Raw genomic sequence first — 115,343 nt, 5'->3', positions numbered from 1 at the left:
TCCCATAAATAAATCTGCCATATTCCATACAATACTTATTGAAGACATTGATCCCCAAAATACCATACCAAGTACACCTACTCTAAAAGTAGTAAGCCATATTTTATTTCCATTCATAAACTCAATATTTGATTCACCATAATAATAGTTTCCAATTATAGAACTCCACGCAAACATGAAAATGCATACAGCTATAAATATGTTCCCCCATTCACCTACCTGCGATGTTAATGCTGCTTGTGTCAGTTCTATTCCTGTAAGTCCTTCGTTTAAATGTTCGCCAGAAACCAAAACGATAAATGCTGTTGCACTACATATTACTATAGTATCTAGGAAAACCCCAAATACTTGCACAATACCCTGTTTAACAGGATGACTTACATCTGCTGTAGCTGCTGCATTTGGAGCACTTCCCATACCTGCTTCATTTGAGAATAGTCCTCTTTTAATACCCATCATAATCGCTGCACCAATTCCACCGCCTGTAAATTGCTTTAAACCAAAAGCACCTTGAAAAATCATTTTAAATACAGCTGGAACTTGAGCTATATTTTTGAAAATTACAAAGAATGCAACAAATACATAGGCTACAGCCATAACTGGCACTAGAATCTCTGCAACTTTTGCTATCCTCTTAACGCCACCAAATATAACTAAAGCAGTAAGTCCTACCAGGATCATGCCCCCCCAGAATCTTGTAATACCAAAAGCTCCTTCAAAAGCTAATGTTACAGTATTTGCCTGAACCGAATTAAATACAAGTCCAAAGGATATAGTTATAAGTACTGAGAATACTATACCAAGTTTTCGTTTGCCAAGCGCTTTTTCCATATAGTATGCAGGGCCACCCTTGTATCCGTTTTCACCCTTTACTTTATAAATCTGTGCTAATGTATTTTCAACAAAGCTTGAGCCTGCACCTAAAAGAGCTATAACCCACATCCAGAAAACTGCTCCTGGACCTCCAACTGTTACGGCTATTGCAACCCCCGCAAGATTTCCAGTACCAACATGAGAAGCAACACTTATACAGAATGCCTGAAACGATGATACCGCCACACCTTCCTCGCCATCTGAGGTTTTTCTACCATTCCTAAGAAGTTTAAATGTATGAGAGAAAAATCTAAACTGTGGAAACTTAAGATGAATAGTAAAATATGCTCCAATACTTATAAGTAAAATTATGAGCACGTAAGACCAAAGTATGTTATTAACTGATGTTACAATAGAATTTAATAAATTTAACATTTTGTCACACTCCTTCTAATAATTTAAATACTGAAATATAATAATTTTTTTCTACACCATACCTTATTATGTATTTTATTACAAAATTCAGAAGATACTTAGATTGAGTTCTTTAGAAAGTTCTTCTAGAACTCTCGTTCCAGCAATACTATTTCCGTAATTATCAAGTGCTGGCCCTACAACTGCTATTCCCATACGGTTTGGAACAACAGCCATAATACATCCCCCTACTCCGCTTTTAGCAGGAACACCAACCTCAATACAAAATTCTCCGGATCTGTCGTATAATCCACAGGTCATCATAATAGCCTTAACTATTTTATTGATGTACTCTGGAATTAACCGTTCATTTGACCATGGTGCTACTCCATTGTTTGCAATTACTGATGCCATTCTTGCTATATCCTCAACAACTACCTCAACTGAGCAGCATTTAAAGTATGCGTCTAATACGTCTTCTACATCCTTTTCAATTATGCCTGCTCCCTTTAGATAGTAAGCAATAGCTCTGTTTGTATTCCCAGTTAATTTTTCAGAGTTATAAACTGAATAATTCACCTCAATGTCATTATTATTTGCTAATTTTTTCATCATATTGTGAATTTTACTGAATTTTTCTATCCCATTATCTCCTTCCACAAGGGATGTACAAACTATTGCACCTGCATTTATAAACGGATTTGATGGTTTATGTGTCTCCTTCATTTCTAACTTAACCAATGAATTAAATGGGTCCGCTGAAGGTTCCTTACCTACTTTAGAAAAAACTACATCCTTTCCATTATCAATAAGAGCACATATAAGGATTACCACCTTTGATACACTTTGAATAGTGAACTTTGTTAGGTAGTCACCTTCTACAATAATATTACCGCATATGTCAAATATACATGCTCCAAGAGCATCTCTATCCCCCTTTGCAAGTTCAGGAATATACGTTGCTACTTGTCCATCTTTCGTAATTTTTTTACTGTTTTCAATTGCTGTTCTTAATATTGATTGCATTTACAACCCCCTCTTTAAGTTGTTTTTCTCATCTTCATATTTAATATTTTTTTATTTATATTACTTACAATGACTTCTTTTATTATACTCTATTATTCTCAATATTTGGATAAAAAACTTTAAACATATTTCTACATATTTATAATAATCATGAAGATTTGTTTCGGAGGTGCTTTTTATTTGTAAATGTTTACATAAATGCCCACAATAAAATACCTTATAGACTTAGATGGAGTTATTAATGCTATCATTAACTTATGATCATTGGTGGTCATGTGGATGGAAGAATAACAGTACTTACTGAAAAAAGTTGAAAAACGGCAAGTTCAATAGTAAAATATACAAGTAATACTCCAGATTTTTTAAGAAATTGAATTATAAATGTACTATTAAATTATATAGTAAACAATCTGTAAAAAAGATAAAAGAAGGTGCTAAAATGAATAATAAGCTTACTAAAAAAGATCTTGAAGATCTTCAAAAAGAATTTGATTATCGTAAAGGTCCTTTAACCATGGAAATTGCACATGAAAAAATGATAGCTGCTGCTCACGGTGATAGAAGTGAAAATGCTGAATATAAAGCTGCCAAAACAAATATGTACGAAAACTACAGAAGAATGGGATATTTAATAAAAATGATTAGAACCGCTGAAGTTATAGATGATGTTATTTATAATACTAAAGGGGCAAATATAAGTGATAAATTAATGATAAAATTTGAAGGTAGCGATGATATCGAAGAAATAGAACTTGTAACAACATTACAAGTGGATATATTAAATGGCAAGTTTAGTATTGAGTCACCAATAGGAATGGTATTATTCGGAAAAACAGTAGGAACTATAGTAGAAGTAGCATCTCCTGATGGAAATTATAAAATAGAGCTATTAAGCATAACTAAAGAATAACTTAACACATTGTAGCATACAATAAAAATAAGAATACCAAATGGAATTCTTATTTTCGAGTATATATCCTTTTATAACTTACTTTTTATTTGCTCCAAATAGCAGTTCTAGCTGGAATATTATCATATATAAATTTAGCATCTTTTAAAGCTAACCTTACACATCCGTGAGATACAGGAACTCCAAGGGTGTTATCTATAACATAATTACCCTTTCTATCGTATAGTACGCTGTGGAATAAATAGTTACCTCTTATTTGAGTATAATATTTACACCTAGCGCCTCCATCTGAAATAAAGTAGCTTCCTTTAATTCCAACGGTAAAATTACCTTTAACTGTTGGTGTTCTTGATTTTCCTGAAGAACAAACCATTGATCTAACAAGATTCCATTTTCTGTTAGACCCTTTGAATATATTTACCCTTTGGTGAGATAAATCAATCCATATAAAATAAGCAGTTGAACTATAAATGTTCTTACTGTTTATAGTTTTTTCTAACGAATTGTTTGAAACTGAAACTTTAGGTGTATATTTTTGTATTACTGGTGGTTTATACATAGACTGTGAAGTTGGTTTCATATTAAGTTTCTTTAGTGTTAAATTACCTACTATGCCATCTTTGATTAGCTTATTTCTCATTTGAAAGTCTATAACCGCATAATAGGTTAATCGTCCGAAGTCTCCATCTGCATAAAGTTTATAACCAAATTTATTAAGCTTTTGCTGTATTTCCTTAACTTTACTGCCCTTATTTCCTTGCTTAAATATTATTTGAGCAATTGGCTGTTGTTTTTTTTGAGCTAAAAGTTTAATACTGTTATTTTGTACATTTTCTTTTTGTATAGTATTTTGAGATACTCTAACGTTAGTTTGATATATTTTTGCGTCACTAGGAGGCAATTTCACCGCAGCCTCCGATTTATTCGCTAAAGTACATCCACTTATCATAACCACAACTATAAAGACAATACCTGATAGATATCTTTTATTCATACTGAATACCCCTTTTTTTTAGAAGTATGGATCTTGTCCCTATAGTATATTCTCCTAAAATTAAAGTGTCACTAAAATCCAAAAATGTAATTGTATTTAACCAAATAAAAACCACTAAGTTAAACTTAGCGGTTTTTTCTTACCTGGCGACAACCTACTCTTCCACAAGGTCACCCCTGCAGTACCATCGGCGCATTGAAGCTTAACCTTCGTGTTCGGTATGGGAACGGGTGTTACCTTCATGCCATAATCACCAGATTGAGAATATAAATATTCTCTGAAAATTGCACAGTGAATTAGTCTTTTCGCTCACGCTCAAAGCCTCGCTTCTTTCTTACGAAAGAAGTATATCGCGTTACTTTTAATTATTTATTTAGGTCAAGCCCTCGACTTATTAGTATTAGTCAGCTGAACATGTTACCATGCTTACACCTCTAACCTATCAACCTGGTGGTCTTCCAGGAGTCTTACTAACTTGTGTTAAAAACACGCATTATGGGAAATCTCATCTCAGGGTGGGCTTCACGCTTAGATGCTTTCAGCGTTTATCCCTTCCAAACATAGCTACCCAGCGATGCCACTGGCGTGACAACTGGTGCACCAGAGGTTTGTCCATCCCGGTCCTCTCGTACTAAGGACAGCTCCCTTCAAATTTCCTACGCCCGCGACGGATAGGGACCGAACTGTCTCACGACGTTCTGAACCCAGCTCGCGTGCCGCTTTAATGGGCGAACAGCCCAACCCTTGGGACCTACTTCAGCCCCAGGATGCGACGAGCCGACATCGAGGTGCCAAACCTCCCCGTCGATGTGGACTCTTGGGGGAGATCAGCCTGTTATCCCCGAGGTAGCTTTTATCCGTTGAGCGATGGCCCTCCCACGAGGTACCACCGGATCACTAAGCCCGACTTTCGTCCCTGCTCCACTTGTAAGTGTCGCAGTCAGGCTCCCTTCTGCCTTTGCACTCTTCGCGCGATTTCCAACCGCGCTGAGGGAACCTTTGGGCGCCTCCGTTACTTTTTTGGAGGCGACCGCCCCAGTCAAACTGCCCACCTAACAATGTCCTGTGACCAGATTCATGGCCTCCAGTTAGAACCTCAGTACTGTCAGGGTGGTATCCCAAGGATGACTCCACACAGGCTGACGCCCATGTTTCTCAGTCTCCCACCTATCCTGTACAGACAATACCGAAATTCAATGCTAAGCTACAGTAAAGCTCTACGGGGTCTTTCCGTCCAATCGCGGGTAGCAAGCATCTTCACTTGCACTACAATTTCGCCGGATGTGTTGTTGAGACAGTGCCCAAATCATTACGCCATTCGTGCGGGTCGGAACTTACCCGACAAGGAATTTCGCTACCTTAGGACCGTTATAGTTACGGCCGCCGTTTACTGGGGCTTAAGTTCATACCTTCGCTTGCGCTAAGTAATCCCCTTAACCTTCCAGCACCGGGCAGGCGTCAGCCCCTATACATCAGCTTTCGCTTTAGCAGAGACCTGTGTTTTTGCTAAACAGTTGCTTGGGCCTATTCTCTGCGACCTACTTACGTAGGCACCCCTTCTCCCGAAGTTACGGGGTCAATTTGCCGAGTTCCTTAACAACAATTCTTCCGATGGTCTTAGGATTCTCTCCTCACCTACCTGTGTCGGTTTGCGGTACGGGCACCAATATCCTCGATAGAGACTTTTCTTGGCAGCGTGGAATCAGATACTTCAGGAATAAATTCCCTTCCCCATCACATCTCAGCGTTAAGAGCAAACGGATTTGCCTGTCTGCTCCGCCTAAATGCTTAGACACACATCCAATAGTGTGCACATCTTATCCTCCTGCGTCATCCCATTTCTAATAACGTCCATTGGTGGTATCGGAATATCAACCGATTGTCCATCACCTACGCCTTTCGGCCTCGGCTTAGGTCCCGACTAACCCTGAGAGGACGAGCCTTCCTCAGGAAACCTTAGGTTTTCGACCGTTAAGATTCTCACTTAACTCTCGCTACTCATGCCAACATTCTCACTTCTGTACCGTCCACCACTCCTTACGGTATGACTTCAGCCAGTACAGAAAGCTCCTCTACCGCGTACACAATTGTGTACACCCATAGCTTCGGTGGTAAGTTTTAGCCCCGGACATCTTCGGCGCAGGATCTCTTGACTAGTGAGCTATTACGCACTCTTTAAATGAGTGGCTGCTTCTGAGCCAACATCCTAGTTGTCTTAGAAATCCCACATCCTTTTCCACTTAACTTACACTTTGGGACCTTAGCTGATGGTCTGGGCTGTTTCCCTTTTGACTACGGATCTTATCATTCGCAGTCTGACTGCCGAAATAAAAGTATATGGCATTCGGAGTTTGATAGGGTTCAGTAACTGTTGTCAGCCCCTAGCCCATTCAGTGCTCTACCTCCATTACTCAATTAATCGACGCTAGCCCTAAAGCTATTTCGAGGAGAACCAGCTATCTCCGAGTTCGATTGGAATTTCTCCGCTATCCACAGCTCATCCCATGGTTTTTCAACACCAACGTGGTTCGGACCTCCACGGAATTTTACTTCCGCTTCATCCTGGCCATGGATAGGTCACCCGGTTTCGGGTCTACGACATGCAACTATGCGCCCTATTCAGACTTGGTTTCCCTTCGGCTCCGTACCTTAAGTACTTAACCTTGCTACATATCGTAACTCGTTGGCTCGTTCTACAAAAAGCACGCCGTCACACATATAAAGTGCTTCGACCGGTTGTAGGCACACGGTTTCAGGTTCTATTTCACTCCCCTTCCGGGGTTCTTTTCACCTTTCCCTCACGGTACTTCTTCACTATCGGTCACTAGGTAGTATTTAGCCTTGGGAGGTGGTCCTCCCAGCTTCCCACAAGGTTTCACGTGTCTCGTGGTACTCTGGATTAGATCTGACTGTTTTTCCTTTTCATTTACAGGCCTATTACCTTCTGCGGAGCAGCTTTCCAGCTATCTTCAATTAAGGAATTGCAGTATTTATGATCTATCCTCAACCCCCAGATCAAAGACCTGGGTTTGGGCTCTTTCCCTTTCGCTCGCCGCTACTTAGGAAATCGATGTTTCTTTCTCTTCCTCCGGGTACTTAGATGTTTCAGTTCCCCGGGTCTACCTCTGCATACCTATTTATTCAGTATGCAGTACATAGTTGTTACTATGTGGGTTCCCCCATTCGGAAATCTTTGGATCACAGGCTATTTGCGCCTACCCAAAGCTTATCGCAGCTTAACGCGTCCTTCTTCGGCTCCTAGTGCCAAGGCATTCGCCATGCGCCCTTTGTAGCTTGACCTTGATTCTGTCTATTTACATAGACGGTTATATTAATTTTGCGAAATTGTATTAAATCAATTTATAAACTACTTGCGTAGTTTTAATTTTTTTAAAACAACTTTTTTCACTGTGCAATTTTCAAAGAACATTTTAAGAAAAACTATTCATTATCTAACTCCTAAGAGTTAGATAAAATTAGTCTCTCAAAATTAAACAGAGAACTAGGTACGATTAATTACAATAGATATTTTTGAAGAACAAATTAATATTCTTCTATTGCATCGACCGAAGTCAATACATCTACTCCCTAGAAAGGAGGTGATCCAGCCGCAGGTTCTCCTACGGCTACCTTGTTACGACTTCACCCCAATCATCAATCCCACCTTCGGCCGCTGGCTCCTTACGGTTACCTCACGGACTTCGGGTGTTACCAACTCTCATGGTGTGACGGGCGGTGTGTACAAGGCCCGGGAACGTATTCACCGCGACATGCTGATTCGCGATTACTAGCAACTCCGGCTTCATGTAGGCGAGTTGCAGCCTACAATCCGAACTGGGATGAGTTTTTGAGTTTGGCTCCACCTTGCGGTCTTGCATCTCTTTGTACTCACCATTGTAGCACGTGTGTAGCCCTAGACATAAGGGGCATGATGATTTGACGTCATCCCCACCTTCCTCCCGGTTAACCCGGGCAGTCTCACTAGAGTGCTCAACTTAATGGTAGCAACTAATGATAAGGGTTGCGCTCGTTGCGGGACTTAACCCAACATCTCACGACACGAGCTGACGACAACCATGCACCACCTGTCACCCTGTCCCGAAGGACTTCGCCCATCTCTGGGTTATGCAGGGGATGTCAAGTCTAGGTAAGGTTCTTCGCGTTGCTTCGAATTAAACCACATGCTCCGCTGCTTGTGCGGGCCCCCGTCAATTCCTTTGAGTTTTAATCTTGCGATCGTACTCCCCAGGCGGAATACTTAATGTGTTAACGGCGGCACCGAGGTTCGACCCCCGACACCTAGTATTCATCGTTTACGGCGTGGACTACCAGGGTATCTAATCCTGTTTGCTCCCCACGCTTTCATGCCTCAGCGTCAGTTACAGTCCAGTAAGTCGCCTTCGCCACTGGTGTTCTTCCTAATCTCTACGCATTTCACCGCTACACTAGGAATTCCACTTACCTCTCCTGCACTCTAGACACCCAGTTTCAAATGCAGCACCCAAGTTAAGCTCGGGTATTTCACATCTGACTTAAATGTCCGCCTACGCATCCTTTACGCCCAGTAAATCCGGACAACGCTTGCCACCTACGTATTACCGCGGCTGCTGGCACGTAGTTAGCCGTGGCTTCCTCCTCTGGTACCGTCATTATCGTCCCAGAAGACAGAACTTTACAACCCGAAGGCCTTCATCATTCACGCGGCGTTGCTGCGTCAGGGTTTCCCCCATTGCGCAATATTCCCCACTGCTGCCTCCCGTAGGAGTCTGGACCGTGTCTCAGTTCCAATGTGGCCGATCACCCTCTCAGGTCGGCTACGCATCGTCGCCTTGGTGAGCCGTTACCTCACCAACTAGCTAATGCGCCGCGGGTCCATCTCAAAGTGGAATTTTCCGAAGAAAAATCCTTTGATGTTTCGATCATGCGACCAAAACATATTATGCGGTATTAATCTCCCTTTCGGGAGGCTATTCCCCTCTTTGAGGCAGGTTACCCACGTGTTACTCACCCGTCCGCCGCTAATCCACCCCGAAAGGTTTCATCGCTCGACTTGCATGTGTTAGGCACGCCGCCAGCGTTCGTCCTGAGCCAGGATCAAACTCTCAATTTAAAAGTTTACACTTTTTTAGTTGAAATGATTAATCTGCGACAACTGTTAAGTTGTTACGCAAGCTCATTACATACTTTTTAGTCTTACGACTAAATTTTACTTTATACTAAAGTAATTAACTGGTTTAACGAAATATTATTTCGCTATCTTTACCTATTTCTCTGTTTAATTTTCAAAGACCAATTCGCTTTGTCATCATGTGACGACTTCTACTATATTACTAGGTATTTCTTGTTTTGTCAACATTTTTTTAATTTATTTTCATTTGAAAACATACTAAATAGTTATCAACAGTTAGCTTATCGTGCCACTCGTTTGTGACGACAAGGAGTATTCTATCACATAAATAAGAGCATAATTTCACAACATAGCTACTCTAGCTAGATTACATTCATATTTCTACATATTAGTCTAAATAATTCAATGTTTCGCATCCTGATACACATGGCTAATTATTATCAACATAGAAACATTTTTTTGAGAAACTGTCGTCAAATAACAAAAGTCTCCCCCTATTAAGTATACAACCTTAATTTTTGGCTATATTTAATAATATTGCGAAATAAAAAATATAGGAGGAAAAAATGTTTAATAAGAATGATAAGATAAGAAATAAAACATTTAAAACTGTATGCAATCGGGCTGATGCATTAGCAGTACGTTGTAAAATACTTGTAGATACAGACACAGTAACAAATTATTTAATTAATATTGAGGATTATGCTGGAGGAATTACTGTATTGTTAGATAAAGATGGAAACCCTATATTTTCACAAGTGAAGTTGTAACGTTTTTATATAGATACAAACCTACTTATAATGTTTACTGATTTCAGTAATTAATTTACCCCAAAACTTAGACTCCTTTTTAATTGTTTTTACTATTTTTTTCGGATTAGCTTTTCCACTATACAATACTTTTACAACTAATAATGTATATATCAACTTCATATAAATCACTCCTTACAGTTATTTATATTCTTTTAAGCCTTTGAAAAGTCTAATGATTTACCAAAACCCCCGTTCCCTAGAGTTTTTCACATATTCAATTAAGGATTTCCCTAAAGTATCAGATTGGTGGATCCTTAATATCTGGAACTGATTTCAATATACAGTTTTTATTTACTAATTATCTCAAATCTATTATAAATCCTCTCTAAACGAATCCTTATTACTAAATAATTAACTGATACTTTTTTATCGAACATATAGTATTTAATTCTACATATATTATTAAAACCACTCTTATGTTTCTATAGATGTCTAGCACTGTTAAAATTAGAAAGTGGTATAATAAAATTAATCAAGACAACGTTTACATTGTCTTGATGTTAAAGGAGGAGCAATTATGAAAACAGAATTAGTAGAAGATTTACTTACTCTCAAGGTTGATATGGTAGCAACCTTAGCAACCGCAATTTTATTATTACTATTAGGTTACTGGCTTATAAAAAAGGTAGCTTTTTTTAGAAAGTTTTGTATTCCTGCCCCTGTAATTGGAGGTTTACTATTTTCAATACTTGCGCTTGTTTTAAAACAGAGCGGTCTAATAACAATTAGTATGGATACAACTTTTCAATCTCCTTTTATGATAGCTTTCTTTACGACTATTGGACTTGGCGCAAGTTTTAAATTACTTAAAAAAGGTGGAAAATGTTTAATTATCTACTGGCTGCTATGTGGAGTCCTTGCTATTTCACAGAATGTTATAGGCATTGTATTTGCAAAGATTACTGGAATTCACCCTATGTTTGGTATTATGGCAGGTTCAGTTTCAATGGAAGGTGGACATGGTGCAGCAGCCGCTTTTGGAAAAACTGCTGAGGCTATGGGTATTGCAGGATCTACTACCGTAGCTATAGCTGCCGCCACTTTTGGTCTTATATCTGGTGGTCTTATCGGGGGCCCCATTGCAAAGCATTTAATAGACAAACACAAATTAAAACCTAGTACATCAGATAACTATGACGTAAAATCCTTTGAAAATGTAGTAAGCGACACAGGAAATACAAAAATCACAACGAATATGGTTATGGCTCATATGGCAATAATAACTGTTTGTATGACAATCGGGTCTATTGCCAGCGGATGGTTTTCAACAGCTACAGGCCTTTCTTTACCTGGATATGTAGGCGCTATGTTTGTATCTGTAGCTTTTAGAAATATAAATGATAAAATACACATCGCTAAACTTGATTATTACACCATAGATTTAATGGGCAACGTGTCCCTTGGAATTTTCCTCTCAATGGCATTAATGACATTGAAGTTATGGGAACTTGTAGGACTTGCAGGACCATTATTAATAATAGTTACTGCACAAGTAATATTTATGATATTATACACAGTATTTGTTGTATTTAAATTCCTTGGAAAAGATTTTGATGCAGCCGTTATGGCAGCTGGTATGGCAGGTCATGGTCTTGGCGCTACTCCAAATGCTATAGCTAATATGGGAGCTGTTACTGAAAAATATGGTCCATCTCCAAAGGCATTTTTAATAGTTCCATTAGTCGGAGCATTTCTAATTGACCTCATAGGTATCCCAACTATTGTATTCTTCATGAATTTTTTTAAATAAAAATCCATATAGAAAATATTATTACGATGCCAAGACTTCCAAAAGTACTTACAGCAAGAATTTAAGCAAAAATAACCTTTTCCATTGTTAATAGTGTCGTTAAATTTAACGGCACTATTAACTAACCCTTAACCCGATAAAACTCCTAATCTTAGTACTTTACTATACATTCCTGCTAAGTGTTTAATTAAATTTTACAATGGCCTTATTAAATTTAATTTATTATAGAAGGTATTTGGAAATATTTGGAGAATACTTTCTATATATAATTTAGGAGGCGTGTACAATGATCTATGATGCATTTAAAATAGCTAAACATTTAAATATCAGTAAAGTAACGGCTTACGCTAAGATGAAATTACCTGAAGTAAAACCTTTTTTAATATCCCACAATGGTAAAACATGTGTAGAAGAAAAAGGTCTAGAAGCAATTAAACAAGCTCTAAAATATAATCACTCTTCAGAAGCAGAATCAGAAGTTGCAGTTACAGTGGTGAATCTATTAAAAGAAGATATGATTGAAATACTTAAAAGTAATATCGAATTTATTAAACAGCAATTAACTGTTAAAGACGGTCAACTCTATGATATTAATAAATTATTAGAAAATACACAGGTCCTGTTTAAACAAGAACAAGAGAAAAATAAAATCGTGTTATCATTACCCGAAACCATTAAAGAACACGATATTCAATTGGTTAATAATCTAACTCAAAGTCTTGAAAGACAACGATCCAAAGCAGTAGCCGACGAAATTCTTCACAGGAAAAAAGGAATTTTCCAAAGATTGTTTGATAAATAAGAAATAGCTGTAGTAAAATTAATTATTACTACAGCTATTTCTTTATTTTCATATCCCTCGTTAAATCCAAGTATATCACTGCTTGTTTATAATTTTATCTAATCCCTATTCAATGAATTAACAGCTTTTTCAAGTTGTAGCATAGCTTTCTCAAGTATTGAACGTGGACACGCTATATTTACACGCATATATCCAGAAAGACTACGACAGAAATCATTGCCAGCATTAAGTCCTAGACCCGCCTTATTTATCATAAATTCTTTCAGTTCATCATTTCCCAATTCTAGTTTACGACAGTCAAGCCAAACCAGATAAGTACTTTCAGGTCTGCTAGGTTTAATTTTTGGTATGTTGTTTTTACAAAACTCTCCTATGAAATCAATATTGCCCTCAATATATGGAATTAACTGTGTAAGCCACTCTTGACCATACCTATAAGCTGCTTCTACCGCTACAAGACTAAAGCAATTATTGCGATGGATATCCATACCTCTCCAAAAAACATCAAATGTCTCTTTAACTTCAGCATTCGGAAAAATCACTACAGACGCCTGTAGTCCTGCCAAGTTGAAAGTTTTTGTACATGAAGTACAGGTGATGGTTTTACTAGAAACCTCCTTTGATATACTAGCAGTAGGAATGTGTTTATTATCCCACAATATCAAATCTGAGTGTATCTCATCTGAAACAATCATTACATTGTAGCGTAGGCATAGTTCAGTAATATGTTCTAGTTCCTCTCGGATCCACACTCTGCCTACCGGATTGTGTGGGCTACACATAATAAATAACTTTGGTTTCTGTTTTAATTTTTCTTCGAAGTCCTCAAAATCTATTGAATAGACTCCATCTTGTTCTAATAATTGATTTTCAATTACCACTCTTCCCCAAGATTCTATTACGTCATAAAATTCTGGATAGACTGGAGTCTGTATCAAAATTTTATCTTCTTTATTAGAAAATTCTCTGACAATAACCGATAGAGATGGAACAACACCGGGGCTGAAACTAATTAAATCTTTATTAACTATCCAATTATTTTGAGTCTTTTCCCAATCACAAAAAGCTTCATAATAGGAGTCAGGGCGAGATGTATATCCATAGATTCCTTGCTTCGCTCTTTTGATGATAGCATCATTAATGGGCTTAGCTACCTCGAATTCCATATCTGCTATCCATAATGGTATTACATTAGAAGTTCCAAATTTTTTTTCTCTTTCATCGTATTTTGCAGCAAAGTTGTTACTACGGTCAATTATTTCATCAAAATTATACTTCATAATTTACACCCTTCTTATATTTATTTGTGCAAGAAATACTTGCTATAACATAAATATAGCAAAAATGATGCCAATTTTCTGATTGATCTTTTGGAGTGGTCTTTAACTAAGTATCTAATATATATAAATCTTTTATTGAAAAAATTGCTTTTGAATAATTTAAATGGTTAAAGTTATACAACTTAAACCATTTAAATGAAAAATATTGTCTACTCCTCTTGAATTGCAATCAAAAATTACATCATTCTCATTTAGACCAATAATTCTTCATCTCTAATTACCGAATTTTGTTGAAAAAGAGCAAAAACCTCATTTATTGGCATAAAATTTGCTAGTTACCATTATAGCAAGCTTGATATAAGAAATGAAAGGATAAAAACTATGATTACAAAAATGGAATTATTAAGTTGCTAATGCAAGGAGCAATTGTACACTTATATTAAGCGTACATAATGGAATAGGTATCACACCTATTTTCAATATTTATTCAAAATTATTTTCGTTAAAGTAAACGATACCGTACTTATAAATCGTGATTAATCAACAATGTCATTATTTGTCCACAGATTGTATAACAGGTAATTGCTCATTATCAATTATAAAAAAGCGTAAAGTCAAGGATTGTTTGAAATGTCTTTTTATTTCTTAACAATACCAACCAATGAAAAGGAGATATTAAAATGAACAAAAAAAAACAAAGCACATGGAAAAACTATCGTTTCTCTATTGTTTTAATGCTATCTATTATAATAGGTAGCATAATTGGAATTGTTTTCGGTGAAAAAGCAACAGTACTTAAACCATTTGGTGATGTATTTCTTAACTTAATGTTCACCGTTGTAACCCCTCTAGTCTTTGTTACCATAGCTGGTGCAGTAGGAACTATGGTCAATATGAAAAGACTTGGGAAAATTATAAGCAACATGTTTTTGACATTTGTCACTACGGGACTTATTGCCGGCGTTATCGTTATTGCTGTTGTCAAGTTTTTTCCACCTGCTGCTGGCGTTAACCTAACATTGCAATCTGCTAAAGCGTTGGAATCCGTCAAGCTTTCTGATCAAATTGTTAAGACACTAACTGTAACTGATTTTGGTGGCTTATTTTCTCGCTCTAATATGATGCCTCTTATTATATTCTCTATTTTCTTTGGTTTATGTGTTAGTTCCCTTGGCGCTGAAAACAACATTATAGCTAAGGGGTTAGACGCTATGTCCAAAGTTATGATGAAATTTATCAGCATTATTATGTTGTACGCTCCAATTGGTTTAGGTGCTTATTTTGCAAGCCTCATTGGCGAATTTGGTCCTCAGCTCTTGGGAGCTTATGCAAGAGCTATGATTATATATTATCCACTATGTATTGTATATTTTTTTGTTGCATTTTCTGGATATTCATATTTTGCTGGTGGTACTCAGGGTATAAAAATTTTCTTCAAAAACATCTTAGAACCGTCAATTACATCTCTTGCAACACAAAGCTCTATTGCAACTCTACCTGTTAACCTAAAGGCTACTAATAATATGGGAGTTCCAAAGGATATCCGTGAAATTGTATTGCCAATCGGTGCGACCATGCATATGGACGGTACTGTTATCTCTTCGATATTAAAAATTTCATTTTTATTTGGAATATTCGGACAAGGATTCTCTGGAATTGGAACCTATATTGCTGCACTAGCCATTTCAGTTATGGGCGGCGTAGTTATGTCGGGTGTTCCAGGTGGTGGACTTATCGGTGAAATGTTGATTGTAAACTTATTTGGGTTTCCGCCAGAAGCGTTTCCAATTATTGCAACTCTTGGTTTCCTTGTAGATCCTGCTGCAACATGGATAAACTGCACTGGTGACGCTGTAACATCTATGATAGTTACTAGATTGGTAGAAGGTAAAGACTGGATGAAGAAGAATGTTCAATCTTTATCATCTTCTATCAAAGGCTAATGATTTATAGATGTTAACTCTATATTATAGGTTGAATGCTCTCCCCTTAAATAACTGATTTAGTCCTATAAATTCTTAATAATATAGAAAAGGGTTCAATAACATTGGCATAGTTATTGCTTGTAATATAAGTGTATTTGCAAATACGAGTTACAATTAAAACTTACATCGGATGATTTTTAGCATCTAATACTTTATGTACAATAAATCCTAAACTGTAAACTTTAATAATAGTAAGTATTCACCTAATAGTACTATGCTAGGATTAGAACTTGCATTATTAGGTTTACTTGTATATTATTATTGTAAGATAAAAGCTAAAAAGACTTTCAAAATTAAAATATAGTTTCATAAAGAAGGAGATTAATTATGATAAAAGAAATTATTTCAACTAAAAAAGCACCTGCAGCAATTGGACCATATTCACAGGCAATTAAGGTAGGAAATTTATTATTTACATCTGGTCAACTACCATTTGTACCAGAAACCGGAGAACTTATAAGTGGCGACGTAAGAAAAGCTACAGAAAGATCTATTGAAAATTTAAAAGCAATATTAGAAGAAGCAGGATCATCTCTTGATAAAGTCGTAAAAACGGTAATTTTTCTTAGAGATATGAATGATTTTGCAATAGTAAATGAAGTATACGAAAGCTATTTTACTTCAAATCAACCAGCACGTTCATGTGTCCAGGTGGCAAAACTACCTAAAGATGGAATACTTGAAATAGAAGCTGTAGCATTTGTATAAAAAAGGAGGAGTAATCAATGATTAAAATTCCTGAAAAAATAACGTTTGCAAACTTACCCACACGAATAGAAAAACTAGAAAGACTTTCTCAAAAACTGGGCGGACCTAATATCTATATAAAAAGAGATGATCAAACAGGAACCGAAGTATCTGGTAATAAAATAAGGAAACTTGAATTTTCTGTAAAGGAAGCCCTTGATCAAAAATGTGATGTACTTATTACCTGCGGAGGAATCCAATCTAATCATTGTAGATCTACGGCAGCAGTCGCTGCAAGACTTGGAATGAAATCAGTCCTTGTTTTAAGAGGGGACTCAGAAACAGAATCAGATGGTAATTTGTTTATAGATAAGCTTTTGGGAGCTGAGATTCGTTTTGTTACTCCAGAAGAATATAAAAATAATAAAGCTGGAATTATGGAACAAATCAAAGCGCAATTAGAGGCAACGGGCTGTAAACCTTATATTATACCAGAAGGTGCTTCTAATGGGATTGGTGGATTTGGGTACTATAATGCCATGAAGGAAATTATTTGCCAGGAAAAAGAGCTAGGTGTACATTTTGATAAAATTGTACTAGCCGTAGGATCTGGTGGAACCCATTCCGGACTGTTTCTAGCAAGCAAAACACTAGAGTATAATGGTGAAATCTATGGCGTCAACGTTTGTGATGACGCTGAACACTTCAAAAATGAGATTTATAAAATAGCTCATGAAAGTATGCAATACATCGATGTGAATTTACATATTTCTAAAGATGAAATTCATATTATAGATGGATATGTAGGAAGAGGATATGCTCTTAGCAGAGCAGAAGAGCTTCAATTTATCCACGACTTTGCAAAACTAGAGGGAATTATTTTAGATCCTGTGTATACCGGTAAAGCAATGTATGGATTAGTACAAGAAATTAAAAAGGGAACCTTTAAAAACTGCGAAAATATTCTATTTATTCATACCGGCGGAGCATTTGGATTGTTCCCACAAAAAGACCTATTTGAGTTTTAAAAATAATAGACTTATATAAAAAGTTCACAAAAAGGTATAGCAAAATTTTGCTATGCCTTTTCTGATAAAAGCACTACTTTACCTCCTACGAGATATGGGCAGCAGTCTAATATCACTTCTGACAATACTGCATTGGAAGGATTATCTTCGTCATATTCAGCAAAGTCTGTAAAGCAGGCGACATCCACTTGTCTTTGTGGTAAATTACTTGAGTCAAGAATTCAAAATAAGGTCCACACCATTTCAATTCAACAAGCTCACCTTTTGATAGTTCTTCTTCAACTGTAATTTTAGGCAGAAGTATAATTCCTAAACCGCCGATTGCAAGCTGTTTCATAGATTGGATACTACCGATTTCCATAATTGATTTGGGAGTCAAACCACAATCGCTAAGTATTTTCATCAGCGTCTTCCGATAGCTACAGCCTTCTTCTGCTAAAATAAGGGTATAGTCAACGATGTTTTCGGGATATACACTAATGGACTTTGCAATAGGATGGTTCGGTCCTGCGAGTAATACTAAAGGTTCGGGTATTGCCAATTCAACAATGAAATCTGAACTTGTTATCATACGCTCCAAGCAAAAGGCCACATCAATCTGGTTATCCAGTAAAAGTTCTTGATACTCCGTAGATTTGATAGTTTTTAATATGATTTCAATGTCGGGAAACTTATAATGGAACTTTTTGAGAAGGTTATCTATCCGTGTTGTGCATAACGACTCCCATGCTCCTATCGTCACAACTCCTTTTCTAGCAGGATAATCTTTTACTGCATCTTTTGCCTCTTCACACAGATTAACGATTTGTCTTGCATAAACAAGAAATTTTTCACCCTCATGGGTAAGCGAAATATTCTTCCTAATACGTTCAAATAGACGAACTCCTAGGTCGCTCTCTAGCAACTGTATCTGAGATGTGACAGTAGGCTGAGTATATCCAAGCGTATATGCTGCTCGAGTAAAACTATTAAGATCCGCTACAGTAATGAATGTATTAAGTTGGCGAATTTCCATGTTATTATCCTTTCTTCATCCATAAATTTTTTATATGATTATGATTTATTATATCAATTTTTCTTTTTGAAGTCTATGAGTTATTATTAACTTAAACACATACCATATTATGAATATAGGAGGATTTAATTATTATGATGAACGCAGTAGTAAAATGGCTTGGAGACGGAGCGGCATTTGAATGTACAACTCGAGAGGGAGCAAAATTCGTGCTGGCTGGTCCAGCAGAAATGAATAACGGAAAAGTTTTAGGTCCAAAGCCAATTGAAATACTTCTTCATGCGGTTGCAGCATGTACAAGTGTAGATATAGTTACAACGCTTAAGGCTAGAGGGGCTCAAATTTCAGAATACGAAGTGATTGTGAATGGAGAAAGAGGAGCAGTGGTTCCAAAGCCTATCGAAAAAATTGATCTTTCATATAATATAAAAGGAAAAGGTATGACCCCTGAAATGATAGAAGATGCGCTTAAAACTACCTTTGAGGTTGAGAGTGGTGTTGCAAATACTTATAAATCAGATATCACTTGGTCTTTTAATCTCATTGAAGAATAATTTTACATTGCTTTTTAATTAGTTCTTTTCTGTTTTAATTTTCTTTCAAAGTCCTTAAAATCTATTGAATAGACTCCATCTTGTTCTAACAATTGATCTTCAATTATTAGAACAAGATTCTATTACTTCAAAATTTACACCCTTCTTATATTTATTTATGCAAGAAATATTTGCTATAACATAAATACAACAAATATGGTGCCAATTTAATGAAAAATAATGTCTATTTAAGTTGAGATTGCAGTTTGTTGAAAACCTTTATGCCTCGGTCATTTATTTTACTACCACCTCTACCTCGCGACATTTTAATTAAACCTAAATTATTTAAATCATTTAAAATACCGCGAACTTCTTGTTGGGTTAGGTAGCGTCCTGTTTTTTCTGCTTGCTCAGAAATTGATAATCTACCCATGGAAATTTGTTGAACAAATCCCACATGCAATCTGTCTAGTACAAAAAAATAATCATCTAATTGATTACCTGCTAATTGCTCCAAAAGTTTAGTATCTAGATTAGTGCTAGTATCAGACTTACATTTTAATGTTGACATAGCATTATTGTAGAACCCAGGTGGTAAATCATCGTAATACACTATATCTTTATCTATATAGGTGAGATATTCTACATAGTTGTGTAGTTCACGAATATTTCCATTCCAATTATGAGAGAGCAATGCATTAATTACTTGTGTAGATAGGATGAATTTTCCTCCCAATTTATGTTTAAAGTAGTCAAACAGCAGCATAATGTCTTCACCGCGCTCTCGCAATGGAGGAAGCTGAATTGGCAAGGTGTTTAGACGAAAGTAGAGGTCATTACGAAAACTCCCGTTAGACACCAGCTCTTCAAGATTTTCATTGGCTGCAGCTATTATTCGTACATCAATACTAATAATTTTATTGCCTCCAATTCGCATAATCTCTCTTTCTTGAATAACACGAAGCAGTTTTATTTGGAGGGCTGGACTCATCCCTTCTACTTCATCTAAAAATATTGTTCCCCTATGAGCATATTCAAAAAGCCCCAATTTTCCTCCCCTTTTAGCACCAGTGAAAGATCCTTCATCGTAACCAAACAGTTCACTTTCTAGCAGATTATCTGGTATCGCTGCGCAGTTTATGGCAATAAAAGGATAGTTATGACGCTCTGATTCGTTATGTACAGCATGTGCAAAAAGTTCCTTCCCCGTTCCGCTCTCACCTGTAATTAAGACAGTAGAATTGGTTCTCGCCATTTTTTTAGCAATGGTACATGCTTTTTTTATTACATCACTCTCCCCAATGATATCATCAAAGGTATATTTAGCTTTATGACCTTTATTAAGTAATTGAAGACGCAAATTATGTTGTTTATACTCTTCTTCAGTAAATTTTTGTATAGTAGCAAAAGAACCGAGATATTCATCTCCACGTATTACAGGAGTAACGGTTACAGTAATATCCACACCACTCACTCTAATCAAACGATTATTTATCTTTTTTCGCGTACTCCTACACTCCTCAAAAGGTAAAAACGATAAAATTAACGCAGCAGGATGATCGATGGATTGTTCTTTCGTAACACCTGTAATTTCTAGTGCTCTTGAATTACAAGCAAAAATAATATCATCCTCATTCACACCAATAATACCTTCATCCATGATTTCCATCAAAATTTCAAATTGACTTTCCATTTGAAGAGATCTTCCAAACAGTTGATTAAAGCTATAATTATTGACAGCTAAAGAACGAAAATATTCCTTGAATTTTTCCCTCTCTAATAGGTAATCAAATTTTAGCCTCAGTGCTATTTCCACCATTGTGGTTGAATCTAGCACACGCTGCCCAAGGTCGATAATAGTCTTTATATCTTTTGGTACATAACGTAATTCACCTGGTGTTACCGACAGCTCGAACCCACTAACTGGCTTAGCTCCTGGATAATATGGTGTAAACTCTATGTGATTGATGCCTAGTTGGCTGAGTCTAGTTATAGCCTCGCGCACCATTTTTTCACTGAGATTGACAAATAAAGCTTTACTTCCATTTGGAATACTCCTTAAAATATCAAGAGATTTGTTAGTAAAGGCCACTGCAATTTCTACTTTAGGGACATCAATGGGGATGCATTCCTGAAAATCCGTAATGTTTTCAAAAGCATCGGTTGAAACCACAAATAAATCAGCTTCCTTTATTTTTTTAACCGATCCATTTAATACATTATAAGCACACGTGGTTACTAACTCACCAAAAAGCTCTTTAATCTGATTTTCGTAAAATTTTGCAGCCATATAATCCAACGCTACAACAGCTATTCTTTTTTTTATAGGACTCACCCTCTTAAGTTTTAATTATTATAATGTTAATTCTTTTTAAAAAACATGTCAAGGATAGTCTCTAATTAATAAATTGTATTTTAAAGAAATTATTGACATCTTTCTGTATCTATCTTATAATAACAGTAGACAAGGAGGTCATATGTTTGAATATTCTTATATCATCCCTTTCTCAAACGCCCATATATGAGCAAATACGAAATCAAATAAAAGAAATGGTACTCAGCGGAAAGCTAAAATCCAAGGAGCAATTGCCATCAATAAGGCTTATGGCAAAAGATTTGAAGGTTGGAATCATAACAGTAAAACGTGCTTATGAAGAACTTGGAAAAGAGGGTATTGTCATCAATTTACAAGGACGAGGATGCTTTGTTGCAGAGATTGACAAGAAGAAAATTAAGGCACTACACATTGACATGCTTCATGAACGACTTCTTGAAATCAAAGAATTTACAGACGCTTGTGGCATATCCTCTGAGGAAATGCTTAAAGTTATAAATGAAATATACGGAGGTAGTAAAAATGACTAATAAGGCTTTGGAAATCAAAAACTTAAATGAAAATATAGGAGATTTCTCTTTGGATGATATAAGTTTTTCAATTGAAAAAGGAACTATTATGGGGTTTATAGGAAAGAATGGTTCAGGCAAAACCACCCTTATTAAAACAATACTTAATATGATTCCAAAAACTTCGGGACAAATATTCTTCGATGGTACTCCTATGTTCGGAAATGAAGAAACAGTTAAAGCAAATATAGGAGTTGTCTTTGACAGTCTAATTTATCCTCTTAACCTCAAACCTATTAAAATTAAAAAAATGATATCACCCTTTTATAAAACCTTTGATGATAAAAAATTTGACGAACTTATGAACCGCTTTGAACTTAACCCAAGTAAAAAGCTCAAAGCATATTCAAAAGGTATGCAAATGAAATTTGGAGTTATAATGGCCCTATGTCATAATCCAGATTTAATTATACTTGACGAACCCACAGCAGGGCTTGACCCAATCGCAAGAGCTGACGTAATTGATTTACTCTTAGAACTTATGCAAAATGAGCAAAGGTCCATACTATTTTCAACTCATATTACAAGTGATCTTGAAAAAATTGCTGATTATATAACAATGATTGATAATGGTAAAATTGTTTTTTCCAAGGGGAAAGATGAAATGCTTGATACCTATCTCCTTGCACATATTGAAAGAGAATCTATGACAGATGAAATTAAATCTGGACTTGTAGGAATAAAGGAAACGACCTTCGGATATGAGGGTTTATGCAACAAAAATCTAAAACTTCAAAATTTTGAAGGGGTTAAAACTGCCAGGCCTACAATTGAGGACATTATGCTTTACATGGGTGCGAAAAAATGAAGATGACAAGGAACTACCACTTAGCAAATAATAGAAAGTTTTACAAGGAGGTGGAATAATGCTAAAGAAATTTTGGAATTATCAGTTACTTTTAAGTGATTCATCATGGTTCGCTAATACGAAAAATTCTTTAACATTTGTTTTTTTTAGTATATTTATTTACATGCTAATTATGATTACTTTAGACCTAATATTCGGAGATGGAGGATTTATATTCTATACCACGGTTTTTGCTTTGTATGCAATTTACTCCACTATAAATTCACAAAATAAATTATTTGAAATTGTACCAGTTTCAAAATTGTATTCGCTTATAAATATTTATTTTTTTGTTTTTATATTTATTACTTTTCCAGCTGCTATATTGCTCCTATTTGCGAGGCTTATGACACAATTAAACTTCACTTCGAGTATGAGTGTATTAATAATTAGTTGGAAAACTATATTATTAATAGGGTGCACCTCTACTATAGTAGCTAGTATCTTATTGCCCATATTTTTTATAAGGCTTAATTGCCTTAGAAAAACCCTTACAATATTTGGAGTTGTACTTATCCTAATAGTACTTCTTTTATTTAAAAACTTATTACCGGTTGTAACTGAACTTGGTACAATAAATTTTTGGAAAAGCATTGCAATAATGCCTCGTTACAATGAATTTTTATTATTATTAGTCTGCGTCTGTGTAGTAATAATCCCTATTTCAATGTTAATATCCTATAAACTATATAAAGGAGAGAGGTGCTTAACATGTTAAAAAAATTCATTGCTTATCAAAAGCTATTGCTAAATTCATATCCTCCAATTGATATTAACTCACCAGCCCCTTTAAAGGTATTACTTTATGTTTTTGCTTTTGCTGTAATAATTTTCATGAATATATCTATATTTTTCGGAAACACAGCAATTTTCGATTCTTTTTTACCTTGTAATTTGCCTATTATAATTGTATGGATGATTAATGGGATCCTTCATGGTGATCACAAACTTTTTGAAACTGTTCCTGTAAGCCGAAAATATACAGCGTTAAATATATTTTTGCTACCAATAGTTATGATATTTATAATGTACATCCTATTCTATATTTCTGGTGCTGTGTTACTCGGTAGTATATTTGGATTTGTATACCTTACGGATTCCCAAGGTTTTAGTAACGCTCCCCCAGACTCTGCTATAAATCAAGTAATAGACACAACAAAAGGAGATCTATTAATGTTATGCATATTAGTAATAATTGTTTTTGTGGGAGTTGCAATTACTTTTATAAAAAGCAAAAAACTTAGGCTCTTAAGTTTTGCTGGGTTTGCTACTATCGGTTATGGACTTTTAGCTTTTCTAAAATCTTCTATGCCGATATCATCATACACTGGCGAAGTAGAATTTTTTGAAAGTTTTTCTATAATGCCTCTAGGAACTACAATTCTGATTTGTGTAGCTATTGCTACAGTTATAATAAGCATTGTCTCGGTTTTCATAGGATATAACCTTTATGTAGGTAAACCAACTGGTAGTAATGACTACTAGTTTTCATTAACACAAGATAGACATGCGACTTCTCTCATGTCTATCTTTTTATCTACTCCGCTCTTAACCATTCAGCAGTTTTTTTTTGAATCTAGTAATTTGATTTGACATTAGTTATAGACGAAAATAAAAGCCCAGCATTTAGTCAATTATCACTAAATGCTGGGCTTGTACCTTTTCTTAGACTTTATTTACTCATTGCTTCTTCTACTGCAACCGCAACCGCAACTGAAGCTCCAACCATAGGGTTGTTACCCATTCCGATAAGTCCCATCATTTCAACGTGAGCTGGTACTGATGAAGAACCTGCAAATTGTGCATCTGAATGCATTCTTCCCATAGTATCAGTCATTCCGTATGAAGCAGGACCTGCTCCCATATTATCTGGGTGAAGAGTTCTTCCAGTACCACCACCTGATGCAACTGAGAAGTATTTCTTACCTTCTGCGCAACATTCTTTTTTATAAGTACCAGCAACTGGATGTTGGAATCTTGTTGGATTTGTAGAGTTTCCTGTAATTGAAACGTCTACTCCCTCAGAATGCATTATTGAAACGCCTTCGCGTACATCATCTGCTCCGTAACATCTTACTTTAGCTTTTTCTCCATCAGAATAAGCTGTTTCTTTAACTACTGTTAATTTACTAGTATAGTAATCAAATTTAGTTTGAACATAAGTAAATCCATTAATTCTTGAAATTATATAAGCAGCATCTTTTCCAAGACCATTAAGTATTACTTTTAAAGGTTCTGTTCTTACTTTGTTTGCAGCTCTTGCAAGCCCAATTGCACCTTCAGCAGCAGCAAATGATTCATGTCCAGCTAAAAATGCGAAGCATTTAGTTTCTTCGCGTAGAAGCATAGCTGCTAAGTTACCATGTCCAATTCCAACTTTTCTGTCATCAGCAACAGAACCAGGTATACAAAACGATTGAAGACCTTCTCCTATATATACTGCTGCATCAGCTGCCTTAGTACAACCATTTTTAATTGCTATAGAAGCCCCTACTGCATATGCCCAGCAAGCATTTTCAAATGCTATAGGTTGAATTCCTTTAACTATACCAAAAACATCGATACCTTTTTCTTCGCAAATTGTTCTTGCTTCTTCTAGTGAGTTTATACCGTGCTTACTTAACACAGGTAATATTTGATCTATTCTTCTTTCATAACTTTCAAATAAAGCCATTTAATTATTCCTCCTTCTTATATTATTTGTTTCTTGGGTCGATTACTGTTGTTGCTTCTGCAAATCTACCATAACTTCCAGTAGCTTTTTCCATAGCTTCATTAGCATCCATACCTGTTTTGATCATTTCCATCATTTTTCCAAGTTGAACAAATTTATAACCTATTATCTCGTTATTTTTATCTAATGCAATATTAGTAACATAACCTTCAGCCATTTCTAAATATCTTGGGCCCTTAGCAAGTGTTCCATACATTGTACCAACTTGACTTCTAAGACCTTTACCTAAGTCTTCAAGTCCAGCTCCTATAGGTAGTCCACCTTCTGAAAATGCTGTTTGAGTTCTTCCGTAAACAATTTGAAGGAATAACTCTCTCATAGCTGTATTTATTGCATCACACACTAAATCTGTGTTTAACGCTTCTAAAATAGTTTTTCCTGGAAGTATTTCTGATGCCATTGCAGCTGAGTGAGTACTACCAGAGCATCCTATTACCTCAACTAATGCTTCTTGTATTATACCCTCTTTTACATTTAAAGTAAGCTTGCATGCACCCTGTTGAGGAGCACACCAGCCAATTCCGTGTGTTAAACCTGAGATATCTTTAATTTCTTTACTTTGTACCCATTTTCCTTCTTCAGGAATTGGTGCCGATCCATGATTAGGTCCTTTTGCAACACACATCATTTCTGAAACTTCTGTTGAATAAATCATAATATTATCTCCTTCCATATGTATATGGTAATTTAATACGCTTTATATTCAGCGGGAATTAAAACGTCCCACTGGGTCAATAATTGAAATATGTCTTCGATTCTATTTTAACAAAGAAAACCTAACTTATCAATAGTATTTTATTAGTTTTTATATGCTTCTCTTAATATCTTAATTTCCTCAGCATGACCAGCTAATTCATTTGGTGTTTCTAAATAGAATGGTAAGTGACGTAACTTGGGGTGATTAATAATTCTACTAATCGCTTCTATTCCAATTGAACCTTCTCCAATTTTTTCATGTCTGTCTTTATGACTTTCAAATGGATTTTTACTATCATTTAAGTGAATTGCATAAAGCTTATCAAGTCCAATAATTCTATCAAACTCATCTATTACGCCATCTAAATCATTAACGATATCATAACCAGCATCATATATATGGCAAGTATCAAGACATACACCCATTTTGTCTGAAAGGGTAACACCATCAAGAATTTGTTTTAATTCTTCAAACGTTCGTCCTACTTCTGTTCCTTTACCAGCCATTGTTTCAAGAAGTACCGTAGTGGTTTGCTCTGGTTTCAATATAGTGTTAAGCATATTTATAATATATTCTATTCCCTTCTCAACACCCTGTTTTATATGGCTACCCGGATGGAAATTATAAAAACTATTCGGGAAGTATTCCATTCTAGATAAATCATCTTCCATAATCATCACTGCAAATTCTCTTGTTTTTTCATCAGCAGAACAAGCATTAAGTGTGTATGGCGCATGCGCTAAGATTGTCGCAAATTTATTTTCTTTTAATATTTCTAATAAAGCTTCTACATCACTCGGATCAATTTCTTTTGCTTTACTACCTCTAGGATTACGAGTAAAAAACTGAAATGTATTTGCCCCTATGCTAAGAGCATCTTTCCCCATGGCTTTATACCCTTTTGATACTGATAAATGACAACCTATATTTAACATGATTATCCCTCCAATAAAAAATTATATTCTTATTTTATATTAAACTTTTCCCATTTGTTGAAATTACTTCTTTATACCAATCAAAGCTTTTTTTCTTATATCTTTCTAATGTACCTGTTCCATCATCATTACGATCAACATAGATAAATCCATAACGCTTTCTGAGTTCTGCAGTTGTTGCACTAACAAGATCAATACATCCCCATGAAGTATACCCCATTATATCGACTCCATCGTCGATTGCCTCCGCTACTTGAACCAAATGATCATTTAAATACTTAATTCTGTAATCGTCAATTACTGTTTTGTTTCCATTTTCATCAATTATTAATTTATCAATAGCACCTAACCCATTTTCAACAATGAATAAAGGTTTTTGGTAACGGTCATAAAAAAGATTAAGTATGTAACGCAATCCTTGTGGATCTATCTGCCACCCCCAATCTGAAGCTTCAAGATATGGGTTATGTACACCTGAAATAATGTTTCCTGTTCCCACTTCTCTCTTTTTAGGGTCTGCTGTTGCACAAGAACTCATATAATAGCTAAATGAGATAAAATCCACTGTATTTTTAAGTACCTCAGTGTCTCCTGGCTCCATATGTATTTTAATATTGTTATCTTTAAAGTATCTATCCATATATTTAGGATATGCTCCCCTTGCGTGAACATCTGCGAAATATAAATTTTCTCTATCCTGTTTCATTGCTTCAATTACATCGCTTGGATGAGGCGTTAATGGATAATTTGGTACACCAAGAATCATACATCCAAATTTTGCTCCTGGTATCATTTCATGCCCAATCTTAACTGCCATTGCACTTGCTACTAATTCATGATGTATCGCCTGATATAAATCTTGCTTCGTTAATTTTTCTTTATCCGTAAATATACCACCGCTCATATATGGTGCATTTAATACTGAATTAATTTCGTTAAAAGTAAGCCAATATTTCACCTTATTTTTATATCTAGCAAAAATTATTCTTATATAGTTCTCAAAAAATCCTACTAACGCACGATTTACCCACCCATTATAGTTCTTAGAAAGAGCAAGAGGAGTCTCATAATGTGAAATTGTTACAAGTGGCTCAATTCCATATTTTAGACATTCATCAAATAAATCATCATAAAATTGTAATCCCTTCTCATTTGGCATTTCATCATCACCATTTGGAAATATTCTAGACCATGCAATTGATGTTCTAAATGTTTTAAACCCAATTTGTGCAAACAGTTTAATATCTTCTTTATATCTATGATAAAAATCAATACCTACTAATTTCATGTTATCTTCTGTTGGTTCTTCTGTAACTTTCCCAATTATACCTTTTGGTGCAATATCTTGTGTTGATAACCCTTTGCCATCTTCATTGTACGCACCTTCACATTGGTTAGCTGCTACTGCTCCGCCCCATAGAAATCCTTTTGGAAAGCTCTTCGCCATTTTAAATCGCTCCTTTTAAATTTTAAAATTTATCTTACAAGTTATATCCATTTACTTTGTTGTTATTTACTAAATTCAATTTTGTGGATATCCTCTTACATTAGTGTACCCACACCTTATACATTATATATAACAATGAAAATTATTTATACCCTCGAAATAATATAAAAGAGCTTCGATAAAATTTTAATTTATCAAAGCCCTTTTATATTATTTAACTCTTTTATTTTATTTAGCACTTTTATACTATTCTACAATAATTAAGTCCTTTGTATAATGGTTTAATACCTCACAACCTTCTTTCGTAACTATTACTAAATCCTCTATACGAACACCCACGTCACCCGGAAGATAAATACCTGGCTCAATGGAGAAAATTTGTCCTGGCTGAACTTTATCAGTATTAGCAGAGGAAACATCACCGAAATCATGAACTTCTATTCCTATTGAATGCCCTAATCTATGAGTAAAATATTTTCCATATCCTTTCTCCGAGATATAGTCTCTAGCTGCAGCATCAATATCACAAAATCTAACGCCTGCTTTAACTTTTTCAATTCCCCTTTTATTTGCTTCTTTAACAATATTATAAACTTCTCTACTATGATCTGATACACTTTTATAGAAAACAGTTCTAGTCATGTCTGAGCAGTATGAATTCATCTTACATCCGATATCAATAACTACGCTGTCCCCTTCTTTAACCATTGATCCATCCAATTCATGATGAGGATCAGCAGCATTTGCCCCATAACCTATAATCGGATCAAATGAATGCCCTTCAGTACCCATTTCTTCCCATATATCACCAAGCAACTTTCCCATTTTCTTTTCTGAATATTTTTTAGGGATAAGCTTTATCATTTTATCCACAGCGGTATCATTTAATTTTGAAGCTGCCCTCATTAGATCTTTTTCACCTTCGTCCTTACACATTCTTACTCTGTCAAGAATTTCAGATCCATTAACAAATGTACTTCCACCTTTAAGCTTCATTAATTTTATTAAGAAATGAGCTGGCCAATTTTTATCTATTCCCATAGGCTTATCTTTATCAATGTTTCTTGCAAGAATTTCTACTGGACTCTGAGTATCGTTAAACCATATCTTTTCTACCCCTAAATCTTCACTTATAGGGAATAACTCATTTATAAACAATTTGTTATGTCCATCTAAGTTAATATAGAGTACAAGCATTCTTTCTCCTGATAAAATCCACTTCCCCGTAAGATAGAATATAGCCGCTGGGTCAGAAACTATCATTTGAGGTGTTTTCTTTAGCGCCATGATCTTTAGAACCTTATTAAGTCTTTCTTGCAACATTAAAAATCCCCTCCTAAAATATTATTGAATTATGTTAGGATAATTTCAAATTAATCTTAATTTCACCATTTACCAAGCAATAGGCTATATCTTCTTCAACCTTTATATATACATCTAAGGTTTTAAGTTCTGTAATTTTGTGAGATTTTACCCATTCTTCATAAACTTTTTCTAGTATTGTTTTTTTGGAAACCTCTTTTCCCTTATATTGAACATAGAATCCAACATCAATTCTCTTCGCTATTGTTTTTTTAGCTGTTTTTTTTGTAGCAGTAGTTGCCCTTCTAGCTTTTGATTTAACATTTTTAGCCATATCCTTCACCGCATTAATAGTCTTATCAACATTTTCTTTTGTAACATCAGAAACTATTGTTATTGCCTCTTCTGCTGTTGATCCACCAGCTTCTTTAGCCGAAGTTAACGTATTCTCTTTTATCATATCATGTACCTCCCATTTTAAAACAATTTTTATCCTTAATACTTATATTCTATATTTTTAGGAAAAACCCTTTTTTTAGGTGACTGTCAGTGACCCATATAAGATATTTATAACTTAATATTAATTATGTACTCTATTATATCATAAATCGCAATTAAATTCTATTTTTTGTTATTATATACATAATTATACTATGCGTATAGGAATGACATTACTTCTGTATGATGAATAGGTCTTATGAATATTTTATGAGAAAATAAAAGGATTCATCAAATTTTTTTTTAAAGATTTCCTACAACTTATATTCACACTTAATAAAATGCGGAATATATTAAAGTACAGCTACAACTTCATTCATTTAACGACCTTTCAAAAGCAGTCCATCACCTATTTATGGTGGCATTAACACCAAAGCAACTTCATTACTTAAGTTTAAGTGTAAAATTTCTTCTTAAGTTGCTAATTTAGCTACCTACGTTGATTTTTAAACTTTTACTTATTAAAAATAAGGAGGTTATTTATATGAGTCATAGACATAAAAATTGTTGTTGTTGCTGTGAACCTGTTAGTTGTTGTAAGCCTGTTAGTTGTTGTAAACCTGCTTGCTGCTGTGATAATAACTTTGGAAGTGGCTTTGGAAGTGGCTTTGGCTGCGGAAATGGCAGTATCTTGATAATTCTTTTACTATTAGGCTGTGGTGGTATTGGTGGCCGTGGCGGCTTCGGCGGCTTTGGTGGCTTTGGTTGTTAATTTAATAAAAAAAGAAGCACTCCTAATAATATTATTAGAAGTGCTTCTTTTTTATTTGTACATAAGTTCTAGTTCTTTTTGAACTTCATTATTTTCTATAAATTCATCATAAGTCATTTGTTTATCCATTATCCCCTTAGGTGTAATTTCTATTATTCTAGTTGCAACTGTTGCAACTAGTTGGGAGTCATGAGATGTAAGTAACATTGTTCCAGTATAGCTAGTTAACCCATTGTTTAACGCCGTAATAGACTCTAGGTCTAAATGATTAGTGGGCTCATCAAAAATTAATACATTAGCATTACTAAGCATCATTTTAGAAAGCATGCATCTAACCTTTTCTCCACCGGACAATACGCTGGCTTTTTTAAGGGCCTCTTCTCCAGAGAAAAGCATTCTGCCTAAAAAGCCTCTAATAAAGCTTTCAGCCTTTTCATCTGAATATTGGCGAAGCCAATCAACTAATGTGCAATCTACGCCATTAAAATATTCCGTGTTATCCTTTGGTAAGTAAGCCTTAGAAGTAGTAATTCCCCACTTAACCTCACCACTATCCGGCTCCATTTCACCCATTACTATCTTAAATAATGTAGTTTTAGCTATTTCATCTGCACCTGTAAAAGCAATCTTATCTCCCTTGTTAACTATAAAAGAAACATTATCAAGAAGTATTTCTCCATCCACAGTTTTACTTAGATTTTTAACTGTCAATAAATCATTTCCCGCTTCTCTTTCTGGCTTAAATCCAACAAATGGATATTTACGAGAAGATGGTTTTATATCATCTAAAGTCAATTTATCTAATTGCTTTTTACGAGAAGTAGCCTGTTTTGCTTTAGATGCATTAGAACTAAATCTAGCAATAAAGTTTTGTAATTCAACAATTTTTTCTTCTTTTTTCTTATTTTGATCTTTAGCCATTTGAAGAGCCAACTGACTAGATTCATACCAAAAATCATAATTTCCAACAAATAATTGAATTTTGCTAAAGTCTATATCTGCAACATGAGTACATATTTTATTTAAAAAATGTCTATCATGGGAAACAACTATAACAGTACTATCAAAATTCAGTAGGAAACTTTCAAGCCAATTTTTAGATTTTACATCTAAATTGTTTGTAGGCTCATCTAGTAATAGAATGTCTGGTTTTCCAAATAGTGTTTGAGCAAGGAGTACCTTAACCTTTTCTGATCCTGTTAATTCCTTCATTGTTTTGTTTTGAAGGTCTTCAGTTATTCCAAGTCCCATCAATAGAGTTGAAGCTTCTGATTCAGCTTCCCATCCATTAAGTTCTGCAAATTCGCCTTCTAGTACCGAAGCTCTAATTCCGTCCTCATCAGTAAAATCTGGTTTTGCATATAATTCATCTTTTTCATTCATTATTTCAAACAATCTTACATGCCCCATCATTACAGTTTTGACAACTTCATATTCATCAAATTCAAAATGATCTTGCTTTAAGAATGCTAATCTTTCTCCTGCTGTAATATTAACTTCTCCTGTATTAGGTTCAATTTGACCTGATAATATATTAAGAAACGTTGATTTACCGGCACCGTTCGCACCAATTAATCCATAACAATTACCTGGAGTAAATTTTATATTAACATTATCAAATAATTTACGTGCACCATATCTTAAACTTACGTTATTTGTACTAATCATATCTTTATAAATACCTCCATACATTAAGTAATTTCATTCTAGTCAAAACTACTGACTCATTATACCATACGGAAAGAAACTAGGCCAATGTAATTTATTTCTTTCTTATCTAGTTTTATTAGACTTATTAGTGTTTGATGCTTTGCTATCAGATCTAAAATTATGTTCTATTGACTTTGCTTTAGGTGTGTTTTGTAAATCAATAATTGTTCCCATACGAATATCTTTAGGCAGAATTTCTATATTAAAATCTTTTTCATAGTTTTTAATTAGATCAAGTTCTCTCTCTTCTGTTATAGATAATGCAAAACCATGTTCACCCATTCTTGCCGTTCTACCTACCCTATGTAAATAATCCTTAGGATTCTCTGGTATATCAAGATTAAATATATGTGACACTCCTACTATATCAAGGCCTCTAGCTGCTAAATCAGAAGCAACTAATAGTTGAATTTTTCCTGCATTGAAATCCTCAATAGCTTTTTTTCTATTAAGTTTATCAGAGCTTCCATGAATACCCTCAACCTTTAATCCGTGATAACCAAGCTTTGAAGTTGTAATTTCTACCTCATCACTTTTGTTTATAAATATTATTGCTTTTTCAGGTTTAGTAGCACTTATGAGTTTTCTGAGTAGAACCAGTTTCTCTCTCTTTTCAACTACGAAATACATGTGCTCTATATTAGGATTTACCTGACTTTTATCACCCACTTTAATTACTTCTGGATCCTTCATCAAAGTTTTAGCAATCTCAACAACTTTAAGCGAAATCGTAGCTGAAAATATCATAATTTGTCTATCCCTAAGCGTAGTTTTTATTATGGCCTTTACCCCATCTATGTTATCTTCATCTATCATTCTATCGCCTTCATCTATTACTATAGTCTTAACGAAGTGTGATTTCAGTTTCTTCATAGTTATAAGTTCTAAAATTCTTCCTGCGGATCCAACTATTATATGTGGCTTTTCCTTAAGAGCTTCTAGCTGTCTTTTGATGTTAACATTACCTATTATGGTAGTTGATTTGATGTTGCTATTTGAGTTCTCTGATAGCAATTCTATTTGCTTATGTATTTGCATTGCAAGTTCATGAGTAGGTGCAAGTACAATCGCTTGAATATCCTTTGATGTTGTGTCTATTTTTTGAAATATAGGTAATAAGTAAGCCAGTGTTTTACCTGAACCTGTTTCTGATTCTCCTATAATATCCTTGCCCTCAAGTCCAATTGGTATAGCCTTTACTTGAATTTCTGTAGGGCTCTGTATCCCCTGTTTAATCAAACCTTCTATAAGGTTTTCTTGTAATCCTAGTTCATTAAATAATTTATTCATATTTTCTCCTTTTTTCTAAGAAATCTTATTGTTAGCGTATTTAAATATTGTTGCTTTTATAGCTAAATAATCTATTTCTTCTGGTAATGCTTCTTTGATAGGTCTAAGCTTTGAAGCTCCAATTTTTTCTATAACTTCAATAATAAGCGCTTCCTGATGTTTTGGAATAAAATCATCTAAATTAACATCAAAACCCTCATAAGCACATTTAAATATATGTTCTTGTACTGTGAGGCTTTTTAATTTTCTCTCGTAAATTATGTCCTCTATGCTTTTACCCTCTTTATACATATTATAAGTAATAACATAGCTAGGGATCTTTCCTTCATTTTCGCAAGCTTTTTCTACCGCACATTCAGTTTGAACCTTCTCATCATTTTCATTATATAGTATTTCTGCCTTTAGTTCTATATTGTTTTCCTGCATATATTTTTTTATAACCTGAATGAATTCCTCACCATACTTCTTAAGCTTAGATTCTCCTACCCCTTTAATGTTTAGCATTTCTTTATTATTTACTGGGAAATATTCGCTCATCTCTCTTAACGCGCTATCTGCAAACACAATATAAGGTGGAACTTTTTCCCGGTCTGAAATTTCTTTTCGAAGGGACCTCAATATTTCAAACAAACCAGTATCGCGAGCTACCTTAGCTTTCTTTTTCTCAACCTTTTGATACACTTTTTCTTCATTTTTAAGTACTGCCACTGCTTTATCTTTTAAATGAACCACCGGAAATTGACCATCTGCAAGTGAAAGATATTCTTCTGCCGTAAGCACATTTATGAGGTCTCTTATCTCTTTAACAGTATATTGCTTTATTATCCCATAGGTAGATAACTTATCAAATCCAAGTTCCAAAACTTTTTTATTCTTTGAGCCACGAAGTACTTCTGCAATTAATGAAGTACCATACCTCTCCTTCATCCTAAAGATGCAAGAAAATATTTTTTGTGCCTCTATAGTTATATCTACCAGTTCACTTTCATCATTGCATGTACTGCAATTGTCACATTTATCTTGAACATTTTCTTCGCCAAAATATTCCAAAATAAACTGTCGTAAACATCTTGAAGTATGTGAATAATCCACCATAGCTTGAAGTTTCTTATATTCATTTACCTTCCTTTGAGGTGATACGACACTTTGTTCTATAAAAAATTTTTGAAGTAACACATCTGCTGCAGAAAATAACAGTATACATTCGCTAGGCTCTCCATCTCTGCCTCCACGTCCCGCTTCTTGATAATAAGATTCCATACTCTTTGGCAAATTATAATGAATTACATATCGAACATTTGATTTATCTATTCCCATTCCAAAAGCATTTGTAGCTATAATAATGTTGATATCGTCGTACAAAAACTTTTCTTGGTTTTGTTTTCGCTCTTCATCTCCTAGCCCCGCATGGTATCTTCCAACACTATATCCCTTTTTATTCAAAAGCTCATAGAGATTATTCGTTTCCTTCCTTGTAGAAGTGTATATTATCCCTACTTGGTCTTTATTATCTTGAATGTATTCTAATACAAAATCTCTTTTGTTTTCTCCACGAATAACAGTAAAGCTCAAATTTTCTCTATTAAAACCAGTTACATAAACATCCGGCTCTCTTAATTTTAATAACTTTATAACGTCTAACCTTACTTCCTCTGTTGCAGTAGCTGTAAATGCCGCTATAATTGGTCTTTCTTGTAATTTTTCTATCAAACTAGAAATTGCTGCATAACTGGTTCTAAAATCATGTCCCCATTGAGATACACAATGAGCTTCATCCACTGCTAAAAGCGATATTGTTAATCTATTTAACATATTGCAGAAGAAGTCTGATTCTAACCTTTCTGGGGCAACATAAAGAAGCTTAAACTCCCCAAGCGCTACCTTATCAATTCTTTCATTAACTTCATTAATACTTAATGAGCTATTTATATATGTTGCAGCTATCCCTATACTATTCAATGTATCTACTTGATCCTTCATAAGCGATATAAGTGGTGATATTACGAGTGTTACTCCTTTTAGCATTAGAGCAGGTATCTGGTAACACACCGATTTCCCTGCACCAGTAGGCATTACAGCAAAGGTATCTTTTCCGCTTATTATACTCTCTATTACATTTTCTTGTCCTTTTCTAAAATTATCATATCCATAATACTTTTTTAATTTTTCTTGTGCTTCACGCAACATATATTTCTTCCTCTCATACGTAATAATTTCTTACAATAGTATAACATTATTTTAAAAAATTTGTACCTTTATGGCGACGAACTTTGTATTTGTTTTAATCAAAACATGTATTATTATCTATTTTCGTCAACTTTATGATATTTAAAACATATCAAACATTTGATTTTCATGATTTAATAACATTTCATAAATAAACAAATCGCTATCAAGTTTATAGTTTTTATAATTTTTACTCATTAACTACTGGACATTTTCAAATTATTAATCTACTATTAATTAATAAGATTCTATTAATTAACATAAAAATATATAGGAGGTTTTTAATTATGGCAACTGCACATTCGTTTGACATAGTATCAGATGTCGATATGCAAGAAGTAGACAATGCAATAAACCAAGCATTGAAAGAAGTTAAACAAAGGTATGATTTTAGAAATACTATTACTGAAATTAACCTAGGAAAAGAAGATATTAAAATAATATCTGATGATGATTTTAAATTAAAATCAGTTATAGACGTTCTTGTAAGTAAGTTAATTAAAAGAGGTATATCTGGAAAAGCATTAGATCTAGGTAAACAAGAACCTGCTACATTAGGTTCTGCAAGGCAAACAGCCAAAATTGTAAAAGGTATTTCTACTGAAAAATCGAAAAAAATAATTGCTGAAATTAAATCCAGCAAAATTAAAGTTCAAGCTCAAATTATGGATAATCAGCTAAGGGTTACCGGCAAGGACCTTGACGATCTACAGCAAGTAATGGCTTTAATAAAATCGAAAGATTTTGATATTCCCCTACAATTCACTAATTATAGATAGTTACATTTTTAAAGGTTAGTACCCACTGTACTAACCTTTTTTTATTTACTATCATGATTTACACCAATTACAATCTATTATGAATATTGTAATTATTAAAATTTTATGTATATTGTATAAGATATTATAATAATGTTTAAAATGACAGACCATTATATTTTTTTTGCATAATACGTAAAAGTTTGTTAATTTTTATTATTTTTCTTAAATATTTTCATAAACCTATTGACGTTTTATGTTATTTTTGCTACAATTTAATTATAAATAAGTCGAAAGATGTTTGAGGAGGAAATTAAATGAAATCAACAGGTATTGTAAGAAAAGTGGACGAACTTGGAAGAATTGTTATTCCTATAGAATTGAGAAGAACTTTGGATATAGATATCAAGGACGCTTTAGAAATCTATGTAGATGGTGATCAAATTATTCTTAAAAAATATGAACCAGCTTGTATTTTCTGTCAAAATGCAAGAGACGTTGTAAACTACAAAGGTAAAAATATTTGTAAAGACTGTCTTGCTGAGTTAGGTTCAGGTAAATAATTCAAGATAATTTTTTATTAAATAAAATAGGGCATATAAGCCTAACAATAAAAAAAAGATATCCTTTAAAAGGATATCTTTTTTTTATGTCTTCAACCTAAACTCGCTACAGCACTTTGAGCAAGTTATAATAATTTTACCTTTTCCTCTTGGTAATCTTAATTTTTGTTCACATTTAGGACAGCTAGTTATTATATACTTCTTTTTTTCCTTTAATCTCTCTATAGGTCTATAATTTTTAATTTTAATATTAATTAGTTTAATATTTTGTTTTAAATTATTGATTTTACGATAAAAATGTCTTTCTATATTTTCAAAAACAAATTTTTCATTATTTCTCCCATGTACATTAGTTGACCTACATCTCCAAATTGAATATATAATAAGTGCTGTTCCTAAAATCCATGAATACCTAGCTACTAACAAAAATATTCCTATCAATAAGGTTGCTGTTGAAAATCTATCCCAGCCATAAACTTCTCTAGAAGATTTAACAAACATTTATACTATTCCCCCTATCATTTTCTGAAGTAGATAACAATTATTAATTGTTATCTACTTTAACATGTGTAAGCAGTAAACTAAATATAATAATTTTAATTTAGCACTTTCAGCATTGTTACTCTTATATTATATTCTAGCACTATAAATGCTATATTATTATTAATTTTCTGTAAAAAATACCCCCAAAAACCTTTTAAGCTCCTGTTACTATTACTTATTTAATTAATAGTATAGGAAATCGTCAACCTATATAGCTAACTAACCTATAGAGAGAATACGATATAAGTAAAATATAAAACTAGTTAGAATTAATATTTTACAAAAATGTTATAACATCACTGATAAATCACTAAATGAAAATGTAAATTTCATTATATTTTGTCGAATATATTTATCTATTTTCATTTTTAATCAGCTTATATTAAACTTTTAAAAATCCCATTGACTATATGTGTAATACATGTTAATCTTAGAGTAAGAAATAAGTCGAAATATACCGTTTATATATAGGAAACTTATTTTGATATAATCCCTTTAAAATTAAATACCCCCAACTATAAAAAGGAAAATATTTTATGTAGATGTATCTGTAGCGGTTATTATTAAATTAGTTTCCTTTTTTATCCCCCCACAGTATCTTATAAATAGACTTTAATTATTTGTATATAAAAAACTTGAGCAAATGCTCAAGTTTTTTTATTTTCTTAGATAATATTATTTTTACAATTCCTTATTCCCAAAATTCACAAATCTCTTTTTTAGCATGAGTGCTATTATTTATTATATGATAATTGTCCCATTCCTTTGGGAAAAGTCGTCTATACCTTTGGTTAAGGAATCTATCATCTATTAACAGCGCGATCCCACTATCTTCCTCTGTTCTAATTACCCTTCCCGCCGCCTGTAGTACTTTATTCATACCTGGGTACATATAAGAATATTCATAGCCACAATTGCTTTTATTATTAAAGTATTCTTTAATAATTTCCCGTTCAAAGCAAATCATAGGATGACCTACACCGATGATTATAACACCAATTAATGCATCACCTTTTAAATCAATACCTTCAGAAAATATACCACCTAAAACTCCAAAACCTAAAATATTCTCATCACTCGAACTACTAAAGTTTTGCAAAAATTCTTCCCTGGCATCTTCAGTCATAGAATTGGTTTGGATACTTACTTTGATATGTGGATACTTTTGCGTAAAACTATTACACACTTCCTCCATATATTTATATGAAGGAAAAAATACCATATAATTTCCATTCTTAGCACTTATTACAGAATATATGTACTCTACTATCTTTAGGTAACTATTTTCTCTATATTTATATTTAGTAGAAATGTCCTTAGCTACCATTACCCTAAGCTTACTTTTGTCAAAGGGAGAATTCAGCGTTAAATGGTAATCCTTACTTTCTCCACCCAAAATCTCTTTAAAGTATACTAATGGTAGTAGCGTTGCAGAGAAGTATATCACTGATTGACCTCTTTTTGACGCCTCGCTTAAAAGCTTAGATGGATCCAAGCAAAATATTTTTAATACTACGTCATCTAACCCACTTTCTACATAGGTTATATATTTATCATCATAAAGTTCAGCTACCCGAATAAAACTCAAAGAGTTAAAATACAATTCTAAAAAACTATCATATGTTTCAGATTTTTCATTTTTCGTGAGCCATTTTTCTAATATTTTAGTAAGCCTCGTAAGGAGGTTATATACATCCACTGGTTCAGCATTTTGTTTGTAATATCCATCTTCATTACACATTTTCTTCATGCTGTTGATAAGAGCATTTAACTTATTCAAAACTTTGTACATTTGATCGTCAAGACCTTTTATATCTTTTTTCAATTGCATAATCAATTTTTTACTAATTTGCGCTGAAAACATTTCTCTAGCTCTATCCACTAAGTTATGAGCCTCATCAACCAAAAAAGTATATTCCCCACCGTTATCAGTAAAGAATCTTTTTAAGTAAACCCTAGGATCAAATACATAATTATAATCGCATATAACGCTGTCAGCCCACACAGTTAAATCCAATGAAAACTCAAATGGACATACGTTATATTTATTTGAGTATATCTCAATTATTTCTCTGCTAAATGTATTTTCATTTTTCAGAATATCAAGTAGCGCTTCATTAACTCTATCAAAATGTCCTTTTGCAAATTTACATTGCTGCGGATTACATGCACTACCTTTACTAAGACATACTTTATCCTTTGCTGTTAGTGTAATCGTCTTAAATTTAAGTCCATTTGATTTCATTTTATCAAAGGCATCCTCTGCAACTCGTCTTGTTATAGTTTTGGCTGTTAGGTAAAAAATCTTTGTGGTATGCCCTTCTCCCATAGCTTTAACCACCGGAAACAAAGTAGATATAGTTTTACCTATTCCTGTGGGGGCTTGCACAAACATTTTCTTTTTCTCTACTACTGTTTTATATACGCAGACAGCTAGTTCCCTTTGACCGTCCCTATAATTTTCAAACGGAAACAACAACTCTTTTATAGTACTATCTCTTTCCTTATTCCACTCACTAGCAATATTTGCCCATACAAAATAGCTAGAGATAATTTCATCAAAAAATTCTTGTAGTTTTTCAATTGAAAAAGCTTTGATAAACTGCTTAGTTTTTTGCGTATCTATTTCATAATAGGTTAATTGAACATTAATAAGCCCAAGATTATTTTGAATCCCATATATATATGCATAACATTTGGCTTGAGCCCAGTGAAGACTATTATAATCTTCCTTAATAAGTTCTATATCCTTAGCAACTGTTTTAATTTCATCTATGGTAACTTTATTATTTTTGATTAGAATACCATCAGCACGCCCCTCAATTATAATCGAGGCCCCATTATATAGTATACTGTGTTTTAAACTTACCTCAGCGCGATATTCTTCTCCAAGTAATACCGAATACTTTTCTTTATTCTCACTTTGAATTTTTTGATGTGCTTTGGTTCCCTCTACAGCTCTGCTACTCCCCATAAACCTCATATCTAAATCGCCAGCCCTTAGTACAAACTCTACTAAGTTACGCACAGATATTTTTATATCTCTATTTTTATCCACAGACCATACCTTCTTTATTAAATAAACTTATCACTCATAAATTTTCAATAACATTTCAGAAACAAAATCACCCACTTGTATAAGTGGGTGATGATTTAATTGTTTTTCTGCTGCTCTATTTTCTCAACTAATTCATTTAAATATGTCCATCGCACCATTAGCTGTTCAGCTTCAACTCCAATATTCTTTTGCTGCTTAACTAGTTTCTGCAAATATTCAAAATCACTACTTCCATCATTGATTTTTTTATTAATATCCACAAGTTCTGCTTCCTTTTGCTCAATTTTACCGTCGATTTCATCAAATTCTTTCTGCTCTTTAAATGTAATTTTCAAAAGCTTCTCTTCTTTAATTGCCTCATCTTTACTGCTTGCAACCTCTTCATTTACATCTTTTTTGTCTTCTTTATCTACTTCTAGTAAATTCGGATTTTTTTCTATATATTCTTTATACTCAGAATAATTACCTACAAATTGAATTATCTTTTCATTTCCCTCAAAACTGAATATTTTGTCAGATACTCTATCTAAAAAGTATCTATCATGAGATACAGTTATAACCACACCACTAAACCCATCTAAATAATCTTCGAGTACTGCTAGAGTTTGAATATCAAAGTCATTAGTTGGCTCATCTAAAAATAGTACATTTGGAGCTTCCATAAGAATCCTTAATAAATATAGTCTTCGTTTTTCTCCACCGGATAAACTAGAAATAAATGAATGCTTAGTAGTTCCATCAAATAAGAATCTCTCAAGCATTTGAGAAGCTGTAACCTGTTCTCCATCGCCTGTAGTTATATATTCTGCACCTTCTCGAATGTACTCTATAGCACGTAGCTTTTCGTTCATCTCACCATTTTCTTGATGGAAAAAGCCAATTTTCAATGTTTCTCCCCAATCTATTACCCCTGAATCTGGGCTTAATACTCCACTTAAAATATTCATAAGCGTAGATTTCCCCATACCATTAGGTCCTATAATACCTACTTTATCTCTCCTAGTAAAAGTATGACTAAAATTACTAATTAATTTTTTATCACCATATGCTTTATATATGTTCTCTACATTCATAATCTTTTTACCAAGTCTAGTAGATGCCGAGGATAATTCTAACTTTTCGTTTGTTACATCAACTTTTCCATCGCGAAGCTCATCAAAACGGTCAATTCTCGCCTTTTGCTTAGTACTTCTAGCTTTAGCCCCACGTCTTATCCAAGCTAGTTCCTTTTTAAATAAACTCTCTCTTTTTTTCTCTATTGTATCCATTAAAGCCATTCTTTCAACTTTCTTTTCCAAAAACACACTATAATTCCCCTGATAACTATATAGATTACCCTTATCAAGCTCAATAATTTTATTTGTTATTCTATCTAAAAAATACCTATCATGAGTAATCATAAGTAGTGCACCTTTTCTACTATTTAAAAATTTCTCAAGCCAATCTATTATTTTATTATCCATATGATTTGTAGGCTCATCCAAAATTAATAAATCTGAGGGAGTAATTAGAGCACTACACAAAGCGACTCTTTTTCTTTGTCCACCTGAAAGGTTGCCTATTCGCTGCTTAAAATCGGTTATTCCAAGCTTTGTAAGTATTATTTTAGCTTCATTTTGAACTTCCCATCCGTTACATGCGTCCATCTTAGTGTTAAGGTTCATTAAAGTATTTTGAACGGATTCATCTTCTGGATTTTCCTCCATTTTCTCCATAGCTACTTCATATTCTCTTATAACCTTCATAACATCAGTTTCACTTTTAAAAATTTGCTCAAGCACTGTAGCTTCTGGGTCAAATTTAGGATTTTGAGATAAATATTCTATATTCACTTTGTTTCCCTTTAAAATTCTTCCCCCATCAGGAACTTCAAAGCCAGCTATTATTTTTAAAAAAGTTGATTTTCCTGTTCCATTAACTCCTATTAATCCAATTTTATCGCCATCACTTATACCTAATGACACTTTATTAATGAGTATTTTTTCACTATAACTTTTACTCATTTCTTCTATTGTTAACAAATTCATATACATACCATCCTTTTCATGTTCTAACATTAGGGGCATGAGATTAAATGTCCCTACACTTCAATTATACCCAAATAAGCACCCAAGTGATAGTGCAAATTCATCTTCGACAAATTTTTCATTATCTCTAGGGTGTATTTTTAAACAAATATACATTTTTTTACAACTACTAGTTGACTATTATTAACTTCTGATCCATACTTTCATTACAATAAATAACAACAAACTCATGACTAATGCAGCTCCCATAACTATTGGCATAAATATCTGAAATTGTGCTATAACAATGGCTACAATGTCCTTCCATCCTACACCTTCATCACAATTCAAATCACTATCCTTTATTCTTTCTAGTTCTCTTTCCTGTCTCATATATTCCCCCCTTACTTTGGAAATTCAATATACTATCCTTTTATGCTACCAATCATTACCTTACAGCAAGTGGCAAGCTACAAAATGTTTACTGCCTACATCTTTATACTGTGGACATTCATTTTTGCATCTTTCCACAGCATATTGACATCGGGTATGAAATTTACAGCCAGAGGGTGGATTTGCCGGACTTGGTATGTCTCCCTTAAGAATAATTCTTTCTCTCTTTAATGTTGGATCTGGTAGAGGCACTGCCGATAACAATGCCTTCGTATATGGATGAAGAGGATTATTATACAATTCATTTTTTGATGCTAATTCCACCAAAGATCCTAGGTACATAACCCCTATTCTATGACTAATATGTTTTACTACACTTAAATCATGCGAAATAAATAAATATGAAAACCCCATTTTTTCTTGAAGATCACACATTAAATTAACTATTTGAGATTGAATGGACACATCTAGTGCTGATACAGGTTCATCAGCAACTATAAATTCAGGATTTAATATAAGAGCTCTTGCTATTCCTATTCTCTGCCTTTGCCCACCTGAAAATTCATGTGGGTATCTTCTTATGTGATAAGGTGCAAGCCCACAAATCTCAAGCACCTCTTGAACTCTACCAGCAATTTCGCTTTTAGGCAATAACTCATGATCTATTAGCGATTCTCCAACTATTTGCCCTATAGTAAGTCTTGGATTAAGAGAACTATATGGATCTTGAAAAATTATTTGCATTTTAGGTCTCATCTTTCTTAAATCTTTTTTCGATAAATCAAATACATTTTGATTTTTAAAATAAACATTGCCTTCTGTTTTGTTTATAAGCCTTAACATAGTTCTACCAACTGTAGTTTTCCCACATCCTGATTCACCCACTAGGCCCAAGGTTTCACCTTTATTTATATATAGAGATACCCCATCTACAGCTTTAACATAACCTACAGTCTTTTTAAGTATTCCACCCTGAATAGGAAAATATGTTTTTAAATTCTCTACTCTAACTATTTCATCGTGCACTTACTTCCCCTCCTTGCATCGCTTCATAGTACAAAATATTTATTAGTTGTTTTGCTCCTCATATAAAAAGCAGGCTACCTTATGTCCTTGCCTTATCTCGTAAGTAGGTGGTTGCTTCTTTCTACAAATATCCATAGCTTTCGGGCATCTTGCACAAAAATAACATTCTTCTGGCATATTAATTGGGTTTGGAACCTGTCCGAGTATTGAGTATAATCTATCTACATCTTTATCCAGTGAAGGTTTAGATTTCATTAAGCCTTCAGTATATGGATGCATTGGATTTTTAAATAACTCAATTACAGGTGCTTCTTCAATAACCTTACCAGCATACATTACTACTACATATTCTGCCATTTCAGCAATTACTCCAAGATCATGAGTTATTAGCATTATTGAAGTATTAAGCTTTTTCTTTAGATCCTTCATAATATCAAGTATTTGCGCTTGAATTGTTACATCTAATGCAGTAGTTGGCTCATCTGCTATTAAAAGCTTTGGATTACAAGACACAGCCATTGCAATCATTGCCCTTTGGCGCATACCTCCACTAAGCTCATGAGGGTAACACTTCACTATGTCCTCAGCTCTTGGCACTCCAACTAGCTTTAACATATCTACTGCTTTTTCCCTAGCCTTAACTTTATTTAACTTTTGATGGAGCATTATTACTTCTTCTATTTGATACCCTATAGTGAATATAGGATTTAATGAAGTCATAGGCTCTTGAAATATTACTGCTATGTCATTCCCCCTTATTTTTCTTATTTCATCGCCTTTAAGTTCTAAAATATTTTTATTTTCAAACAGAATTTCGCCTCCAACTATTTTTCCGGGTGGTGACGGAATTAATCTCATTATTGACATTGCCGTAACGCTTTTACCACAACCCGATTCTCCAACTACACCTATTATTTCACCTTTTCTAATATTAAAACTAACATCATCAACAGCTTTCACAATTCCATCTTCTGTGTAAAAATATGTTTTCAAATTTTTTATCTCCACTAAATTTTTACTCATAATACACCTCCTAAACCTTTAGTTTGGGATCGATGGCGTCGCGAAGTCCATCTCCAAATAAATTTATACCCATTACCGTTAAGAAAATGCATATGCCAGGAGGCGCCCAAATCCAAGGTTTGAATTGTAATATATATGCATTATTAACTGCCTGGACCATTTGACCCCAAGACGGCGTAGGGGGAGTAACTCCAAGTCCTAGAAAACTTAATGCTGATTCCGTTAGAATTGCACCACCTATACCTAAAGTAGCTGAAACTATAATAGACGCATAGGTATTTGGTAGTAGATGACTAAATATTTTCCTTCTATCCTTAAGTCCTAAAGCTTCTGCTGCCTGCATAAATTCCTGTTCCCTAAGCGATAGTATTTGTCCTCGAACAATACGGCAAAGGCTTGGCCATCCAAGTAATCCTATAATAAACATAACTACGTACATCCTATACTGTGGGGCAACATTTAAATCTGACATTACAGCTGCCAGCATTATTAGTAGTGGCAAACTTGGAAAGCATAAGAATATATCAACTATCCTCATTATTACACTATCCACTGTTCCACCATAAAAGCCTGCTATTCCTCCTAACATACTTCCAATTAGTACTTCAACAAATACAGCGAGCACTCCTACTGACAGAGATATTCTGCCCCCATACATCACTCTTACTAAAACATCTCTTCCCACATCATCGGTACCCAAAAGATGTTTAAAAGAAGGTGAAGATGATACATTGTATAAATCTATAGTTTCCATTTTATAAGGTGATATTAATGGACCAATTAATGCCATAATCACCATAAACAACAGTATATACATTCCAAATATAGCTAGTTTATTCTTTTTTAACCGTTTTCTTATTATCTTCCAAGGGCTTAAAATTTCTTCTTTTTTAATTTGCTTCACTTTTGGTTTTACTTCTGCTTGCATTTTAACACCTCCTATTTAAGCCTTATTCTCGGATCAACTACGGCATAAGTAACATCTGCAATTAGATTCCCAACCAAAGTTAACACTGCAAATAAGATATTTATTCCCATGAGCAGTGGATAATCACGTCCACTTACTGCAGCAATTTCTATAGGTCCTATGCCAGGCCACCCAAAAATGCTTTCTGTAATAAACGCTCCAGAAAATAATAAAGGAAGCCAAAATCCCAGTAAAGTAATAACAGGAATCATTCCATTTCTAAGAGCATGTTTATATATAACCACTTTTTCTTTAAGTCCTTTAGCTCTAGCTGTTCTTATATAATCCTGCCTTATTACCTCTAGCATACTTGATCTTGTGTATCTCATAAGACCTGCCACACTACTTAAAGTAAGTACAATTAGCGGTAGTATCATATGACGAGCTACATCTAAACCATAGGAAATGCCTGCTACTGTACTTCCAGCCGTGCTCATTCCAGAAACCGGAAGTATTTTAAGGTCTACAGCAAAAACTTTTATAAGAAGCATACCAAAAAAGAATGAGGGCATAGAAATACCTATCAGGGCAAACACGGTGAAAAATCCATCAAATTTTGAGTACTGCTTAGTTGCAGAAACCACTCCGATTGGAATTGAGATTAATACACTTAGTATTAATGAGAGTATAGCTAGGTAAAATGTATTCCAAATATATGTGTTCATAACCTTTCCTACTGGCTGTTTAAAGTTAGTAGATTCGCCAAAATCCCCATGAAGTACTCCTCCAGCCCATCTAAGATACTGCTTATACGCCGGTAGATCTAGTCCCATTTGATGTCTTAATTCTTGCTTTCTTTCTGGTGTTAAATGTGGATCCATTTTACCTGTTAATGCATCACCTGGTGCCAACTGCAATATTAAAAATATTACTATAGATACCCCTATTAAAACTGGTATCATTTGCAGTAATCTTCTAGTTATATACTGCCTCATGACAATCCCCCTTTATAAACTATGCTTGGTAACCCCAAGCATAGCAAAATATAATTAAAGCATCATTTACCTATTTAGCTTTAGGTTCAATCAATTCTGCATCTGCAATTTGATAAGTAAAATTAACATATGGAGAGATGTTTATACCTTTAACTCTTGAACTTACAGCCCACATCATTTTACATTGATCTAACAAAACATATGGAGCTTCCTCTGTGAAAAGTTTTAACCACTTTTGATATAATACCTTTCTTTCTTTTACATCCGTAGTCTTAAGAGCATCTGCCATTAATTTTTCACTTTCTTTATTTACCCAATTTCCTGGATTGAATCCACCGAGCTCTGCTTGCTTTTCTGAGAATAATCCTGATGGATCTGGATCAATACTTAAAGTCCAAGACATATTATACATATCAAATTTTTGTTCATCAAAAACCTTTGTACACATAGTCTTGAATTCCATTAATTCAGGAATAACATCTATTCCTATGGCCTTCCAATTCTCCTTTACTATTGGAATTAACAATTCTACGTATTTACTTCCTTGATAAGTCATCCAATGGATTTGAAACTTTTTACCATCCTTATATCTAAATCCATCTTCCTTTTTAATCCAACCTGCTGCTTCTAATAATTTATTTGCTTTTTCAGGATTATATTCATATTTATTTATGTCATCAGTATATGCCCAAGATACTTGTGATACTGGTGCATTACAAACATCAGCATATCCTTTATATCTAGCATCTATAAATCCTTTTCTATTTAAACCATAAGTAAGTGCTTGCCGTACCCTTTCATCTTTTAATTTTTCATCTTTAAGATTTAACCCTATATATCCATATCCATTATCCGGAAAAAGTTGCATATCTATGAATCCTGCACTTTTAAGCATTTGGATATTTTCTGGTTCAGTTGCAATTCTATCAATATCTACTTCACCAGCGGAAAGTGATTGAATATTGGTTTGAGCATTAGTAACTTTTAATATTAACTTATTAATCTTAGCTTCACCCTTCCAATAACTAGGGTTTTTCTCAAAGTCAGCTTCTTGACCTGCCTTATATGCTTTAAATATATATGGACCACTGCCCATCGGTTTTAAGAATGTTTTTTTTAATTTATCTATATTACCTTTTTCAAATGCATAATAACTCTTGCACATAATTCCATAAATAAAATCAGAACTTAGAGCTGGTGATTTAACATCTGTTAATGTAAATGAAATTGTATTGTCATCTATAACCTTTATGCCTTTAACTGTTTTAGCATCACCTTTATTGTATTCCTTATACCCAACCAATTTATCTACAGCGTCTGTTCTGGGTCCATCATACTTTGGGTCACAAATAGCTGTATAAGTAAATTCCACGTCCTTTGCAGTTAATTCTTCTCCATTGCTAAATTTAATGCCTTTGTTTAAATGGAAGGTATAGGTTTTGCTATCCTTTGAAATCTCCCATTTCTTAGCTACTTTTTCTACAGGATTTCCTTTCGCATCATTTGTCAATAACCCTTCAAAAACTAATTGAGCAACATAACCATCATCTACTGAACTTTCATATATGGGATTAAATTTTCCTTCTGGTGCTGTAAATCCAACAATTAAAGTATCTTTTCTGTTTTTTGCTGTTTGTGGCACTTTTTCTGGATTTACAGCCGCTATAACTTCTGATCCTTTTAAATCCTTCGCTGCTCTCCCAACATCACTTTTACCACAACCCGATAATACTAGAGCCATTGACATTGCTAAACTTAAACATCCAGCAATTCTTCTTTTCATTGTTTTCCCCCCTTTTTTTATAAACAATTTGATATAACTTAATAATTGTTGTTAATATAACAGTCTTTAATTTCGCTATCAATATAATTATATGTTTCATGAGCATTTTAATATTACACTTTATCAACTTAAAGTCATTATAATAAAAAATAGACTCACAATTATTTTAAAAATTGTGAGCCTTTTGTAAATATATTTCTCGTCCATTAAAAAAATCGCCTTTCGGCGACAATTAAATAATTTTTATTTTTTATGTGAAGCTAAAAGTGGATTATTAATTTTCTTTTGTTTAGCTAAACTAATTTGGTATTCTATCAACTTATTTTGTGAATCGATTATTTTGTACTTATAAGATTGAAGCTTAAATCTCATTTCTTTATTTTCTGTTTTTGTTCTTCTATTTTCTTCGATACAACTTTTACTAGTCACTTGCATCACATCTAATTGTTGTTGCATCTCTATATTTTCTTGCTCTAATGTTTTTACATATTCAGTTTTTTCTGTGTTTTTACACTTGTTAAGTAATTCTTGATTATAGTCTTCCAAATGATTTAACTGTTTTTTTAAACCTTCTAACTGCTCAGTCAATTCATTATCATGTTTTTCTAAAGATTCACCCTTACTCAAAAGTTCCTTGCAAAGTGACTTACTTTTAAACATATCATCACCTAAATTTAAAGCAGTTAAAATTGCTGCTGAGGAAGTACTAAGCTTTTCATTATTACTCATTATATTTTTTATTTTTTTATCAACATAACTAGCTACCATATGTAAATATTCTTCTCTTTCATCACCTTTTAAATTATATTCAACACCGTTTATCTTTATTGTTACAACGTTCATCTAAAACACCCTCTTAGACAGATTAGTTAAACTTATTGTACCACAATATAACTTTTAATAAAACCAATTTTTTCAAATTATGCATACAATTAATACAATATTCATTTGTTTTTTGAGATTGCATGAATCGAGTAGGAGCTAAATAATTAATTTATTTAGCGACCTCTCACACCACCGTGCATACCGTTCGGTACACGGCGGTTCAATAGAAATTAATGTTTTAATAAATATGTCTCAGATATAGAAACTAATCCTATATTTTTAAGGTATTTATTGGTCAATGTTTTGTTTAATATAGGGCTATTGGATGTTCTCCAATAGCCTTTCCTTGTATTTGCATATTGCAAAGCTTTATTGTTTGGTATTCCTAATTTAACAAGGTTCCCATATTTTGTTTTAATCTTTTTCCATTGTTTCCAAAAACACATTCTAATTCTTCGCCTTAACCATTCATCAAGTGTTTTAAGAATACTTTTAATGTCTGCAATAGCAAAATAATTTATCCATCCAACTATCACTTGCTTAAGTTTCATAAACCTATATTTCATGCTCATCGCATTACTTCTTGAAGTTAATTCTTTTAGCTTTGCTTTGAATTTGATTATAGGTTTTTGAGGAACTCTCATTCTGTATTCACCTTTTGCTCGGTAAAATGAAAATCCTAAAAATTTAAGTTTCCAAGGTCTATCTACTGTACTCTTTTCTTTATTCACTCTAAGCTTTAACTTTTCCTCAATAAATCTCGTAATACTCTTCATTACTCTATTTGCTGATTTCTCACTTTTGACGTATATATTCGCATCATCAGCATATCTACAAAAGTTTAGTCCTCGTTTTGTTAGTTCTACATCGAGTTCATGTAACATTACGTTACTTAATAATGGGGACAAAGGCCCGCCTTGAGGTGCTCCTTCTTCTGTATTCATAAATACCCCATTTATCATCACTCCACTTTGTAGATACTTTCGTATCAGAGAAATTACTCTACTATCTTTAATATCTTCCGATAGTATCCTTATTAATTTATCATGATTTATCGTATCAAAGTATTTAGAAAGGTCTATATTCACCGTCCATGTATGTCCAGCATTAATATATCCCCTACATTTTTCAACAGCTTGTTTTCCACTTCTTAAAGGTCTAAAACCGTAACTATTATCAGAAAATTTCTTTTCATATATTGGTATTAGAGTTTGTGATATCGCTTGTTGAATAACTCTATCTAATACAGTAGGTATTCCAAGTAGCCTAATTCCACCGTCAGGTTTTGGTATTTCTACCCTTCTTACGGCTAGAGGTCTATATCTACTTTCTAATAATGATTGCCTTAATTCTTGTCCATGCTCTTTTAGATAATGTAGAAGTTCATCTACTGTCAAACCATCAATCCCATGACTTCCTTTATTGGCTTTTACTCTTTTATATGCTTTATTCATATTATCTCTCGATAATATCTGCTCGAGTAAACCATTATCATATTCATTCACATCGTTTCTTCCTTCTTCTGACATAGAGGAAATACTATGCACTTCTACATTACCTTCGAGTTCCACTCTATTCTCTCGTAGAGAGCCTTCTTTATGAAGTTGTCTGCTTTTATCATATTTTCTCGTATCCTTCAAAATTCCAAACCTCCTATTGTTCAGTCCTTCCCACGCTAACGCGTTTTGCATGGTACTATGACGTCTGCTGACTTCTGATAGTTCAGCCATACATCACTGTATGGGTTGTTATTTCTAAATTCATATCCACAACTTACCTATCAGATCTCCCCGGGTAAGAACGCAATCTTTCACTCCATCTATCTGCTACATTTACACCACTTGTTTCGAATAGTTTTGGGCTTCGTTTTGTATTGCAAACTTACCCACAAGCATATGCCTTATATGTAGTTTCTGTTCGTCAGACCGGAGTTTGGCCGCCAACTTCCTTCAGATTCCATCTCACGATGGACACCCTTGTCTTAAGCTATGCACTTGGCACTATTAACCCGTGCTAGGGACTTTCACCCATTAGATTGCGCCCATGCCGGGCGCACAATGATAAAACCCCCTTATTACTAAGGGAGTTTTAGTTTACTTTCATTATCTAAGTTCAGCACCTAATTTATGCTCTAGAGATCTTAATATCTTTTCATGCACCTTGTTTACTTCTTCATCTGTTAATGTCTTGTCCGAGCGTCTATATACTATAGCATAGGCTATACTTTTCTTTCCTTCTGCTATTTGTTTCCCCTTATACACGTCAAATAATTTTACACTTTCTAAAATATTTCCACCTTGCTTTACAATTATATCATCAATGTCTTGAACTAGAACCCTCTCATCAACTATAAGTGCAATATCCCTTGTTACAGCTGGAAACTTTGGAAGTGCTTTGTATTTCTTATTTAAGTCAGCATATTTATATAATATATCTAAGTTTAATTCTGCTATATAACATCTTGGCTGCACTTCATAGTTCTCCGAAACACTCGGATGAATTTCTCCAACCACACCTATAAATTCTCTCTTTACATATAGGTTTGATGTTTTTCCTGGGTGATAAGTTGGATTTTCACTTTCTCTTTTAAATGATGTATTTTTCATTCCCAAAATATCTAATACATTTTCCACTACACCTTTTAAATCCAAATAATCAGCATTTCCATACATTCCTATAGTTAATATATTTCTTTCCTCTGGAAGCTTATCTGCATCTTCATTTGGTATATACACCTTACCTATTTCGAATAACCTAGCTTCTTCATTATTCCTTGAATAATTCCTTGATAAACATTCCATCATAGATGCTATAGTTGTAGTTCTCATTATACTATAATCTTCTCCTAAAGGATTTTTTATAGTAACTACTTTTCTTAACTCACTATCTTCTGGAACTAATATTTTATTAAATATTTTAGGACTTACAAAAGAATAACTTATGGATTGATTAAGTGCACTGCCAATTAAAGAAAGCACTACTTTATCTTCTAACTTTTGCTTTTCACTTTTCCCACTTTTTGAAGTTTCACAATTAGGAATAGTAGATGGTATGTTATCATAACCATACATTCTAGCTATTTCCTCTGCGACGTCTTCTCTAATGTTAATATCAGACCTAAACGTAGGCACATGTATAACTAAAAAATCCCCTGTTATTTCTGTAGCAAGTTCTAATCTATCAAGGTATATTTTCATATTGGGCATAGATATATTAGTTCCTAAAAATTTATTAATCCAATTTGCATCTACTTCTAAAGTATGAGATTTAACTTTACTCGGATATACCTCAGTGCATCCGTCCATTATTTCACCCGCACCTAATTCTTCTATTAAATGACAAGCTCTATCCATTGCCATTTCAGCCATATTAGGATCTAAATCTTTTTCAAATTTAGAAGATGCATCGGTTCTTAAAGATAATTTCTTAGAAGCGAGTCTTATATTAACCCCATTAAAGTTTGCACTCTCAAATATTATGCTTGTGCTGTCTTCTTTAATTTCTGAATTTAAGCCTCCCATAATGCCTGCAATTGCTATTGTTCTATCTCCATCTTTAATAGTTAAAATGCTTTCATCTAAATCTCTTTCTATCTCATCCAAGGTAATAAATTTTTCTCCGTTACCCGCTCTTTCTATCACTATATCATTAGTCGTAATTTGCCTAGCATCAAATGCATGCATAGGTTGACCAAGCTCTACCATAACGAAGTTTGTGATATCCACTATATTATTTATAGGTCTAATTTCTGCTTCTATAAGTCTTTCCTGCATCCATTGTGGAGAAGGCTCAATTTTTACATTTTTTATACCCTTTAACATATATCTTCTGCAAAGTTCATCATTAATATGAACCTTATAAAGGTCTTCCACATTATCCTTGCAGGTAGCTTTATAATCAAGTGCTGGTTTTCTATACTGCGTGCCTAAAGTTGCAGCCGTTTCTCTAGCTATTCCTAGAATACTTAAGCAATCTGCTCTGTTTGAAGTTATTTCAAAATCTATTAGTACACTTTGAAGATTTAATACTTCTTTTATGTCTTTTCCAATGATGGTATCGCTTGGAAGTATCATTAGTCCATCAACTGGTTCATCAACTGCAATTCCAAGTTCTTCCTCAGAGCAGAACATACCATTTGAAACTATTCCACGGAGTTTACCTTTTTTTATTTTTAGTCCTCCATGTAACGTTGATCCGTGAAGTGCTACTGGTACTATATCCTGTTCTTTCATATTAGTAGCTGCTGTAACGATTTGTGTCGGCTCGTCTAATCCTATATTTACTTGACATATAACTAATTTCTCAGCATCCGGATGTTTTTCTATTTTTATTATTTTCCCTGTAACAACCTTCTCAATTTCAGCACCTGATATAATAACCTCTTCTACTTTCGAACCAGACATGGTTAACTTATCTCCAAGCACCTTTGGTGAAATATCTATATCTACATAATCTTTAAGCCATTTAACTGGAACTTTCATTTTATATCCTCCTACAATTTGTATAGTATTAAATCATCTTCTGCGAAGCTGCATTATTATTTATATTTTAGAATTGTTTTAAAAATCTCATATCACTTTCATAAAGTGCTCTAATATCGTCTATTCCGTATTTTAACATTGTAATTCTATCAAGGCCAAACCCGAAAGCAAATCCGCTATAAACTTCTGGATCAATCCCACAATTTCTTAAAACGTCCGGATGAACCATGCCACAACCTAAAAGTTCTATCCAGCCGCTACCGCCGCAAACCTTGCACCCTTTACCATTGCACACAAAGCAAGTGGCATCCATCTCAGCTGATGGCTCTGTAAAAGGAAAATGATGTGGTCTAAACTTTGTTTCCATTTCGTCCCCGAACATTTTTTGCGTAAATAATTCTAGCGTCCCTTTTAAATCAGCAAAGGTAATTCCCTTATCTACTATAAGCCCTTCAATTTGATAAAATATTGGTGAATGAGTAGCATCTGCTGCATCGGATCTATAAACTTTACCTGGCGCTATCATTTTTATAGGCGGTTTCTGAAGCTCCATAGTTCTTATTTGTATTGGTGAAGTTTGGGTTCTTAAAACTATATTATCATTTATGTAAAAAGTATCTTGTTCACCTCTTGCCGGATGATTTTTAGGTATGTTTAATGCCTCAAAGTTATAATAATCTCTTTCTACCTCAGGGCCCTCTTCAATAACAAATCCCATAGATAAAAATATTTCATTAACTTTTTCAAGTGTTAACTCTAACGGATGTCTTTTACCTACTGTTTGTTTTTTCCCTGGCATAGATATATCTATAACTTCACTTTTTAGCTTCATTTCTTTTTCATTGTTTTTTAATGTATCTGAAGCTTTATCTATAAGTGTCTCTATATCCTCTCTTACTTTATTTGCTAATTTTCCAACAATTGGTCTTTCTTCATTTGATAACTGTCCCATGCCTCTTAATATTTGCGTCAATTCACCTTTTTTGCCCAAATATTTAACTCTGATATTTTCTAATTCTGTTTTAATAGCAGCTCCTTTTAATTCTTCTAAAACTGCAGCTTTTATCGTTTCTAACTTTTCTTTCATAATGAATGCTCCTCTCATATTTTGATAATTCTTTATAAAACAAAAAAAACCATCCCCAATAAAGGGACGGAAAATCCGCGTTACCACCCTAATTGACTAAAAATAGTCCTCTTAGATAAATTTATCGGTTTTACCCGCTATCGGCTACTTTTTTTCACCATTAGAACTCTGGAGTGAACTTGGATATAAAAATTTCTTAATGAAGCTCTCAGTCTAAGGCTTCTTATCCCTGTAAGTATCTTTATATTTACTTTCTCCGTCACAGTTTATTATTAATTTATGGTAGTATACAAAATATTATAACCACAACTACAAAAAAATTCAACTATGAATTTAAAAATCATATATTATTTTTCTGTCTTACGACTTCATACATCATAATTGATGCAGCTACAGCTGCATTTAAAGATTCTGCACCACCAGGCATGGGAATTTTAATTTTCAAATCACATATCTCATAAACTTCGGCGCTTATTCCATTTCCTTCATTTCCAACTGATATAATAACTTTCTCTCTAAGGTCTACATTATAGAAGTTTTTATCAGTATCCAATGAACTAGTAACTAGCTTAAATCCAGCGCTCCTAAGCTTTTGCACCACCGATAGATCACTATCGCAAATAACGGGTATTTTAAAAATAGAACCCATTGTGGATCTTAAAGTTTTTTCATTATAGATATCTACAGTTCCTTTTGTAATTATAACTCCTAGTGCTCCCGCCGCATGAGCTGTTCTAATTATAGTTCCCATATTACCTGGATCTTGTATTTTATCAGCTAACATATAGAAGCCATGATCATATTTAATCTCTACCGGTTTATTTCTAACTGTAGCAATAATACCTTGCGGATTATCCGTATCGCAAATACTTTTAAATAAACTGTCACTAACACTATAAACTTTAGTATTCTTCTGTAGCTTGTTTTTCATACAAGAGTTTTCATATTTTGAATCTCCTCTAGCACTTATAAAAATGTGCACCACTTCAAAATCAGAATCCAAAGCTTCTTCTACAAATCTGAAACCTTCAACTAAAAACATATTACTGTCTTTCCTATATTTCTTTTCTTTTAACTTTTTGATATCTTTAATCAATAAATTATCCTTACTTTGAATATGTTCCAAACTGAATGCTCCTTATTTAACTAGATTTTCCAACTTATTTAATTCTTCAATATTACCTATTGCAACAATAATATCACCTGGTTCAACAATATTATCAGCTGCTGGAGCAACATCAATATCATTGTTTCTTTTTATAGCCATTACATTTATACCATATTGAGCTCTTATATTTAATTCTCCCAGGGTTTTATTATGCCATTCTTCAGGACTAATAACTTCAGCTATACTATAATCAGGAGATAATTCAATATAATCTAATATATTTGATGATACTAAATTATGAGCAACGCGTACACCCATATCTCTTTCTGGAAAAACTACTCTGTCTGCACCTATTTTATATAATACTTTAGCATGCAGGGCATTAGTCGCTTTTGTTATCACATATTTTACTCCTAATTCTTTAACTAAGAGTGTTGCCAAAATGCTAGATTGGATATTAGAACCTATACTAATGACTGCACAATCAAAATTACGAATTCCAAGAGCCCTTAAGCTATTTTCATCATTCGCATCAGCTTGAACTGCATGAGTTACATTATCCGAAATATTTTGAACTACATCTTCATCAAAATCAACTGCTAATACATCATTTCCCAAAGAATATAATGTTTCAGCAACGGATTCTCCAAATCTTCCGAGACCTATAACGATAAACTGTTTTTTACTCATTAACCCCACCCCTATCCAATTAAAATTTTGCCTTCTGGGTATTTTATATTTCCCGATTTACTTTTTTTATTTTTAGCTAATGCTAGTATTATAGTAAGTGGTCCCACTCTCCCTGCATACATGGTAAGTAAGATTATTACCTTTCCTACAAATGTTAATTTTGTAGTTAATCCGAGTGTTAATCCAACTGTAGCAAATGCTGAAGTAGCCTCATACAAAAAGTATTCAAAAGGAATATTCGGGCTCTGTGTAATAGATAATATCATGGTAACTGATATAACAATTGTTAGGGAAATAAGTGATACTGCAAACGCTTTATACACAAATTCTTTGCTTATGCGCTTTTGAAATATTTCAGTATCTTCTCTTCCACGAACCACAGACACTATAGTCATAAAAATCACAATGGCAGTAGTCGTTTTTATTCCACCCGCCGTTGATCCAGGCGATCCTCCAATAAACATTAAAATTATTGTTAAAAACTTTCCCGCCGTGGTCATTTTACCGAGTGGTATAGAATTAAACCCTGCTGTTCTTGGGGAAATTGATGCAAAAACGGAAGATAAAAATTTGCCCTTAATAGACATTCCTTGCATAGTGTCAGCATTATTCATCTCAAAAATATACATAAGTATTGCCCCTAAAACAACCAATGCTATCGTCGAGTAAATAACTATTCTAGCATGGAGGGACAATCTTTTTGTTCCCTTGCAATTATAAATTTCTACCCAAACATAAAATCCTAACCCACCTATTATTATTAATGCTGCAATTGTTAATATTACTACAGAATTACTAGCATAAGCAGTGACACTATTAAAGTTTCCAATCAAATCAAACCCAGCATTGCAGAACGCAGACACCGAATGGAACACGCTATAATAAATCCCTTTGGCAATTCCAAATTCAGGAATAAATTGTGTTGAGAATAACACCGCACCTGTTATCTGAACATAAATTGTAAATATCAATACATATCTGACCATTTTCACTAACCCTTGTAATGAGTTTACATTCATAGCTTCCTGCATCACTAGTCTTTCCTTTAATGTTATTCTTTTCCCTAAAATTAAAAAAACTAAAGTAGCTACAGACATAAATCCAAGTCCACCTATTTCTATAAGTAACATGATCACTGTTTTGCCAAAATATGTCCAATATGTTCCCGTGTCTAGTACTATAAGTCCCGTAACACACACAGCAGATGTAGAGGTAAATATACAATCTATGAAAGGCGTAATTTTACCACTTTGCGAAGCTATAGGTAGGCTTAATAGTATAGCCCCTATGACTATGACTATAGCAAACCCTAATGCAAGTATCCGAACAGGAGTATATATGCTTTTCTTTTTAAGATCTTTAATATCTAATTTCAAATTATTCACCTCTAAATTTTCAACTATGATGTTTTACTAATTATATCACTTTACATGTTTTTGTCAAAAATGCAATAAAAAATGCAGCCGTATGGCTACATTTTTGAATAAATAATTTTTATGCTTGTAATTGTTTTTTTGCAACTTCTACTAATTCAGCAAAAGCTTTTGGATCATTTATTGCAATTTCAGAAAGCATTTTTCTGTTAATATCTATGCCTGAAAGTTTCATTCCATTCATGAATCTTGAATATGAAAGGTCATTTAACCTTGTAGCAGCATTGATTCTAGCTATCCAAAGTTTTCTAAAATCTCTTTTCTTTAATTTTCTTCCGATATAACCATTTCTAAGTGCTCTCATTACTGCTTCATTAGCTGTTTTAAATAACTTACTTCTACCACCATAGTAGCCTTTTGCAAGCTTTAATACTTTTTTATGGTTTTTACGAGAGTTAACTGCTCGCTTAATTCTTGCCATTTAATATACCTCCTAATCACCATTCAATTATAAGTATGGTAACAATTTCTTCATCGATTTTATTTGAGTTGTTGAAACATATGCTGTTTTTCTAAGGTTTCTTTTTCTTTTCGGGCTTTTCTTTGTTAATATATGACTTGTAAAAGCTTTAGCTCTTTTTAACTTACCTGTTCCTGTTTTCTTAAATCTTTTTGCTGCGCCTCTATGTGTTTTCATTTTAGGCATAATAAAATTCCTCCTCTCAGTTATGCTTTTTTGGGAGCTAAAATCATTATCATATTTCTTCCCTCTTGTCTCGCTGGTTTTTCAACAATATAAACATCACCGATTTTTTCTACAAAAGATTTTAATATCTTATGTCCGACTTTTGAGTTTTCAATTTCTCTACCTCTAAATCTTACGGTTATCTTTACCTTATCTTCATCTAACAAGAATTTTTTAGCATTACTAGCCTTAATTGCAATATCATGATCTTCTATTGTTGCACTTAATCGTATTTCTTTAAGATTAACAACTTTTTGTTTCTTTTTAGCTTCTTTTTCTTTTTTCTGTTGCTCATAGATAAACTTACCAAAATCCATTATTCTACATACTGGAGGTTTCGCGGTAGGAGACATCATAACTAAATCTAAATCTTTCTCTTCCGCAAGATTCAACGCATCTTTAGTATTCAAGATACCCAATGCAGAACCATCAGCTCCAATAACTCTTATTTCTCTAACTCTGATTTCTTCATTCATCATGAAATCTTTGTTTTTACTAATAATTTTCACCTCCTAAGTGTATTTAGATAAAAATATAATATTTAAACAATTAAAAGGACGACAAAATGCCGTCCCTAATAGTAACAAATTTAAATTACTAATTAACCTAACTAGCATTACTGTTAGGTGAGAAACGGCTGTTTCTTCTTGTAAAAGATAACTCTATTATATTAAAATATTTTTTATATTTTCACTCACAACAATTCAAAGTATACTATCTAAGTATTTGTTTGTCAACACTTTTTTATTTATTTTATTCACATATCAATATGCCTTACTACCATACAAGAGTTTCTTTTTTTATCTCTTCACATTTAACACATTTATCACAATAATAGACCCTATCTGCAAAAACCTTGTTTATCGTTTGTATTAGTTCTTTATTTTTACAATGCTCTACACAGTGTATAATTACTTTTTTAGGAGCATTGGTTATCATAGTGCTAATAATAAGTTCCTCTCGATTTTCTTTTGAATCAAATTTAACATCCGGTAACTCCATCATCATATTTCCTACTAAATCATTACCTTCTTCATCTGTTAAACGATAATTTCCGTTTTTTTCAATTAGAATATTAATCTCATCTACCTTACTATCCTGAACATCAACAAAGTATTTAAGCAATTTTATAAACTCATTATATTCTTTCTCTACCATATACTCTTCCACAACTTTATCCACTATGCACTCTAAATCTCCCTTTAGCTCTTTTGTCCTAAAGGTTAAAAATCCACTTATATTAATTTCATTATTTTCTTCTATACATTTAGTTATCTTATCAATTATACTATTTTTCCTATTCATACAATATACTCCATTAGGTCCGGATATTTCGCCCTCACTACTCAAGTATTCTTGTATCCTAGGTTTAATTTGTTCTATTTCATCATATTGCAGAAAAAAATAAGATTCATCTAAAAATTTTTTGAGTCCTTTTTTACAAAATTCCATTACAACTATTTTATATAACATGTTTGCAACATGCAAATTAAATGTTTTGATACTAGCATCGCTTAAGTTGTCATCATCACAAAAAAACTTTACTACGTGAGTATCCCCTATTATATTTTCCGATATACCTGAAAAATTTTTTTTATCTTCAAAACACTTCTTAATGTCTTTAATTTCATCAATAATACATTCCATACTCCTATTATATACAATAGTTAATAAAAGCATTTCGCACACTCCTTTCTCACTAAGATAGTATGTGTGTAATATTAATGTATATGCAAAATAGATTAAACAATTATCGACATATTGCAATTTGTGATAGCTTTGTGTTATAAAATAAACATAAGAAAATAAATATTAAATAGGAGTATTGTAATGAAAAATATTATTGTTGATTTTAGAATTCATAATGAAGAAAAAGAATATTTAGTTTCTAGAGGATATAACTTGCTTATTTGCCCACCTAGCAACATTTTATACGAGGCTGTATGTGGTCACCCTGATATGCTTATGCATATTTTAGGCAAAGATATTATAGTTCATAAAGACATGGATAATGAATTCATACTGAGCTTAATTTTGTTAAATTATAAAGTTTATAAATCAAATTCAACTTTAAAAGATAAATACCCTTATGACATATGTCTCAATTCATTAAGCCTAGGCAATCTTTTTATTCACTCAGTTAATTTTACTGATACTAATCTTTTGTCACTATTAAAAACAAGAAAATTAATAAACGTTAAGCAAGGTTATACAAAATGTTCTACTTGCATTGTAAATGATCATGCAGTCATAACTAGTGATGTTTCTATCGCTAAGGCTTTAAGCATTGAAAAAATAGATATTTTATTAATTCCACCTGGTGATATTATCCTTCCCGGGCTTAACTACGGTTTTATAGGTGGCGTAACAGGTCTTATCGAAGATAATGTCTTAGCTTTTTATGGTCACTTAGATCATTATTTGTATGGGAAAGAAGTATTAAATTTTTTAAATAAGCATAAGGTAGAACCTGTATTTTTGAGAAATGGAAAACTAATCGATAGAGGTAGTATTTTTAGAGTCTAACGAATCCAAAATATACTGAAATAAAAAAAGTAGTCTAAATGCTGAAATATCAGCATTTAGACTACTTTTTATTGTTTTGGAGGCGCCACCCGGATTTGAACCGGGGAATAAAGGTTTTGCAGACCTTGACCTTACCGCTTGGCTATAGCGCCATTATTCATAATTATAGTTGGAGCGGAAGACGAGATTCGAACTCGCGACGTTCACCTTGGCAAGGTGACGCTCTACCACTGAGCCACTTCCGCAACACTGGTGGCTAGACCAGGAATCGAACCAGGGACACGAGGATTTTCAGTCCTCTGCTCTACCGACTGAGCTATCCAGCCTTAATAATTTTCAAATTTACTAAATTCAAATGGCGACTCAAAAGGGACTCGAACCCTCGACCTCCGCCGTGACAGGGCGGCACTCTAACCAACTGAGCTATTGAGCCATATGTGGTGGGAACAACAGGGTTCGAACCTGTGACCCTCTGCTTGTAAGGCAGATGCTCTCCCAGCTGAGCTATGCTCCCACATATCTTTATCAGACTAGTACAGTTTACATCATTTCATAAAACTTGTCAACAACTTTATGTATTAACTGTTTTTTTACTTTACTGTTAACTTCCTCGTCCATGTGTACTTTGTGAGTACTTTATTATATTATAAGATTTCCTTACGGCTGTCAACCATAAATATGGTGAATATTCACGTATATTTAAATTATACTCCCTATTTATCGAATTTACTCCACTTTGCTACGATTTGAAACATATATTACTATTGAATATAGTTTGTGTATTGCTTTCTATAAAAAGCAATACCACATATACTATATTCTCTTTATCCAAAGCTGCATTTTTATCTATGAATTAGCTTCTTTAAGTAATTGCCCAATTTCTTCATGATTAAATTCATAATTTTCATTACAAAAATGGCATTTAAGTTCTTCGGTTTTACCATCATTATATAATTCTTCTAAATCCTTTTTACCTATACTTATTAAGGCCCTCTCAACCCTTTCCCTGCAGCAATCACATTTATACGTCGGCTTAACCTCTTCATGTATTTTAAGTTCCATATCTTCAAAAATAAATTCCAAAATTTCTTCGATGTTCATCCCTTTTGCTATTAATTCAGTTATAGATGGAATTTCTTCAAGCCTATACGTTATTATATCAGCTAAAAATTCGTCTGCACCAGGCATCATTTGGATTATAAAACCTCCTGAAGCTTTAATGCTCATATCCGTGTCAACTAAAACTCCGAGTCCCACAGCAGACGGCGTTTGCTCTGATACAGTAAAGTAATAAGCTAAGTCATCCCCAATTTCACCTGTACAGATTGGCACTTGACCTATGTACGGTTCCTTTAGTCCCATATCTCTTATAATCCTTAAATAACCATCCGTACCAACGGCAGCACTTACATCAAGTTTCCCCTGTTTGTTTGCAGGCAAATCTACATTAGGGTTTCCTATGTACCCTTTTACACTTACATCAGCATGTGCAGTTACTACCACGCCTCTCGCTTCTCCTCCGCCATCAATTTGAAGTGTTAAACTATCTTGCTGCGACTTTAACATGCTCCCCATAAGAGCACCAGCCGTTAGCATCCTACCAAAAGCAGCTGCTGCCGTGGGTGCACACAAATGCATAGAAACTCCCTCATTTACTAAACCCGTAGTTATTGCTGCGACTATTCTAACCTGGCCTTCCTTTGCAGTAGCTCTAACCAATTTATCCATATACTAGCCTCCTGTAAACTATTTTTGTTTTTTACTTCTTAAGTACGTAACATATTCGCTCTGTGATTTTACTTACTACTTTATCTTCATAGTTATCCATCTTTTTAATTATTTCGAACCCAATTTCTTTTATAACACTTTCTACATATTCTTCTTTATAAGCCCTTTCAGAGTGTTGCTCATCAAAGCGTCTGAACACTTGTCCTTCTTTTACAAAAAAAGTTAAATTCATTTGTACTATATCATTTTCTAAATAATTTTCCCAAATATACACTACATCATCACTATCGTAATTATAAATATTATTACCAAGCACATTGGTAAGTTTATAATAAGAGTTAATATCAAAGATGAATAACCCATCCTGTTTTAATAAATCATAAGCGCCTAATAAATACTTTTTAAAATTTTCTTTTTTTAATATATAGTTGCTAGAATCTAATCCGCAAGTTATAAGGTTAAAAGTATTATCTAAATTCAATTCACAAATATCTTGGCATACAAATTTTGCTCCTACCCGAGCATCCCTCATCTTTTTCTCTGCTTGACTTAACATATCACAAGATAAATCAACTGCCCAGGTATGCTTAAACTCATTTGCAATTTCTATAGTAAGATTTGCTGTACCACAGGCTAAATCTAAATAACTCTCCATATCTAAGTGATGCTCTTTGCAAATACATAATATTTTGGAAGCCCATGTTTTATAATCAATATCAGAATTGATTAATTCATCATATATACAAGCAAACTCTTTGTAACAGTTCATATTAACATTTCTCCTTTATATTCCTCTTAATACTATAATGGTATATAATATACTAACCTATATACCAAATATTGTCCAAATTAATTTGCTTAATATCTTTAAAAATCTTTGTTTTTAGGGAGATTTATGGCTTTCTTTCTTTTTGTCATTAAGCCTCCAATTCTTCCTGTTTCTTCTGCTGTTAATCCACTCCAACCATCCACATCTATCTTTTCTGTTAATCCTAATTCTTCCGCTATTTCATATTTTAACGATTCTCTTAGCATTTCGTTTTTAGTTAACTCTTTATTTGTTCTTAACTTAGCTTTTATAACTTTTTTCAAAGGTGTTTTACCCATCATATACCTCCTAATTATAATTGTAATATCTTATATTTTTTACAATTCGAGGTTTTTTTATTCATAATAAAAAATAAATATTACCCGTTATTTAATCATAATATGATTTAAATTACAGTTTTATAAATATACCCATTAAATTATACCTTGCTGATTTTCAGTTTTTTTTTTTAAAGTATATATATTTTTACATATGGGCTATATAATATAATCTAATGAAGAAAAATATTTTAGTGATAATTTATGTGTTTCCTAATTCATTATGAAGAATATTACGAAATGCTTCACTAAAAGCGATCTAAATTAATAACTATATAGTATAAACTACTAGGAGGTAATCTTATGAGTATTTTTAAAGGTTCTGGTGTTGCAATAGTCACTCCGTTTAATGAAAGAGGCGTAGATTTTAAAAAACTCGAAGAATTAATAGAATGGCATATCAAAAGCATGACAGATGCTATTGTAGTATGTGGTACTACAGGTGAAGCTTCTACTATGACAGAGCAAGAAAGAAAAGAGACTATAAAATTTGTAGTTGATCTAGTTAATAAGAGAATTCCAGTAATCGCGGGCACAGGAAGTAACAATACTGCCGCTGCAATAAGTATGAGTAGATGGGCAGAAAAAATAGGCGTAGACGGATTACTTGTAATTACGCCTTACTATAACAAGACTACTCAAAAAGGCTTAGTTGAGCATTTCAAAGCAATTGCAAATAGTGTAACTTCACCAATAATAATATACAACGTTCCTTCGAGAACAGGTCTTAATATTACTCCAAACACACTTCTAAAATTATGCGAAGTACAAAACATTGTAGCAATTAAAGAAGCGAGCGGCGATATAAGTCAGATAGCACAGATTAAAGCACTCTGCGGAGATAGAATAGATATCTATTCAGGTAATGACGACCAAGTTATACCTATACTTTCCTTAGGAGGTATCGGAGTTATATCTGTTCTTTCAAATATAATTCCTACAGTGATTCATAACATGTGTGAATTATATTTAAAAGGCGAGCATGCAAAAGCTCTAAAAATACAATTGGAGTATCTTCCTCTTAATGGCTCTATATTCATAGAAACTAATCCTATCCCTGTAAAAACAGCTATGAATCTTATGGGAATGGAAGTCGGGGCTTTAAGACTACCACTATGTGAAATGGATGAAATAAATTTACAGATTCTAAAAAAAGAATTAAAAGCATATAATATCCCTTTAAAGGAGGAAATCAAATGATTAGAATGCTTCTAAATGGCTGCAATGGAAAGATGGGCAAAGTTATTTCTGAAATGGCTAAAGCATCAACAACGATTTCAATTGTTGCAGGTGTTGATAAAAATTCATTTAATTTAGGCTATACATGCTATGATAGCATACTTGAATGCGAAAATGATATAGATGTGATTTTAGATTTTTCAAGGCCAGATGCTTTAGATTCCTTATGTAAGTATTCTAAAGAGAAAAATATCCCTATTGTGTTCTGCACTACTGGTTACACGCAAGAACAGTTATCTAAAATTAGTTCCCTCAGCACCGAAATCCCAGTATTCCACTCTGCAAATATGTCTATAGGTATAAATGTTGTTAATAATATACTTAAAAGCATAAGCAATATGCTTTACAAGGATTTTGACATTGAGATAATTGAAAAGCATCATAATCAAAAAGTCGATTCCCCTAGTGGTACCGCTTTACTCCTTGCAAATACAATTAAAGATTCTATAGATGACGAAACCACCTTTGTCAAAGGACGTGATGGTTTAAGTAAAAGACAACCTAATGAAATAGGGATTCATGCTATCCGTGGTGGAAGTATTATAGGTGATCATGAAGTCATATTTGCAGGAAAAGGAGAATGTATTGAAATTAAGCATACTGCAATATCAAGAGATGTTTTTGCAATAGGTGCACTTAAAGCTTGCGAATATATATACGGAAAAGAAAAAGGTCTATATAGTATGGATGATGTAGTTAATATGTCAATATAACGACAGTTCAGACGGAAAGTCTCCCATTACTACACGCTGGAGTTACGCGCCCTAACAAATAAAAAACTTCAGTTGGAGTACAAATCTCCTTCTGAAGTCGTTAATACAGCTCCGCAGGAGATGATTTAGCCTTTAAACTAGAAAAGCAACCTTCAAAGTATTAAATACTTAAATAGGTTGCTTTTCTAGTTCAATATTTTTAAAAATTACTCAGGTAATGATTTAATCCACTTTTCCATTCTATCTAAAGCCTCTTTTAACACTTCCATACTATAAGAATATGATATCCTTATGAAACCTTCTCCTCCGGTGCCAAAAGCCGAACCAGGCACAACAGCGACCTTGCCTTCATTCAACAGTCTGTTGCAAAACTCTTCGCTACTCATAGAAAATTTTGTTATAGAGGGAAATATATAAAAGGCCCCTTTAGGAATAGTTGTATCCATTCCCATTTGCTTCAACCTTTTATATACATAATCTTTTCGCCTCTCAAACTCCACTTTCATATTATTTACATCATTCATGCTAGAAAGTAATCCTTCGCACGCACCCCATTGAGATATTGAGGCTGCACAAGAAACATTATACTGATGTACTTTCATTATATTATCCATGATATATTTGCTAGCACAAACATATCCAACTCTAAGTCCCGTCATTGAAAACATTTTAGAAAATCCACCCACCAAAATTACTTTATTCCTTAATTCATCAATTTGAGCTAATGAATAGTATTTTTCATAACATAATGAGCTATAAATTTCATCACTTATTATGTAAATATTTTTTTCTTTTAGAATTTGAAAAAGTTTATTTCGCTCGAATAATGTTAATGTTGCTCCAGTAGGGTTAGACGGATGTGACATCACTAAAATCTTAGGATTTTCTTCATTAATAAGTTTATTTAATGTTTCAAAATTAATAGTAAAATCACTGTTAAGCTTATAATTAACTACTTCTGCTCCAAAAATCTTTACACAGCTCTCATAAGCTGGATAAGCTGGAGTCGGTACCAGCACTTTGTCTCCAACATTTAAAAATGCTGCAAATGTGCATAGAAGTGCCTCACTTCCACCAACAGTCACAGTTATTTCATCAGCTGAATAGTTGATGCCTGTGCCGCATAAAAAATTAGAAATCTCATGTCGTAGCTCCGGAATACCTGCATTAGTTGTATACTCAGTTTTATTTTCATTAATAGCTTGGATCATGGCTTTCTTAATATTTTTAGGCACTGGAAAATCAGGTTGACCAAGAGTCAGTGAAATCGCCCCTTCAACTTGTGGAACCTTATTAAAAAATTTTCTAATTCCAGAAATCTCTACATTGCTTACATTTTTTGAAAATAAATTATTCATAACATCATCCTTTTCAATGTGTTTGTGCTTTCAATTATTTGCATTATAAGTATTTTACTATATAATAGAATAAAAATCAGTATTTTTTAAATTGTTCTAGGATAATGCTAATATTTATGGTGTAATCGAAATTAAATGCATAAAAATGAAAATTTGGCTTAATACTTATAATACGAAAGGAGATTAACTATGAACTATGATTTAACCGACCCTTATGAAATTGCAAGATACATAAAAGAAGCTAAAAAGGCAACTCCACTTAAACTCTATATTGATGGAGATTTATCACAATGCGAATTTGGCAATATAGAAAGTTTTGGTAACGGAAGCTTTTATATCCTTTTTGGAGAAAGTAATGAGGTATCAGATTTTCTAATAAAGTATAAAGACAGAATCAAAAAATCCAAACTTGAACAAGACAGACGAAACTCCGCTATTCCTTTGATAGATTTAAAAAATATCGATGCAAGAATTGAACCAGGTGCAATTATACGCGACAAGGTTACCATAGGTAAAAATGCCGTTATAATGATGGGTGCCATAATTAACATAGGTGCTGAAATTGGCGATGAAACTATGGTAGATATGAACGCTGTTGTTGGTGCCAGAGGTAAACTCGGTAAAAGAGTTCATTTAGGTGCAGGTGCAGTAATCGCAGGAGTGTTAGAACCTCCAAGTAAAAGTCCTTGTGAAATTGGAGACAATGTACTAATTGGAGCCAATGCTGTAATTTTAGAAGGAGTAAAAATCGGAAATAATTCTATAGTGGCAGCAGGATCTGTAGTTGTAAATGATGTTCCTGAAAATGTTGTAGTTGCTGGAACACCCGCAAAAATAATAAAAAATGTGGATAGTGGAACTAAAGAAAAAACTAAACTACTTGATGATTTAAGAAAATAACAAAAATTAAAAGAGCATATATTACTACAAATTCATCTTACTTTGCTAAGTAATTCTAAACTAATTTTATTGAAAGATACTAAACAGTACAAACTCGCTAACGCTCAAACATGTACTGTTCTTAACGTATCTTCCGATAAAATTAGTTTGAATTACTAAAGCTTGTTCGAATGTATTTTACGTAATATATGCTCTTTTCAACCCCATTAAAAGAAGAAAATTCATTCTACATATCTATACTATATAACGTCTAGAGCTTCAAGGTCCTGCTCTTCATCAATCATATCCGCTTCTACAGTGCCCCCACCATCTTTAGCAACCTTTTCCATCTTTGATATAGAGACTTCATATGCCACTTTCTTTATAACTTCGTCATCTGATAATTTCTTTTGATATTCTCTACTCTGAAGTCTTCCCCATATTCTTATATTATCTCCTACTTCAAGACTTTTACAAAACCTAGAATTTCGTCCCCAAGCAATTGTAGGTATATAATCAGATTTATTATACAATCTGTTAACTGCTAAAAGCATGTCCGCAATCTCTCTCCCAAACGGAGTTGTCCTATACACTGGACTCTTGCAAATATATCCATCTAAAAATATTTGATTTGGATTCTTACTGTGTTCTTCACAAATTTTAATATCTCTAGCAAATACCGTTAATATTAATCGGTTAGATCCGTCAACGAATTTATTGTAAGATCTAAGTTGACCTTCAACTATAAACTCATTTCCTATTGTAATATTCATACCTGCAATTAATCTTTCAGAAATTGTTATAGTTAAAATATCTGTTGTTTCACTAAGTCTCCAAACCTCAAAATCAAATACATAAAAGCCTTCTCCATACATTTCATGACTGAATTTCAATTCAGATACTACCTTTCCTTCTAAATAAATCTTGTTATTTAACATAACATTATCCATCATAATCCCTCTTTCCCTTAGTTTTTTTTAATAAACTTTCTTTAGAATATAAATATTCAGTTTTTCAATGTAATATACCTAATATTAAGAGAATTTTGTTTATATCTATTTTTCCAAAATTATAACTAATTGGTATTTCCATTATAATACAAATACACCGTGGATTTCAATACATTTAATTTTTATTTTTGTATTTGTTTTCCTGATTCATTTATATAATAGTTTTTTTTGTATATAAGATCTGATATTTTTACAAATTTATAGCCTTGAGCCTTAAAATGTTTTAAAATTTTTTCTAAATTTTCAGGGGTATACTTTGCATTATTGTGAAATAAAAGTATGGAGCCCGGCTTAGTCTTTTTAATTATTCTATTATACTCAATTTCTGCCCCCTGCTCTTTCCAATCAATACTATCTGCATCCCATTGAATACAATAATGATTTGTTGATTCTACGGTTTCAATTACTAAATTATTATATTCTCCAGATGGGCATCTAAAAAGGGTTGTTTCTTTCCCTGTTATAGCCATTATTTTAGCATCTGTGGTGGTTATTTCTTTGTTCATTCTCTCCTTGGATATTGTAGTCATTATAGGATGCTTATTGGAATGGTTTCCTATTTCATGACCTTTTTGATGCATCGTCTTTACCCTATCCGGATACTGGTCTAGCCACGCTCCCACTATAAAAAACGTTGCTTTAGCATTGTACTTATCTAATATTTTTAATATATCATCTGTTCTATCATCGCCCCAGTTTGCATCAAAAGAGATCGCAACCTTTTTCTCTTTAGTATCTACGGAGTAAATTGGTAATTTACGTTGCTCACCCAAAAACGCACCCTTAGTTTTTAAGTTATAAACACCTATAATTGATAAAATCACAATGAAAATCGCACAAAATACTATTAATTTTTTTTTTATGTAATTCATATCCTCTTATATCCTCCTTATAATCGCTTTGTGCCAAAGTAATAGATATCCCCTATCGTCTCCTCGCACATTTATACTTTAAATTTATATTCTATAAGTTAATATATATGTGTATAATTTAATTTATAAAGTTTATTTCTTTTGAAAATTCAGATAAACCATTATATAGTATTAAAATTAAAAGCACCGATTCATTTCGGTGCTTTTTATGTTATAATGTTTATAGTTAATTTTACATGAAATGATACCGTTCATTATTGTTTTATATTAAGCAGACTACAAGGAGGAACAGATATGTTTGAGGATGCTTTAGACTTAGCTGAAAATAAGCTTCTTTTACTTTATATATTTTATAAAATAAAGCTCCCTATTTCTAATATTCAAATAACGCAAATTATTTTAGAGAATAATTTTATAAATTATTTTACTTTGCAACAATATATTACTGAACTTATTGCATCTAACCTACTTAAGCATACTGATCAGAAAGGTAAGCATAGATTAGTCATTTCGCAAAAAGGTGACAATGTTCTATCTTTATTTAAAGGAAGAATTTCTGAAAGCAAGATACAACTTATTGATAGCTATTTGAAAGTTCATATTGAAAACATCAAAAAAGCACTCACGGTTAGTGCTGATTACACAATAGAAAACAATAATAATTATTTAGTTAACCTAACCGCTTCAGAAGATAATTTTACACTTATAGATATTAAACTTAGTGTTGCGTCGAACAAGCAAGCACGAAATTTATGCAGTAAATGGAGAAAAAACCCTTCTGAACTTTATGCTAAAATAATTAATCTTCTCATAGATGATTAATCTTAATCTTCTATAGAAGCTGATTTTTATAAAAGTGCCATACCTGTGGGCTCTCCGCCAATAGAGATGGCTTTTTTATTTTCAGTAATTTTATCAATTCTAATAAGCAAATTGTTATAATTATCACCTACATACAAATATTTTTCATCTTCGAGTATTCCCCGAGGCATACCCCCAATTTTAATTTTTTTTATCTCTTTGTAATTATTTATGTCTAATATACTCACCGTGCCATCTCCAAAATTTGATACATAACAGTATTTTTCATTACAATACATGTCCACAGGCGAATTACCAACAGGTATCTTGTATAATACGTTATAGTTTTTTAATGAAATAATGCTTATACTTCCCTTATTGTCCATACCTATATTGCTCTCGCAAACTAAAATATAATTTCCATCCGGGGTAATTAGAGCTTTAGTAGGATATGCCCCCACCCTAATATTTTTAATATTTGTATTCTGAGCACAATCTATTATTGTTATGCTGTCACTATTCATATTTGCCACTATAATAAGGTTCTTTCTTTTACAAAGATAAATACTATGTGGTGAGTTACCACATGGAATTACTTCTACAATTGTTTTTTTGTCTAAATCAAAAACTATTATATCATCAGAATCTCCACAAATAACATATGCCCTATTATCATAAACTGATAAATCATTACAATGCATACCTATAAAATAACTTTCTGTTTCATTATTATCAATATCAACCATAGAAATACTATTATCATAACTATTAGCTGTTAATATCTTGTTTTTATATATATATATACCATGAGGACCAATTCTTTTGAGATTTTTTTTATCCAAATATATTTTTTCTTCTTCTATAAACAAATCCAAGTTAACTTTTGATATGCAATCTGCTGAAGTACTACACACATATAACTTTCTCAAATCCCTCACCTCCCCATAACCATAATATGAAAATAGCGCTAATATGCTAACATTGTTTTCATTAAAATTAAATTCTTGAAATGAGGATACTTAATAGTATATAATAACTATTGTAATTATTAATATTACAAAGGACGGAGGAGTAAATTATGTATAGTTATGATCCAAAAGGCGTTTGTTCAAAAAAAATAACTTTTGAAGTCGTTGACGATAAAATAACAAATGTTGTTTTCACAGGAGGATGCGCTGGAAATTTAAGTGGAATTTCAACCTTAGTAAAAGGTATGGAAGTTTCCGAAGTTATAAAAAAACTTAAGGGTATTAACTGTGGTGGTAAAAGCACTTCTTGCCCAGACCAATTAGCTTTGGCACTGGAAGAATTAGTTGCAAAAGCTTAACCAAATAAGAATACGATTCGTATGAAGTTTCCCCTGCGTGGCACCAAATAAGAGTTTGAAACGTGAAATTCCATTAAGAAATTCTAATCTTTTGCAAATATAAAATTCTCTAACACTCACATTCGGCGTGCGCCGGTTCGCTAGCCTTCCTTCCAGTCAGTCTCACGAGAATTTTATATTTGCAAAAGAAGAATTTTAAATGGAATTTCAATGTTTCTGCTCTTCTTATTTGGTGCCACTTCCGGAGAAACTTCATACTATATCATATTTACACTAAGGGAACTTAAAGAAAATAACAAACCAAAGATTCTGAGGATATTTTGTGACAGACGAAGTGCCCTAAGATGTATTTAAGATTAATTTCTGATAAAGAAAATAATAATTTTCTTTAATCCCCACCAAAAGTCTTTTAGCCGGTAGGCTGCATATGCGGTACATATGTTTTGAATTTAATATTTTCCGCAAGCTGTTTCCTATATAATAAAAATAAATTGACACATATTATCTAGTAATATGTGTCAATTTATTTTTATTACTATTAATGGCTATGAACATTTCGTATTATTTTTCTCATATCTCCCACCATGTATAAAGAACCTGACACTAACAGTAAATCATCTTCATCGCAGTAGCTCAAAGCTTTTTTATATGCATCCTCATAATCTTCAATTGCCTCGCAACTCATAGTATATTTTTCTACTTGGATTTTTAATTCTTCGCAGAGTTCTGCCCTATCGCTATGGGGGGTAACAGTAATAACTCTACTCACCTTTGGAACTATAGTTTTTATCATCTCTTCCACTTGCTTATCCGCAAGGATTCCTAAAATTAATATGATTTTTTTGTAGTTAAAGTACATATCAATACTCTGCGTAAGTTTTTCTATACCATCTATATTGTGTGCACCATCTATAACTACTAAAGGCTTTTTATGCATCACCTCAAGCCTTGCTGGCCACACTACACTCCCAAGCCCTGTTATTATATGATCTCTATTAATCATTGCGCCTTGCTCTATAAGCTCCTCTATAGCATGAACCGCTACAGAACAGTTTAGTAATTGATGTTTTCCTAAAAGTGATAAATCAATAGTATAATCATTATTTGAAGTTTGCACTTTCAATTTTTGAGTTATAGCATTATTACTAGCACACATTGTTTCTTCCATTGAATCCACTGCACTATATTGTAAATTTCCCTTCCCTAAATATACCGCTGAATCCTGTGATACTTTTATTAATTTGCATTTTTTTTCTCTACATATTCTTTCTATTACTTCTTCGCTTTGTTTTTGTTGCGGAAACATAACTACGGGAATCCCCTCTTTAATAATACCTGCTTTTTCACAAGCAATTTTAGCGATAGTATCTCCGAGTATTAGCGTATGGTCCAAACTAATAGATGCAATAATACTTAAAATAGGTGTAATTACATTTGTTGAGTCAAGCCTTCCACCTATCCCTACTTCAACCACTGCAAAATCTATATTGTTTTTATAAAAATATAAAAAACCCGCGCAGGTAATGATTTCAAACTCTGTTGGATTACTATATCCTAGTTCCACTACCTTTTCTACCGCTTTAGAAACCTCTGTTACAACATCACTTAAATCTCCTTTAGAGATGTTTTTATTATTTATTTGCATTCTTTCTTCAAACTCTTCAATAAATGGCGAAGTATATGAGCCTACTTTATATCCAGCTTCGACCAAAATCGTAGTAACCATAGCAGTAGTTGAACCTTTCCCATTAGTTCCTGCAATATGTATACACTTTAATTTTTTATGCGGGTTTCCTAAAAGTTCTAATATTTTTTCAGTTCTCTCAAGCCCAAGTTTGCTACCAAACTTTGCTGTATTTTTTATGTAAGCTATAGATTCATCATAATTCATGCTTATCCTTCCTTTCAAAATAAATAACTATGTCCGGTTAAATTTTATACCAACTTAGTGGCAGTTAACAACCTTTTTTATAAAAAATCTAAAAAATTTGTAACACTTTAATCATTACTCAAATAAAATATTCTAAGTAATTCTTTTTAGGAATTATTTTATGTATAGATACTGCCTACTAATACCTGAGAAAACATTAGAGACGGTTAACATCTATTCCCCCATTAGATCTGTTAACCCACCTCTTTTATTTTCATAAAAATGCCCTACAGCATAGACTTTTATCTATTCTATAGGGCATTTTATTATTTTGCTATTTTATGTTATTTAGCAGCAGTTACGTAGGCTTTTTGGAACCAATGTTTTCCTAAAGCTGATGTACGAACTCCCATAATATTTGGTTTTGAAACCATTGTATTTGTATACCCATAAATAGGAATTACAACATCATTGTTCATAATAATGTCTTCTGCTTCATGCAAAATAGCCATTCTCTTAGCTGGATCTAATTCCTTTTTTGCAGCTATTATTTTTGCATCATATGCTGGATTACTGTATCCAGCGTCATTATTTCCTGAACTTGTTGTAAATAAATCAAGGAATGTCATTGGATCTGTGTAGTCTGCATTCCAGCCATTTCTTGCAAGAATATATTGCTTAGTATTTCTTGTTTGTATGAATACCTTCCATTCTTGGTTCTTAAGTTCTATATTTACTCCAAGATTTGTTTTCCACATATCTTGAACTGCAGCAGCTATATTTTGGTGTCCCGCAAGGGTGTTATAGAGTAAAGTTATTTTAGGGAATCCTTTTCCATCGGGATACCCTGCTTCAGCTAGTAATTTTTTAGCTTGAGCTATATCTCCCTCCGCTGGGTAGTAAGCTTTATTTGCAAAATCCTTACCATTTGGTTCTAGACTCCCTTTTGGAACAAATGACGTTGCTGGGGTTTGCCCACCTTTACTAACGTTATCAACTATGTCTTTTCTGTTAAGGGCAAGCGATAATGCTTTTCTTACTTTAGGGTTTTGTATAGCCTTAGCAGCCTCTGGATTTATCTTAACCGCCTCTGCTGTAAGATTTAGCACATAGTAGTAAGTTGCATAATTAGGAGTGATTTTGCAACTACCATCTGCTACAAGCGCAGGAATTTCTGATTGTGGTGGGTCTTTAATGAGATCCATTTGACCGGCTTTATATGCTGAAAGTGCTGCTGTTTGATCCTCTAACATTTTATAGTTAAGAGTATCAAGTTTAATATTTTTAACATCCCAATATTTGTCGTTTTTTACAAAAGTCAAAACATCCTTAGGTTTCCATTCTTTCATTTTAAATGCACCATTAGTAATATAAGTTGCAGGTTTGGTTGCCCAAGAAGCATCTTTATCTGCTACATCTTTTCTAATCGGCATATATGTTTCGAAAGCCATAAGTGATAAGAAGTAAGCAGTTGGGTTTTCGAGGGTAACTACAAGAGTTGAATCATCTTTAGCCTTAACTCCGACTTCATCAACAGTTGCTGATTTTACACCAGCTGTTTTCTTGTCAGCTGCAAGTTCGCTTTCATTATACCCTTGGGCATTCTTCAAGTAAAAAAGTTGATAAGAATATACAGAAGCAGTTGCAGGCTTTAAAACTCTTTTCCACGCATATTCGAAATCACCAGCAACAACTGGTTTGCCATCTGACCATTGAGCGCCACTTCTAATATGAAACGTATAAGTCAAACCATCTTTTGACATTTCATACCTGTCAGCCATACCTGGAATTGGTTTATCTTTATCATCCAATCTCATCAAACCCTCAAAAGCATTTCCGATAACATCTGCACTGTCACTTGCCTGACTTAATGCTGGATCGATAGTCTTAGGTTCTGCACCTAAATTGAAAGTTATTACCTGCGGCACCTTGCCATTAGCCTCTGGTGCCGCTTTAGTGCCACAGCCCGATAGCAATGATACCCCTAAGGTTACCGCAAGCAAAGTTGCACTAATCTTTGTTGATTTATTCATTTTTATTATTCCCCCCTGTTATATATATAACTATTCGTTGCAAAGCATCGAATTATACTCAATAATATATTCGCTAAACAAAATTTTTATACCATTTAAAATAAATGACAAGCCACAAAGTGGTCTGCCCCTAAATTTTTAAGCTCTGGGTCTACCTCTGAACATATTGCCTTAGCATATTTACATCTACCTTTAAATCTACATCCCGGTGGAGGATCTATAGGTGATGGTATTTCTCCCTCAAGCATAATCCTCTTTCTTAGTGCTGCACCTTCAGGGTCCGGTATTGGAATAGCCGAAAGTAGCGCCTGAGTATATGGATGCATTGGGAGGCTATATACCTCATCACTTTTACCTATTTCAACCATTTTACCTAAATACATAACTCCAATTCTATTTGATATATGCTTAACCATTGATAAATCATGAGCTATAAAAAGATATGTTAATCCCATATTTTCTTGCAACTCTTCGAGCATATTTATAATCTGTGCTTGTATGGAAACATCAAGTGCAGATATAGGTTCATCACAAATTATAAATTCTGGTTGCACTGCTAGAGACCTAGCTATACCAATTCTTTGTCTTTGACCGCCAGAAAATTCATGTGGATATCTGCTAGAATGTTCACTGTTTAATCCCACCGTTGTTAACAGTTCTTGAATTCTTGCCATTCTATCCTTACCTTTATAAACACCATGAATGTCAATTGATTCACCAACTATGTCGCCAACAGTCATTCTTGAATTTAACGAAGCATAGGGGTCTTGGAATATCATTTGAATTTTTTTTCTATAAGGAAGCATCTGCTTTTGACTTAACTTTGATAAATCATGTCCATCGTATATTATTTGTCCACCAGTTGGTTCATATAGCTTTATTATTGTTCTTCCACAGGTTGTTTTACCACAGCCTGATTCTCCCACAAGCCCTAAAGTCTCACCTTTATTGATCGTAAAAGAAATACCATCTACTGCTTTTACATAACTATGAGCTGTACCAAACAATCCCTTTTTAACAGGAAAATATTTTTTCAAATCTTTTATTTCAACTAATACTTTTTCAACACTCATTATAAACTCCCCCTTCCAACAGGTGCTTTTACCTTAGGTGCACTAGGGTGATTTAGAAAGCAAGCTGCATTATGCTCAGGACTAATTTGAAATAATGGCGGTCTTTGCTTTTCACAAATCTTCATAGAATAATTACATCTAGCTGCAAATGGACATCCCACAGGAGGTTTTAACAAATCTGGCGGTTGACCCTCTATTGGTTTCAGTTTTTCCCTTATGGTACTTTGGGGATTTGGAATACTATTTAAAAGCCCCCAAGTATATGGATGCCTTGGATTATAAAATAAGTCCTTAGTAGACCCCGTCTCTGCAATTAATCCACCGTACATAACATTTATTCTGTCGCAAACATCTGCAACCACGCCTAAATCATGCGTTATAAGAATAATAGAAGTGTTTAATTTTTCTTTAATATCCTTCATAAGTTCAAGAATTTGTGCCTGTATAGTAACATCTAGGGCTGTTGTAGGTTCATCTGCAATTAACAATTTTGGTTCACAACATAATGCCATAGCAATCATTGCACGTTGTCTCATACCACCAGAAAATTCATGAGGGTATTGTTTCATTCTTTTTTCAGGACTTGGGATTCCAACTAATGAAAGCATTTTCACTGACTTATCAAAAGCTTCTTGCTTACTTAATCCTCTATGTTTAAGTAATGGTTCCATTATTTGATTACCTATGTTGAATACAGGATTTAGGGAAGTCATGGGGTCCTGAAATATCATTCCAATTTCATTTCCTCTTATTTTTTCCATTTCTTTCTCGGAAATCTTTGCTAAATCTTTTCCTTGGAATAGCATTTCACCATCTATTATTTTCCCTGTATCAGCAAGTAGTCTCATAAGTGACATCATAGTAACGCTTTTTCCACTTCCGGATTCTCCAACTATTCCAAGAGCCTCACCTTTATTTAAGTAAAAGGATACTCCACCTACAGCCTGCACCTCTCCTACATGTGTAAAAAAAGATGTTTTTAAATTATTTATTTCAAGTAATTTTTCCATAATTCCCCCCTTACTTATTTTCTCATCTTTGGATCTAGAGCATCTCTTAAGCCGTCACCAAGGAAATTAAATGCAAGTATTGTTAAACATATTGCCATCGCCGGGAAAAACAATTGTAATGGGTAAAGTTGGTATCCATCTAATGCTTCTGACGCAAGGCTTCCCCATGATGCTTGAGGTGCAGAAATTCCAAGTCCTATAAAACTAAGAAAAGCTTCTGTAAAAATAGCACCCGGTACAGACATTGTCATTGTTACTATTATCGGTCCCATACTATTTGGAATAAGATGTTTTAGTATTATTCTCATGCTAGACGCACCTGAAACCTTTGCAGCAAGGACAAATTCCTGTTCCTTTAGTGCCATAACTTGCGAACGAACTATTCTTGCCATTACCACCCAAAAGGATATTGCCATTGCAATTATAATATTTAACATACCCCCATCGGCTGATGGATGATTTGGTTTAGTAAGTATAACCATCAAGAGAATAACATAAATCATACTAGGTACTGACCAAATTACATCAACAATCCTCATCATTAAATTATCAACAATACCACCTGCATATCCTGCAATACTACCATACAAAATTCCTACAACAAGATTTAATATACTTGCAACATATGCAATGATAAGTGAAATTCTTGCTCCATATAATATTCTTACAAATTGGTCGCGACCAAACTTATCAGTACCGAGCCAATGAGTCGCACTAGGGTTTTGGTTTGCAATTCTAAAATTCTGAGAATAATAATTATACTTTGATAACATTGGGCCAACTATAGCAAGTATAGTTATTAATATAACAAAAACTAATCCTCCCATCGCAAGCTTGTTTTGTTTTAATCTTCTCCAAGCATCCTGTAGATAAGTTTCACTTGGTCTAACTATCTCATTCATTTTTTTCTTGTCATTTGGTATTTTTTCAAATAACTCACTATTTATCTCCATGTTTATGCACCCCCTATTATTCAATTTTTATTCTTGGGTCAATTACTGCGTAAAGTATATCAACAACAAAATTAGAAAGTACTAAGAAGGTAGCATCTAAAGTTACAAAACCTATTATCACGGTGTAATCTCTGTTTGTTATGCTTGTAATGAATTCTCGGCCCATACCTGGGATACCAAACAGCCCTTCAATTACAAAGCTACCAGTTAAAACAGCAGCAAGAAGTGGTCCAATATAAGTTACAATAGGAATTAATGAGTTTCTTAAAGCATGTTTATATATAACTGCATTTTTAGAAAGTCCCTTAGCCCTTGCAACTCTAATATAATCCGTCCTTATAACATCAAGTAAAGCCGACCTTCCAAGTCTTGCAACAAAGGCCATCGAAGATGCTCCAAGAGCAATTGACGGAAGAACATAATCCATAGGAGATTCAAGCCCTATGGCATGAAATATACCCATCCTTATTGCGAATACATAAATCATTAGTGTCGCAATTACAAAACTTGGTACCGTAATTCCAATGGTTGAAATAAACATACATAATTTATCCGGCCATTTTCCTTGATGGAGGGCTGCAACTATTCCTAGATATACACCTAATACCATAGCAAACCCTACAGAAACCACACCTAATCTAGCAGAAACCGGAAGAGAATATCCTATAATTTCATTAACTGTTCTTCCTTCATATGTCATTGAAGGACCTAGGTCCCCATGCGAAAGATTTTTTAGATACATAGTGTATTGTTTAAATACAGGTTTGTCCAAACCAAATTTCTTGTTCAAATTCTCTAAAACCTGTGGATTAAGCTTTTTTTCACCAGAAAATGGTCCGCCAGGCATTAATCGCATTAAGAAAAAAGTTATTGTGATAACGACGAAGATTGTAATCACAGTTGAAAATAGTCTTTTAACAAAGAAATTTAACATCTTTTGCCCCCCCATCTTATAATATTGGTACTTTTCTTCCCCCTTATATAAACACTAATCTTGTTTTTTGAATTATAGCTTATTATCTTACCTTTATTAATTTTAAGAATACAAGATTATCTCGTTGTTGAAAGATTCGAATTACTTATACTATTGAAGTTGCTCCGGATAAATATTTCATTTTAAAATATTTTCATGTAACTATTCCGTTATCAAATCATTTGATTTATCCGATTTTTTTTAACATGTCCATTTTACAACAATAAAATAATTAAATATATTATTCATATATCTTTTATATTCCTTCATATTTCATAGCCATCTTAACCTTTATAAATGCTGATATGAAAAATATTCACAGTATTATTTTGCACTATCGTAGGTCCTCCCCTTTAATCTTATTTTAAGTATAATAATATTTTTCCAGAAGTCAATGTATTTTTTGTAAGTAAATCCATATATTATCCATATTTTATTTGTGATTCCTTCGTGTTTTTTATATATTTTGTATGTTTTGTAAAATACATTAGTATATATAACAGGTTTCATTATGAAAATAAATTCATAGTAATCTATATTTCTATTTATGAAAAAGGAATTAATAATAGAATTAAACTAATGAAATATATTTTTATATGTTTCATTTATTTTAATAGTTGGCCACCTCTAAATTAGATTCACCTTTTTTCACTTATCTTATAGTAGATCAAATTAGAGAATCTTTTCTCCTGTTCTTTATCAATACACCTTGCATAATTATTGGTATGCTGAACTCACACCATTCATTTTTTTCAATATTCCAACTTTTTATTTGTATGGTAAAAACAAAAAAAAACTATAGAATAGACTTTTCAAGTGTCTATTCTATAGTTTATCTTGCTTTTTATTAAAGATTATTTCAAGTTTTCTATACTTTTAATTACTAAATCATACATTTCTTTATATTTTTCGCCCTTAGCTTTTTCCTCATCAACCACTTCAATTGGAGCTTTAGCTGTGAATCTTTCATTACAAAGCTTTTTCTCTACTCTATCTATTTCTTTTTTTAGTTTTTCTTTTTCTTTATTTAATCTTTCTAATTCTTTTTCTAAGTCTACAAGCTCAAGTAACGGCATATATACCTGCGCGCCCTTAGTTACTACTGTAACTACATTTTCTGGTGCTTCGGCTTTTGTAGCTAGAAACTTAACCTCACTAGCTGATGCAAGTTTTTGAAAATAAACCATCCCTTCCTCAAATGCTTCTTTTGCCTCTGTAGCATATATAAATACTTTAGCTTTTCTTGAAGGTGCTACATTCATATCCGATCTAGCATTTCTTACGTCTTTTATCGCTTCTATGATATAATTCATATTTTCCTGCGCTTTTTCATCTTTAAGAGCATCGTCATACTCTGGCCACTTAGAAATCGTTATAGATTCATACTCATTATCTAAGTGAGTATAAATTTCTTCTGTTATAAATGGCATAACAGGATGAAGTAATTTAAGCCCAGTTTTTAATACATTGTTTAATACATTTAATGCGATGCCTTTAGCCTCTCCATCTTCTGCGTATAATACTGGTTTAACAAGTTCAATATACCAATCACAGAATTCTGTCCACATGAAATCATGAGTCTTTTGAAGTGCTATCCCTATTTCATATTTCTCAATATTTTCTGTAACTTCTTTTATTACAGTGTTCATTCTTGATAATATCCATTTGTCTGCAACAGTGTAATTTTTATTATCTTTATATTTCTCCATTAATTCGCAATTATTGTTCATCATAACAAATCTAGAAGCATTCCAAATTTTATTAGCAAAGTTTCTAGCTGCTTCAACTCTTGACTCATAGAACCTTATATCACTGCCTGGAGAGTTTCCTGTTGCGAGCGAAAACCTTAACGCATCTGAACCATATTGGTCTATTACGTCTAATGGATCAATACCATTTCCCAGAGACTTAGACATTTTTCTTCCTTGATCATCTCTAACCATTCCATGTATTACTACTGTTTCAAATGGCACTTCCCCTAAATTATAAATCCCTGAAAAAATCATTCTTGCTACCCAGAAGAATATAATATCATATCCAGTTACTAAAACACTTGTTGGATAGAACTGTTTTAAATCCTCTGTGTTATTTGGAAAGCCAAGTGTTGAGAAAGGCCACAATGCTGAACTAAACCAAGTATCAAGCACATCTTTATCTTGATTAAGATTTGTACTATTACATTTACTGCAACTTGTTGGCGCATTAACTGTAACTATAATTTCCCCACAATCTTTGCAATACCATACTGGTATTCTATGTCCCCACCATAACTGTCTTGATATACACCAATCTTGAATATTCTCCATCCAATTGAAGTATGTTTTTTCAAATCTTTCAGGAACAAATTTAGTTTTATTTTCCCGTACAGCCTCTATAGCTGGTTTTGCAAGTGATTTCATTTTAACATACCATTGTTTTGATAACATTGGTTCTACAGTGGTTTTACACCTATCATGAGTACCTACATTATGAGCGTGGTCTTTTATTTTAACAAGTAGTCCTGCATTATGTAAATCTTCTACCATGACCTTTCTTGCGTCATATTTATCAAGACCTGAATATTTTCCATAACCCTCGCATATAGCTGCATTTTCATCCAAAACCACTACTTCTGGAAGATTATGTCTTTTTCCTACTTGGTAATCATTAGGATCATGTGCTGGAGTAATTTTAACTGCGCCTGTTCCAAACTCTATATCAACATAATCATCTGCAATTATTGGTATTTCTCTATTTACTAGAGGTAGCATTATTTTTTTTCCTACTAAATGTGTATACCGTGGATCTTTAGGATTTACAGCTACCGCCGTATCTCCAAGCATAGTTTCCGGCCTCGTGGTAGCTATTTCTAAAAACTCATCGCTACCTATTATTGGATATTTAACATGCCAGAAGTGCCCCTCTTGTTCTTCAAACTCTATTTCAGCATCTGAAATTGCCGTCATGCATTTTGGGCACCAATTTGTTATCCTATTGCCTTGGTATATTAGTCCATCCTTATATAATTTAACGAAAACTTCTCTTACTGCATGGTTTAAGTTTTCATCCATGGTAAAGCTTTCCCTAGTAAAATCAACAGAACATCCCATTTTCTTTATTTGTCCTCTTATTTTTTCTCTATATTCATTAGTCCACTCCCAAACTTTTTCAAGGAAGGCTTCTCTTCCCATTTCTTTTTTCTTAAGCCCTTTTTTTAAAAGTTCATTTTCAACCTTTACTTCTGTTGCAATACTAGCATGGTCCTCACCAGGAAGCCACAAGGTATTGTACCCTTGCATTCTTTTAGTTCTTATTAGAATATCTTGAAGAGTATTATCAAGAGCATGCCCTAAATGTAATTTTCCTGTAATGTTTGGTGGGGGCATTACTATTGTAAATGGTTTTTTATCTTTATCAACGGTTGGAGTAAAAAATCCTTTTTCTTCCCACCATGCGTAAAGTCGTTCTTCAAACTCTTTTGGATCATAATTCTTAGCAATATTATTATTTTCTTCCATTATTAACTCCTCCTAAACAATAATTAGTATGTCAATTTATTTTAGCAATAAATTTCAAACAATAAAAAAAGAGCCTTCGTCTATAAAAGGACGAAAAGCTCGCGGTACCACCTTTTTTCCTACAATTTTGCAGGCTCTTTAAAATTTAACGATTAAGAAAACCGTCTTTGCCATCTACTCATAATTACATGAATTGGCAAAGAAGCTCCGAAGCTACCTTCAAGGTTTTTCATATAGAAGATCTTACAGCCTCTGGATCTTCCTCTCTTAATATTATTTTCCCCTACTCCTCTTCATCTACGCTTTTGAATGTTTTATGAAATTATTATCTAGTTGTTCAATTATTATTCACTTGTCTTTCATTTATTGTATACCTCTTAATTTACATATGTCAAGGTATTTCATTTTTGAATTTAAAATGTCACATCTACACGCTCTTTCATATTATATAATTATAGCAACTATATAATATGGAGGTATCTATGAAGCTTAAAAAAATTTCGATTTTTTCCCTGTTTCTTTCTTTCGCCTTGATAACCACCTTATTTTCCGGCTGTAAAAAGAAACCTAGTGATGCTTTAGTAAAAGTAAAATTAAGTGAAGTAGTTCGTTCTATTTTCTATGCCCCTATGTATGCAGCTATTTCTCAAGGCTTCTTTAAAGAAGAGGGTATTGAAATCAACCTTTCAACTGGGCAGGGAGCGGACAAAACTATGCAGCAGGTATTAAGCAAATCTGTAGATATAGGTTTCTGTGGACCTGAGCAAGTTATTTACATCTATAATCAACACCGAGAAGACTATCCTGTTATTTTTGCACAATTAACACAAAAAGATGGATCTTTCTTAGTAGGCAGAAATGCTGAAGCGAATTTCAAATGGGAATCCTTAAAGGGTAAAACTGTAATAGGAGGAAGACCTGGCGGCGTACCTGAAATGGCTTTTGAGTATGTCTTAAAAAATCATGGTATTAAACCAGTTATTGATATAAATCTTGTTACAAACCTCGCTTTCACAGCTACGTCCGGTGCTTTCAAGGGCGGAGCAGGTAATTATGTTACTCTTTTTGAACCTAGTGCTAGTATGATGAAAAAAGATAATTCTGGACATATTGTAGCCTCCATCGGAGCGTCCGCTGGAACCATACCTTATACATGTTTTTTTTCCACAAAATCTTATATAGAAAAAAATCCAGAAATGGTTCAAAAATTCACTAATGCAATATATAAAGGTCAAAAATGGGTAAGTAGTCATTCCGATAAAGAAGTAATGACTTCAATTAAATCTTATTTCCCTGGCGCAGATGAGGCTGTTCTTACTTCATCCATTAAAAACTATAGAGATATAAATGCTTTTGCGCCGAACCCAATATTAAAATCAGATGACTTAACAAAGCTTATGGATATAATACAATCTTATAACGCAGCGTTAATTCCCCAAAGACCATCTTTTAATAAAATCGTCAACAATTCCTTTAGCGACAAAGCCGTAAAAGACTTAAAATAAAAAGTAAAAAAGTATACATTACTATTAATGCATTCACTTCGCTAAGAACTACTAATTTTATTTTTAATTAATTTGCTAAAAAACATAAACTCGCTGTCGCTCAAACATATGTTTTTCGTAACGCATCTTAATTAAACATAAAATAAGAATTTCCAAATGAAAACTCAACCTCAATTATCAACTCTCAACTATAAAAAAGGCTATGTTTAAATTTAATGTTGATAATTAACATTTTCTGAATATTCGGATATAATAAGACTATATAAAGTATTCCGCAGATTTTATTATGGCAAGCTTAACGGTAAGCAATTTATATATAATAAAGGGGGAATAATCCTGAAAAAAATAATGAAATTATTCAGTCTACTATTTTTAATAACTATAGCTTTTACTGGATGTAAAAGTTCAGATGAAAACAATGCACAAAAAGTTGCTCAAGAACTTGGAAGAAATCTCTACACGGTAAATACAGAAAAAGTTGCTGAGTATAAGAAACTTCTTAGGGAAGGTAAAAAAATGGATATAGCAAGTGGAAATCCCACAAATACTGATGGAGTTATACCACATACACAGGAATATATCAAAATTATACAGTCCCTTGATAAAAATTTACTACCTTTAATGACAGCAAAGGGGTATGAAACTATTGCGGGACATTACAATATTGTGGCTACAAAGTTCTGTAATGACAATAATTATACTTTACATGTTACAGACTTTATCTTAGATAAAAATTTGTATGGTGAGAAAGAAGATAAAGCTGGATATTATTATGAAGCTAAATTGAAGTTTATTTCTACTAATGGGAAGGCTGAACGAACTGATACAGCAAAAGGATATATAGGGCTTTTAAACGAAAATGGTAAGTGGAAGGTATTTGTTTACAAATCAGAAGCAGACCCAAAATTGTATATTGAGCTAATGAAAAAAATTAAAAAATAAATGATAATATTAATATATAAATTAAGGGAAGTCCCAAATAAAATTGATATGCTCCCCTTATGGTAGACAGTTAAAATAATAAAACTGTTTACTATAAGGAGGGCTATTTTTTTATGGGAAGAAAATCAACTATATCAGACCAACAAAAAATTAAGGCTGTAACATCATATTTAAATGGAAAAGCTAGTATGTTAAGTTTATGCAACAAACTTCAAGTACATAAGAGTTCTTTTCAAAAATGGGTAATACGATATAAATCAGAAGGTGAAGCTGGGTTAAAACATTCTAGCAAAAATACTTCTTATACTGCCAAAATCAAGATTAACATTGTAAAAGAATATCTTGATGGGCATGGCTCACTGAATGATTTATGCATTAAGTATCATATTTCGTCAAATACAGTTTTATGCAATTGGATAAAGAAGTATAATGGTCATGAAAACATAAAATCTTCTGGAACAGGAGGAAAAATAATCATGACCAAAGGACGCAAAACTTCTTATATTGAACGCATTGAAATCATAAAGTACTGTATTGAAAACAATAACAGTTATAATAAAACTGTTGAAAAATATAAGGTATCTTATCCTCAGATTTATACCTGGATGAAGAAGTATAATCAGTTTGGTATTGAAGGGCTTTTGGACCGACGTGGAAAGCCAAAGGCTGAAGAGTTAATGACAGAAGATGAAAAGCTAAAAGCTCAATACAAGCTTTTAGAAGCACAAAATAGAAGATTACGGATGGAGAATGCTCTTCTAAAAAAAATCCAAGAGATAGAAAGAAGGCGATATTAAGCGAAGCTAGATACGAAGATACTTATCTTGCAATCCAAGAATTATCTAACAAAGATAAATTTCCTATAACTGAGTTGTGCATTATAGGCGGCGTTAGCCATTCTGCATATTATAAATGGCTACACAGAGAAAAAAGTAACCGAGTATTGAAAAACGAAGAATTATTAAAGCTTATTTGTGAGTTATATGAGGAAAAAGACGGTATCTTAGGCTATCGCCAGATGACGATTAAAATCCGTAGAGAATATAATAAAAAAGTTAATTATAAACGAATTTATCGTCTGATGCAGATATTAGGATTAAAATCCGTATGCAGAAAAAAAAGATATAATTATATTAAGTCAACTCCTGAAGTTACTGCAGAAAATATTTTGGATAGAAATTTTAAAGCAGAACAAGTCAATAAAAAATGGCTTACAGATGTAACCGAGTTTAAATATGGGAGAAGTGGACAAAAGGCTTATCTAAGTGCAATATTTGATTTAGGTGATAGAAGTATTGTTTCATATGTCATTGGTCATTCTAATAATAACCAATTGGTTTATCAAACCTTTAATCTTGCTGTTAAAGTATACCCTGATGCTAAACCAATATTTCATAGTGACCGAGGTTTCCAGTATACTTCAAAAATATTTAAAGAAAAACTAAAAAAAGCTGGAATGATACAGAGCATGTCGAGGGTTGGGCATTGTATTGATAATGGTCCAATGGAAGGATTTTGGGGAATCTTAAAAACAGAAATGTATTATCTTCATAAATTTGAAGACTATGAAAGCTTAAAGAAATCGATTGAAGACTATATAGAATATTATAATAATAGACGTTATCAAAAACGTTTAAAGTGCATGACACCAATGGAATATCAGCGATATCTATTAGGTAATGCAGCATAAATAAAGCGCCTACCAAATGATAGACGCCTTACATAAAATCTTTAATTATTTCCACTGTCTACTTGACAGGGGGCAGTTCAAATGGCTTCCCTTTTGAATTGTTATTTTAATATACCATATATACCGTTATCCTAATATGTGTCTAAGATGAATGACAGATAAAGAAAATAATACTATCCAACTACTTCCCTAATGTACCTCCCCCTTGTAATAAAGAAAGCTACCATTTGCAAAACTATATAAGCTGCAAACACGCAAAGTGATTTATTAAACATATACTCTCCATTTGGTACAACTCCATATATTACAGAGAAAAAATATGTTATTAAACTAACAGCCAAAATTACTGGAGTAAAAAAGATTATTGTAAGCTCTTTTGTTAAAACCTTTGATACCTCCCTATCTGTCATGCCTAATTGAACCATTTTTTTCACCCTTTCCTTTTCCTCATCAACACCAGTTAATACCTTAAAATATAATACCACTCCACTGGATATTAAAAGCATCATTCCTAAAAATAAACTTGAGAAAAGAATAAAGCCATTTTCTTTTATGCTTTTCTCTAAAATTCGTTGTTTAAATTCTGGTTTTAAAGACTCATCTCCGCGATTTAACTTCTTTAATTCACTTAAAATACTATTAAAGCTTTTATAATCCTTAGGGTCCTTTAACTTAATTAAATGGTCACAAGAAACAACCTTCTGCCCTAACTTACCTTTTATTCTTTTATAATCATCATCATTAATTATAAGAGCTGTTCCCCTTGAATAATCTAATGAGTAAAATTCATTAGTATATAGGCCTTCTATATATTTCTTTTTACTTTTTTCAACATATATATAGCTATCCTTATTCATAGTAGCTAAAAAATCCACAATCCGTGCATTCTTATCTTCTTTAAGATTTGCAATTTGTTTTTGTTGTTTAGAGGAATCATTTAAATTAATAATTACGTCACTATCCTTATATTTACTATCTGTAGGGGAGTTAAGTACCTGTACTAGTTCTCCATTATTTACAATAATATTTGTACCCATATGATTATTATAATTACCTTCACTTATAAGAGCAATATTTCCATAGGTCATAACCTTCCCTTCATAAGATCTATACTCCATAATATCTATGTTTTCCAAAAGTTTATGCTGTTTTATTTCCCCACCACTCGCTTTTACTATGTTTTTAAGCTCCTGGTCTGATATTTTATTAAGCTTTGTATTTTCTATAAAGCCAAAATCATAAGGATACATAATGTTTATGTTTTTTTCTATTGTGCCATACATACTATATGTCATGCTTATAAAAGTAATAGCTGCTGCTGCCAATATCAGAACTAAGTAAATAACGCTTTTATAAGATATAAACTTATGCTGCACACTGGATAATACCAAAAGATTATTATTATATGTCTTTTTAAAATTCACAAGCACTCTATTTACCATAGATATTAGTGAACTTATTATAAAATAAGGTGCTATTATTGTTGTTATAATAATTATGAGTAATGCGCTTTCACTTCCTATAAATATTTCTTGTTTAACTATTTTAGGAAAAAGACACAATGCGGTTATTAACGCTATCAAAGCTATTGTTCCAATTATAAAATTACCCTTACCTACCTCTGCCCTAGAAGAGGATTTTATAAGTTCTATTATGGATAGCTTTCTTACAAATATCACTTGAAATATTGAATTTACCAAGAAAATAATTATGGCTATAACTAAACACATAGAGTAGGTCTTTATATTTAGACTAGGTCTAAAATTATCAATCCAAAGTATTTTACCTATTATCATATAAAATAGTCTAGAAAACAAGGTTCCGACTATCATACCTGTTACCAAAGAAGCAGACAGTATTAAAATATTTTCAATAAATAATATCTTCCTTAAATCCTTAGTAGTAACCCCTAACGTCAAATATACTCCAAATTCTTTTCCCCTATATCTTATAAAGGATATAGTTGTATAGGAAATAAATACAATTGAAAATGCAATCATTAACACCAACATAGGTATAAAGTTCCCTTTAAAAGCATCAGCATCAGAAGCCATTGTAAATTCCTTACTAAATATTAGACTGCCATACATCAATAAAACAGCTATAATAAAGCTATTAGCTATGAAATAAGCTATATATTTCTTAAAATTAAACTTAATGTTCTTTATTATTATAGAAGTAAAAGTCATTATTTCTCTCCTCCTATAACACTTTGTGCTTCTAGTATTTTATCAAAGAACTTGTTTCTGTCACCATCTGATATTAATTCTAATTTTATGGCCCCATCCTTTATGAAAATTATTCTTTTACAGAAAGATGCTGCGAAGGCATCATGAGTTACCATAATTACTGTAGCGCTTTTCTCCTCATTCATATTTTTAAAAGTTGTCATTATACTTTTCGAAGACTTTGAATCCAAATTACCTGTTGGTTCATCAGCAAATATAACTGAAGGTTCACATATGAGTGCTCTAGCAGCTGCTGTTCTTTGTTTTTCTCCACCCGATATATTATAAGGGTACTTGTTTTGTAGCTCTTCTATATCTAGGTACTTCATAATATCTTTAGCTTTCCGATCTATTTCTCTAGGATTAACTTTATCTATTATTAAAGGAAAAGCTATATTCTCTTTAACATTTAAGCTATCTAAAAGATTAAAATCTTGAAATATAAAGCCTACCTTCCTTCTTCTAAATAAAGCTAGCTCATCCTTTTTCATTTTAATAATATCCTGTCCATTAATATGAACTTCTCCTGAGGTAGCTTTATCTATACCAGATAATATATTTAATAGTGTACTTTTTCCACTTCCACTAGGTCCCATTATCCCTATAAACTCACCCTTGTCCACATTAAAACTTACCTCATTAAGTGCTATAACTTCCTTTGCGTCTTTAAAAGCATTATAAACTTTAGTAAGCTTTTTAATTTGTAATATTTCCATATAAATCCACTCCTTTATTGTAACTTAAGTATAAATCTAATGTCACAATTTTCTAATTGAAAAACATTACTTAACCTTACAATTTTGAAAGGTAGCTGATTTCTACTATAGTTCCTTCACCTACCTTAGACTTTATATGAATTTCATGACCTAATTCATCAGCCACCAACTTAACCATATATAGCCCAATCCCTGATGACTTTTTATTATTTCTACCATTACTCCCAGTAAAAAAAGCCTGAAATACTCGCGATATATCTTCCTTCCTTATACCTATCCCTTTGTCTTCTACATATAATGTTATGTAATTATCTTCTTTCTTTAAACTAAAGGTAACATAGCTATCTTCTTTTTCTGAATACTTTATAGCATTAGCTATTATCTGCTCCAGCATATACTTTGACCATTTTTTATCTGTGTAAATATAATAATACTCATCTATAATAACCCTTGGAAATACCTTACTATATATAAATTCTCTTTTTTTATTATTAACAGCACTAGCTACTAACTCCCTTAGGTTAACTTTCTCTGGAATATAATCTTTTGCAAATTCATCTAATCTAAACAAATTAAGAGCTTCTTCTAAATTATCCTGTAGTTTCTTATTTTCTTCTAATATGTCATCAATCACATTACTACTACCTAACTCTTTTAACCCTTTTTCACAAGCCAAATCTATAACTGTTATAGATGTTTTCATATTGTGCACCCATTGAGCCATAAGGGTATCTCTTTCCTTTATCCTATTTTGCATCTTATAAAACTTATTTATATAGGTATCATGTATTTCATTAACAGCTCCAAAAACTTCCTTGTAATTATTGGATTTTTCTTTATAACCTGGACTTTTCTTAGCTTCATTAAGTCTTTCATATAAATTGTTGTACTCACTGATTTTGTAAATAATATAAATCAATAAGAAAAATAGACTTAAAGTTATAGGATATATGGCTTCTCTGCTATTAAATATCAAATAATAAAAACTCATTAAAACTATCGTATTTAATAAATACATTATTATGGCAGTCTTTTCTTTTTTCAAAACCATTAATACTAATTTAGTTAAACACATAGCCCACTCCTCGTTTTGTAATAATTGAATTTTCAGCTTCCAAATCTTTAAGTTTCTTTTTAACTCTAGTTATATTAACCGTTAAGGTATTGTCATCAATAAAAGCCGTATCATCCCATAAGGTTTCCAGTAATTCTTCTCTAGTTATAACCTTTCCATCATTACTCATAAATAACTTTAGTAGCTTGTATTCATTTTTACTAAGTTCTACTATCTTTTCTTCAAACTTTAACCTCATACTATCACTATTCAAGGTTAATCCTCCAATATTAAACCCTTCAGTAGCAACCACATTATTTGATCTTCGCAGCACAGCATTTACCTTTGCCAGTAATATCCCCATGCTAAAAGGCTTTGTTACATAATCATCTGCGCCTAGCTCCATTCCTCTAATTTGTTCCCCCTCCTCGCTTCTAGCTGAAACAATAATTACTGGAACCTTGGATTTATTTCTAATTATTTTTAAAAAGTAAAAGCCATCAAAGGTTGGAAGGTTAATATCTAATATTATGAGATTAGGTTCTATGCTCTTTACATCTTCTAATACATTTTCGAAGTCATTTAAGAGAATGGCGTCATAATCATAAGCATTTAAATATTCTTGCATATACTTTTTAAGTTTTAAATCATCTTCTATTATTAGAATTTTATTCATAGTAAATCTCCTAAGTTTATATTTATAATGCTAATTATACCATTTTTTTAAGATATAGAGATACATTTAGATTTAAGGATACTCTAATGCACATTCAAAAAAATAAAAAGGCACAAGAAGATTTAAATCCACTTGAACCACGATATACCAATATAAAAATATGAACCCACCTTAATTTTTTAAAAAATATTCTTCTGTTAATAAATCATCTCTAATTGAATTAGTAAATTTAATATGACATTTTTTATAAGTTTCTTTACTATTTCTTCTTACCAAAAAAGTATCCAAAAAACACATTCCCTTTGCTTTTAAAAACAATTCCCATTCTCCCAAAATTCCATATCATAATATTTAAGATATTTACTCAAGTTCGTCCGATTATATGGTATTATCCTATTAACTATAAATGCTCTAATAACATCACTTTGTACTTCTATTTCTTTAAGCTCAAACAATCCATAAAATTCTGCTGGATATAACTTTAAATCATTAATTTCTTTATTTCGCTTAAAACTATATTCTTCTGACACTATGTCATAGGACAATTGTCCTAAAAAATAATCTTTATTCATAAGATCTACTGTTTCAATTACTGATTTGGGAAGCATCTTTTAACCTCCTTTATTCTTTCTCTCAACAATTACAAAATAAAATCCACTCTTTTTCCACTAAAATACTCTTTGTACTTATCTATTATTTGCTCAAAATCAATATCAATATTTAAACTATGTTTATCTACTAGCCTTAATTGTTTTTTATTGCTACTTTCAAAACATTTAGCATAGTCCGCGTCTAATAATAAATCATCCATGTCTTCATTTATTAAATCCTCTTCCTGACTTCACCAAATACTTATGATTCCCTCTAATTATAATGTATTTTTCGTAAACACCAAGCGATGAACTATTTATAAAATTCCTTATATTTTCGATTCCCACTTTTTCTTTCACCTCACTCTTCACTACACGTACATATAATCTTTACTTCCTATATTCTTTATTATAACCATAATTCTATGTTGAAACAACATACGCTATTTAAAAATCATTCAAGGTAATAGTATATTATATTTAGTGTAAATATATCTTTACACTCAGTAATATTTTCTTTATAATATAAGTAAAGATATCTTTACTTATTGATTGGAGGGCTACAAATGAGGGTGATAAATCATATTCGTGAAATTCGTCAAGAAAAGATGATAACACAAGTTAAAATGGCAGAAGATTTACAAGTTACGAGGCAAACTATAAATGCAATTGAGAAAAATAAATATAATCCCAGTTTGGAGTTAGCACTAAAATTAATACAGTATTTTGATGTGCCAATTGAGGAATTATTTTATTTAGGAAAATCAAAGGGGGAATAACTATGAAAAATAAAAAATTGCAAATCTTTGGTTGGGTGTTTATCATGTTATGTATGATGATAGGTGGTTTTTGGGGTATGTATATTTTTGGTGAAGACCCTATTGAATATGTTATGCCTATTATAGGTGGGTTAGCATTCGGAAATATCATAACTTTGATTTTATATAAGTGGAATAAAAAAAGAAATGGTAATATTCCAGATGCTGATGAACGAACTCTGCTACTTTTGAAACGTTATCTTATGATTGTACTTTACGTTGTTCTTTTGGGTAGTGGGGCTATTTTACTTATTCTATATTCAATGGGTGTTCATTCTATTGAAACTGGTATGTTGATCGTATATATGATGGTATTATATATATTAATTGGGGTTGGTGCTGTTATAACAAAATGGTTATAAATCAGATAATTAATTCATTCCATAAAAAAAGTTATCCACAAATAAGGTAAGTACGGTTGTTTTGCTAAAATTCAAAGGCCTATTTTAAAATTTAGGCCGGTTCTTCGTTTTCCATAATGTACCATTTATCTTTTTAACCGTAAATGTTATTTGTATATCTTTTGAACCACCTACAGATTTATTTTGCGAATCAAATATATAAACTGAATAAATCATTTTCACATAAACTATAAATCTATAAGTATACAATATAATAAACTATGATTTGAATAACTGAGGTTTTATTGTTATATTAATATGATGAATAATAATCTATATAAGTAATTATAGTATGTGCTATCCCAAAAATCGTTAGTGGTACAATAGCAAATAGATTGTGAAGCCATATTTCTGCTAAAATGAAATAAATTACAGGAAAAACAGCTATTGATATAATCATAATAAAATTAGTACCTATTGTAAAATATGCTATCCAAAATCCATAGTATGATAATAATATTATTAACATAAAAATTGTATATCCACATAATATTGGAGAAACTTTCTTACTGACCCCAAATATCAAAAGTGCAAAAAATATCGTTTGACTGCCATGCTCAATAATATCTAATAAGAGATGTTTATTGGTTACTACCGTCGAACCATTTGGATCCTTCAATATAAAAAAGAGAATATTCGGTAGCATAGGTAATATAAAGACTATTAACCCTTTCCATGAGAATCCTATGTTATTTTGTAAAATCTCCATTACTTTATCCATATTATTCTCCCTTCTCCAAATGTTCTAAGATTTCCTTACTCCAATCAATATATAACTTTGCCTGACGTATGCCTAGATTTAATACATAAAGTATATGCTTATGATTATTATGTATTTCTATGTCTCTATTTAACTGCACATCAAACAAATTAAATAATTCCAACTTTTGTTCTGATTGTTCTTTAAACCGAATAATATGTTTTCGCATTTCCTCCACATTTTTCTCATTTGATAAAAACATTTTTAAAAGGAATTCACTTCTAGAAGTGTCTTTTTCATTATCTGCTTCCATCCATTGCCTTATCTCTTTTTCCCCTTCGGGAGTCACTTTATATCTTATTTTTTCACGTTTTATTTTTCCGTTTGATTCGTTGTTAGAAAACTCAATTAATCCTTCTTCTATCATCTTTCTAAGTTCTGGATATATTTGCCCAAAGCTCTCCTGCCAGAAGAATGACATTCGTATATCTATAATTTTTTTCATTTCATATCCGCTTAGCTCTTCTTCCTGAAGAAGTCCAAGTAATACATACCTTGTTTTTTTCACTTATGTCCTCCCCTTTATTTCACTTGTTAAAATCAATTTTCTAATATTTTGTCTTTTCATAGTTGATCCCCCATTATTATATCTTTAAGATATGTATCTTTTAGTTATATATCTTAAAGATATAATAATACGAAAATTTGAGTATGTCAATTCTAATAAACAAAATAAATTTATTAATGGTGCACTTCTATATGAGAAAATACTTGTTAAAATTAAGATTTAATACAATATAACTACACTTAGATATAGTTATAACAAAACGCTATGATAAAATCATTGCGTTTTATTTGAATGGCACTCATCCTTATTTTCTAAAAATCCTCCTGCAATGCTTACTAGTTCATTCTCAAGATCTTTTTCAATTTGTGAATTATGCAAAAATATTACCTTAATAAAATTACTTCTTTCAAACTCTTCTTCCTCTTCTATTCTTTTTAATTCTGGAAAATCATCCAATGTTCATTTTCTTCTGAAATCTGCAATTAACATATAGGAAATAATTTCACCGTAAAAGTCATCTTTTAGCGTATATGCTTCAAAGTTATTTAATTTTATTGGTTTCATTTTTTCCTCCAAATAATAAATTATAATTCTACACAAAATGTATTATAAATCAGATAATTAATTCATTCCATAAAAAAAGAAGGTATTACCCCTCTCTTATATTCCATATTCTTTTATGTGTCTATATCAATAAATTCCATACTTTTTCATCATAATACATTGTGTGGAATATGATGATTTGAATATTTTTTCTTGGATTATGCTAACAAAAGTATATATTGCGTAAAATGCATTTGAACTAGCCTTAGTGATTCTTAATTTATTTTAATTACAGATGGGTGAAGAAAAATATATGTTTGAGCGTAAGCGAGTTTGTATTTTTTAGCAACTGTAAATAAAATAGATTTTAGAATTACTTCGCGATGTGAAATCACTTAGCAATATATACTTTTCGTTGTAGCATAATTTAAGAAAAAACTTGTAATTAACAATTCATTAGATTTTTAATCTGTTTTTTTATCACTAGCTACTTCTTGGTGCGCAATTTTAACTTCTTCCTCACTCTTAAGGTTTTTAAAAGCAATGGACATCATAAGCTTTATTCTATTAATTTGATTTACTTCACTTGCACCCGGGTCATAATCTATAGCGGTTATATTAGAGCCTGGATACCTCCGCTTTAATTCTTTAATCATTCCTTTACCTGTTACATGATTTGGAAGACAAGCAAAAGGTTGCATACACACTATGTTTCTTGTTCCACTTTCAATAAGCTCAACCATTTCAGCAGTAAGAAACCATCCTTCACCTGCCTGATTACCTAGTGATAAAATAGGTGATGCTCCTTTCGCTAATTCCTGTATAGTTTTAGGTGCGTGAAATCTTTTACTACTTTCTAAAGCTGATTTCATACATTTTCTGAAACCTTCTATATATCGAATCGCTATGTTACTTAGTACTTTATCAGTCCTACTCTTACCCAAATACTTATATTTAAAGTCAGCATCATATGCACAGTATAAGAAAAAGTCCGTTAAATCCGGCATAACTGCCTCCCCACCTTCATTTTCAATAACATCTATAATATTATTGTTAGCTGTAGGATGGAACTTAACTAAAATCTCTCCTACTAGACCTATCTGAGGTTTCGAAATGTTTTTGATTTCTAGATTGTCAAAATCAGCTACTATAGAGGATATATTATTATTAAACTCGCGACTATTACCTTTTGTCACGGCTTCTTTACATATTTTCACCCATTTTTCATAAAGTAAATTAGCTGAGCCTAGTATCTTCTCATAAGGTCTAACCTTGTATAGTACCCTCATAAACAAATCTCCGTACACTAAAGCCATTATCGATTTTTTAACCATTGGATATGTGAATTTTAAACCCGGATTTTTCTCAAGACCAGCAGCATTTAAGGATATTACTGGAATCTTTGGAAACCCCGCTTCCTTCAAGGCTTTCCTAAGGAATCCAATATAATTTGTAGCTCTACATCCTCCACAGGTTTGAGAAATTATAACGGAGGTATTATCTATTTCATATCTACCTGATTTTAAAGCAGCAATTATTTGTCCTACTACAATTATTGTTGGATAACAAGCGTCATTATTTACATATTTTAAGCCTTCATCTACAGCTTTAGTATCTACCGAAGGTAAAATTTCTAAATTGTATCCTGATGAATTAAAAGCTTCCTGTACAAATTGAAAATGCACCGGAGACATTTGTGGGCATAAAATCGTGTGATTTTTTCTCATTTCCTTGGTGAAAATAATTCTACTGTTGATTTCCTCAGTTTTACTCGGCAAAGTTCCGTTCTTGTCTCTTTCATCGAGGGCGGCTTTTAAGGATCTAATTCTAATTCTAGCAGCTCCCAAGTTATTTCCCTCATCAATTTTTAAGCTTGTATATATCTTGCCGCTATTTTCTAAAATTTCTCCAACTTGGTCCGTGGTAACTGCATCAAGTCCACACCCAAAAGAATTTAGCTGAATAAGCTCAATATTGGGCTCTTTTGCTACAAAACTCGCCGCTGCGTATAACCTAGAATGATATACCCATTGATCCACTATTTTTAAAGGTCTTTCAACAACACCTAGATGAGCTACAGAATCCTCTGTAAGCACGGGCATATCAAATCCCGTAATTAAACTAGGAATTCCATGATTAATTTCTGGGTCTATATGATAAGGTCTCCCTGCTAAAACAATACCCCTCTTTCCGGTCCTCCTAATATATTGTACGACTTCCGCACCTTTACTTTGAATATCCAATTTTACCTTTTCAGTTTCGATCCATGCCTTTTTAACCGCCATAGCAACTTCTCTTTTATCAATTCCAAAACTCGCTAGCTCACCCGCTAATCTATCAATTATTTTTTTCTTATTATCTAAAGAAATAAAAGGATTCAGGAACTTAATATCTCGTTCCTTCAAAATATCCATATTATTTTTTATTACCTCAGGATATGAAGTTACTATAGGACAGTTATAATGATTATCCGCGCCTGATTGCTCCTTTTTTTCATATGGAATACAAGGATAGAATATAGTGTCTACCCCCTTATTTATAAGACTCATTATATGCCCATGTGCTATTTTAGCCGGATAGCAAGCAGATTCTGAGGGAATAGTTGCAATTCCCATTTCATATACCTGTTTAGAAGATCTTTGGGATACTTCTACCCTGAATCCTAAATTGGTAAAGAAGGTAAACCAAAACGGATAATTTTCATATATGTTAAGTACTCTTGGAATGCCTATTACACCCCTAAATGCCTCTTCCTTCTTTAATGGAGTATAATCAAATATTCTTTTATACTTATAGTCATAGAGATTAGGAACCTCTTCTTTTTTACTGCTTTTTCCTAATGCTTTTTCACAGCGATTACCAGTTATAAATTCCCTTTCATTATCAAATTTATTAATTGTAAGAACGCATTGATTTGCGCATTGCTTGCATCTACCCATTGAAGTTTCTACATTAAAACTATCCAATTGTTCGAGTGATAACAATGTAGAAATTTTGCCTTTTACTGCTCTTTCCTTTGCAATAAGTGCGGCACCAAATGCACCCATTAGTCCTGCAATATCTGGCCTAACCGCCTCTCGTCCTGAAATAATTTCAAAAGCCCTAAGTACTGAATTGTTATAAAATGTTCCGCCTTGAACTATTATTTTCTTACCCATGTCCTTTGGGTCTCTTATCTTAATAACTTTAAGCAGTGCATTTTTTATTACCGAATAAGAAAGTCCTGATGATATATCCCCTATAGAGGCGCCTTCCTTCTGAGCCTGTTTAACCCTTGAATTCATAAACACAGTACATCTTGAACCTAAGTCCACTGGGCTTTTAGCAGACAAGGCTACATTTGCAAAATCTGATATTTGCATATCTAAAGAATTAGCAAAAGTTTCTATAAAAGAACCACAACCAGAAGAACATGCTTCATTTAGCATTATACTATCGATTACCCCATCTTTTATTTTTAAACACTTCATGTCTTGCCCGCCAATGTCTAATATAAAGTCTACTCCTGGCAAAAAGAATTTTGCTGCCTTGTAATGAGCTATAGTTTCAATTTCTCCAATGTCCACTTTTAATGCAGCCATTATTAGCCTTTCACCATAACCTGTTACCGATGAATTTTTGATGATTACTTCACTCGGTAAAATAGTGTATATATGTTTTAATATTTTACTAACTACAGTCAATGGATTGCCTTCATTACTTCCATAGTAAGAGTATAAAATTGCGCCTTCCTCATCTATAAGTGTAACTTTGGTAGTTGTAGATCCGGCATCTATTCCCAAAAAACAATTCCCCGTGTAATCCGCTAATTCTTTTCTTGCTGCCTTATATTTGCTCTGTCTTTTGTTAAATACTTGTAGCTCCGCATCATCTATAAATAAAGGCCTAAGTCTTCGAACATCGAGGCTCGATACTTCCTTTAACTTTGGAAGCTGCCTCTTTAGTTCTTCAAAAGAAATAATGCCCTCATCCTTTGATGACATAGCAGCCCCTAGCGCAACAAATAACTGAGAATCCTTAGGAAAAATAACTTGATCCTCTGAGAGCTTTAATGTCTCAATAAACCTTTGTCGTAGTTCAGACAAGAAATATAATGGCCCACCTAAAAATGCAACATTTCCCGTAATCGGTCTACCGCAAGCAAGTCCACTAATAGTTTGATTAACTACTGATTGAAAAACTGACACAGCAATATCTTCTTTCGCAGCACCTTCATTTAATAAGGGTTGAATATCAGTTTTAGCAAAAACTCCGCATCTAGCTGCAATTGGGTATATAGTTTTATACTTCTTTGCAAGTTCATTAAGTCCCGCTGCATCCGTTTGAAGCAGTGATGCCATCTGATCAATAAATGCGCCAGTACCACCAGCGCAAGTACCATTCATTCTTTGGTCTATTCCTCCATCAAAATATATAATCTTTGCATCTTCTCCACCTAGTTCAATAGCCACATTAGTTCTTGGGATAATATTTTCTATAGCATAAGTACTGGCAACTACTTCTTGAATAAATGTGATATTGAGCCATTTAGATAAGGCTAGTCCACCAGACCCCGTTACCACTATAGTTATATCGCATTCACTGAAATCATTATAAGCCTCATATAAAAGCTCGGCTATTGTACTTTTTATATCAGAAAAATGCCTTTGATACTTACTATATATTATTTTTTCTTGATTATTTAACACTACTATTTTAACAGTGGTAGATCCTACATCTAATCCAACATGTAATATTTTTTTCATAATTATCTTCTCTTTCCCCGCAAGTCTGGATTTATTTGTGTTTTTTGACCCTAATATTTTATTATATATGTTAATGCAGTTGGATTCAATCTCCATTTTTTTAAAATAACCTAATATTTCAGTAAATAGCCTATTTATTATATATCTTTATTCTTCAAAAACCGAATTTATTCCCTCTGCTACAGATACTTATAATATTTTTTCTATTAATTACATATCATTATTGATAAAATTTGTAATTATTAATTGTATTTGTATTTGTATAATATTAAAACATAAGTATATAAAATTATAACTCAATAACCATAATATTTTCAACCTAATTTTTCTTTATTATAGTATGTACATCCCTATCTATTTATTATGGTATTTATATAAGTGGGTGGCTTTCCTTCTGAAATATCGTTAATCATCATCTGCGATGCTGCAATATTAACGACTTCAGAAGGCGTTTTATATTTCTACTTAACTCTTATTTTTATTATAGATGTATATTCCTACTTAAGTAAGTGGGTGCCCCTTCTGAAATGTCGTTAACAATACATTATCTACCCTCATATACTAAACTATAACTCTCAAGGGGATGACAAAGTGATTAAAGTAGAAATTAATAATATATGCATGAATTATCACTCTTTAACTGCAGAAACTCCTGCTTTAAAGCATATCTCATTTAGTGTAGAAGAAGGTCACTTTTTAAGTATTGTAGGCCCTTCTGGCTGTGGGAAATCTACGCTGTTAAATATAATAGCAGGCTTAATTACTCCGTCATATGGCGAAATAGTAATTAAAAGTCATGATGATAGCTCAAGCCTTTCAAAAATTGGATATATGTTTCAAAAGGATCAATTATTCGACTGGTTAACCATATGGGACAATGTACTTTTGGGTCTCAAAATTAACCACCGTATTACAGATGACAATAAGGAAATGGTAAAAAATATTTTAATAAGCTATGGTCTCTGGGAATTTAGAAATCATCATCCTAGAGAATTATCCGGAGGCATGCGCCAAAGAGTTGCTTTAATTCGCACCCTAGCTTTAAGCCCCGAAGTCCTTCTTTTAGATGAGCCTTTCTCAGCTTTAGACTACCAAACTAGATTAAACATTAGTGATGAAGTTTATGAAATTATAAAAAAAGAAAAAAAGACTACTATAATGGTAACTCATGATATTTCTGAAGCTATCGCTATGTCAGATGAAATTATTATCCTTTCAAATCGACCTGCTGTAATCGTTAAAGAGATGAATATTGAATTTGGAGAAGATTTCCCTTGTCCTCTCAAGCGTCGAGAAGCTCCAAATTTCAGAGTTTACTTCAATGAAATTTGGAAGGAGTTGAATAGCAATGCTGATTCAAAGTGATGAGCAAAAGAATTATATCAAAAATGTAAAAAGAGAGAAATACACTATTATTTTCACAAGGATAATAATACTAATTGTTTTTTTTAGCCTTTGGGAAATAGCTGGCAGACTTAAATGGATTGATTCCTTTTTAACAAGCACACCGTCAAAAATGTATAATTCCTTTATACAAATATATAATGAAGGTACACTGCTAACTCATATATCAGTAACATGTTTTGAAACAATAACAGGTTTTTTACTTGGAACCATATTAGGGGCCTTAATTGCAGTCTTATTGTGGTGGTCCGATTTTGTTTCAAAAGTTTTGGATCCATACTTAATAGTATTAAATGCCTTGCCTAAAGTAGCTCTTGCACCTATTATTATATTTTGGGTAGGCAACGGGGTAAAGGCAATAATAGTAATCGCGCTTTTAATATCAATAGTTGTAACCATAATTAGCATACTAAGCGGTTTTAGAGAAGTGGATGAAGATAAAATTAAACTTTTAAAAACCTTCGGAGCTTCTAAATACCAAATATTAATTAATCTAATTATTCCTTCATCTATTGGAGCTTTTATTTCTGCACTTAAGATCAATGTAGGCCTCTCATGGGTGGGCGTAATTATGGGTGAGTTCTTAGTGGCTAAAGAAGGTTTAGGATTTTTAATAATCTATGGTGGTCAAGTTTCCCAACTAGATATGGTAATGATGAGCATAGTAATACTTTCTATCTTAGCTTATCTTATGTATGAAATGGTTGCACTTTTCGAAAAAAAAGTGGTTAATAAAAACAAATAAAATTCCACTTAAATGAATACATTTTAAAACCCTTGGACAGTATTTAGAATAACAAATTTATAATTCTTCGGAGAATTACAAGGAGGATAATAATGGAATACTTTCAAAAAGCTAACGAAATATACAATACTAAAGATTATAATAGAGCAATAATTCTCTATAAAAAATCCGCAGAAATGAAAGATAATGAGGCTGGTTCACTTTATAATACCGCAGTATGTTTTATTCACTTAAAAAAATACGAAAAGGCAATACCTTTATTGCATGCTGCTATAAGCCTGCGCCGTGAAAGCAAATATTTTTTCAACTTAGCTTACTGCTATGCTATGTGTGTTAACAAGCAAAAAGCATTATATTATTTCAATACAGCTTGGTCATTAAATAATGAAGATACAGATTGCGAAAAAGCCATTAATTTATTATTAAAAAGCTATAGAATAGCTCCCTAAAACTTAGGTAGCTATTCTATTACCATTCTCCAGCTATATTCTCTCCTTTATGGTCTATATCAAATCTTTTACTATCATAATAATCCCCACCAATTAAAAATGTTGGATCTACATTAATCCAGGTGTTTTCTTCCTCTATATATACTTGATTCCAAGCATGGCTAACCCAATTACTTCCGTTGAATCCTTGGCCTGTTATAATTCTCACCTTTATATTATTAGCTCTGCACATAGCTACATATAGACATGCATAATCAAAACATATACCACTTTTAGAGTTAAAAGTTGGGATGGCACCAGATTTCGCTTCTAAATCGTTATTTAATACTCTATTTGCTTTTTCATCGCTATAAGCTACTTCACTACCTACCCATTTATAAATAACCCTTGCTTTCTCCCTTGTACCACTTTTACCTTCAGCCAGGGTAATTGCAAACTTATTAATTTCATCATTAGACTTAACCCCTTGATCCAGAGTAATACCATTATAATAAATTATACCTTTTGGCTTGTTTTGTAAATTAGGTTCTAAAGTAGAAGCCTCTTTTACTACAATTTTAAAAGAGTTATCTACAACATTCGGAAGCTTTTTTGCAAGCTTTGAATTAGTCAATGGAATAACTACCTCTTTGGATATATAATTATATATTTGTGATTCTTCCAAATACTTATTATATGTATCAGTTATATTAAGAAGTGATAGAAAATTAAATATGAAAGTAATAACAATTACATAACATATTGCTTTAGGCAACTGAAATACTGCACCTATAATTCTATTAAATAAAACACTTTTTTGCCTTACTTTGCGCTCTATGCTATCAAATAAAGGATAAAAAGTAATGTGAGAAATAATACTAATTACAAAATTTATAACACTATAAATTATTAATATCACTATTGGCATTATTAATATATAAATCACTAATGGTTTGCTATTAATAAACCCTATAACATTCATTGGTATACTTTTATATATTTTCTCATACATACCTTCATTGTGCTGAATAAGCACTTTTTTCGTATAATAAATACCTAGACATAAAGAAAGCAAAAAAGATATACTTTGAAAAACTCCCTCAATGCCACCTTTTAAATGCTCCGATGAGAATTTATATATAAACCCTTTAATTATTGGGTATATAAACAATAACAGTAAAATTAAGCTTACGGGCTCTTTAAACACTCCTATCACCGCTTTCATTAACAATATCTTCTGTGCCATTAATTAAATCTTTTAATACTTTTTTAATTTGATCCCACTGGAATCCTCTTCTTAAAAGATAGTCTCCTAGCTTTTTATATAGCTTTATTTTGTGCGATTCTGACTTGATTAATATGCTGTATCTTTTACTAGCTAACTCGTATAATTTATCATAATCTTCTTGATAAGTATCTTCGGAGGGCGCATTATCGCATGATTCCTCTCCTTTGTCATTTTCAGTTATCTTAGCCAAAACCTCTTTAATTATTTCGTAATCATATCCACTGCGAGCTAAATAGTCTGATGTTTTTTTATAAAGTTTTTTTGTATCCTTCTCACTCTTAGATATTGTAACGATTTTTTTTTCGCCTAATTTCAAAGCTGTTTCGAGCTGTTGCTCATTAGTTATCTTATTAAGTTCTTCTTTAATTAATTCTTTTGGAAGAGATTTTTTTAATAAATCAAACTTTATTTTATTTTTACCACTAGACCTGATTTTTTCTTTTATAAATAATTCAACAAACCGCTTATCATCAATAAAATCATACCGCTTTAAAAACTCCAGTACTCTATCTATAGTTTTAGTATCAAATTCCTTTATCGTTAATTTATCAACTACTTGTTTAGCCGATTTATTGCTTCTCTCCAAAAAGTGAAGTGCGCAGGTTTTCCCCTTAATATAATTATCTTCACTAGCTATATCTTCTAAATTCTGTTTGTCCATAACTCTGCCTTTTGTAATATTATGGATATATATAAGTTCTGCATCACAAGCAAATGCATATTCGCCATCCATATAGATGTTAACTCTCCGCTTATTTTTTTTTTGTATTTCAATTTTTGTTATAATACTACTCAATTTTACACTCTCTTTTCTGGTAAAAATATGTGAATTGTTGGCTCCTGCAATACTTTTCTTGAAATATTATATAGGTCTTCACTTTTAATATTCTCCATGTTATCCATATCATCAGTAAACTGATATATATCTTCATCGTCCATAGCTTGATGTATTACATAACTTCCAAGGTCTGTTGAGTCCTCTAAGGTTGAAGCTATAGCAGTTTTCATTATTTTTTTCATCAAGGCTATCGTATTATCGTCAAAAACTATTTTTTTACTTTCAATATCTTTAATAGCAGTATCTATTACATAGATTGCTTCCTCTACATTTTCTTCTGACACCGATGTATAAATATATAATATTTTAACGTTATTTGAAGTATCTAAATGAGTGTAAACATCATATGACAATCCTCTTTCTTCTCGAAGTTCTCTAAATAATATAGAATTAGAACTTTCTCCAAATTTATAGTTTAATATTCTAAGTGCTAATTCCTCATCTTTAGATAGTCCATTAAAGGTATATAAATACAGTATAGTGCATTGCTCAATTTCTTTTTTATATGAGATTTTTTTTATAGACTTATGATGTTCAAAAGTTATTTTTTTCTTTTCAAATTTCCTCTTTGTCCAATCACCAAAATATTTGTTAACCATGTTTATTATATCCTCATGTTCAAACGACGATACAATAGATATGAATGAATTATTAGGCAAGTAATATTTGTTATAAAAATCAACAAGTTGCTTTCTTGTAACTTTTTTTATAATATTTTCGCTACCAATAGTATCTTCTCTAAGTGGACTATATTTAAAAGCAATTTCATTAATTCTCTTAAAGCTTAAATCTTCAATGTCATCATTAATCGTTCTAATTTCAGCGAGTATTACACCCCTTTCCTTTTCAATTTCATCAATTGGAAAGGTTGAATTTAATAGCATATCTCCGAGAAGTGTTAACGAGTTCTCTAATTCTTCATTTAAAATTGTAGCAGTATATACTGTACAATTAAAATCCGTGTATGCATTATATTCCCCACCTAAATTTTCTAGATTGCTGTTTAGTTCTTCGTTAGTTCTACCCTCAGTTCCTTTAAAAAGCATGTGTTCTATAAAATGTGCTATTCCCTTTTCATTTTTTTCTTCAAAAAGAGAACCTATGTTTACTCCAACATGAACTGCTGAAATTTGACTATCCTTTTTAATAGTAATAAGTTTAATACCATTACTTAATTGTGTTTGTTTTGTATTAAAAATTTCTTTACTCATCATATTCTCCTTTAACCAAAAACTATGTTATTAAATCATCACCTGCGAAGCTGTAATACTAACTTCAAAAAACAAATTCATATATATTTTAACTATATCATACTTTTAACTATTTTAGACCATAATTTCAACGTATTTAAAACTAGAATTAATCCCCTACAACCTCAGAAAATCTGAAAGCCCTATTGACTAATTGCGAAATATGGAGTAAAATAAAGATTCGAGTCAAATACTCATAGACAGTTCGTAACCATCCTGTCTTAAAATAAAACTACGGAGGCACAAAAATGAATATTAAATTAAATGAAGGAACTATGTCTGTAAAAATAAGAAAGATCGTTTTTGCAGCAATGGTGGCTGCTATTTATGTAGCCTTAACTCTAAGCTTATCGTTTTTCAGCTTTGGAGTTATTCAATATCGTATCGCTGAAGGACTTACTATTTTACCTTATTTTGCATCCTTTTCTATTCCTGGGCTGCTAATTGGTTGTATAGTTTCTAATATTATAAGTCCACTAGGTATTATGGATATGGTTTTCGGTTCCCTTGCAACGCTTATAGCTGCGATTTCAACTTACTATATTGGTAAAAGCAAACTTAAATTCAAAAGAATACTTGCTCCATTACCGGCTGTAGTAGTTAATGCCATTATTATAGGCATACTGTTAAAGCTTTTATATGTTAATGACATGCCCCTTATAGTTTGTATGCTGCAAGTTGCATGGGGAGAATTAGTCTGCTGTTATGGAATTGGATTGCCTCTTATTTATGTTATTGAGAAGAACTCAATTTTGAGGAATTTTTTTAAATAATTATAAAAAAGCAATTTGAATTTGCTTTTTTGATTTAATATTTATTATTTTGTATATATTTTTGTAATAATAAGATGTATTTGATACTTTATGAGAAGAAAGAGGAATTTTAATGAACAAAATTGACAAACTTAAATTTGATGAACTAGGACTAAGCGAATCCGTACTCCACGCTATACAAGATCTAAAATTTGAATATCCATCTGATATTCAAGCAAAAGCTATTCCAGTTGTACTAGATGGCTTTGATATTATAGGTCAAGCTCAAACAGGAACTGGTAAAACATTAGCCTTTGGTGCACCTATTTTAAGCCTAATGGAAAGACCAAATGGAAAAGTTCAAGCAATAATAATGTCTCCAACAAGAGAACTTGCTGTCCAAGTTGCTGAAGAACTTTCACGTATTGCAAGACATGAAAGAATTAAAATATTACCAATCTATGGTGGCCAATCTATTGATAGACAAATATCCGCTTTAAAAAGAGGAGTAGATATTGTAGTTGGAACTCCAGGAAGATTATTAGATCATATTAGAAAAGGCACTTTAAAACTCGCTAATGCTAAGTTTCTTGTTTTAGATGAAGCTGACGAAATGTTAAACATGGGCTTTATTGAAGATATTGAAAGCATTATAAGTAATTTAAGTGAAGATAGACAGACTTTACTTTTCTCAGCTACTATGCCAAGAGCTATTAAAATATTGTCAAAAAAATATATGCATCCTGAAACAAAGCTTATTGCAATAGAAAAGAAATCTTTGACTGTTTCTAAGATTGAACAATATTATTATGAAGTAAACCCAAAAAATAAATTTGAATCATTATGTAGAATTCTTGACGTTGATGCTCCTAAGACTTGTATACTATTCTGTAAAACTAAGAAGGGTGTAGATGAATTAGTTGATGCATTACAACCTAGAGGTTATACAGTAGAAGGTATGCACGGAGACATGAAACAAAGTCAAAGAATGAATACTCTTAAAAAATTCAAAGATGGTAATCTGAATTTCTTAATTGCAACAGATGTAGCTGCAAGAGGAATCGACGTTGAAAATGTTACTCATGTAATAAACTATGATTTACCACAAGATAGCGAATCATATATACATAGAATTGGTAGAACAGGTAGAGCTGGTAAAGAAGGCACAGCTTATAGTCTTATTACAAGACGAGAAGCATCTGCTATAAGACAAATTGAACGTGATACTAAAAGTATCATCGCTAAAAAAACTGTACCTACTATAACAGATATATTCGCTGCAAAATCAGAAACTATTTTAGATTCTATAAAATTAGTTCTAAAAGAAAATTTATATGAAAACTTTCTTCCACTAGGACAAAATCTTATAAAAGAATTTGGTGATGAAGATGTAGCTGCTTCCCTAATCAAAATTATTTTTGATAAAGAAGTTAACTATAACTATGCAGATGATGCTACAACTACAACTACAGATAATGTTAGACTATTCTTATCTATAGGAAGAATGGATGAAGTTATGACTAAAGATATTATATCTTTCCTATGCGAGACTGCTAACATTAATAAAAATGAACTTGGCCGCATTGATATTTTAGATAAATTTTCTTTCTTAGATGTTCCTGCGAACTTAGTAGATTCTATTCTAAACAATAGTTCAGGTAAGAAATTAAATAGTAGAAAAGTAAATATTGAAGTAGCTAAATCTAGAAGATAGATTTGTTAAATCAAAAGAGCACTTATTAATAAGTGCTCTTTTTTCGCGTATATTTACTTTTAACGGCATTTCAGAAGGAAAGTCTCCCACTTCTATAAATTGGAGTATAAATCACCTTCTGAAGTCATTAATATTTCAGCTCCGCAGGCGATGATTTGATTATTTTATCGTCTCTTTTAACATACAATATAAATGGGGTGATAATAATGAATAAATTTAAAAAACTTATTTACACATTGATTTTTATCTTGTTAATTGAGATTTCGCTAATATATGTAATTTGTAAATAAGTACACTTATTATTTTTCTCTTATAATATAGTTGCTTTGTATATTTCTTCAAAAGCACATAGTTTTTGCACAATCCCACTGCTCTTTATATGTCTGGGTGCTAAAATTGTATACATTGTTGTGCTGTAATCTGGATTTTCATCTTCCTCATCAATTGAAAAATCTATATTTTTAACTTTTATGCCCATACCATCAAAGTACTGTTCTAATTTTTCCACCATGTTTTTCTTGTTAACGTATTGAATTTCTATTTTAAGAATATTAATGTTTTTAAATAACTTAGCTTCAAAAGTCTTAAGAAATACTAATACTATAAAAACAAATATAGTTGATAATATACTTAAAGTATAATAACCTTGACCAACTGCAAGTCCAATACATGCCACAGTCCATAAACTTGCTGCAGTAGTAAGTCCTTTTACTGATCCCTTCTCATGTATAATAGTCCCTGCCCCTAAGAATCCTACTCCCGATATAACTTGCGCCCCAAGTCTTCCAATATCTGCTTTCATGACATTTTGGAGTTCTGGGTGCCGCAGTATCATATTAGTTGTTTCTTGAATTGAATATAATTGTATCATTGAGGTAACTGCCGCGCCTAGACATACTAATATATGAGTTCTAAAACCAGCTGGTCTATTCTTATATTCTCTCTCATATCCAATTAAGCCACCAACTAAAACTGCAAGCGCGAGCCTTATTGCTACTTCATATACTAACATATATATACCTCCAACAAATAGGTTGCTTTAATTTAAATACTTTAATTCAATACCAATTGACATTAACCATGTTCTAACAAATTCTTCTATGCATTTATCTTCATATTCATACCATCCATCTGTTGCATTTGGTTTATCCATTAGAATATGTTTAAAACTTTTTATAGGTTCTTCACTTATTAGTGCCCTTTTTAATTCTAGCTTTAAATCTGAATTACTAATTATACTATTAACATATTTTTTCATTGCACTTATATAAAAGTCTTCATCTATTAGAGGAGTGCTTAAATATCTATTAACCTCATCTTCGCTAATAAGTATAGCGGTGATGACAAATTCTTTTAACCACTTATCAAATGTATCTTCTTTTAAAGTCCCATTTTCTAATGCTACACTTACTTCTGTAGGAATATATATAACCTCACCAGTAGCTGTGTCTAGAAAGCTTTTCCCTAAATTGTCATCAACATGCGAAATTGTTTCTATAAGTGCTTCCATATTAATTTCTACTAAATTCAAAATTTCACCTCCTCCAGTTACTACAATAATTTTTAATATCTAAAAAAATTATAAATTTATAGTAAAAACCCAATAAACCTTACCGATTTATTGGGTTATTGGTCTACTATTTATTCCTCAAAAGATGAATCATATTCTTCTAAAACTCTTTCAAATTCTTCTTCATCTTCTACTGCAATATATTGCTCTTTACCATCAACCACTTCTATTTTATAGACAAAAGCATCATCTTCTTCTCCTATAGGAGCTAATAAAGCATATTTATTTTCATCTAACTCAATAATTTCGATTAATTCAAAATCAACCTTTGCTCCATCTTCATCTAACATTGTTATAATTTTATTTTCTTCCATGTCTATTCTCCTTTCAACCTTAATAACCACATTATACCGTTAATCTAGCTATACTGTCTATATAAAAATATAGATTAAATAACATTTCAAAAGGAAATTATCCTACATTATCCCTTAAACATATGAAACATCAGTTTATTTACTATATCCGGAAATTCCTCTTATAGAAACTTCTCCTGAAACAATATATTCTACTATCCCTTTGTAATTTTCAATTACTAATTCTCCTTGATCACTTATATCTATTGCCTTAGCTGTTGTTACTTTTCCTCTATTAATCAATTGGATTTCTTTACCTATAAGCATGGAATTTTTTCTGCAAATCTGTATAGTTTCTTCTATATTTCCATTTTGGACAAAATCACTATATAGCTCCTCAAAAATGTTTAATATGTTGGCAAGCAAAAGCTTCCTCTCCATGTATTTACCACTCGCAAGCTTTATAGACGTAGCCACATCTTTTAGATCAATTGGTATATCTTCTTTTTCCAAATTTACATTTATACCAATTCCCATAACTAGATAATTAATATGATCTACTTCACCACTCATTTCTGTTAATATACCACATACTTTTTTACCATCAAATACTATATCGTTAGGCCACTTAATACTAGTTTTAATTCCCATTTTCATAATAGCTTTTTGAACTGCTGCTGCCCCAAGTAGGGTTATTTGTGATATATTTTCTGTGTTAATATTTGGTCTAAGTATTATGGACATCCATATGCCCTTGTGCTTTGGAGATACCCAATTTCGTCCGAGCCTTCCACGTCCTAATGTTTGTTCTTCACTTATTATAACTGTGCCGTGATCTTGCTTTGTCTCCGCAAGCTCTTTAGCTTTAGAGTTAGTTGACCCTATAGAATCATAGTGAATAATATTTCTACCTATGTATTTTGTACTTAAAAAATTTTTAATTTCCTCAAATGTAAGTATATCCGGTGAGGAAATTATTCTATAACCCTTTCTTGAAATTGCTTCAACTTCGTAGCCATCCTCTTTAATTATATTTATATGTTTCCAAATAGCTGCACGGCTAACGCCTAAATCTTCACTAATTTTTTGACCAGACACAAAATTATTTCCACTGTCCTTAAGTAGCCTAATGATTTTTTCCTTCATAACATCCACACCCTTTTTTGTTTTACCAAATTCTGAGGAAAGTCGTTTTATAGTCTTCTGTATTCCTCTTGCCTATACCTATATTTTCCTTTCAGTACAAGGTCAATGTCTCCCACTAACTGATTCTTATCTTGTGGCAATGTTCCAGAAAGTGCCATATAATTTGAAGCATGATTGCTTCTGAAAACACAGTTAGCAACTTCTACATTTTTAAGGAACTCTCTCATCTCATACATTATTTGTTCTGGCGTTAATATATGAAAAGTCCCGTTCTGTATATCCTCATATATAGGGGTTCCCCTCTCTAACATTAAAGTTAAAAATCCTACATAATCTGGGTTTATAGCGCTTATAAGTTTAGCCGATTCTATTGCATGTTCACTTATTTTTTCTGTGCCACCTATTCCTGAAATCAAGGTAGTGGATAACTTTATCCCACTTTCTTTAACCTTGCAGCCTGCAATAATCATTTCCTCAGCAGTTACGCCCTTATTTATACTTTTTAATATTTCATTACTTCCAGATTCAACACCTAGATACACAATCCCAACGCCAAGATCCTTAAGCTGCCTAAGATCCGCTAAAGATTTTCTCAAAATATCACTAGGAGCAGCATAAATCCCTACTCTTTCACACTGAGGGAACAATTCTCTTATTTTTAATAAAATCAATTTCAATTTATTAGTTTCAATAACTAAAGCATCTCCATCTGCTAGAAATATCTTTTTAACTACCCTATATGTTGATTTAGCATGCTGTAAATCAACCATAATATCTTTTAAATCACGTATTCTAAACTTCTTATCTTTGTACATATTGCAAAAGCTGCACGCATTATGTGAACATCCGATTGTAACTTGCAGTATAAGACTGTAGGCCTCACTTGGTGGTCTGTATACTGTTCCTTCATACCTCACTGTAATCATCTCCAAACTTCGTAAATTCAATGAATTTTATTTGTTGCATACTTTATTAGTATATCATAGGTTTTTCCATAAAAATAAATCCTTTTTATACTATACTCGTTAAACTCACAAAGTAATTTAGTGCTTAATCTATGTAAATTATTTTGAGCGCGATAAATACTCTTCACAAGTGCGAATAAAAGATTTAATATTTTCTTTCTCCTCTTTAACTTTATCCTCACTGATTTCCCCTCTACCAAGTCTATCACACTGTGATAATAAGGCAATTTCTTTAAAAGATATTTCTTGCGACATGTTTTTCATATCCCCAAAAGGTAATTTTTTGTTTACAAAAAGAGTTTGCATATGCCATCTAACTAAAGCTGAAACTTGATTAATTAATTCGACCTCATCTGTAAGCGCTTCAAGAAATTTTATACTAAGATCTTCACCAACCTTGTCATGGTCATAAGACGTTATTTTTCCTTTCCTGATTTTTGTAGTAGGTGCTTTCCCTAAATCATGTAATAATGCCCCCCACATAAACGCTCTAGGACATTCACTTTTCTCCTTTACTTTTGCTGCATTATCCACAACTAACATTGTGTGAATCCATACATTTCCTTCTGGGTGATACTGTGGAGATTGGGGAATATCTACTAAACGACTTAACAATGTATATGGATATTCATTAAAGATGATCTTATTATTTATTATTTTATCGAAATATATAGACGGCTTATCATCTTCCATTAAATGCCTCTCAAATTCTTCAAACATTTTTATCATATATTAAGTCCTTTCTATCTATTATTGATATTTTTTTATTTACATCACATTTTGTTATTATAACAAAAAGAGCAAGCTAACCTTTATTTAAACTATATACTATCATAGCTTAGATAACAAACACCTGCTCTTTTTATTAATGTATCTTTTATTATTTATTTTTTTTCATGTACCTAATATCCATTTTTTTTGGT

At 32.5% G+C, this 115,343-nt stretch carries 103 protein-coding genes, 5 tRNA genes, 3 rRNA genes and 3 other annotated features (2 of these 114 cut by a window edge); of the genes, 32 read left to right on the top strand and 79 right to left on the bottom strand.

Going from position 1 to position 115,343, the window contains the following annotated elements:
• Together ACWJJ2_RS18830 and glsA are read right to left on the bottom strand one after the other, a co-directional pair.
• A protein-coding gene (locus tag ACWJJ2_RS18830; RefSeq protein ID WP_462952834.1) for an alanine/glycine:cation symporter family protein crosses the window boundary here: on the bottom strand, nucleotides 1-1,248 show its 5' portion. Its footprint begins 162 nt before the window's first position; the window shows 1,248 of its 1,410 coding nt (coding positions 1-1,248); it begins with the start codon at nucleotides 1,246-1,248; its stop codon lies beyond the left edge, outside the window.
• An 87-nt stretch (nucleotides 1,249-1,335) separates the two neighbouring features.
• Nucleotides 1,336-2,253 carry a glutaminase A gene (gene glsA / locus ACWJJ2_RS18825; RefSeq protein ID WP_216304465.1) on the bottom strand — a complete coding sequence of 306 codons (918 nt, stop codon included), beginning with the start codon at nucleotides 2,251-2,253 and terminating at the stop codon, nucleotides 1,336-1,338.
• Between the two features lie 370 nt (nucleotides 2,254-2,623).
• Between glsA and ACWJJ2_RS18820 the strand changes: the two genes are divergently transcribed.
• The gene (locus ACWJJ2_RS18820) at nucleotides 2,624-3,163 is read left to right on the top strand and encodes a GreA/GreB family elongation factor (RefSeq protein ID WP_462953666.1); all 540 of its coding nucleotides are present in this window, start codon (nucleotides 2,624-2,626) and stop codon (nucleotides 3,161-3,163) included.
• Nucleotides 3,164-3,248: 85 nt separating this feature from the next.
• On the opposite strand, the gene ACWJJ2_RS18815 is transcribed toward ACWJJ2_RS18820, so the two are convergent.
• From ACWJJ2_RS18815 to ACWJJ2_RS18800, 4 genes are all read right to left on the bottom strand, one after another.
• Nucleotides 3,249-4,157, bottom strand: a complete 909-nt coding sequence (locus tag ACWJJ2_RS18815) for a L,D-transpeptidase family protein (RefSeq protein ID WP_216304463.1) — start codon at nucleotides 4,155-4,157, stop codon at nucleotides 3,249-3,251.
• 141 nt (nucleotides 4,158-4,298) lie between these two features.
• Nucleotides 4,299-4,415: ribosomal RNA gene (gene rrf / locus ACWJJ2_RS18810) — 5S ribosomal RNA — on the bottom strand.
• 116 nt (nucleotides 4,416-4,531) lie between these two features.
• Nucleotides 4,532-7,457 (bottom strand): 23S ribosomal RNA (locus ACWJJ2_RS18805).
• 292 nt (nucleotides 7,458-7,749) lie between these two features.
• Nucleotides 7,750-9,267 (bottom strand): 16S ribosomal RNA (locus ACWJJ2_RS18800).
• Together the 16S, 23S and 5S rRNA genes form the textbook arrangement of a ribosomal RNA operon.
• A gap of 584 nt (nucleotides 9,268-9,851) precedes the next feature.
• Between ACWJJ2_RS18800 and ACWJJ2_RS18795 the strand changes: the two genes are divergently transcribed.
• Nucleotides 9,852-10,055 carry a DUF6440 family protein gene (locus ACWJJ2_RS18795; RefSeq protein WP_462952832.1) on the top strand — a complete coding sequence of 68 codons (204 nt, stop codon included), beginning with the start codon at nucleotides 9,852-9,854 and terminating at the stop codon, nucleotides 10,053-10,055.
• A 21-nt stretch (nucleotides 10,056-10,076) separates the two neighbouring features.
• Here the strand turns inward: ACWJJ2_RS18795 and ACWJJ2_RS18790 are convergent, their stop codons facing one another.
• Nucleotides 10,077-10,217, bottom strand: coding sequence for a hypothetical protein (locus ACWJJ2_RS18790; protein ID WP_462952831.1), 141 nt, complete (start codon nucleotides 10,215-10,217; stop codon nucleotides 10,077-10,079).
• Between the two features lie 397 nt (nucleotides 10,218-10,614).
• On the opposite strand from ACWJJ2_RS18790, the gene gltS reads away from it, so the two are divergent.
• Nucleotides 10,615-11,847 (top strand): sodium/glutamate symporter, encoded by a 1,233-nt coding sequence (gene gltS / locus ACWJJ2_RS18785; protein ID WP_220287364.1) that lies wholly within the window; start codon nucleotides 10,615-10,617, stop codon nucleotides 11,845-11,847.
• A 286-nt stretch (nucleotides 11,848-12,133) separates the two neighbouring features.
• Nucleotides 12,134-12,649 carry a hypothetical protein gene (locus ACWJJ2_RS18780; RefSeq protein WP_216303241.1) on the top strand — a complete coding sequence of 172 codons (516 nt, stop codon included), beginning with the start codon at nucleotides 12,134-12,136 and terminating at the stop codon, nucleotides 12,647-12,649.
• A 98-nt stretch (nucleotides 12,650-12,747) separates the two neighbouring features.
• Here ACWJJ2_RS18780 and ACWJJ2_RS18775 read toward each other — a convergent pair whose 3' ends face one another.
• Entirely contained in the window at nucleotides 12,748-13,929 is a 1,182-nt protein-coding gene (locus ACWJJ2_RS18775; RefSeq protein WP_462952830.1) for a MalY/PatB family protein, read from the bottom strand.
• Between the two features lie 680 nt (nucleotides 13,930-14,609).
• Between ACWJJ2_RS18775 and ACWJJ2_RS18770 the strand changes: the two genes are divergently transcribed.
• The 3 genes from ACWJJ2_RS18770 to ACWJJ2_RS18760 all read left to right on the top strand — a co-directional run bounded on the left by ACWJJ2_RS18770 (nucleotide 14,610) and on the right by ACWJJ2_RS18760 (nucleotide 17,629).
• Nucleotides 14,610-15,872 (top strand): dicarboxylate/amino acid:cation symporter, encoded by a 1,263-nt coding sequence (locus ACWJJ2_RS18770; RefSeq protein ID WP_462953665.1) that lies wholly within the window; start codon nucleotides 14,610-14,612, stop codon nucleotides 15,870-15,872.
• 369 nt (nucleotides 15,873-16,241) lie between these two features.
• On the top strand, nucleotides 16,242-16,622 hold the full coding sequence (locus ACWJJ2_RS18765; RefSeq protein ID WP_216303244.1) for a RidA family protein: 381 nt from the start codon (nucleotides 16,242-16,244) through the stop codon (nucleotides 16,620-16,622).
• Nucleotides 16,623-16,639: 17 nt separating this feature from the next.
• The gene (locus ACWJJ2_RS18760; protein WP_462952828.1) at nucleotides 16,640-17,629 is read left to right on the top strand and encodes a D-cysteine desulfhydrase family protein; all 990 of its coding nucleotides are present in this window, start codon (nucleotides 16,640-16,642) and stop codon (nucleotides 17,627-17,629) included.
• A gap of 112 nt (nucleotides 17,630-17,741) precedes the next feature.
• Here the strand turns inward: ACWJJ2_RS18760 and ACWJJ2_RS18755 are convergent, their stop codons facing one another.
• Nucleotides 17,742-18,644, bottom strand: coding sequence for a LysR family transcriptional regulator (locus ACWJJ2_RS18755; RefSeq protein ID WP_462952827.1), 903 nt, complete (start codon nucleotides 18,642-18,644; stop codon nucleotides 17,742-17,744).
• A gap of 134 nt (nucleotides 18,645-18,778) precedes the next feature.
• On the opposite strand from ACWJJ2_RS18755, the gene ACWJJ2_RS18750 reads away from it, so the two are divergent.
• Nucleotides 18,779-19,198: an OsmC family protein gene (locus ACWJJ2_RS18750; protein ID WP_462953663.1), complete on the top strand. Its 420-nt coding sequence runs from the start codon at nucleotides 18,779-18,781 to the stop codon at nucleotides 19,196-19,198.
• A 223-nt stretch (nucleotides 19,199-19,421) separates the two neighbouring features.
• Here ACWJJ2_RS18750 and ACWJJ2_RS18745 read toward each other — a convergent pair whose 3' ends face one another.
• A complete protein-coding gene (locus tag ACWJJ2_RS18745; protein WP_462952825.1) occupies nucleotides 19,422-21,467 on the bottom strand; it encodes a sigma-54 interaction domain-containing protein in 2,046 nt (681 codons plus the stop codon).
• A gap of 191 nt (nucleotides 21,468-21,658) precedes the next feature.
• Between ACWJJ2_RS18745 and ACWJJ2_RS18740 the strand changes: the two genes are divergently transcribed.
• Genes ACWJJ2_RS18740 through ACWJJ2_RS18725 form a run of 4 tightly spaced genes read left to right on the top strand, consistent with a single transcriptional unit; the run spans nucleotide 21,659 to nucleotide 24,413 of the window.
• A complete protein-coding gene (locus tag ACWJJ2_RS18740; protein WP_462953662.1) occupies nucleotides 21,659-22,042 on the top strand; it encodes a GntR family transcriptional regulator in 384 nt (127 codons plus the stop codon).
• The gene (locus ACWJJ2_RS18735; RefSeq protein WP_462953661.1) at nucleotides 22,035-22,889 is read left to right on the top strand and encodes an ABC transporter ATP-binding protein; all 855 of its coding nucleotides are present in this window, start codon (nucleotides 22,035-22,037) and stop codon (nucleotides 22,887-22,889) included. Before ACWJJ2_RS18740 ends, ACWJJ2_RS18735 begins: the two co-directional genes overlap by 8 nt.
• A 58-nt stretch (nucleotides 22,890-22,947) precedes the next feature.
• The gene (locus tag ACWJJ2_RS18730) at nucleotides 22,948-23,646 is read left to right on the top strand and encodes an ABC-2 transporter permease (RefSeq protein ID WP_462953660.1); all 699 of its coding nucleotides are present in this window, start codon (nucleotides 22,948-22,950) and stop codon (nucleotides 23,644-23,646) included.
• Complete coding sequence (locus ACWJJ2_RS18725) at nucleotides 23,640-24,413, top strand: hypothetical protein (protein ID WP_462952822.1); 774 nt, start codon at nucleotides 23,640-23,642, stop codon at nucleotides 24,411-24,413. Before ACWJJ2_RS18730 ends, ACWJJ2_RS18725 begins: the two co-directional genes overlap by 7 nt.
• A gap of 187 nt (nucleotides 24,414-24,600) precedes the next feature.
• Here ACWJJ2_RS18725 and ACWJJ2_RS18720 read toward each other — a convergent pair whose 3' ends face one another.
• From ACWJJ2_RS18720 to ACWJJ2_RS18695, 6 genes are all read right to left on the bottom strand, one after another.
• The gene (locus ACWJJ2_RS18720; protein ID WP_216303250.1) at nucleotides 24,601-25,602 is read right to left on the bottom strand and encodes a GGGtGRT protein; all 1,002 of its coding nucleotides are present in this window, start codon (nucleotides 25,600-25,602) and stop codon (nucleotides 24,601-24,603) included.
• 22 nt (nucleotides 25,603-25,624) lie between these two features.
• Complete coding sequence (locus ACWJJ2_RS18715; protein WP_216303251.1) at nucleotides 25,625-26,317, bottom strand: iron-sulfur cluster assembly scaffold protein; 693 nt, start codon at nucleotides 26,315-26,317, stop codon at nucleotides 25,625-25,627.
• 143 nt (nucleotides 26,318-26,460) lie between these two features.
• Complete coding sequence (locus ACWJJ2_RS18710; RefSeq protein ID WP_220287378.1) at nucleotides 26,461-27,294, bottom strand: deoxyribonuclease IV; 834 nt, start codon at nucleotides 27,292-27,294, stop codon at nucleotides 26,461-26,463.
• Nucleotides 27,295-27,328: 34 nt separating this feature from the next.
• The gene (locus ACWJJ2_RS18705) at nucleotides 27,329-28,741 is read right to left on the bottom strand and encodes a glycoside hydrolase family 1 protein (protein ID WP_462953659.1); all 1,413 of its coding nucleotides are present in this window, start codon (nucleotides 28,739-28,741) and stop codon (nucleotides 27,329-27,331) included.
• A gap of 246 nt (nucleotides 28,742-28,987) precedes the next feature.
• A complete protein-coding gene (locus ACWJJ2_RS18700; protein WP_462953658.1) occupies nucleotides 28,988-30,064 on the bottom strand; it encodes a M24 family metallopeptidase in 1,077 nt (358 codons plus the stop codon).
• 34 nt (nucleotides 30,065-30,098) lie between these two features.
• Nucleotides 30,099-30,503, bottom strand: coding sequence for a DUF6465 family protein (locus ACWJJ2_RS18695; RefSeq protein ID WP_462953657.1), 405 nt, complete (start codon nucleotides 30,501-30,503; stop codon nucleotides 30,099-30,101).
• A gap of 522 nt (nucleotides 30,504-31,025) precedes the next feature.
• On the opposite strand from ACWJJ2_RS18695, the gene ACWJJ2_RS18690 reads away from it, so the two are divergent.
• Nucleotides 31,026-31,253 carry a ground-like protein gene (locus ACWJJ2_RS18690; RefSeq protein ID WP_216303255.1) on the top strand — a complete coding sequence of 76 codons (228 nt, stop codon included), beginning with the start codon at nucleotides 31,026-31,028 and terminating at the stop codon, nucleotides 31,251-31,253.
• 51 nt (nucleotides 31,254-31,304) lie between these two features.
• Here the strand turns inward: ACWJJ2_RS18690 and ACWJJ2_RS18685 are convergent, their stop codons facing one another.
• From ACWJJ2_RS18685 to recQ, 3 genes are all read right to left on the bottom strand, one after another.
• Entirely contained in the window at nucleotides 31,305-32,921 is a 1,617-nt protein-coding gene (locus tag ACWJJ2_RS18685; protein WP_216303256.1) for an ABC-F family ATP-binding cassette domain-containing protein, read from the bottom strand.
• 105 nt (nucleotides 32,922-33,026) lie between these two features.
• Nucleotides 33,027-34,253, bottom strand: coding sequence for a DEAD/DEAH box helicase (locus ACWJJ2_RS18680; protein WP_462952820.1), 1,227 nt, complete (start codon nucleotides 34,251-34,253; stop codon nucleotides 33,027-33,029).
• Between the two features lie 15 nt (nucleotides 34,254-34,268).
• Nucleotides 34,269-36,440 carry a DNA helicase RecQ gene (gene recQ, locus ACWJJ2_RS18675; protein WP_216303258.1) on the bottom strand — a complete coding sequence of 724 codons (2,172 nt, stop codon included), beginning with the start codon at nucleotides 36,438-36,440 and terminating at the stop codon, nucleotides 34,269-34,271.
• Nucleotides 36,441-36,766: 326 nt separating this feature from the next.
• Between recQ and ACWJJ2_RS18670 the strand changes: the two genes are divergently transcribed.
• Both ACWJJ2_RS18670 and ACWJJ2_RS18665 read left to right on the top strand, forming a co-directional pair.
• Nucleotides 36,767-37,258 (top strand): YajQ family cyclic di-GMP-binding protein, encoded by a 492-nt coding sequence (locus ACWJJ2_RS18670; protein WP_165414514.1) that lies wholly within the window; start codon nucleotides 36,767-36,769, stop codon nucleotides 37,256-37,258.
• A 296-nt stretch (nucleotides 37,259-37,554) separates the two neighbouring features.
• Nucleotides 37,555-37,800 (top strand): AbrB/MazE/SpoVT family DNA-binding domain-containing protein, encoded by a 246-nt coding sequence (locus ACWJJ2_RS18665; protein WP_071614011.1) that lies wholly within the window; start codon nucleotides 37,555-37,557, stop codon nucleotides 37,798-37,800.
• Nucleotides 37,801-37,884: 84 nt separating this feature from the next.
• Here ACWJJ2_RS18665 and ACWJJ2_RS18660 read toward each other — a convergent pair whose 3' ends face one another.
• The 20 genes from ACWJJ2_RS18660 to ytxC all read right to left on the bottom strand — a co-directional run bounded on the left by ACWJJ2_RS18660 (nucleotide 37,885) and on the right by ytxC (nucleotide 61,523).
• Nucleotides 37,885-38,301 (bottom strand): hypothetical protein, encoded by a 417-nt coding sequence (locus tag ACWJJ2_RS18660; RefSeq protein ID WP_165414641.1) that lies wholly within the window; start codon nucleotides 38,299-38,301, stop codon nucleotides 37,885-37,887.
• Nucleotides 38,302-39,034: 733 nt separating this feature from the next.
• Nucleotides 39,035-41,326, bottom strand: coding sequence for an ATP-dependent DNA helicase (locus ACWJJ2_RS18655; RefSeq protein WP_462954363.1), 2,292 nt, complete (start codon nucleotides 41,324-41,326; stop codon nucleotides 39,035-39,037).
• 170 nt (nucleotides 41,327-41,496) lie between these two features.
• Entirely contained in the window at nucleotides 41,497-43,428 is a 1,932-nt protein-coding gene (locus tag ACWJJ2_RS18650) for an ABC-F family ATP-binding cassette domain-containing protein (protein WP_216303291.1), read from the bottom strand.
• Between the two features lie 183 nt (nucleotides 43,429-43,611).
• Nucleotides 43,612-43,800: a hypothetical protein gene (locus tag ACWJJ2_RS18645; RefSeq protein WP_165414639.1), complete on the bottom strand. Its 189-nt coding sequence runs from the start codon at nucleotides 43,798-43,800 to the stop codon at nucleotides 43,612-43,614.
• Between the two features lie 60 nt (nucleotides 43,801-43,860).
• Nucleotides 43,861-44,826, bottom strand: a complete 966-nt coding sequence (locus ACWJJ2_RS18640) for an ABC transporter ATP-binding protein (protein WP_462953656.1) — start codon at nucleotides 44,824-44,826, stop codon at nucleotides 43,861-43,863.
• A gap of 42 nt (nucleotides 44,827-44,868) precedes the next feature.
• Nucleotides 44,869-45,849 carry an ABC transporter ATP-binding protein gene (locus tag ACWJJ2_RS18635; protein ID WP_462953655.1) on the bottom strand — a complete coding sequence of 327 codons (981 nt, stop codon included), beginning with the start codon at nucleotides 45,847-45,849 and terminating at the stop codon, nucleotides 44,869-44,871.
• A 10-nt stretch (nucleotides 45,850-45,859) separates the two neighbouring features.
• On the bottom strand, nucleotides 45,860-46,777 hold the full coding sequence (gene opp4C, locus ACWJJ2_RS18630) for an oligopeptide ABC transporter permease (RefSeq protein ID WP_216303262.1): 918 nt from the start codon (nucleotides 46,775-46,777) through the stop codon (nucleotides 45,860-45,862).
• Between the two features lie 11 nt (nucleotides 46,778-46,788).
• The gene (locus tag ACWJJ2_RS18625) at nucleotides 46,789-47,751 is read right to left on the bottom strand and encodes an ABC transporter permease (RefSeq protein WP_220287388.1); all 963 of its coding nucleotides are present in this window, start codon (nucleotides 47,749-47,751) and stop codon (nucleotides 46,789-46,791) included.
• A gap of 70 nt (nucleotides 47,752-47,821) precedes the next feature.
• A complete protein-coding gene (locus tag ACWJJ2_RS18620; protein WP_220287390.1) occupies nucleotides 47,822-49,534 on the bottom strand; it encodes an ABC transporter substrate-binding protein in 1,713 nt (570 codons plus the stop codon).
• 243 nt (nucleotides 49,535-49,777) lie between these two features.
• Nucleotides 49,778-50,377 (bottom strand): cell division protein ZapA, encoded by a 600-nt coding sequence (locus ACWJJ2_RS18615; protein WP_216303265.1) that lies wholly within the window; start codon nucleotides 50,375-50,377, stop codon nucleotides 49,778-49,780.
• Nucleotides 50,378-50,589: 212 nt separating this feature from the next.
• A complete protein-coding gene (ltrA, locus tag ACWJJ2_RS18610; protein WP_462952630.1) occupies nucleotides 50,590-51,999 on the bottom strand; it encodes a group II intron reverse transcriptase/maturase in 1,410 nt (469 codons plus the stop codon).
• Between the two features lie 462 nt (nucleotides 52,000-52,461).
• Complete coding sequence (pheT, locus tag ACWJJ2_RS18605; protein ID WP_220319655.1) at nucleotides 52,462-54,840, bottom strand: phenylalanine--tRNA ligase subunit beta; 2,379 nt, start codon at nucleotides 54,838-54,840, stop codon at nucleotides 52,462-52,464.
• Between the two features lie 67 nt (nucleotides 54,841-54,907).
• The gene (gene pheS / locus ACWJJ2_RS18600; RefSeq protein WP_165414233.1) at nucleotides 54,908-55,927 is read right to left on the bottom strand and encodes a phenylalanine--tRNA ligase subunit alpha; all 1,020 of its coding nucleotides are present in this window, start codon (nucleotides 55,925-55,927) and stop codon (nucleotides 54,908-54,910) included.
• Nucleotides 55,928-55,986: 59 nt separating this feature from the next.
• Nucleotides 55,987-56,199: a binding site (T-box leader), on the bottom strand.
• Nucleotides 56,200-56,267: 68 nt separating this feature from the next.
• Entirely contained in the window at nucleotides 56,268-57,053 is a 786-nt protein-coding gene (locus tag ACWJJ2_RS18595; RefSeq protein WP_216303267.1) for a TrmH family RNA methyltransferase, read from the bottom strand.
• A 12-nt stretch (nucleotides 57,054-57,065) separates the two neighbouring features.
• On the bottom strand, nucleotides 57,066-57,725 hold the full coding sequence (locus ACWJJ2_RS18590; RefSeq protein ID WP_165414231.1) for a potassium channel family protein: 660 nt from the start codon (nucleotides 57,723-57,725) through the stop codon (nucleotides 57,066-57,068).
• 11 nt (nucleotides 57,726-57,736) lie between these two features.
• Nucleotides 57,737-59,101, bottom strand: a complete 1,365-nt coding sequence (locus ACWJJ2_RS18585) for a TrkH family potassium uptake protein (RefSeq protein ID WP_462954362.1) — start codon at nucleotides 59,099-59,101, stop codon at nucleotides 57,737-57,739.
• A 118-nt stretch (nucleotides 59,102-59,219) separates the two neighbouring features.
• Complete coding sequence (rplT, locus tag ACWJJ2_RS18580) at nucleotides 59,220-59,579, bottom strand: 50S ribosomal protein L20 (protein WP_165414229.1); 360 nt, start codon at nucleotides 59,577-59,579, stop codon at nucleotides 59,220-59,222.
• Between the two features lie 27 nt (nucleotides 59,580-59,606).
• On the bottom strand, nucleotides 59,607-59,804 hold the full coding sequence (rpmI, locus tag ACWJJ2_RS18575) for a 50S ribosomal protein L35 (protein ID WP_165414228.1): 198 nt from the start codon (nucleotides 59,802-59,804) through the stop codon (nucleotides 59,607-59,609).
• Nucleotides 59,805-59,824: 20 nt separating this feature from the next.
• Nucleotides 59,825-60,352 (bottom strand): translation initiation factor IF-3, encoded by a 528-nt coding sequence (infC, locus tag ACWJJ2_RS18570; RefSeq protein ID WP_165414227.1) that lies wholly within the window; start codon nucleotides 60,350-60,352, stop codon nucleotides 59,825-59,827.
• A gap of 34 nt (nucleotides 60,353-60,386) precedes the next feature.
• Nucleotides 60,387-60,498 (bottom strand) — a sequence feature (ribosomal protein L20 leader region).
• A gap of 122 nt (nucleotides 60,499-60,620) precedes the next feature.
• Nucleotides 60,621-61,523 (bottom strand): putative sporulation protein YtxC, encoded by a 903-nt coding sequence (gene ytxC / locus ACWJJ2_RS18565; protein WP_216303269.1) that lies wholly within the window; start codon nucleotides 61,521-61,523, stop codon nucleotides 60,621-60,623.
• A 150-nt stretch (nucleotides 61,524-61,673) separates the two neighbouring features.
• Between ytxC and ACWJJ2_RS18560 the strand changes: the two genes are divergently transcribed.
• A complete protein-coding gene (locus tag ACWJJ2_RS18560) occupies nucleotides 61,674-62,369 on the top strand; it encodes a DUF6873 family GME fold protein (RefSeq protein WP_216303270.1) in 696 nt (231 codons plus the stop codon).
• A gap of 77 nt (nucleotides 62,370-62,446) precedes the next feature.
• On the opposite strand, the gene ACWJJ2_RS18555 is transcribed toward ACWJJ2_RS18560, so the two are convergent.
• The 8 genes from ACWJJ2_RS18555 to ACWJJ2_RS18520 all read right to left on the bottom strand — a co-directional run bounded on the left by ACWJJ2_RS18555 (nucleotide 62,447) and on the right by ACWJJ2_RS18520 (nucleotide 65,204).
• A tRNA-Cys gene (locus ACWJJ2_RS18555) sits at nucleotides 62,447-62,521 on the bottom strand.
• Nucleotides 62,522-62,539: 18 nt separating this feature from the next.
• Nucleotides 62,540-62,614, bottom strand: a tRNA-Gly gene (locus tag ACWJJ2_RS18550).
• Between the two features lie 5 nt (nucleotides 62,615-62,619).
• A tRNA-Phe gene (locus tag ACWJJ2_RS18545) sits at nucleotides 62,620-62,695 on the bottom strand.
• Nucleotides 62,696-62,725: 30 nt separating this feature from the next.
• A tRNA-Asp gene (locus tag ACWJJ2_RS18540) sits at nucleotides 62,726-62,802 on the bottom strand.
• 5 nt (nucleotides 62,803-62,807) lie between these two features.
• Nucleotides 62,808-62,883 (bottom strand) — tRNA-Val (locus ACWJJ2_RS18535).
• Between the two features lie 332 nt (nucleotides 62,884-63,215).
• Nucleotides 63,216-64,097, bottom strand: a complete 882-nt coding sequence (gene hslO, locus ACWJJ2_RS18530) for an Hsp33 family molecular chaperone HslO (protein ID WP_216303271.1) — start codon at nucleotides 64,095-64,097, stop codon at nucleotides 63,216-63,218.
• 31 nt (nucleotides 64,098-64,128) lie between these two features.
• Nucleotides 64,129-64,866, bottom strand: coding sequence for a class I SAM-dependent DNA methyltransferase (locus ACWJJ2_RS18525; RefSeq protein ID WP_220287417.1), 738 nt, complete (start codon nucleotides 64,864-64,866; stop codon nucleotides 64,129-64,131).
• A gap of 98 nt (nucleotides 64,867-64,964) precedes the next feature.
• Nucleotides 64,965-65,204 (bottom strand): small, acid-soluble spore protein, alpha/beta type, encoded by a 240-nt coding sequence (locus ACWJJ2_RS18520; RefSeq protein ID WP_165414222.1) that lies wholly within the window; start codon nucleotides 65,202-65,204, stop codon nucleotides 64,965-64,967.
• Nucleotides 65,205-65,546: 342 nt separating this feature from the next.
• Here ACWJJ2_RS18520 and dapA point away from each other — a divergent pair, with 342 nt between their 5' ends.
• The gene (dapA, locus tag ACWJJ2_RS18515) at nucleotides 65,547-66,443 is read left to right on the top strand and encodes a 4-hydroxy-tetrahydrodipicolinate synthase (protein WP_220287415.1); all 897 of its coding nucleotides are present in this window, start codon (nucleotides 65,547-65,549) and stop codon (nucleotides 66,441-66,443) included.
• Nucleotides 66,440-67,195 (top strand): 4-hydroxy-tetrahydrodipicolinate reductase, encoded by a 756-nt coding sequence (dapB, locus tag ACWJJ2_RS18510; RefSeq protein ID WP_220287413.1) that lies wholly within the window; start codon nucleotides 66,440-66,442, stop codon nucleotides 67,193-67,195. The genes dapA and dapB overlap by 4 nt, the downstream gene beginning before the upstream one ends.
• Before the next feature lie 206 nt (nucleotides 67,196-67,401).
• On the opposite strand, the gene ACWJJ2_RS18505 is transcribed toward dapB, so the two are convergent.
• Nucleotides 67,402-68,553, bottom strand: a complete 1,152-nt coding sequence (locus ACWJJ2_RS18505) for a pyridoxal phosphate-dependent aminotransferase (protein ID WP_216303275.1) — start codon at nucleotides 68,551-68,553, stop codon at nucleotides 67,402-67,404.
• Nucleotides 68,554-68,742: 189 nt separating this feature from the next.
• Between ACWJJ2_RS18505 and dapD the strand changes: the two genes are divergently transcribed.
• Nucleotides 68,743-69,453, top strand: coding sequence for a 2,3,4,5-tetrahydropyridine-2,6-dicarboxylate N-acetyltransferase (gene dapD / locus ACWJJ2_RS18500; protein WP_216303276.1), 711 nt, complete (start codon nucleotides 68,743-68,745; stop codon nucleotides 69,451-69,453).
• 239 nt (nucleotides 69,454-69,692) lie between these two features.
• Here dapD and ACWJJ2_RS18495 read toward each other — a convergent pair whose 3' ends face one another.
• Nucleotides 69,693-70,382 (bottom strand): single-stranded DNA-binding protein, encoded by a 690-nt coding sequence (locus ACWJJ2_RS18495; RefSeq protein WP_220287410.1) that lies wholly within the window; start codon nucleotides 70,380-70,382, stop codon nucleotides 69,693-69,695.
• A 182-nt stretch (nucleotides 70,383-70,564) separates the two neighbouring features.
• On the bottom strand, nucleotides 70,565-71,314 hold the full coding sequence (pdaB, locus tag ACWJJ2_RS18490) for a polysaccharide deacetylase family sporulation protein PdaB (RefSeq protein WP_309137234.1): 750 nt from the start codon (nucleotides 71,312-71,314) through the stop codon (nucleotides 70,565-70,567).
• A 294-nt stretch (nucleotides 71,315-71,608) separates the two neighbouring features.
• On the opposite strand from pdaB, the gene ACWJJ2_RS18485 reads away from it, so the two are divergent.
• Nucleotides 71,609-72,136 carry a DUF4364 family protein gene (locus ACWJJ2_RS18485; protein ID WP_216303278.1) on the top strand — a complete coding sequence of 176 codons (528 nt, stop codon included), beginning with the start codon at nucleotides 71,609-71,611 and terminating at the stop codon, nucleotides 72,134-72,136.
• A gap of 26 nt (nucleotides 72,137-72,162) precedes the next feature.
• On the opposite strand, the gene ACWJJ2_RS18480 is transcribed toward ACWJJ2_RS18485, so the two are convergent.
• Nucleotides 72,163-73,044 (bottom strand): YncE family protein, encoded by an 882-nt coding sequence (locus ACWJJ2_RS18480; protein WP_220287406.1) that lies wholly within the window; start codon nucleotides 73,042-73,044, stop codon nucleotides 72,163-72,165.
• 149 nt (nucleotides 73,045-73,193) lie between these two features.
• On the opposite strand from ACWJJ2_RS18480, the gene ACWJJ2_RS18475 reads away from it, so the two are divergent.
• Nucleotides 73,194-73,442 carry a TIGR03905 family TSCPD domain-containing protein gene (locus ACWJJ2_RS18475; RefSeq protein WP_216303280.1) on the top strand — a complete coding sequence of 83 codons (249 nt, stop codon included), beginning with the start codon at nucleotides 73,194-73,196 and terminating at the stop codon, nucleotides 73,440-73,442.
• 538 nt (nucleotides 73,443-73,980) lie between these two features.
• On the opposite strand, the gene ACWJJ2_RS18470 is transcribed toward ACWJJ2_RS18475, so the two are convergent.
• The 7 genes from ACWJJ2_RS18470 to ACWJJ2_RS18440 form a co-directional block, all read right to left on the bottom strand.
• Entirely contained in the window at nucleotides 73,981-75,333 is a 1,353-nt protein-coding gene (locus ACWJJ2_RS18470; protein WP_462953654.1) for a bifunctional folylpolyglutamate synthase/dihydrofolate synthase, read from the bottom strand.
• Between the two features lie 323 nt (nucleotides 75,334-75,656).
• Nucleotides 75,657-77,351 (bottom strand): peptide ABC transporter substrate-binding protein, encoded by a 1,695-nt coding sequence (locus tag ACWJJ2_RS18465; RefSeq protein WP_216303292.1) that lies wholly within the window; start codon nucleotides 77,349-77,351, stop codon nucleotides 75,657-75,659.
• A gap of 89 nt (nucleotides 77,352-77,440) precedes the next feature.
• On the bottom strand, nucleotides 77,441-78,418 hold the full coding sequence (locus ACWJJ2_RS18460; RefSeq protein WP_216303282.1) for an ABC transporter ATP-binding protein: 978 nt from the start codon (nucleotides 78,416-78,418) through the stop codon (nucleotides 77,441-77,443).
• Complete coding sequence (locus ACWJJ2_RS18455) at nucleotides 78,418-79,428, bottom strand: ABC transporter ATP-binding protein (protein ID WP_216303283.1); 1,011 nt, start codon at nucleotides 79,426-79,428, stop codon at nucleotides 78,418-78,420. Before ACWJJ2_RS18455 ends, ACWJJ2_RS18460 begins: the two co-directional genes overlap by 1 nt.
• Nucleotides 79,429-79,442: 14 nt before the next feature.
• Nucleotides 79,443-80,381, bottom strand: a complete 939-nt coding sequence (locus tag ACWJJ2_RS18450; protein ID WP_165413896.1) for an ABC transporter permease — start codon at nucleotides 80,379-80,381, stop codon at nucleotides 79,443-79,445.
• A gap of 16 nt (nucleotides 80,382-80,397) precedes the next feature.
• Complete coding sequence (locus ACWJJ2_RS18445) at nucleotides 80,398-81,315, bottom strand: ABC transporter permease (RefSeq protein ID WP_216303284.1); 918 nt, start codon at nucleotides 81,313-81,315, stop codon at nucleotides 80,398-80,400.
• Between the two features lie 893 nt (nucleotides 81,316-82,208).
• Complete coding sequence (locus ACWJJ2_RS18440) at nucleotides 82,209-84,851, bottom strand: valine--tRNA ligase (protein WP_462953653.1); 2,643 nt, start codon at nucleotides 84,849-84,851, stop codon at nucleotides 82,209-82,211.
• Between the two features lie 83 nt (nucleotides 84,852-84,934).
• Nucleotides 84,935-85,160 (bottom strand) — a binding site (T-box leader).
• Nucleotides 85,161-85,333: 173 nt separating this feature from the next.
• On the opposite strand from ACWJJ2_RS18440, the gene ACWJJ2_RS18435 reads away from it, so the two are divergent.
• The 4 genes from ACWJJ2_RS18435 to ACWJJ2_RS18420 all read left to right on the top strand — a co-directional run bounded on the left by ACWJJ2_RS18435 (nucleotide 85,334) and on the right by ACWJJ2_RS18420 (nucleotide 88,988).
• Nucleotides 85,334-86,356 carry an ABC transporter substrate-binding protein gene (locus ACWJJ2_RS18435; RefSeq protein ID WP_462953652.1) on the top strand — a complete coding sequence of 341 codons (1,023 nt, stop codon included), beginning with the start codon at nucleotides 85,334-85,336 and terminating at the stop codon, nucleotides 86,354-86,356.
• A 348-nt stretch (nucleotides 86,357-86,704) separates the two neighbouring features.
• On the top strand, nucleotides 86,705-87,298 hold the full coding sequence (locus tag ACWJJ2_RS18430) for a hypothetical protein (RefSeq protein ID WP_216303288.1): 594 nt from the start codon (nucleotides 86,705-86,707) through the stop codon (nucleotides 87,296-87,298).
• Between the two features lie 113 nt (nucleotides 87,299-87,411).
• Entirely contained in the window at nucleotides 87,412-88,095 is a 684-nt protein-coding gene (locus ACWJJ2_RS18425) for a helix-turn-helix domain-containing protein (RefSeq protein WP_258280590.1), read from the top strand.
• A 74-nt stretch (nucleotides 88,096-88,169) separates the two neighbouring features.
• The gene (locus tag ACWJJ2_RS18420; RefSeq protein WP_253198320.1) at nucleotides 88,170-88,988 is read left to right on the top strand and encodes an IS3 family transposase; all 819 of its coding nucleotides are present in this window, start codon (nucleotides 88,170-88,172) and stop codon (nucleotides 88,986-88,988) included.
• Between the two features lie 173 nt (nucleotides 88,989-89,161).
• Here the strand turns inward: ACWJJ2_RS18420 and ACWJJ2_RS18415 are convergent, their stop codons facing one another.
• The 7 genes from ACWJJ2_RS18415 to ACWJJ2_RS18385 form a co-directional block, all read right to left on the bottom strand.
• Nucleotides 89,162-91,177: an FtsX-like permease family protein gene (locus tag ACWJJ2_RS18415; RefSeq protein ID WP_462953651.1), complete on the bottom strand. Its 2,016-nt coding sequence runs from the start codon at nucleotides 91,175-91,177 to the stop codon at nucleotides 89,162-89,164.
• Nucleotides 91,177-91,932, bottom strand: a complete 756-nt coding sequence (locus ACWJJ2_RS18410) for an ABC transporter ATP-binding protein (protein WP_216302026.1) — start codon at nucleotides 91,930-91,932, stop codon at nucleotides 91,177-91,179. The genes ACWJJ2_RS18415 and ACWJJ2_RS18410 overlap by 1 nt, the downstream gene beginning before the upstream one ends.
• A 76-nt stretch (nucleotides 91,933-92,008) precedes the next feature.
• A complete protein-coding gene (locus tag ACWJJ2_RS18405) occupies nucleotides 92,009-93,007 on the bottom strand; it encodes a sensor histidine kinase (protein WP_462953650.1) in 999 nt (332 codons plus the stop codon).
• Nucleotides 92,994-93,662 carry a response regulator transcription factor gene (locus ACWJJ2_RS18400; RefSeq protein ID WP_216302024.1) on the bottom strand — a complete coding sequence of 223 codons (669 nt, stop codon included), beginning with the start codon at nucleotides 93,660-93,662 and terminating at the stop codon, nucleotides 92,994-92,996. Before ACWJJ2_RS18400 ends, ACWJJ2_RS18405 begins: the two co-directional genes overlap by 14 nt.
• Before the next feature lie 171 nt (nucleotides 93,663-93,833).
• Nucleotides 93,834-93,980, bottom strand: a complete 147-nt coding sequence (locus ACWJJ2_RS18395; protein ID WP_253198089.1) for a hypothetical protein — start codon at nucleotides 93,978-93,980, stop codon at nucleotides 93,834-93,836.
• A complete protein-coding gene (locus ACWJJ2_RS18390; RefSeq protein WP_462953649.1) occupies nucleotides 93,971-94,270 on the bottom strand; it encodes a hypothetical protein in 300 nt (99 codons plus the stop codon). Before ACWJJ2_RS18390 ends, ACWJJ2_RS18395 begins: the two co-directional genes overlap by 10 nt.
• A gap of 32 nt (nucleotides 94,271-94,302) precedes the next feature.
• A complete protein-coding gene (locus tag ACWJJ2_RS18385) occupies nucleotides 94,303-94,473 on the bottom strand; it encodes a hypothetical protein (protein ID WP_216302023.1) in 171 nt (56 codons plus the stop codon).
• A 345-nt stretch (nucleotides 94,474-94,818) separates the two neighbouring features.
• Here ACWJJ2_RS18385 and ACWJJ2_RS18380 point away from each other — a divergent pair, with 345 nt between their 5' ends.
• Both ACWJJ2_RS18380 and ACWJJ2_RS18375 read left to right on the top strand, forming a co-directional pair.
• Nucleotides 94,819-95,031: a helix-turn-helix transcriptional regulator gene (locus tag ACWJJ2_RS18380; protein ID WP_216302022.1), complete on the top strand. Its 213-nt coding sequence runs from the start codon at nucleotides 94,819-94,821 to the stop codon at nucleotides 95,029-95,031.
• A gap of 2 nt (nucleotides 95,032-95,033) precedes the next feature.
• A complete protein-coding gene (locus ACWJJ2_RS18375; protein ID WP_216302021.1) occupies nucleotides 95,034-95,432 on the top strand; it encodes a hypothetical protein in 399 nt (132 codons plus the stop codon).
• 292 nt (nucleotides 95,433-95,724) lie between these two features.
• Here ACWJJ2_RS18375 and ACWJJ2_RS18370 read toward each other — a convergent pair whose 3' ends face one another.
• The 4 genes from ACWJJ2_RS18370 to ACWJJ2_RS18355 form a co-directional block, all read right to left on the bottom strand.
• Nucleotides 95,725-96,192 (bottom strand): hypothetical protein, encoded by a 468-nt coding sequence (locus ACWJJ2_RS18370; RefSeq protein ID WP_462953648.1) that lies wholly within the window; start codon nucleotides 96,190-96,192, stop codon nucleotides 95,725-95,727.
• Between the two features lies 1 nt (nucleotide 96,193).
• On the bottom strand, nucleotides 96,194-96,739 hold the full coding sequence (locus ACWJJ2_RS18365) for a PadR family transcriptional regulator (RefSeq protein WP_216302019.1): 546 nt from the start codon (nucleotides 96,737-96,739) through the stop codon (nucleotides 96,194-96,196).
• Between the two features lie 273 nt (nucleotides 96,740-97,012).
• Nucleotides 97,013-97,195: a hypothetical protein gene (locus tag ACWJJ2_RS18360; protein WP_216302018.1), complete on the bottom strand. Its 183-nt coding sequence runs from the start codon at nucleotides 97,193-97,195 to the stop codon at nucleotides 97,013-97,015.
• A gap of 551 nt (nucleotides 97,196-97,746) precedes the next feature.
• Nucleotides 97,747-102,027: an acyl-CoA dehydratase activase-related protein gene (locus ACWJJ2_RS18355; protein WP_462953647.1), complete on the bottom strand. Its 4,281-nt coding sequence runs from the start codon at nucleotides 102,025-102,027 to the stop codon at nucleotides 97,747-97,749.
• Nucleotides 102,028-102,648: 621 nt separating this feature from the next.
• Here ACWJJ2_RS18355 and ACWJJ2_RS18350 point away from each other — a divergent pair.
• From ACWJJ2_RS18350 to ACWJJ2_RS18340, 3 genes are all read left to right on the top strand, one after another.
• On the top strand, nucleotides 102,649-103,392 hold the full coding sequence (locus tag ACWJJ2_RS18350; protein WP_253198096.1) for an ABC transporter ATP-binding protein: 744 nt from the start codon (nucleotides 102,649-102,651) through the stop codon (nucleotides 103,390-103,392).
• Nucleotides 103,376-104,176, top strand: coding sequence for an ABC transporter permease (locus tag ACWJJ2_RS18345; protein ID WP_216302015.1), 801 nt, complete (start codon nucleotides 103,376-103,378; stop codon nucleotides 104,174-104,176). Before ACWJJ2_RS18350 ends, ACWJJ2_RS18345 begins: the two co-directional genes overlap by 17 nt.
• A 92-nt stretch (nucleotides 104,177-104,268) precedes the next feature.
• Entirely contained in the window at nucleotides 104,269-104,625 is a 357-nt protein-coding gene (locus tag ACWJJ2_RS18340; RefSeq protein WP_216302014.1) for a tetratricopeptide repeat protein, read from the top strand.
• Nucleotides 104,626-104,644: 19 nt separating this feature from the next.
• On the opposite strand, the gene ACWJJ2_RS18335 is transcribed toward ACWJJ2_RS18340, so the two are convergent.
• Genes ACWJJ2_RS18335 through ACWJJ2_RS18325 form a run of 3 tightly spaced genes read right to left on the bottom strand, consistent with a single transcriptional unit; the run spans nucleotide 104,645 to nucleotide 107,941 of the window.
• On the bottom strand, nucleotides 104,645-105,850 hold the full coding sequence (locus ACWJJ2_RS18335) for a transglutaminase domain-containing protein (protein ID WP_258280638.1): 1,206 nt from the start codon (nucleotides 105,848-105,850) through the stop codon (nucleotides 104,645-104,647).
• Nucleotides 105,804-106,688 carry a recombination regulator RecX gene (recX, locus tag ACWJJ2_RS18330; RefSeq protein WP_258280637.1) on the bottom strand — a complete coding sequence of 295 codons (885 nt, stop codon included), beginning with the start codon at nucleotides 106,686-106,688 and terminating at the stop codon, nucleotides 105,804-105,806. The genes ACWJJ2_RS18335 and recX overlap by 47 nt, the downstream gene beginning before the upstream one ends.
• A gap of 2 nt (nucleotides 106,689-106,690) precedes the next feature.
• Nucleotides 106,691-107,941, bottom strand: coding sequence for a M16 family metallopeptidase (locus ACWJJ2_RS18325; RefSeq protein WP_462953646.1), 1,251 nt, complete (start codon nucleotides 107,939-107,941; stop codon nucleotides 106,691-106,693).
• 287 nt (nucleotides 107,942-108,228) lie between these two features.
• On the opposite strand from ACWJJ2_RS18325, the gene ACWJJ2_RS18320 reads away from it, so the two are divergent.
• Both ACWJJ2_RS18320 and ACWJJ2_RS18315 read left to right on the top strand, forming a co-directional pair.
• Nucleotides 108,229-108,753: a QueT transporter family protein gene (locus tag ACWJJ2_RS18320; protein WP_187351392.1), complete on the top strand. Its 525-nt coding sequence runs from the start codon at nucleotides 108,229-108,231 to the stop codon at nucleotides 108,751-108,753.
• Nucleotides 108,754-108,874: 121 nt separating this feature from the next.
• On the top strand, nucleotides 108,875-110,446 hold the full coding sequence (locus ACWJJ2_RS18315; RefSeq protein ID WP_216302048.1) for a DEAD/DEAH box helicase: 1,572 nt from the start codon (nucleotides 108,875-108,877) through the stop codon (nucleotides 110,444-110,446).
• Between the two features lie 310 nt (nucleotides 110,447-110,756).
• Here the strand turns inward: ACWJJ2_RS18315 and ACWJJ2_RS18310 are convergent, their stop codons facing one another.
• From ACWJJ2_RS18310 to ACWJJ2_RS18280, 7 genes are all read right to left on the bottom strand, one after another.
• Nucleotides 110,757-111,458 (bottom strand): MgtC/SapB family protein, encoded by a 702-nt coding sequence (locus ACWJJ2_RS18310; RefSeq protein ID WP_165411724.1) that lies wholly within the window; start codon nucleotides 111,456-111,458, stop codon nucleotides 110,757-110,759.
• 27 nt (nucleotides 111,459-111,485) lie between these two features.
• Complete coding sequence (locus tag ACWJJ2_RS18305) at nucleotides 111,486-111,977, bottom strand: UPF0158 family protein (protein ID WP_220286034.1); 492 nt, start codon at nucleotides 111,975-111,977, stop codon at nucleotides 111,486-111,488.
• Nucleotides 111,978-112,087: 110 nt separating this feature from the next.
• Nucleotides 112,088-112,360 (bottom strand): DUF1292 domain-containing protein, encoded by a 273-nt coding sequence (locus ACWJJ2_RS18300; protein ID WP_462953645.1) that lies wholly within the window; start codon nucleotides 112,358-112,360, stop codon nucleotides 112,088-112,090.
• 105 nt (nucleotides 112,361-112,465) lie between these two features.
• Entirely contained in the window at nucleotides 112,466-113,455 is a 990-nt protein-coding gene (locus ACWJJ2_RS18295; RefSeq protein WP_216302009.1) for a biotin--[acetyl-CoA-carboxylase] ligase, read from the bottom strand.
• 47 nt (nucleotides 113,456-113,502) lie between these two features.
• The gene (locus ACWJJ2_RS18290; protein WP_462953644.1) at nucleotides 113,503-114,372 is read right to left on the bottom strand and encodes a radical SAM protein; all 870 of its coding nucleotides are present in this window, start codon (nucleotides 114,370-114,372) and stop codon (nucleotides 113,503-113,505) included.
• A 147-nt stretch (nucleotides 114,373-114,519) separates the two neighbouring features.
• Nucleotides 114,520-115,149, bottom strand: coding sequence for an HD domain-containing protein (locus ACWJJ2_RS18285; protein ID WP_216302007.1), 630 nt, complete (start codon nucleotides 115,147-115,149; stop codon nucleotides 114,520-114,522).
• 173 nt (nucleotides 115,150-115,322) lie between these two features.
• Nucleotides 115,323-115,343 carry the final stretch of a hypothetical protein gene (locus ACWJJ2_RS18280; protein ID WP_165411718.1) on the bottom strand. 138 nt of this gene lie beyond the right edge of the window, so 21 of the gene's 159 nt are visible here — the last part of the coding sequence; its start codon lies off the right edge, out of view — the gene reads right to left on this strand; its stop codon occupies nucleotides 115,323-115,325.

The sequence above is a fragment of the Clostridium sp. CM039 genome, from assembly GCF_055081075.1.
This window is presented reverse-complemented; position numbering and strand designations above follow the sequence as displayed.

Coding starts and splice junctions, on each gene's coding strand:
- ACWJJ2_RS18750 (WP_462953663.1), top strand. CDS start 18,779: ATGATGAACGCAGTAGTAAAATGGCTTGGAGACGGAGCGGCATTTGAA.
- ACWJJ2_RS18670 (WP_165414514.1), top strand. CDS start 36,767: ATGGCAACTGCACATTCGTTTGACATAGTATCAGATGTCGATATGCAA.
- ACWJJ2_RS18410 (WP_216302026.1), bottom strand. CDS start 91,932: ATGGAAATATTACAAATTAAAAAGCTTACTAAAGTTTATAATGCTTTT.
- ACWJJ2_RS18705 (WP_462953659.1), bottom strand. CDS start 28,741: ATGGCGAAGAGCTTTCCAAAAGGATTTCTATGGGGCGGAGCAGTAGCA.
- rplT (WP_165414229.1), bottom strand. CDS start 59,579: ATGGCAAGAATTAAGCGAGCAGTTAACTCTCGTAAAAACCATAAAAAA.
- ACWJJ2_RS18405 (WP_462953650.1), bottom strand. CDS start 93,007: ATGTGTTTAACTAAATTAGTATTAATGGTTTTGAAAAAAGAAAAGACT.
- ACWJJ2_RS18370 (WP_462953648.1), bottom strand. CDS start 96,192: ATGGATAAAGTAATGGAGATTTTACAAAATAACATAGGATTCTCATGG.
- ACWJJ2_RS18625 (WP_220287388.1), bottom strand. CDS start 47,751: ATGAGGCAGTATATAACTAGAAGATTACTGCAAATGATACCAGTTTTA.
- ACWJJ2_RS18450 (WP_165413896.1), bottom strand. CDS start 80,381: ATGGAGATAAATAGTGAGTTATTTGAAAAAATACCAAATGACAAGAAA.
- ACWJJ2_RS18470 (WP_462953654.1), bottom strand. CDS start 75,333: ATGAATTATGATGAATCTATAGCTTACATAAAAAATACAGCAAAGTTT.
- ACWJJ2_RS18715 (WP_216303251.1), bottom strand. CDS start 26,317: ATGATTTATTCAACAGAAGTTTCAGAAATGATGTGTGTTGCAAAAGGA.
- ACWJJ2_RS18440 (WP_462953653.1), bottom strand. CDS start 84,851: ATGGAAGAAAATAATAATATTGCTAAGAATTATGATCCAAAAGAGTTT.
- ACWJJ2_RS18645 (WP_165414639.1), bottom strand. CDS start 43,800: ATGAGACAGGAAAGAGAACTAGAAAGAATAAAGGATAGTGATTTGAAT.
- pheT (WP_220319655.1), bottom strand. CDS start 54,840: ATGAAAGTTCCAGTTAAATGGCTTAAAGATTATGTAGATATAGATATT.
- hslO (WP_216303271.1), bottom strand. CDS start 64,097: ATGGATAAATTGGTTAGAGCTACTGCAAAGGAAGGCCAGGTTAGAATA.
- opp4C (WP_216303262.1), bottom strand. CDS start 46,777: ATGCAAGCAGAAGTAAAACCAAAAGTGAAGCAAATTAAAAAAGAAGAA.
- ACWJJ2_RS18375 (WP_216302021.1), top strand. CDS start 95,034: ATGAAAAATAAAAAATTGCAAATCTTTGGTTGGGTGTTTATCATGTTA.
- ACWJJ2_RS18745 (WP_462952825.1), bottom strand. CDS start 21,467: ATGGCTGCAAAATTTTACGAAAATCAGATTAAAGAGCTTTTTGGTGAG.
- ACWJJ2_RS18790 (WP_462952831.1), bottom strand. CDS start 10,217: ATGAAGTTGATATATACATTATTAGTTGTAAAAGTATTGTATAGTGGA.
- pdaB (WP_309137234.1), bottom strand. CDS start 71,314: ATGAATTACATAAAAAAAAAATTAATAGTATTTTGTGCGATTTTCATT.
- ACWJJ2_RS18495 (WP_220287410.1), bottom strand. CDS start 70,382: ATGGATAATGTTATGTTAAATAACAAGATTTATTTAGAAGGAAAGGTA.
- ACWJJ2_RS18340 (WP_216302014.1), top strand. CDS start 104,269: ATGGAATACTTTCAAAAAGCTAACGAAATATACAATACTAAAGATTAT.
- glsA (WP_216304465.1), bottom strand. CDS start 2,253: ATGCAATCAATATTAAGAACAGCAATTGAAAACAGTAAAAAAATTACG.
- ACWJJ2_RS18380 (WP_216302022.1), top strand. CDS start 94,819: ATGAGGGTGATAAATCATATTCGTGAAATTCGTCAAGAAAAGATGATA.
- ACWJJ2_RS18320 (WP_187351392.1), top strand. CDS start 108,229: ATGAATATTAAATTAAATGAAGGAACTATGTCTGTAAAAATAAGAAAG.
- dapD (WP_216303276.1), top strand. CDS start 68,743: ATGAACTATGATTTAACCGACCCTTATGAAATTGCAAGATACATAAAA.
- ACWJJ2_RS18725 (WP_462952822.1), top strand. CDS start 23,640: ATGTTAAAAAAATTCATTGCTTATCAAAAGCTATTGCTAAATTCATAT.
- ACWJJ2_RS18285 (WP_216302007.1), bottom strand. CDS start 115,149: ATGATAAAAATGTTTGAAGAATTTGAGAGGCATTTAATGGAAGATGAT.
- ACWJJ2_RS18620 (WP_220287390.1), bottom strand. CDS start 49,534: ATGAAAAGAAGAATTGCTGGATGTTTAAGTTTAGCAATGTCAATGGCT.
- ACWJJ2_RS18760 (WP_462952828.1), top strand. CDS start 16,640: ATGATTAAAATTCCTGAAAAAATAACGTTTGCAAACTTACCCACACGA.
- ACWJJ2_RS18780 (WP_216303241.1), top strand. CDS start 12,134: ATGATCTATGATGCATTTAAAATAGCTAAACATTTAAATATCAGTAAA.
- ACWJJ2_RS18590 (WP_165414231.1), bottom strand. CDS start 57,725: ATGAGTAAAAAACAGTTTATCGTTATAGGTCTCGGAAGATTTGGAGAA.
- ACWJJ2_RS18735 (WP_462953661.1), top strand. CDS start 22,035: ATGACTAATAAGGCTTTGGAAATCAAAAACTTAAATGAAAATATAGGA.
- ACWJJ2_RS18660 (WP_165414641.1), bottom strand. CDS start 38,301: ATGTTTGTTAAATCTTCTAGAGAAGTTTATGGCTGGGATAGATTTTCA.
- ACWJJ2_RS18310 (WP_165411724.1), bottom strand. CDS start 111,458: ATGTTAGTATATGAAGTAGCAATAAGGCTCGCGCTTGCAGTTTTAGTT.
- ACWJJ2_RS18755 (WP_462952827.1), bottom strand. CDS start 18,644: ATGGAAATTCGCCAACTTAATACATTCATTACTGTAGCGGATCTTAAT.
- ACWJJ2_RS18445 (WP_216303284.1), bottom strand. CDS start 81,315: ATGTTAAATTTCTTTGTTAAAAGACTATTTTCAACTGTGATTACAATC.
- rpmI (WP_165414228.1), bottom strand. CDS start 59,804: ATGCCTAAAATGAAAACACATAGAGGCGCAGCAAAAAGATTTAAGAAA.
- dapB (WP_220287413.1), top strand. CDS start 66,440: ATGATTAGAATGCTTCTAAATGGCTGCAATGGAAAGATGGGCAAAGTT.
- ACWJJ2_RS18430 (WP_216303288.1), top strand. CDS start 86,705: ATGAAATTATTCAGTCTACTATTTTTAATAACTATAGCTTTTACTGGA.
- ACWJJ2_RS18560 (WP_216303270.1), top strand. CDS start 61,674: ATGAAAAATATTATTGTTGATTTTAGAATTCATAATGAAGAAAAAGAA.
- ACWJJ2_RS18385 (WP_216302023.1), bottom strand. CDS start 94,473: ATGGATGATTTATTATTAGACGCGGACTATGCTAAATGTTTTGAAAGT.
- pheS (WP_165414233.1), bottom strand. CDS start 55,927: ATGAAAGAAAAGTTAGAAACGATAAAAGCTGCAGTTTTAGAAGAATTA.
- ACWJJ2_RS18455 (WP_216303283.1), bottom strand. CDS start 79,428: ATGGAAAAATTACTTGAAATAAATAATTTAAAAACATCTTTTTTTACA.
- dapA (WP_220287415.1), top strand. CDS start 65,547: ATGAGTATTTTTAAAGGTTCTGGTGTTGCAATAGTCACTCCGTTTAAT.
- ACWJJ2_RS18435 (WP_462953652.1), top strand. CDS start 85,334: ATGAAGCTTAAAAAAATTTCGATTTTTTCCCTGTTTCTTTCTTTCGCC.
- ACWJJ2_RS18730 (WP_462953660.1), top strand. CDS start 22,948: ATGCTAAAGAAATTTTGGAATTATCAGTTACTTTTAAGTGATTCATCA.
- ACWJJ2_RS18475 (WP_216303280.1), top strand. CDS start 73,194: ATGTATAGTTATGATCCAAAAGGCGTTTGTTCAAAAAAAATAACTTTT.
- ACWJJ2_RS18665 (WP_071614011.1), top strand. CDS start 37,555: ATGAAATCAACAGGTATTGTAAGAAAAGTGGACGAACTTGGAAGAATT.
- ACWJJ2_RS18425 (WP_258280590.1), top strand. CDS start 87,412: ATGGGAAGAAAATCAACTATATCAGACCAACAAAAAATTAAGGCTGTA.
- ACWJJ2_RS18505 (WP_216303275.1), bottom strand. CDS start 68,553: ATGAATAATTTATTTTCAAAAAATGTAAGCAATGTAGAGATTTCTGGA.
- ACWJJ2_RS18700 (WP_462953658.1), bottom strand. CDS start 30,064: ATGTTGCAAGAAAGACTTAATAAGGTTCTAAAGATCATGGCGCTAAAG.
- ACWJJ2_RS18770 (WP_462953665.1), top strand. CDS start 14,610: ATGAACAAAAAAAAACAAAGCACATGGAAAAACTATCGTTTCTCTATT.
- ACWJJ2_RS18415 (WP_462953651.1), bottom strand. CDS start 91,177: ATGACTTTTACTTCTATAATAATAAAGAACATTAAGTTTAATTTTAAG.
- ACWJJ2_RS18345 (WP_216302015.1), top strand. CDS start 103,376: ATGCTGATTCAAAGTGATGAGCAAAAGAATTATATCAAAAATGTAAAA.
- ACWJJ2_RS18765 (WP_216303244.1), top strand. CDS start 16,242: ATGATAAAAGAAATTATTTCAACTAAAAAAGCACCTGCAGCAATTGGA.
- ACWJJ2_RS18485 (WP_216303278.1), top strand. CDS start 71,609: ATGTTTGAGGATGCTTTAGACTTAGCTGAAAATAAGCTTCTTTTACTT.
- ACWJJ2_RS18655 (WP_462954363.1), bottom strand. CDS start 41,326: ATGAGGTTTATGGGGAGTAGCAGAGCTGTAGAGGGAACCAAAGCACAT.
- ACWJJ2_RS18690 (WP_216303255.1), top strand. CDS start 31,026: ATGAGTCATAGACATAAAAATTGTTGTTGTTGCTGTGAACCTGTTAGT.
- ACWJJ2_RS18355 (WP_462953647.1), bottom strand. CDS start 102,027: ATGAAAAAAATATTACATGTTGGATTAGATGTAGGATCTACCACTGTT.
- ACWJJ2_RS18390 (WP_462953649.1), bottom strand. CDS start 94,270: ATGCTTCCCAAATCAGTAATTGAAACAGTAGATCTTATGAATAAAGAT.
- ACWJJ2_RS18815 (WP_216304463.1), bottom strand. CDS start 4,157: ATGAATAAAAGATATCTATCAGGTATTGTCTTTATAGTTGTGGTTATG.
- ytxC (WP_216303269.1), bottom strand. CDS start 61,523: ATGCTTTTATTAACTATTGTATATAATAGGAGTATGGAATGTATTATT.
- ACWJJ2_RS18520 (WP_165414222.1), bottom strand. CDS start 65,204: ATGGGTAAAACACCTTTGAAAAAAGTTATAAAAGCTAAGTTAAGAACA.
- ACWJJ2_RS18680 (WP_462952820.1), bottom strand. CDS start 34,253: ATGAATAAATTATTTAATGAACTAGGATTACAAGAAAACCTTATAGAA.
- ACWJJ2_RS18650 (WP_216303291.1), bottom strand. CDS start 43,428: ATGAATTTGTTAACAATAGAAGAAATGAGTAAAAGTTATAGTGAAAAA.
- ACWJJ2_RS18400 (WP_216302024.1), bottom strand. CDS start 93,662: ATGAATAAAATTCTAATAATAGAAGATGATTTAAAACTTAAAAAGTAT.
- ACWJJ2_RS18795 (WP_462952832.1), top strand. CDS start 9,852: ATGTTTAATAAGAATGATAAGATAAGAAATAAAACATTTAAAACTGTA.
- ACWJJ2_RS18775 (WP_462952830.1), bottom strand. CDS start 13,929: ATGAAGTATAATTTTGATGAAATAATTGACCGTAGTAACAACTTTGCT.
- ACWJJ2_RS18335 (WP_258280638.1), bottom strand. CDS start 105,850: ATGGCACAGAAGATATTGTTAATGAAAGCGGTGATAGGAGTGTTTAAA.
- ACWJJ2_RS18325 (WP_462953646.1), bottom strand. CDS start 107,941: ATGAGTAAAGAAATTTTTAATACAAAACAAACACAATTAAGTAATGGT.
- ACWJJ2_RS18460 (WP_216303282.1), bottom strand. CDS start 78,418: ATGAGTGTTGAAAAAGTATTAGTTGAAATAAAAGATTTGAAAAAATAT.
- ACWJJ2_RS18635 (WP_462953655.1), bottom strand. CDS start 45,849: ATGAGTAAAAATTTAGTGGAGATAAAAAATTTGAAAACATATTTTTAC.
- ACWJJ2_RS18695 (WP_462953657.1), bottom strand. CDS start 30,503: ATGATAAAAGAGAATACGTTAACTTCGGCTAAAGAAGCTGGTGGATCA.
- ACWJJ2_RS18720 (WP_216303250.1), bottom strand. CDS start 25,602: ATGGCTTTATTTGAAAGTTATGAAAGAAGAATAGATCAAATATTACCT.
- ACWJJ2_RS18615 (WP_216303265.1), bottom strand. CDS start 50,377: ATGAACGTTGTAACAATAAAGATAAACGGTGTTGAATATAATTTAAAA.
- ACWJJ2_RS18525 (WP_220287417.1), bottom strand. CDS start 64,866: ATGAACTGTTACAAAGAGTTTGCTTGTATATATGATGAATTAATCAAT.
- ACWJJ2_RS18350 (WP_253198096.1), top strand. CDS start 102,649: ATGAATTATCACTCTTTAACTGCAGAAACTCCTGCTTTAAAGCATATC.
- ACWJJ2_RS18295 (WP_216302009.1), bottom strand. CDS start 113,455: ATGAAGGAAAAAATCATTAGGCTACTTAAGGACAGTGGAAATAATTTT.
- gltS (WP_220287364.1), top strand. CDS start 10,615: ATGAAAACAGAATTAGTAGAAGATTTACTTACTCTCAAGGTTGATATG.
- recQ (WP_216303258.1), bottom strand. CDS start 36,440: ATGTTGCGTGAAGCACAAGAAAAATTAAAAAAGTATTATGGATATGAT.
- ACWJJ2_RS18685 (WP_216303256.1), bottom strand. CDS start 32,921: ATGATTAGTACAAATAACGTAAGTTTAAGATATGGTGCACGTAAATTA.
- ACWJJ2_RS18710 (WP_220287378.1), bottom strand. CDS start 27,294: ATGTTAAATATAGGTTGTCATTTATCAGTATCAAAAGGGTATAAAGCC.